105 protein-coding genes, 3 tRNA genes and 5 pseudogenes (1 of these 113 running past the window's edge) are annotated in these 115,343 nt (G+C 35.5%); 56 read left to right on the top strand and 57 right to left on the bottom strand.

Annotated elements, in window-relative coordinates:
- A protein-coding gene (gene kdsB / locus PGOND44_RS02680) for a 3-deoxy-manno-octulosonate cytidylyltransferase (protein ID WP_003436343.1) crosses the window boundary here: on the bottom strand, positions 1-614 show its 5' portion. The gene continues 127 nt to the left of window position 1, outside the view; 614 of the gene's 741 nt are visible here — the first part of the coding sequence; the start codon lies at positions 612-614; its stop codon lies off the left edge, out of view.
- 21 nt (positions 615-635) lie between these two features.
- Positions 636-2,069, bottom strand: coding sequence for an ATP-dependent DNA helicase (locus tag PGOND44_RS02675; protein WP_003436341.1), 1,434 nt, complete (start codon positions 2,067-2,069; stop codon positions 636-638).
- A 115-nt stretch (positions 2,070-2,184) separates the two neighbouring features.
- Between PGOND44_RS02675 and PGOND44_RS02670 the strand changes: the two genes are divergently transcribed.
- The 6 genes from PGOND44_RS02670 to aat all read left to right on the top strand — a co-directional run bounded on the left by PGOND44_RS02670 (position 2,185) and on the right by aat (position 6,283).
- A complete protein-coding gene (locus tag PGOND44_RS02670) occupies positions 2,185-2,829 on the top strand; it encodes a hypothetical protein (RefSeq protein WP_003436339.1) in 645 nt (214 codons plus the stop codon).
- The gene (locus PGOND44_RS02665) at positions 2,830-3,627 is read left to right on the top strand and encodes a DUF3822 family protein (RefSeq protein WP_003436336.1); all 798 of its coding nucleotides are present in this window, start codon (positions 2,830-2,832) and stop codon (positions 3,625-3,627) included.
- A gap of 3 nt (positions 3,628-3,630) precedes the next feature.
- On the top strand, positions 3,631-4,173 hold the full coding sequence (locus PGOND44_RS02660) for an RsmD family RNA methyltransferase (protein WP_040555710.1): 543 nt from the start codon (positions 3,631-3,633) through the stop codon (positions 4,171-4,173).
- 79 nt (positions 4,174-4,252) lie between these two features.
- Positions 4,253-5,125 (top strand): flavin reductase family protein, encoded by an 873-nt coding sequence (locus tag PGOND44_RS02655; RefSeq protein WP_003436333.1) that lies wholly within the window; start codon positions 4,253-4,255, stop codon positions 5,123-5,125.
- 2 nt (positions 5,126-5,127) lie between these two features.
- On the top strand, positions 5,128-5,502 hold the full coding sequence (locus PGOND44_RS02650) for a DUF3127 domain-containing protein (RefSeq protein WP_003436331.1): 375 nt from the start codon (positions 5,128-5,130) through the stop codon (positions 5,500-5,502).
- Positions 5,503-5,629: 127 nt separating this feature from the next.
- Positions 5,630-6,283 (top strand): leucyl/phenylalanyl-tRNA--protein transferase, encoded by a 654-nt coding sequence (gene aat / locus PGOND44_RS02645; RefSeq protein ID WP_003436330.1) that lies wholly within the window; start codon positions 5,630-5,632, stop codon positions 6,281-6,283.
- On the opposite strand, the gene PGOND44_RS02640 is transcribed toward aat, so the two are convergent.
- Entirely contained in the window at positions 6,280-6,627 is a 348-nt protein-coding gene (locus PGOND44_RS02640; protein ID WP_003436328.1) for a tRNA-binding protein, read from the bottom strand. The genes aat and PGOND44_RS02640 overlap by 4 nt on opposite strands.
- 124 nt (positions 6,628-6,751) lie before the next feature.
- Between PGOND44_RS02640 and PGOND44_RS02635 the strand changes: the two genes are divergently transcribed.
- From PGOND44_RS02635 to PGOND44_RS02615, 6 genes are all read left to right on the top strand, one after another.
- Positions 6,752-7,858 carry an alkene reductase gene (locus PGOND44_RS02635; protein ID WP_003436326.1) on the top strand — a complete coding sequence of 369 codons (1,107 nt, stop codon included), beginning with the start codon at positions 6,752-6,754 and terminating at the stop codon, positions 7,856-7,858.
- Positions 7,859-7,931: 73 nt separating this feature from the next.
- Positions 7,932-8,567: a flavin reductase family protein gene (locus tag PGOND44_RS02630; protein WP_003436324.1), complete on the top strand. Its 636-nt coding sequence runs from the start codon at positions 7,932-7,934 to the stop codon at positions 8,565-8,567.
- A gap of 2 nt (positions 8,568-8,569) precedes the next feature.
- Entirely contained in the window at positions 8,570-8,707 is a 138-nt protein-coding gene (locus PGOND44_RS15180) for a DUF2256 domain-containing protein (protein ID WP_003436321.1), read from the top strand.
- Positions 8,686-9,996: a DASH family cryptochrome gene (locus PGOND44_RS02625; RefSeq protein WP_003436318.1), complete on the top strand. Its 1,311-nt coding sequence runs from the start codon at positions 8,686-8,688 to the stop codon at positions 9,994-9,996. The genes PGOND44_RS15180 and PGOND44_RS02625 overlap by 22 nt, the downstream gene beginning before the upstream one ends.
- A 207-nt stretch (positions 9,997-10,203) precedes the next feature.
- Positions 10,204-11,742, top strand: a complete 1,539-nt coding sequence (locus PGOND44_RS02620; protein ID WP_003436316.1) for a cryptochrome/photolyase family protein — start codon at positions 10,204-10,206, stop codon at positions 11,740-11,742.
- A gap of 52 nt (positions 11,743-11,794) precedes the next feature.
- Complete coding sequence (locus PGOND44_RS02615; RefSeq protein ID WP_003436313.1) at positions 11,795-12,046, top strand: hypothetical protein; 252 nt, start codon at positions 11,795-11,797, stop codon at positions 12,044-12,046.
- 58 nt (positions 12,047-12,104) lie between these two features.
- On the opposite strand, the gene pyrF is transcribed toward PGOND44_RS02615, so the two are convergent.
- From pyrF to PGOND44_RS15800, 9 genes are all read right to left on the bottom strand, one after another.
- A complete protein-coding gene (pyrF, locus tag PGOND44_RS02610; RefSeq protein WP_003436311.1) occupies positions 12,105-12,917 on the bottom strand; it encodes an orotidine-5'-phosphate decarboxylase in 813 nt (270 codons plus the stop codon).
- A 6-nt stretch (positions 12,918-12,923) separates the two neighbouring features.
- Positions 12,924-14,000 (bottom strand): peptide chain release factor 1, encoded by a 1,077-nt coding sequence (prfA, locus tag PGOND44_RS02605; RefSeq protein ID WP_003436310.1) that lies wholly within the window; start codon positions 13,998-14,000, stop codon positions 12,924-12,926.
- 90 nt (positions 14,001-14,090) lie between these two features.
- Positions 14,091-15,149: a DUF3078 domain-containing protein gene (locus PGOND44_RS02600; RefSeq protein WP_003436309.1), complete on the bottom strand. Its 1,059-nt coding sequence runs from the start codon at positions 15,147-15,149 to the stop codon at positions 14,091-14,093.
- A 5-nt stretch (positions 15,150-15,154) separates the two neighbouring features.
- Complete coding sequence (locus tag PGOND44_RS02595; protein WP_003436308.1) at positions 15,155-16,330, bottom strand: AIR synthase related protein; 1,176 nt, start codon at positions 16,328-16,330, stop codon at positions 15,155-15,157.
- Positions 16,331-16,417: 87 nt separating this feature from the next.
- Positions 16,418-18,604, bottom strand: coding sequence for a glutamine synthetase III family protein (locus PGOND44_RS02590; protein WP_003436307.1), 2,187 nt, complete (start codon positions 18,602-18,604; stop codon positions 16,418-16,420).
- A 109-nt stretch (positions 18,605-18,713) separates the two neighbouring features.
- Positions 18,714-19,661, bottom strand: a complete 948-nt coding sequence (locus PGOND44_RS02585) for a calcium/sodium antiporter (RefSeq protein ID WP_003436306.1) — start codon at positions 19,659-19,661, stop codon at positions 18,714-18,716.
- Positions 19,662-19,733: 72 nt separating this feature from the next.
- Positions 19,734-21,233 (bottom strand): OmpP1/FadL family transporter, encoded by a 1,500-nt coding sequence (locus PGOND44_RS02580; RefSeq protein ID WP_003436305.1) that lies wholly within the window; start codon positions 21,231-21,233, stop codon positions 19,734-19,736.
- A gap of 24 nt (positions 21,234-21,257) precedes the next feature.
- Complete coding sequence (locus PGOND44_RS02575) at positions 21,258-22,178, bottom strand: hypothetical protein (protein ID WP_003436297.1); 921 nt, start codon at positions 22,176-22,178, stop codon at positions 21,258-21,260.
- A gap of 75 nt (positions 22,179-22,253) precedes the next feature.
- Positions 22,254-22,424, bottom strand: coding sequence for a hypothetical protein (locus tag PGOND44_RS15800; protein ID WP_236611956.1), 171 nt, complete (start codon positions 22,422-22,424; stop codon positions 22,254-22,256).
- Positions 22,425-22,525: 101 nt separating this feature from the next.
- On the opposite strand from PGOND44_RS15800, the gene proS reads away from it, so the two are divergent.
- The 7 genes from proS to PGOND44_RS02540 all read left to right on the top strand — a co-directional run bounded on the left by proS (position 22,526) and on the right by PGOND44_RS02540 (position 28,288).
- The gene (proS, locus tag PGOND44_RS02570; protein WP_003436295.1) at positions 22,526-24,004 is read left to right on the top strand and encodes a proline--tRNA ligase; all 1,479 of its coding nucleotides are present in this window, start codon (positions 22,526-22,528) and stop codon (positions 24,002-24,004) included.
- Positions 24,005-24,065: 61 nt separating this feature from the next.
- Positions 24,066-24,137: transfer RNA gene (locus tag PGOND44_RS02565), tRNA-Glu, on the top strand.
- Between the two features lie 31 nt (positions 24,138-24,168).
- Positions 24,169-24,240 (top strand) — tRNA-Glu (locus tag PGOND44_RS02560).
- Positions 24,241-24,266: 26 nt separating this feature from the next.
- Positions 24,267-24,518 carry a 30S ribosomal protein S20 gene (gene rpsT, locus PGOND44_RS02555; protein ID WP_003436294.1) on the top strand — a complete coding sequence of 84 codons (252 nt, stop codon included), beginning with the start codon at positions 24,267-24,269 and terminating at the stop codon, positions 24,516-24,518.
- 117 nt (positions 24,519-24,635) lie between these two features.
- Positions 24,636-25,664 carry a Fe(3+) ABC transporter substrate-binding protein gene (locus tag PGOND44_RS02550; RefSeq protein WP_003436291.1) on the top strand — a complete coding sequence of 343 codons (1,029 nt, stop codon included), beginning with the start codon at positions 24,636-24,638 and terminating at the stop codon, positions 25,662-25,664.
- A gap of 7 nt (positions 25,665-25,671) precedes the next feature.
- The gene (locus PGOND44_RS02545) at positions 25,672-27,309 is read left to right on the top strand and encodes an ABC transporter permease (protein WP_003436289.1); all 1,638 of its coding nucleotides are present in this window, start codon (positions 25,672-25,674) and stop codon (positions 27,307-27,309) included.
- Positions 27,293-28,288, top strand: coding sequence for an ABC transporter ATP-binding protein (locus tag PGOND44_RS02540; RefSeq protein WP_003436286.1), 996 nt, complete (start codon positions 27,293-27,295; stop codon positions 28,286-28,288). The genes PGOND44_RS02545 and PGOND44_RS02540 overlap by 17 nt, the downstream gene beginning before the upstream one ends.
- A 5-nt stretch (positions 28,289-28,293) precedes the next feature.
- On the opposite strand, the gene PGOND44_RS02535 is transcribed toward PGOND44_RS02540, so the two are convergent.
- Entirely contained in the window at positions 28,294-29,670 is a 1,377-nt protein-coding gene (locus tag PGOND44_RS02535) for a sugar transferase (RefSeq protein WP_003436283.1), read from the bottom strand.
- A 325-nt stretch (positions 29,671-29,995) separates the two neighbouring features.
- Between PGOND44_RS02535 and lnt the strand changes: the two genes are divergently transcribed.
- Complete coding sequence (lnt, locus tag PGOND44_RS02530; RefSeq protein WP_003436280.1) at positions 29,996-31,573, top strand: apolipoprotein N-acyltransferase; 1,578 nt, start codon at positions 29,996-29,998, stop codon at positions 31,571-31,573.
- 1 nt (position 31,574) lies between these two features.
- Here the strand turns inward: lnt and PGOND44_RS02525 are convergent, their stop codons facing one another.
- Positions 31,575-32,300: a CDP-alcohol phosphatidyltransferase family protein gene (locus PGOND44_RS02525; protein ID WP_003436278.1), complete on the bottom strand. Its 726-nt coding sequence runs from the start codon at positions 32,298-32,300 to the stop codon at positions 31,575-31,577.
- Positions 32,301-32,395: 95 nt separating this feature from the next.
- Here PGOND44_RS02525 and PGOND44_RS02520 point away from each other — a divergent pair, with 95 nt between their 5' ends.
- From PGOND44_RS02520 to PGOND44_RS02490, 7 genes and pseudogenes are all read left to right on the top strand, one after another.
- Positions 32,396-33,463 carry a putative type IX sorting system protein PorV2 gene (locus tag PGOND44_RS02520; protein ID WP_003436277.1) on the top strand — a complete coding sequence of 356 codons (1,068 nt, stop codon included), beginning with the start codon at positions 32,396-32,398 and terminating at the stop codon, positions 33,461-33,463.
- 144 nt (positions 33,464-33,607) lie between these two features.
- Positions 33,608-36,781, top strand: coding sequence for a SusC/RagA family TonB-linked outer membrane protein (locus PGOND44_RS02515; protein ID WP_003436275.1), 3,174 nt, complete (start codon positions 33,608-33,610; stop codon positions 36,779-36,781).
- 13 nt (positions 36,782-36,794) lie between these two features.
- Complete coding sequence (locus PGOND44_RS02510; protein ID WP_003436273.1) at positions 36,795-38,168, top strand: SusD/RagB family nutrient-binding outer membrane lipoprotein; 1,374 nt, start codon at positions 36,795-36,797, stop codon at positions 38,166-38,168.
- A gap of 194 nt (positions 38,169-38,362) precedes the next feature.
- A pseudogene (locus PGOND44_RS16120) lies at positions 38,363-38,839 on the top strand (hypothetical protein); the annotation flags it as partial.
- 149 nt (positions 38,840-38,988) lie between these two features.
- Positions 38,989-42,213 (top strand): SusC/RagA family TonB-linked outer membrane protein, encoded by a 3,225-nt coding sequence (locus tag PGOND44_RS02500; protein WP_003436270.1) that lies wholly within the window; start codon positions 38,989-38,991, stop codon positions 42,211-42,213.
- An 11-nt stretch (positions 42,214-42,224) separates the two neighbouring features.
- The gene (locus PGOND44_RS02495) at positions 42,225-43,664 is read left to right on the top strand and encodes a SusD/RagB family nutrient-binding outer membrane lipoprotein (protein WP_003436268.1); all 1,440 of its coding nucleotides are present in this window, start codon (positions 42,225-42,227) and stop codon (positions 43,662-43,664) included.
- A gap of 81 nt (positions 43,665-43,745) precedes the next feature.
- On the top strand, positions 43,746-45,824 hold the full coding sequence (locus PGOND44_RS02490) for a M1 family metallopeptidase (RefSeq protein WP_003436265.1): 2,079 nt from the start codon (positions 43,746-43,748) through the stop codon (positions 45,822-45,824).
- Here the strand turns inward: PGOND44_RS02490 and PGOND44_RS02485 are convergent.
- Positions 45,821-46,345 carry a DUF7935 family protein gene (locus PGOND44_RS02485; RefSeq protein ID WP_003436262.1) on the bottom strand — a complete coding sequence of 175 codons (525 nt, stop codon included), beginning with the start codon at positions 46,343-46,345 and terminating at the stop codon, positions 45,821-45,823. The genes PGOND44_RS02490 and PGOND44_RS02485 overlap by 4 nt on opposite strands.
- A gap of 138 nt (positions 46,346-46,483) precedes the next feature.
- Here PGOND44_RS02485 and PGOND44_RS02480 point away from each other — a divergent pair, with 138 nt between their 5' ends.
- The 3 genes from PGOND44_RS02480 to PGOND44_RS02470 are packed head-to-tail and all read left to right on the top strand — an operon-like array spanning position 46,484 to position 50,092.
- A complete protein-coding gene (locus tag PGOND44_RS02480; protein ID WP_003436259.1) occupies positions 46,484-48,802 on the top strand; it encodes an ATP-dependent helicase in 2,319 nt (772 codons plus the stop codon).
- Complete coding sequence (locus PGOND44_RS02475) at positions 48,803-49,435, top strand: potassium channel family protein (protein WP_003436257.1); 633 nt, start codon at positions 48,803-48,805, stop codon at positions 49,433-49,435.
- 39 nt (positions 49,436-49,474) lie between these two features.
- The gene (locus tag PGOND44_RS02470) at positions 49,475-50,092 is read left to right on the top strand and encodes an L-threonylcarbamoyladenylate synthase (protein ID WP_003436254.1); all 618 of its coding nucleotides are present in this window, start codon (positions 49,475-49,477) and stop codon (positions 50,090-50,092) included.
- Between the two features lie 144 nt (positions 50,093-50,236).
- On the opposite strand, the gene PGOND44_RS02465 is transcribed toward PGOND44_RS02470, so the two are convergent.
- Entirely contained in the window at positions 50,237-51,250 is a 1,014-nt protein-coding gene (locus PGOND44_RS02465; protein ID WP_040555706.1) for a M28 family metallopeptidase, read from the bottom strand.
- 404 nt (positions 51,251-51,654) lie between these two features.
- On the opposite strand from PGOND44_RS02465, the gene PGOND44_RS02455 reads away from it, so the two are divergent.
- The 3 genes and pseudogenes from PGOND44_RS02455 to PGOND44_RS15170 all read left to right on the top strand — a co-directional run.
- Positions 51,655-51,739: transfer RNA gene (locus tag PGOND44_RS02455), tRNA-Ser, on the top strand.
- Between the two features lie 188 nt (positions 51,740-51,927).
- Positions 51,928-52,050, top strand: a complete 123-nt coding sequence (locus tag PGOND44_RS15175; RefSeq protein WP_081606506.1) for a transposase — start codon at positions 51,928-51,930, stop codon at positions 52,048-52,050.
- Positions 52,051-52,501: 451 nt separating this feature from the next.
- Positions 52,502-52,971, top strand: a pseudogene (locus tag PGOND44_RS15170) (transposase); the annotation flags it as partial.
- A gap of 51 nt (positions 52,972-53,022) precedes the next feature.
- Here PGOND44_RS15170 and PGOND44_RS02435 read toward each other — a convergent pair.
- The 8 genes from PGOND44_RS02435 to PGOND44_RS02400 all read right to left on the bottom strand — a co-directional run bounded on the left by PGOND44_RS02435 (position 53,023) and on the right by PGOND44_RS02400 (position 59,258).
- Positions 53,023-53,391 carry a helix-turn-helix domain-containing protein gene (locus tag PGOND44_RS02435; protein WP_003436240.1) on the bottom strand — a complete coding sequence of 123 codons (369 nt, stop codon included), beginning with the start codon at positions 53,389-53,391 and terminating at the stop codon, positions 53,023-53,025.
- 10 nt (positions 53,392-53,401) lie between these two features.
- Positions 53,402-53,698, bottom strand: coding sequence for a type II toxin-antitoxin system HigB family toxin (locus PGOND44_RS02430; protein WP_003436237.1), 297 nt, complete (start codon positions 53,696-53,698; stop codon positions 53,402-53,404).
- A 279-nt stretch (positions 53,699-53,977) separates the two neighbouring features.
- Complete coding sequence (locus PGOND44_RS02425; RefSeq protein ID WP_003436234.1) at positions 53,978-54,259, bottom strand: hypothetical protein; 282 nt, start codon at positions 54,257-54,259, stop codon at positions 53,978-53,980.
- Between the two features lie 3 nt (positions 54,260-54,262).
- Positions 54,263-55,063, bottom strand: a complete 801-nt coding sequence (locus PGOND44_RS02420) for a GIY-YIG nuclease family protein (protein WP_040555703.1) — start codon at positions 55,061-55,063, stop codon at positions 54,263-54,265.
- 249 nt (positions 55,064-55,312) lie between these two features.
- Complete coding sequence (locus PGOND44_RS02415) at positions 55,313-55,732, bottom strand: hypothetical protein (RefSeq protein WP_003436231.1); 420 nt, start codon at positions 55,730-55,732, stop codon at positions 55,313-55,315.
- A 419-nt stretch (positions 55,733-56,151) separates the two neighbouring features.
- Positions 56,152-56,802, bottom strand: a complete 651-nt coding sequence (locus tag PGOND44_RS02410; RefSeq protein WP_003436228.1) for a porin family protein — start codon at positions 56,800-56,802, stop codon at positions 56,152-56,154.
- A 214-nt stretch (positions 56,803-57,016) separates the two neighbouring features.
- Positions 57,017-57,238, bottom strand: coding sequence for a hypothetical protein (locus PGOND44_RS02405; protein WP_003436225.1), 222 nt, complete (start codon positions 57,236-57,238; stop codon positions 57,017-57,019).
- 118 nt (positions 57,239-57,356) lie between these two features.
- Positions 57,357-59,258, bottom strand: a complete 1,902-nt coding sequence (locus PGOND44_RS02400) for a CocE/NonD family hydrolase (protein WP_040555750.1) — start codon at positions 59,256-59,258, stop codon at positions 57,357-57,359.
- Between the two features lie 743 nt (positions 59,259-60,001).
- On the opposite strand from PGOND44_RS02400, the gene PGOND44_RS02395 reads away from it, so the two are divergent.
- Both PGOND44_RS02395 and PGOND44_RS02390 read left to right on the top strand, forming a co-directional pair.
- A complete protein-coding gene (locus PGOND44_RS02395; protein ID WP_003436218.1) occupies positions 60,002-60,478 on the top strand; it encodes a hypothetical protein in 477 nt (158 codons plus the stop codon).
- Positions 60,468-60,674 carry a helix-turn-helix transcriptional regulator gene (locus PGOND44_RS02390; RefSeq protein WP_003436209.1) on the top strand — a complete coding sequence of 69 codons (207 nt, stop codon included), beginning with the start codon at positions 60,468-60,470 and terminating at the stop codon, positions 60,672-60,674. Before PGOND44_RS02395 ends, PGOND44_RS02390 begins: the two co-directional genes overlap by 11 nt.
- A gap of 151 nt (positions 60,675-60,825) precedes the next feature.
- On the opposite strand, the gene PGOND44_RS02385 is transcribed toward PGOND44_RS02390, so the two are convergent.
- Positions 60,826-61,572, bottom strand: a complete 747-nt coding sequence (locus PGOND44_RS02385; protein ID WP_003436208.1) for a receptor L domain-containing protein — start codon at positions 61,570-61,572, stop codon at positions 60,826-60,828.
- Between the two features lie 1,053 nt (positions 61,573-62,625).
- Between PGOND44_RS02385 and PGOND44_RS02380 the strand changes: the two genes are divergently transcribed.
- The 4 genes from PGOND44_RS02380 to PGOND44_RS02365 are packed head-to-tail and all read left to right on the top strand — an operon-like array spanning position 62,626 to position 66,995.
- Positions 62,626-63,516: a sensor histidine kinase gene (locus PGOND44_RS02380; RefSeq protein ID WP_003436205.1), complete on the top strand. Its 891-nt coding sequence runs from the start codon at positions 62,626-62,628 to the stop codon at positions 63,514-63,516.
- Between the two features lie 15 nt (positions 63,517-63,531).
- Positions 63,532-63,972, top strand: coding sequence for a response regulator (locus PGOND44_RS02375; RefSeq protein WP_003436203.1), 441 nt, complete (start codon positions 63,532-63,534; stop codon positions 63,970-63,972).
- Positions 63,973-63,994: 22 nt separating this feature from the next.
- Positions 63,995-66,613: a hybrid sensor histidine kinase/response regulator gene (locus PGOND44_RS14940; RefSeq protein WP_003436200.1), complete on the top strand. Its 2,619-nt coding sequence runs from the start codon at positions 63,995-63,997 to the stop codon at positions 66,611-66,613.
- Position 66,614: 1 nt separating this feature from the next.
- Entirely contained in the window at positions 66,615-66,995 is a 381-nt protein-coding gene (locus tag PGOND44_RS02365; protein WP_040555746.1) for a response regulator, read from the top strand.
- A gap of 549 nt (positions 66,996-67,544) precedes the next feature.
- Here PGOND44_RS02365 and PGOND44_RS15520 read toward each other — a convergent pair.
- On the bottom strand, positions 67,545-67,700 hold the full coding sequence (locus PGOND44_RS15520) for a lmo0937 family membrane protein (protein ID WP_003436198.1): 156 nt from the start codon (positions 67,698-67,700) through the stop codon (positions 67,545-67,547).
- Between the two features lie 1,015 nt (positions 67,701-68,715).
- Here PGOND44_RS15520 and PGOND44_RS15515 point away from each other — a divergent pair.
- The 3 genes from PGOND44_RS15515 to PGOND44_RS02350 all read left to right on the top strand — a co-directional run bounded on the left by PGOND44_RS15515 (position 68,716) and on the right by PGOND44_RS02350 (position 70,450).
- On the top strand, positions 68,716-68,862 hold the full coding sequence (locus PGOND44_RS15515) for a lmo0937 family membrane protein (RefSeq protein WP_003436194.1): 147 nt from the start codon (positions 68,716-68,718) through the stop codon (positions 68,860-68,862).
- A 491-nt stretch (positions 68,863-69,353) separates the two neighbouring features.
- The gene (locus PGOND44_RS02355) at positions 69,354-69,914 is read left to right on the top strand and encodes a helix-turn-helix domain-containing protein (protein WP_051044067.1); all 561 of its coding nucleotides are present in this window, start codon (positions 69,354-69,356) and stop codon (positions 69,912-69,914) included.
- A gap of 197 nt (positions 69,915-70,111) precedes the next feature.
- Positions 70,112-70,450 (top strand): cupin domain-containing protein, encoded by a 339-nt coding sequence (locus PGOND44_RS02350; RefSeq protein WP_003436190.1) that lies wholly within the window; start codon positions 70,112-70,114, stop codon positions 70,448-70,450.
- A gap of 848 nt (positions 70,451-71,298) precedes the next feature.
- On the opposite strand, the gene PGOND44_RS02345 is transcribed toward PGOND44_RS02350, so the two are convergent.
- The 5 genes from PGOND44_RS02345 to PGOND44_RS02315 form a co-directional block, all read right to left on the bottom strand.
- A complete protein-coding gene (locus tag PGOND44_RS02345) occupies positions 71,299-72,255 on the bottom strand; it encodes an AI-2E family transporter (RefSeq protein WP_262500708.1) in 957 nt (318 codons plus the stop codon).
- A gap of 472 nt (positions 72,256-72,727) precedes the next feature.
- Positions 72,728-73,018 (bottom strand): helix-turn-helix domain-containing protein, encoded by a 291-nt coding sequence (locus PGOND44_RS02335; RefSeq protein ID WP_003436180.1) that lies wholly within the window; start codon positions 73,016-73,018, stop codon positions 72,728-72,730.
- 1 nt (position 73,019) lies between these two features.
- Positions 73,020-73,280 (bottom strand): type II toxin-antitoxin system RelE/ParE family toxin, encoded by a 261-nt coding sequence (locus PGOND44_RS02330; protein WP_262500707.1) that lies wholly within the window; start codon positions 73,278-73,280, stop codon positions 73,020-73,022.
- An 856-nt stretch (positions 73,281-74,136) separates the two neighbouring features.
- On the bottom strand, positions 74,137-74,364 hold the full coding sequence (locus tag PGOND44_RS02320; RefSeq protein ID WP_003436177.1) for a hypothetical protein: 228 nt from the start codon (positions 74,362-74,364) through the stop codon (positions 74,137-74,139).
- Between the two features lie 40 nt (positions 74,365-74,404).
- Positions 74,405-74,866 (bottom strand): hypothetical protein, encoded by a 462-nt coding sequence (locus PGOND44_RS02315; RefSeq protein WP_003436175.1) that lies wholly within the window; start codon positions 74,864-74,866, stop codon positions 74,405-74,407.
- A gap of 502 nt (positions 74,867-75,368) precedes the next feature.
- Here PGOND44_RS02315 and PGOND44_RS02310 point away from each other — a divergent pair.
- From PGOND44_RS02310 to PGOND44_RS02290, 5 genes are all read left to right on the top strand, one after another.
- Positions 75,369-76,586, top strand: a complete 1,218-nt coding sequence (locus PGOND44_RS02310; protein WP_003436173.1) for a DUF4856 domain-containing protein — start codon at positions 75,369-75,371, stop codon at positions 76,584-76,586.
- A gap of 22 nt (positions 76,587-76,608) precedes the next feature.
- On the top strand, positions 76,609-77,736 hold the full coding sequence (locus PGOND44_RS02305) for an imelysin family protein (protein WP_003436171.1): 1,128 nt from the start codon (positions 76,609-76,611) through the stop codon (positions 77,734-77,736).
- The gene (locus PGOND44_RS02300; protein ID WP_003436170.1) at positions 77,736-79,100 is read left to right on the top strand and encodes an HTTM domain-containing protein; all 1,365 of its coding nucleotides are present in this window, start codon (positions 77,736-77,738) and stop codon (positions 79,098-79,100) included. The genes PGOND44_RS02305 and PGOND44_RS02300 overlap by 1 nt, the downstream gene beginning before the upstream one ends.
- 73 nt (positions 79,101-79,173) lie before the next feature.
- The gene (locus PGOND44_RS02295) at positions 79,174-81,609 is read left to right on the top strand and encodes a TonB-dependent receptor domain-containing protein (RefSeq protein ID WP_003436168.1); all 2,436 of its coding nucleotides are present in this window, start codon (positions 79,174-79,176) and stop codon (positions 81,607-81,609) included.
- A 448-nt stretch (positions 81,610-82,057) separates the two neighbouring features.
- Positions 82,058-83,182 carry a mechanosensitive ion channel family protein gene (locus PGOND44_RS02290; protein ID WP_003436166.1) on the top strand — a complete coding sequence of 375 codons (1,125 nt, stop codon included), beginning with the start codon at positions 82,058-82,060 and terminating at the stop codon, positions 83,180-83,182.
- A gap of 57 nt (positions 83,183-83,239) precedes the next feature.
- Here the strand turns inward: PGOND44_RS02290 and PGOND44_RS02285 are convergent, their stop codons facing one another.
- On the bottom strand, positions 83,240-83,737 hold the full coding sequence (locus tag PGOND44_RS02285) for a hypothetical protein (RefSeq protein ID WP_003436164.1): 498 nt from the start codon (positions 83,735-83,737) through the stop codon (positions 83,240-83,242).
- 563 nt (positions 83,738-84,300) lie between these two features.
- Between PGOND44_RS02285 and PGOND44_RS02280 the strand changes: the two genes are divergently transcribed.
- The gene (locus PGOND44_RS02280; RefSeq protein WP_003436162.1) at positions 84,301-84,720 is read left to right on the top strand and encodes a 3D domain-containing protein; all 420 of its coding nucleotides are present in this window, start codon (positions 84,301-84,303) and stop codon (positions 84,718-84,720) included.
- 604 nt (positions 84,721-85,324) lie between these two features.
- Here PGOND44_RS02280 and PGOND44_RS02275 read toward each other — a convergent pair.
- Both PGOND44_RS02275 and PGOND44_RS02270 read right to left on the bottom strand, forming a co-directional pair.
- Entirely contained in the window at positions 85,325-86,128 is an 804-nt protein-coding gene (locus PGOND44_RS02275; protein ID WP_040555697.1) for a nucleotidyl transferase AbiEii/AbiGii toxin family protein, read from the bottom strand.
- Positions 86,125-86,946: a type IV toxin-antitoxin system AbiEi family antitoxin domain-containing protein gene (locus PGOND44_RS02270; protein WP_040555696.1), complete on the bottom strand. Its 822-nt coding sequence runs from the start codon at positions 86,944-86,946 to the stop codon at positions 86,125-86,127. Before PGOND44_RS02270 ends, PGOND44_RS02275 begins: the two co-directional genes overlap by 4 nt.
- Before the next feature lie 449 nt (positions 86,947-87,395).
- On the opposite strand from PGOND44_RS02270, the pseudogene PGOND44_RS15795 reads away from it, so the two are divergent.
- Positions 87,396-87,614: pseudogene (locus tag PGOND44_RS15795) on the top strand (IS110 family transposase); the annotation flags it as partial.
- Between the two features lie 115 nt (positions 87,615-87,729).
- On the opposite strand, the gene PGOND44_RS02265 reads toward PGOND44_RS15795, so the two are convergent.
- Complete coding sequence (locus PGOND44_RS02265; RefSeq protein ID WP_003436160.1) at positions 87,730-88,587, bottom strand: TlpA family protein disulfide reductase; 858 nt, start codon at positions 88,585-88,587, stop codon at positions 87,730-87,732.
- A gap of 413 nt (positions 88,588-89,000) precedes the next feature.
- Between PGOND44_RS02265 and PGOND44_RS02260 the strand changes: the two are divergent.
- A pseudogene (locus tag PGOND44_RS02260) lies at positions 89,001-89,968 on the top strand (IS110 family RNA-guided transposase).
- A gap of 352 nt (positions 89,969-90,320) precedes the next feature.
- On the opposite strand, the gene PGOND44_RS02255 reads toward PGOND44_RS02260, so the two are convergent.
- Complete coding sequence (locus PGOND44_RS02255; protein WP_003436157.1) at positions 90,321-90,542, bottom strand: hypothetical protein; 222 nt, start codon at positions 90,540-90,542, stop codon at positions 90,321-90,323.
- A gap of 106 nt (positions 90,543-90,648) precedes the next feature.
- Here PGOND44_RS02255 and PGOND44_RS02250 point away from each other — a divergent pair, with 106 nt between their 5' ends.
- Complete coding sequence (locus tag PGOND44_RS02250; protein ID WP_003436154.1) at positions 90,649-91,254, top strand: hypothetical protein; 606 nt, start codon at positions 90,649-90,651, stop codon at positions 91,252-91,254.
- 416 nt (positions 91,255-91,670) lie between these two features.
- Here PGOND44_RS02250 and PGOND44_RS15165 read toward each other — a convergent pair whose 3' ends face one another.
- On the bottom strand, positions 91,671-91,847 hold the full coding sequence (locus PGOND44_RS15165; RefSeq protein WP_003436146.1) for a hypothetical protein: 177 nt from the start codon (positions 91,845-91,847) through the stop codon (positions 91,671-91,673).
- Between the two features lie 583 nt (positions 91,848-92,430).
- Here PGOND44_RS15165 and hemN point away from each other — a divergent pair.
- Complete coding sequence (hemN, locus tag PGOND44_RS02240; RefSeq protein WP_040555695.1) at positions 92,431-93,801, top strand: oxygen-independent coproporphyrinogen III oxidase; 1,371 nt, start codon at positions 92,431-92,433, stop codon at positions 93,799-93,801.
- A 708-nt stretch (positions 93,802-94,509) separates the two neighbouring features.
- On the opposite strand, the gene PGOND44_RS02235 is transcribed toward hemN, so the two are convergent.
- From PGOND44_RS02235 to PGOND44_RS02190, 12 genes are all read right to left on the bottom strand, one after another.
- Entirely contained in the window at positions 94,510-94,695 is a 186-nt protein-coding gene (locus PGOND44_RS02235) for a hypothetical protein (protein ID WP_003436140.1), read from the bottom strand.
- A gap of 2 nt (positions 94,696-94,697) precedes the next feature.
- A complete protein-coding gene (locus PGOND44_RS15695; protein ID WP_003436138.1) occupies positions 94,698-94,874 on the bottom strand; it encodes a hypothetical protein in 177 nt (58 codons plus the stop codon).
- A 30-nt stretch (positions 94,875-94,904) separates the two neighbouring features.
- A complete protein-coding gene (locus tag PGOND44_RS02230) occupies positions 94,905-95,612 on the bottom strand; it encodes a sulfite exporter TauE/SafE family protein (RefSeq protein ID WP_040555693.1) in 708 nt (235 codons plus the stop codon).
- A 2-nt stretch (positions 95,613-95,614) separates the two neighbouring features.
- Positions 95,615-96,061 carry a FixH family protein gene (locus tag PGOND44_RS02225; RefSeq protein ID WP_003436133.1) on the bottom strand — a complete coding sequence of 149 codons (447 nt, stop codon included), beginning with the start codon at positions 96,059-96,061 and terminating at the stop codon, positions 95,615-95,617.
- A gap of 5 nt (positions 96,062-96,066) precedes the next feature.
- Positions 96,067-96,195: a hypothetical protein gene (locus PGOND44_RS15995; protein WP_003436130.1), complete on the bottom strand. Its 129-nt coding sequence runs from the start codon at positions 96,193-96,195 to the stop codon at positions 96,067-96,069.
- A gap of 168 nt (positions 96,196-96,363) precedes the next feature.
- A complete protein-coding gene (gene ccoG / locus PGOND44_RS02220) occupies positions 96,364-97,785 on the bottom strand; it encodes a cytochrome c oxidase accessory protein CcoG (protein WP_003436128.1) in 1,422 nt (473 codons plus the stop codon).
- 79 nt (positions 97,786-97,864) lie between these two features.
- A complete protein-coding gene (locus PGOND44_RS02215) occupies positions 97,865-98,161 on the bottom strand; it encodes a cupin domain-containing protein (protein WP_003436126.1) in 297 nt (98 codons plus the stop codon).
- Between the two features lie 15 nt (positions 98,162-98,176).
- Positions 98,177-99,154, bottom strand: coding sequence for a cbb3-type cytochrome c oxidase N-terminal domain-containing protein (locus PGOND44_RS02210; RefSeq protein WP_003436122.1), 978 nt, complete (start codon positions 99,152-99,154; stop codon positions 98,177-98,179).
- Positions 99,151-99,339: a cbb3-type cytochrome c oxidase subunit 3 gene (locus tag PGOND44_RS02205; protein WP_003436117.1), complete on the bottom strand. Its 189-nt coding sequence runs from the start codon at positions 99,337-99,339 to the stop codon at positions 99,151-99,153. Before PGOND44_RS02205 ends, PGOND44_RS02210 begins: the two co-directional genes overlap by 4 nt.
- A gap of 2 nt (positions 99,340-99,341) precedes the next feature.
- The gene (gene ccoN, locus PGOND44_RS02200) at positions 99,342-101,546 is read right to left on the bottom strand and encodes a cytochrome-c oxidase, cbb3-type subunit I (RefSeq protein WP_003436112.1); all 2,205 of its coding nucleotides are present in this window, start codon (positions 101,544-101,546) and stop codon (positions 99,342-99,344) included.
- A 79-nt stretch (positions 101,547-101,625) separates the two neighbouring features.
- The gene (gene ccoS / locus PGOND44_RS02195; protein WP_003436110.1) at positions 101,626-101,853 is read right to left on the bottom strand and encodes a cbb3-type cytochrome oxidase assembly protein CcoS; all 228 of its coding nucleotides are present in this window, start codon (positions 101,851-101,853) and stop codon (positions 101,626-101,628) included.
- A gap of 189 nt (positions 101,854-102,042) precedes the next feature.
- Positions 102,043-104,475, bottom strand: coding sequence for a heavy metal translocating P-type ATPase (locus tag PGOND44_RS02190; protein WP_040555691.1), 2,433 nt, complete (start codon positions 104,473-104,475; stop codon positions 102,043-102,045).
- Between the two features lie 139 nt (positions 104,476-104,614).
- On the opposite strand from PGOND44_RS02190, the gene PGOND44_RS02185 reads away from it, so the two are divergent.
- Together PGOND44_RS02185 and PGOND44_RS02180 are read left to right on the top strand one after the other, a co-directional pair.
- Positions 104,615-104,836 (top strand): hypothetical protein, encoded by a 222-nt coding sequence (locus PGOND44_RS02185; protein WP_003436107.1) that lies wholly within the window; start codon positions 104,615-104,617, stop codon positions 104,834-104,836.
- 34 nt (positions 104,837-104,870) lie between these two features.
- Positions 104,871-105,572, top strand: a complete 702-nt coding sequence (locus PGOND44_RS02180; protein ID WP_003436105.1) for a Crp/Fnr family transcriptional regulator — start codon at positions 104,871-104,873, stop codon at positions 105,570-105,572.
- 62 nt (positions 105,573-105,634) lie between these two features.
- Here PGOND44_RS02180 and PGOND44_RS02175 read toward each other — a convergent pair whose 3' ends face one another.
- From PGOND44_RS02175 to PGOND44_RS02155, 7 genes and pseudogenes are all read right to left on the bottom strand, one after another.
- Positions 105,635-105,901, bottom strand: coding sequence for a hypothetical protein (locus PGOND44_RS02175; RefSeq protein ID WP_003436103.1), 267 nt, complete (start codon positions 105,899-105,901; stop codon positions 105,635-105,637).
- Positions 105,902-106,376: 475 nt separating this feature from the next.
- A pseudogene (locus tag PGOND44_RS16045) lies at positions 106,377-106,619 on the bottom strand (DUF6686 family protein); the annotation flags it as partial.
- 81 nt (positions 106,620-106,700) lie between these two features.
- Entirely contained in the window at positions 106,701-107,243 is a 543-nt protein-coding gene (locus tag PGOND44_RS14935; protein ID WP_162138430.1) for a ferredoxin reductase domain-containing protein, read from the bottom strand.
- Between the two features lie 297 nt (positions 107,244-107,540).
- The gene (locus tag PGOND44_RS14925; protein WP_081606504.1) at positions 107,541-108,896 is read right to left on the bottom strand and encodes a PepSY domain-containing protein; all 1,356 of its coding nucleotides are present in this window, start codon (positions 108,894-108,896) and stop codon (positions 107,541-107,543) included.
- Between the two features lie 9 nt (positions 108,897-108,905).
- Positions 108,906-109,391, bottom strand: coding sequence for a DUF2271 domain-containing protein (locus PGOND44_RS02165; protein WP_003436101.1), 486 nt, complete (start codon positions 109,389-109,391; stop codon positions 108,906-108,908).
- A 60-nt stretch (positions 109,392-109,451) separates the two neighbouring features.
- A complete protein-coding gene (locus PGOND44_RS02160; protein ID WP_003436099.1) occupies positions 109,452-110,975 on the bottom strand; it encodes an ankyrin repeat domain-containing protein in 1,524 nt (507 codons plus the stop codon).
- A 4-nt stretch (positions 110,976-110,979) separates the two neighbouring features.
- The gene (locus tag PGOND44_RS02155; protein ID WP_003436098.1) at positions 110,980-111,888 is read right to left on the bottom strand and encodes a DUF6607 family protein; all 909 of its coding nucleotides are present in this window, start codon (positions 111,886-111,888) and stop codon (positions 110,980-110,982) included.
- Positions 111,889-111,998: 110 nt separating this feature from the next.
- On the opposite strand from PGOND44_RS02155, the gene PGOND44_RS02150 reads away from it, so the two are divergent.
- Both PGOND44_RS02150 and PGOND44_RS02145 read left to right on the top strand, forming a co-directional pair.
- The gene (locus tag PGOND44_RS02150) at positions 111,999-114,104 is read left to right on the top strand and encodes a TonB-dependent receptor plug domain-containing protein (protein ID WP_003436096.1); all 2,106 of its coding nucleotides are present in this window, start codon (positions 111,999-112,001) and stop codon (positions 114,102-114,104) included.
- 38 nt (positions 114,105-114,142) lie between these two features.
- Positions 114,143-114,778, top strand: a complete 636-nt coding sequence (locus PGOND44_RS02145; protein ID WP_003436095.1) for an HmuY family protein — start codon at positions 114,143-114,145, stop codon at positions 114,776-114,778.
- 120 nt (positions 114,779-114,898) lie between these two features.
- Here PGOND44_RS02145 and PGOND44_RS14920 read toward each other — a convergent pair whose 3' ends face one another.
- Positions 114,899-115,216 carry a GIY-YIG nuclease family protein gene (locus tag PGOND44_RS14920; RefSeq protein ID WP_003436093.1) on the bottom strand — a complete coding sequence of 106 codons (318 nt, stop codon included), beginning with the start codon at positions 115,214-115,216 and terminating at the stop codon, positions 114,899-114,901.
- Positions 115,217-115,343 lie beyond the last annotated feature (127 nt).

The raw sequence follows: 115,343 nt of genomic DNA, 5'->3' as shown, positions 1-115,343 counted from the left end.
GCAGCCTCTAGCGGACTCATCGGTAATTTATAAAAGTCCATCAGCGCTTTTTTTCTAAAGGCATAAATACCGACATGCTTAAAGTAATCTACAGTGATATCTTTGGCTCTATGAAAGGGAATTGGCGATCTAGAAAAGTAAAGTGCAAAATTCCTTAAGTCAGTAATCACCTTGACGTGGTTAGGATTTTGGATATCCTCTTCCCCCGTTAATTTAACTTTTAAAGAGGCTAAATCAATAAGTCCCTCTGTATCATTTTCAAATTCTTTCAAAAGTAAGCTCAAAGCTTTTTCATTGATAAAAGGCTCATCCCCCTGAACATTCACCACAATGTCAACCTCCATGTCTTGCACAGCTTCAGCAATGCGATCACTCCCACAATCGTGTTCTTTTTGACTCATAATCGCTTTGCCACCTTCTTTTTCAATTTCGGAGAAAATAATTTCAGAATCGGTCACTACATAGACCTCATCGAAGAGTTGAGTGGATTTGGCAGCTTCGTATGTTCTAACTATCACCGTTTTTCCCGCTAAATCTTGCATGAGTTTACCAGGAAATCGTGACGCCTGGTAACGGGCTGGAATCATAGCAATAGCTTTAAAGTTCTTGTGCATAGTTTATGGTTTTATAGGAGCTTATAATTGGTTGTCTTCAAAAAAATCATCTTTAAATCCTATTAAGTAAAGTTTTTCCTTTGCTCTAGTACAGGCTGTGTAGAGCCATCTTAAGTAATCTTTTCCAACTCCATCAGGCAAGTAAGGCTGTTCAACAAATACCGTATCCCATTGCCCCCCTTGTGACTTATGACAGGTAATGGCATAACTAAACTTAACTTGTAAAGCATTAAAAAAGGTATTCTGTTTCACTTTCATGAATTTTTTATATTTTGAAGTGATGTCCTCGTAATCTTTAAGAACTTCTTGGTAGAGTTTATTGGACTCTTCGTAAGGTAAAGATGGAGAATTCATACTTAAGGTATCTAACATAATCACCGTCTCAAAAGGTTTCATTTTGGGATAATCTACCATTTGAACTTTCACTTCGGCGAATCTAAAACCGTATAATTCCTTTAACCCGAAAATTTCTAGAATTTCTACGATATCTCCGTTGGCTATAAAACCCGCATCACTTTTGGGCTTGACCCAGAAGTAGTTATTTTTGACCACCATTAAAAAATCACCAGGAGCAATTTCATCCTCTCTCAATAAAATTCGACTCCGTATTTGTTGATTATAAAGGTTTGCTCGTTTATTGGACCTCACAATAATCGCCGTCTCTTCGTGACCAAGATTATCGTAGGCATCGTTGATGGCATCAAGAATTTCATAACCGTCTACAAGCCTTACCATATCTGTATTGTTGGTCAATAGAAATTTGAAATTCTCAAAGTCTTCTGTTTCAATCGTTTCTCGAATCCGAGTCGCATTTAAAAGAATATCACTTTCAAAACGCTGGCGGACAACTTCATCGAGTTCAACGGGAATCACGTCCATCTGGTAATGCGTAGACAATGTCTTTTCGTCCAGAGCCGGACTCAGATTAGATTTCACGGGTGGTAACTGGGCTGTATCCCCTATAAAAATCAATTTACAATTATCGCCTGAGTAAACGTACTCCATAAGATCATCCAAAACAGAACCCCTGTTAAAGAGTTGATCTCCACTTGGAAAATCTGGAATCATGGAGGCTTCATCGACTATAAAAATGGTGTTTTTATGTTTATTTACCTGAGGAACAAATTCGACACCTCCACCAGAAGTGCTTTTAGGCTGATAAATTTTACGATGAATGGTTTGTGCGTATTGGTTGCTGTAATTTGTTATCACTTTGGCAGCACGTCCCGTAGGTGCTGCAAGTATCACTTTCTTTTTGACTTTCCAGATATTTTTTACAAGAGTTCCAATAATAGTTGTTTTACCGGTCCCGGCGTAACCTTTCAATAAAAAAATACGATCTACAGAGGTTTCCAGGACAAATTTTGATAAAAGTTGGAGCGTGAGATCTTGCTTTGGCGTGGGGGTATGCCCGAAATCGGTTCGTAGTGCTTTATAAAACTCTTGATTATCCATAAAAATTGAAGTAAATCTTAAATTTCAAATATAAGGACGATTTTTTTGTGCTATACTTTTGTGATTGAAAAAAAGTTGTAGTTTTGCTAATGTCAAAAATTCTTAATTTTAAGTTATGAAGATTGTAATACAAATTGTTTTATGGGTTGTTATTGGAGTATTAGGTTATTTCGTTTACCAATCTGTTTATGGTCCAGTTGAATTCAACAAAATTCGCGATAAACGCTACATAGATGTTGTAGAAAAAATGAAGGACATTCGTGATCTCCAACTAGCCCACAGAAATATCGAAGGAAACTACGAGGATAGTTTCGATGATCTATTGAAATTTGTTGATACAGCACAATTTGTGATTACACAAAGAAGAGATACTACCTTCCTAGATGAAGAATACAGAAAAATATACGGAGTAGATAAATATAAAGAAGATGTGGTGATAGACACCCTTAGCTTTGCTTCCGTAAAAGATTCTATTTTTGGAAGTTCAGACAGATATAAAGATATCATGTATATCCCACATACCGATAAGAAAAAGTTTGAAATGGACGCTGGTTATATTGAAGAAAATGGAAATAAAATCCCAGTTTTTGAGGTGAAAGCTCCTAAGGATGTTATTCTTGCAGACCAAGATAAAGATTTGCTTGTTCAAGAAAAACAAATAAAATCTGTAGATGGTGTGGACGGTGCTTACATACAAGTAGGTTCTATGAAACAAGTAAATACAAATGGTAACTGGCCAAAAAACTTTGGTGACAATTAAATGAGTGATCACTCAAATCATATCTATAAAAGTTTATCCATCTTCATTTTACAAGATGGATTTTCTTTTTTAATTCTAGATGAATACCAAACCCCATTGGAGTATAAGTCATTTCAGCTTCCTAGTATGTCTTCAACATCAGAACTACTTAATCTTATTAAACCATACATCAATACCGCTTTTATAGAGAGAGAACACATCCAATCTGTAGATGTGATCTATGGAAATCCTCAATTTACTATAGTACCTCAGGATCTTTTCGATCAAGATCACCTTCCGCATTACCTGAAATACAGCAGTCAATTGATAGAGGGAGATGATTTTGCGTTCGATGAGATTCCTCTAGCTAAAGCCAATACAGTATATATTCCCTATATCAATATCAACAATTATCTTTTCGATATTTTCGGAACCTTTACGTTTACTCATCTGTTTACAGGTCTTATAGAAAAAGGATTTGTAAATAGTAAAGCCAGCAATGAGTATCTTCTCCTTCATTCAACAAAACATATGTTTTATCTTGCTGCTTTTAGAAATGAACAGCTTTTACTTTCCAACGCTTTTACTTTTGAAACTGCTGAAGATTTCGCCTATTATGTTTTATTCACTATTGAAGAATTAAACTTGAACCGACTAGAACTCATTCTCGATTTCACCGGTAATTTCGATAAGTCTGAAGATAATAAAGCTTATCAAATTTTATCGAATTACATTAAAACCATGGCGTTTTCAAATAAAAAAACTCCGTATCATTTTGAGAATCAAATAGGGTTTAACGAACATTATAATTTGATCTAACTTATGCGCATAGTATCCGGACATCTAAAGGGTAGACGTATTATTGCTCCCAAAAAACTTCCCGTAAGACCTACAACAGATATGGCTAAAGAGGGGCTTTTCAATATATTGAATAATAGAATTCACTTTCAAGATATAGAAGTCATAGATTTATTTGCAGGAATTGGAAGTATTTCCTTTGAATTTGCTTCGAGAGGAACTCAACGGATTACTGCTATTGATAAAAACTACGACTGTATTAAGTTTTTAAGCAAAACCGCTGACGAACTTGAAGTGCCCCTAGACGTTATTAAAAGTGATGTTTTTGACTATTTGTTAAAAACACCACTTAAAGCAGATCTTATTTTTGCTGACCCTCCTTACGATTTATCTCTAGAAAATTTTGAGACTATAGAAACGACAGTGAGAGAAAGAAAACTCTTGAATGAAGATGGAATCCTTATTATAGAGCACTCCAAACATTCCAAACTTGACCACATAAAGAGTTTTCAAGAACAACGCCGCTATGGCAATTCTGTTTTTAGCTTCTTCGAAATGGAAAAATAAAATATTAGAAATACGGTCTAACCTGGTGCTTCTTTAGAGAATTTCAACAGAGATTAATTACCTTTGTAAAAATTGAAATATGAAAAGTTTTCTACCTTCTGAATTAGAAACCAAAAACGTGTATGGTATGCTGTCAGGATCTATAGGTCCTCGTCCCATCGCTTTTGCTAGTACAGTAGATGAAAATGGAGTTCCCAATTTATCACCTTACAGTTTTTTTAATGTCTTTAGTGCAAATCCCCCTATTTTGATTTTTTCTCCAGTGAGAAGAGTGAGAGATAATTCCATAAAACATACCTTGGAAAATGCAATACAAACCAAAGAAGTCGTGATAAATGTCGTGAACTGGGATATGGTTCAGCAGATGTCCTTATCGAGTACAGAATATGATCAAGGGATTAATGAGTTTACAAAATCCGGCCTAACTATGTTGAAGTCCGATCTTGTTACTCCCCCAAGAGTGAAAGAATCTCCTGTCCAATTTGAATGCAAGGTAAACGAGACTATTGCATTGGGTAAAGAAGGAGGAGCAGGAAACTTGATCATTGCAGAAGTGATCAAAATCCATATTCGAGAGGATCTATTAGATGAAGGCTTACATATCGATCAACATAAAATAGATTTAGTCTCAAGGATGGGTGGCAACTGGTATTCTCGTGCTAATCAAGGGATGTTTGAAGTTGAAAAACCTGTTTCCAAAACGGGTATTGGAGTAGATCAACTCCCAGAATCTGTCCGATTAAGCTCTGTTTTAACCGGGAATAATTTAGGTCAATTAGGGAATTTGGAATACTTACCTACAGAACGGGAGAATAAATCTTACATCAACGAAAATGAATTAGAGCATTTGGTTAAAGGCAACTCGAAAGAACAGCTTCATGCCACTGCTCAAGACTATATAGAAAAAAATGAGCTTGAAAAAGCTTTACATATATTACTCGCAAAACAATAATTATGGAAGTACAAGGAAAAATTAAAGTCTTAGGAGAAACAAAAGAATTTGGAAGTAACGGGTTCAGAAAAAGAGAGATGGTGGTCACTACCGAAGAGCAGTATCCACAGCACATCTTAATTGAATTTGTTCAAGATAAAACCAACCTATTAGACAGCTATAGTGTTGGTCAAAATGTAAAAGTGGGAATCAACCTAAGAGGAAGAGAATGGGTAAGCCCACAAGGAGAAACCAAATACTTCAATTCTTTGAACGGTTGGAGAATTGAAAATGCAGAGCAGAATAATGCAGCAGGAGCTCCTCCTGTTCCACCTTCAGATCAGTTTGAACCGGTTCAGGATTTGAATGATGATGATGAGGACGATTTACCATTCTAAGTCCAATTCAATTTAAAATCATAAAGCTTCAGAGAAATTCTGAAGCTTTTTACTTTTGAAATATACAAAGCAAAGCACGTTTGTATTTCTAATTTTAGCAGTAGTTTTAATACTTTATTTTTAAATCATGTATAAACTCACGTCAGATATCATTTTTCCACATCCAAAATTCGCCGATGAAAAGGGCCTATTGGCCTTTGGTGGAGATCTTAGCTTAGAGCGGATAAAAGTTGCTTACGAAAATGGTATTTTCCCTTGGTATGAAGAAGGTCAACCTATTTTATGGTGGAGTCCAGACCCAAGAATGATTCTCTTCCCCGGAAAATTAAATGTTTCTAAATCGATGAAAAAGCTTTTTAAAGAAAAAGCCTTTAGGGTTACTTACAATGAGAATTTTGAATATATTATTAATAAATGTGCAAACATCAATAGGGAAGAACAAGATGGAACTTGGATCACCGACGCCATGATTACCAGCTATATTGGACTCCATGAGGCTGGTATAGCAAAATCTATAGAAGTCTGGCAGGATGATAAGATTGTGGGCGGTCTTTATGGCCTCTTACTGAAAGACAAGAACGTATTCTGCGGGGAAAGTATGTTTACAGAGGTGGATAATGCTTCCAAATACGGCTTTATTACTTTGGTAAAAAACATGGAAAAAAATGGTATTCGACTTATCGATTGTCAGGTGTATACCAAACATCTCGAAAGTCTTGGAGCAGAGGAAGTAAGCAGACACAACTTCTTAACCCTCTTACACGCTGAAGTTGAAAATTAAGAAATCCGAGTCCCATTTACAATTCTATGCTCTGGGGACAAAAGTGAAGTACCTACTTCAGAATCTACAGCTGCAAGGACTAAACACTCACTCATCATTGTAGCGATTTGTTTTGGAGGAAAATTGAGGACAGCAATCACTTGCTTTCCTATGAGTTCCTCTGACTCATAGAGCTCTGTAATTTGTGCCGAGGAACGTTTAATGCCAAATTCTCCAAAGTCAATTTCTAGCTTTAAAGCAGGTTTTTTGGCTTCTTTAAAATGCTCGACCTTAAGTATGGTTCCTACTCGCATTTCAACTTTTTGAAAATCAGACCAACTCAAATTGTGTTCAGAAATCTCCATCATAATATATTTTTACTATAGATTTTATCTATACTGGAATTAGACAAAAGTAACCTTCTTTTATAAAGGCGTTAACTAATAAAATTTTGATTAAGTCTTAAGTTTACAAAAAAATAGTTTAATTATGAGTCAACAAGCCTTATTAAAACCCATCAAAATGGGTGATTTGGAATTAAAAAATAGAGTTATCATGGCACCTATGACACGTAGTCGTGCCGACAATAAATACAATGCTCCAACCGACATGCACGTCAAATATTATTCACAGAGGGCAAGCGCAGGTCTTATTATAAGTGAAGGATCACAAGTATCTCCTGAAGCAGTTGGGTATGTTAATACAGCTGGAATCTATACGCCTGAACAAATAGAAGGTTGGAAAAAAGTGACCGATGCTGTCCATAAAGAAGATGGCAAAATATTTATGCAGCTTTGGCACGTGGGACGTATGTCCCATCCAGATTTCCATAATGGAGATAAACCTGTAGCGCCAAGTGCAGTGAATCCAAACGATAAATCTTATACTTACGAAGGTTTTAAGGACACTGTAGAGCCAAGAGCATTAACCACTGAAGAAGTGAAAGAAACTGTACAAGATTTTAAAAGAGCTGCAAAAAATGCGGTGGACGCTGGTTTTGATGGTGTTGAAATTCACTCCTCAAATGGTTACTTAATCCATCAGTTCTTCAATAATTCATCTAACCACAGAACAGACGAATATGGAGGTTCTAAAGAAAATAAAGCCCGTATCTTATTTGAAATCATTGAAGCTATAAAAGTATTCTTTCCAGAAAATAGAATTGGAGTGAGATTAAATCCTTCCTTGCACGGTGTTTTTGGTACCGAAGCAGACGAAGAAACTATTCCAACTTTTGAATATATTGTCGAAAAACTCAATGACTACGATCTAGCTTATTTGCATTTATCTGAACCCTTCAACGATGTAAGTGACAAGGATTTTCTAGTGACCAATATTGCAGAACACTTTAGACCTCTTTATAAAGGAAACCTGATGATTAATGCAGGATTTGATCAAGAAAGCGGCAATAAAGTAATTGAAGATGGCAAAGCCGATATGGTAGCCTATGCTAAATTATTTATCTCTAACCCAGACTTACCTATTCGTTTTGAAAAAAATGCAGAACTTCAAGATTGGGATAAAGATACCTTCTATGTGCCTGGTGAAAAAGGGTACACCGATTATCCAAAATTAGAGGAAGAAAAAGCATCTTAATTTTGTTTAATTTTTAACACTAAAAGGTTTAACAATATTTAAATTAGGGTCGATTAAACATCGACCTTTTTTTATGGCACATTTTACCAAAAAAGACATTAGTGAACTCCCGAGATTAGAACGTATGCATCTCATTAATAGCTGCGGAGGAGTGAAATCTGGCAATCTTATAGGCAGTATTTCCAAAACAGGAACTACCAACTTAGCTATTTTCAATTCGGTTATTCACCTTGGCAGTAACCCACCTATGCTTAGCTTTATGCTGCGTCCTACAACTGTAGATAGAGATACTTACAAAAATTTCAAGGATACCAAACAATTTACAGTGAACCATATTCACGAAAGCTTTGTAGACAAAGCTCACCAAACTTCAGCCAATTATGACAAGGAGGTTTCCGAGTTTAAGGAAGTTGGTTTATCCGAAGAATATATTGATGGCTTTAAAGCACCATTTGTAAAAGAATCTATCATCAAAATGGGTTGCGAGTTCATTAATGAATATGTCATCGAAGAAAATGGCTGTCGATTAATTATTGGAGAAATTCAACACCTCCTTTTCCCTAGTGAGATCCAAGAAAAAGATGGTTTATTAAATTTATCTAAAGCAAAAAGTGCGGGAATTATTGGATTGGATGGATATGTAAGCACAGAACTTATTGAACGTTTTGCTTACGCAAGACCAGGTCAAGATATTAAGGCCTTAGATTAAACATGGCACACAAGAAAACAAATTTACCCGAAAAGATCTGCCCTACTTGTGGGCTACCTTTTAGTTGGAGGAAAAAATGGGAGAAAAATTGGGATAACGTAAAATATTGTAGCGAGAAATGCAGGAGAAACAAAAAATAACGATTGTTTGGTTTAGAAACGATTTACGAACTCGAGATCAAAAGTCTCTTTACGAGGCCTGTCAAAATGAAAACGCTGTTCTTGGCGTCTATTGTTTTGATCCAAGTCATTTTGAAACGACCCGATATGGGTTTAAAAAAACTGAAAAGTACAGGGCTAAGTTCTTAATTGAAAGTGTTGATCAACTTTCAAATAACCTTCAGCACTTAAACATAAGCCTTCACGTAGCACACAAGCATCCTTCTGAAGTATTCAAACAATTATCTGAACGGTATACGATCACATCTGTTTTTCACCAAACTGAATGGACCCAAGAAGAGAAGGAAGTTGAAGCAAAAGTTAAATCAGCTCTTCCAAATACTGATTTTATAGAAAACTACAATCAATTTTTATTTCATCCAGAAGACTTGCCCTACGATAGTTTCCAAGACATTCCGGAAGTTTATACCAACTTCAGAAAAAAATGTGAAAAGGAAAGTGAGGTAAGAGCAGAAGTCCCAGCCCCTCAACCCAGACCTACCCACCAATTGGTAGAAGAGAGAAACCAAGTACCCAGTCTATCAGATTTAGGTTTGGAAGACTTTGAAACCGATCCACGATCGGCATTTCCTTTTCATGGGGGAGAAAATGAAGCTTGGAAACGTATTGAACATTATTTCTGGGACACCAAAAAGTTACAGTATTATAAAAAAACTCGTAATGGTCTTTTAGGCACAGACTATAGTTCAAAATTTTCTGCCTGGCTTGCCAATGGCAGTATCTCAGCTGTTTCCATTTACCACGAAGTCAAAGCCTTTGAGAAACAAGTGAAGAAAAACCAAGACACCTATTGGCTGATTTTTGAGTTAATCTGGCGTGATTATTTCAAATATATATCGCTTAAACACGGCAACAAAATTTTTCGACTAGGAGGCGTATTGAATAAAGATTACGATTGGGGAAATAACGAAAAGGCCAAAAGAGACTGGATGCACGGGAACACACCAGAGGATTTTGTAAATGCCAATATGATAGAAATCAGGGAAACCGGCTTTATGAGTAACCGCGGTCGCCAGAACGTGAATAGCTATTGGGCCAAAGAATGGAAACAGGATTGGCGCATTGGAGCCGCCTATTTCGAGTCTATGCTTGTAGATTATGACGTGCATAGCAATTGGGGCAACTGGATGTATAATTCTGGTGTGGGCAATGATCCACGAGATCGAAAATTTAATATTAAAAGTCAGGCCGATCGTTACGATAGTAATGGAAAATATCAACGAACATGGTTACAGGATCGTTTATTTTAGTAGCCGAGAACCTGCTATCCGCTTTATCTTGATCTCGTAGTACAAGCACTAGATATCTAGCCAAAAGCTTCATTACAGTCGCTTCTGTCCAGAAATAGTGCTAAAGCACTACTTCCATCAAGGATACCGCTTCTATCAGGGCTACGAGATTTTGTGACCTTTTCGAAGAGTTGAAATGACGTAGATAAAATTCAGAAAAAAAATGCAATGAAAAAAACCTTACGATTAATCCTTGGAGACCAACTCAACCTCAATCACTCTTGGTTTGAAAATAAATCTGATAATGTGATTTATTTCATGGCCGAGAGTCAGGAAGAAACCAGTTATGTAAAGCATCACATTCAAAAAGTGGTAGCCTTTTTTCTTTCGATGAGAAATTTCAAAAAAGACTTGGAGTCGCAAGGACATCAAGTGATTTACTTTCAAATCGATGACAAAAACAATCAACAAAGTTTATCCGATAATCTCAACAAGATTATTAAAGAGGAAGAGATAGAACATTTCGAATATCTCTACCCAGACGAATATAGGTTGGACATAAAGCTGAAAACAATTTGCAACAAGCTTAGTATTTCAAGTCAAGTTAAAGACTCAGAACATTTCTATACCCAAAGAGAGGATGTAGAAAACTTCTACAAAGGAAAGAAGGAAATGACGATGGAATACTTTTATCGGGACATGCGTAAAAAGCATGAAATCATGATGCTTAACGCTAAAAAACCAGAAGGTGGGCAATGGAATTTTGATAAAAGCAACCGTAAAAAATGGACAGGTAAACCCCCAATTCCTAAGTTTAAGGCCTTCGATAAAAATGTGGAGGACGTTTTAAAACAAATTGAGACCATGGGCATTAAGACCATGGGCAGAATCGACCAAGAGAAATTCCCATGGCCTACCTCTAGAAAGGAGTGCATAGAGGTACTCAACTACTTCTGTACCCATCTTTTGGTCCACTTCGGAGATTATGAAGATGCTTTACATACAGATGAGAAGTTTTTGTTCCATTCTCGGCTATCGTTTGCTATGAATAGTAAAATGCTTTCTCCTAAAGAGGTTATAGAAACCACTTTAGACTATTACTACGATCACAAAGAAGAGATTGACATTTCACAAATTGAAGGATTTATACGTCAAATTCTGGGATGGAGAGAGTTTATGAGAGGGGTGTATTGGCAAGAAATGCCAGGATATAAATCCAAGAACGAGTTACAAAACACCAATAAACTCCCTGACTTTTACTGGACTGGTGATACTAAAATGAATTGTTTGAAGCATGCGGTAAATCAAAGTCTAGACGATGCTTATGCACATCATATCCAACGCCTTATGATTTTAGGAAATTTTGCTTTGCTAACTATGACCGATCCAGATGAAGTGGATGCTTGGTATCTGGGAGTCTACATAGATGCCATAGAATGGGTAGAACTTACCAACACCCGAGGAATGAGTCAATTTGCAGACGGCGGAATTGTGGCCACTAAACCTTATGTGTCTAGCGGGAGTTATATCAATAAGATGGGGAATTACTGTAAGTCCTGCCAGTATTCTGTTAGTAAAAAAGAAGGTGAGGACGCGTGTCCATTTAATAATCTCTATTGGAATTTTCTTTACGAGAAACAGGAGCATTTTAAAAATAATCAACGCATGAATATGATGATGAGTCTCTTAAAAAAGATGGATAAAGAAACTTTAAACCATCATATTAGCCGGTCAAAAAAAATAATAAAAAATCCTAGCAATTTTTAATATATTTAAGAAAAATCTATACTTTTGGGGCTTAATTAAAAATCAAAACAAAATGAAAAAATCAATTTTATCTATTACGATAGCTGCTTTGCTAGGTTTAGGTGTAGTAAGCTGTAGAGAACCAAAAAGCGATGCTGAAAAAGCAGCAGACGATGTAGAAGAAGCTATGGACGATGCTGGTGATGCAGTTGAAGATGCCGCTGAAGAAACTGGTGATGCAGTTGAAGATGCCGCTGAAGAAACTGGAGAGGCTATGGAAGAAGGTGCTGAAGAAATGGAAGAAGCTACTAAAGATGAAATGTAAATCTTAGATTTATTCTAAAACTTTATAAAAAGCTTGTACAGTAAAATGTATAAGCTTTTTAAGTTATATAAGGTTGCATTTGCTCCTGTAGTGCTTTAGCCTTAAAAGCTGCCTTAATTGCAAAATCTTTTTCTCGTGAAGCGTATATAATTCCTCTAGTAGAATTAATAATCAATCCATAAGTAGAGTTTAAGCCATACTCACAAACTTCCCTTAGGCTTCCACCTTGAGCCCCTACCCCTGGAATTAATAAAAAGCTATCCGGCAAGATTTGTCTTATTTTTTTCAAATAACTAGACTTAGTGGCTCCAACAACATACATCAACTGCTTTGAATTTACCCATGTTTGAGAAGTTTTCAAAACACTCTCAAAAAGTAAAGTTCCCTTGTTTTCTAAAAATTGAAAATCTTTAGCTCCTTCATTGGATGTAAGGCCAAGCATAATAGCGTGCTTATCTCTAAATTGAAGAAAAGGTTCTATAGAATCTTTTCCCATATATGGCGCGACAGTAACAGAATCAAAATTTAAGTCCTCAAAAAAAGCTTTAGCGTACATCTTTGAGGTGTTGCCTATATCTCCCCTCTTGGCATCTGCAATGGTGAATTGCTCTGGATAATGTTCGTTAATATAATTAATTGTTTTCTGAAGTGCCTGCCAGCCCTTTAATCCATAGGCTTCATAGAAAGCTATGTTTGGCTTATACGCTATACAATACTCTTGGGTAGAATCAATAATGGCCTTATTGAATTCAAAAATAGGATCATCAAGCTCTAATAAATGCTTAGGGATTTTTTCTAAATCGACATCCAATCCCACGCAAAGCATGGATTTTTTCTTTTGAATTTGTTCAATAAGTTCTTGAAGTTGCATAATCTGTTATAGATCGTCAGAAATATTTTTGAGTTTCTCAGTATTATCAACAAATTTTAACTCACTGATAATTTTCTCTATGTCACCGTTTATGATATTATCGAGATCGTAAAGCGTGAGGTTTATCCTATGATCGGTCACTCGACTTTGTGCATAATTATAGGTTCTAATTTTAGCGCTTCGGTCACCACTAGTAACCATAGAGCCACGCTTTTCTGCATCCTCAGCTTGTTTTTTGGCCAGCTCCATTTCGTATAGTCTCGACCTTAAAACCCTGAAAGCTTTCTCTTTGTTTTTATGTTGTGACTTTTGATCTTGACATTGAGCTACAATTCCAGTAGGTTCGTGAGTAAGTCTTACTGCGGAGTAAGTGGTATTTACAGACTGCCCCCCTGGTCCAGAAGAACAGAAATAGTCTACTCTCACCTCTTTTGGATTGACCTCAATATCAAATTCTTCGGCTTCAGGAAAAACCATTACCGTTGCAGCACTTGTGTGGACACGACCTTGAGTTTCAGTTTGTGGGACACGTTGAACTCGGTGAACACCAGCTTCATATTTTAAAGTACCGTACACCTCTTCCCCTGAGACTTCAAATTGGATTTCTTTATATCCTCCATTGGTCCCTTCATTATAATCTACAACATCTACTTTCCAACCTTTATGTTCACAGTATTTGGTCAACATCCTAAAAATATCTCCTGCAAAAATACTGGCTTCATCTCCCCCTGCTCCTGCTCGCACTTCTACTACAGCATTCTTAGTATCTTCTGGATCTTTAGGGATAAGCATCATGCGTATCTTCTCTTCTAGCTTAGGCAATTCATCTTTAGCCTCGTCATATTGAAGTTTTGCCATTTCCACCATTTCAGGATCGGACTCGTTTGAAATAATATCATCGGCTTCCTTTAGGTTATCGGAGAGTTCTATGTAGACCTCACGCTCATCCATAATAGCTTTGAGTTCTTTATACTCCTTTGATAATTCTATATACCGCTTTTGATTGGACATGATATCAGGCTGAATGATCAAATCACTCACCTCGTCAAATCTTTGTTTTATAAAGTTTAATTTATCTAGCATAAGGTTTTAATGTGCCGCAAATTTAAGTTATTTGAGGGGATTTTTTTTAACACAAGCAGTCATAAATATCAATTAATCTAAGACCTTAGGTTAAAGCTGCAGGGCAATTCCTATGCCAAGCTGCTGCTTAAGTTGAATTCTAGAACCTCCGTCGATTGTAGTACCATCTGGAGCCACTTCTCTAATTTTGATATCATCGTCGTATCTAATGTGAGCACCTATGTTGGCACGCATGAAATCGTTGATTTTGAAATTAAAATTTAATTCCCAATCCACATCTATATTACCAAAGTTATTGATGTAATCTGAATAAAGACTCAGCCTACTCACAATAACAGTGCTCTCAAAAATTTTCTGCTGGAACTGATTGGTTACTAAAATACCAAACTCATTCCTAGAAGTTTTCCCCTCTCTTATAATGTTTCCATCATTATCCCTCACTGCACTTCTTACCCCAAAAGCCCCGTCATTGGCTAACCGCTGATTTAAAACAAAGGTGGATTTTTGGGTAATGGGAGACAAGTAAAGCTCAAAGCTCTCGTTGGGTTGAGCATACTTGGCTCCAACACCAAGAAAAATATACCCTGGGGCCATAAATTCTGAAATGGCAGTTTCAGTATCTGGATAATTAAAACCCCTTGAAGCTTGAGTTTTATAACTAAATGTACCTGAATAAAACCAACTAGAATTTTTAGAAATTTCATATCCAAAAGAGGAAATCAGTTCTAAATCATCTTCAGTTTTTCTTAATTCCTGACCTTCTTGCTGGTTGATACCGTATCTAAATCGAAATTGGTTATCCCATCTAAAACCCTTATTCCTATAGGTTCTTACGACATTCATTCCATACATTCCAGATATAGAATTTGTTCCTCCTGCATTCCAATTGACAAAAGCAACTTCACTGACATCTAAGGTAAATTCGTTCACTTGCTCCCAGAAACTTGTCTTACCTCTTCGAGGAACCATTTGGTTATAGGTAAATACATAGCTACCTATAACATCGAAACTAGTATTGATTAAGGGCAAAGGCCCTCTAGAAAAAAGGGGTTCACCTACAGATTCAATCTTCTGAATCTCACCAAAGGATTGACCAAAACTTTTCGAGATAACTAAGGTGAATAAGGACAGTAATAAAACTCTTTTCATTTCATTTATAAGTATTCAAAATGGCCGTATGCTGAAAAGATTGATAAAGATTTTGATTCGGAAGCTTCTACTCTTCCTACAATTTGAGCATCCACATTAAAGGACTTGGAAATATCTATGATGTCCTTCGCCATGGACTCATCAACATAAAATTCCATCCTATGCCCCATATTAAAAACTTGGTACATTTCTTTCCAGTCGGTTTGACTTTCATCTTGTATGAGCTTGAATAACGGGGGAAGTTCAAACATATTATCCTTAATAATATGAAGATTATTTATAAAATGAAGGATTTTAGTTTGTGCTCCTCCGCTACAATGTACCATTCCATCTATGGAGGCTCTACCTAATTTTTCGAACACTTTTTTTACAATAGGTGCATAGGTCCGAGTGGGAGACAAAATCATTTTACCAACATCTGGAAGATCTTCAGAAATTTTTTCGGTTAATCTTTTAGAGCCAGAGTAGATCAAGTCTTTTGGAACTTTAGGATCGAAAGACTCTGGATAAGCTTCAGATAAGTAATTAGCTAAGACATCATGCCTAGCTGAAGTAAGTCCATTACTACCCATACCACCATTATATTCCGTTTCATAAGATGCTTGTCCGCTAGAGGAAAGCCCAACAATAACATTACCCGCCTTTATATTAGCATTGTCGATTACCTCATCCCTTCTCAATCTTGCTGTTACCGTTGAATCTACAATAATTGTTCTTACTAAATCTCCAACATCTGCAGTCTCGCCTCCTGTCGTATGAATAGAAATACCATGATTCCTCAAATCTTCAACAATAGATTCAGTGCCTTTGATAATTTCAGCAATAACATCTCCAGAGATTACATTTTTATTTCTACCTATAGTTGATGAGACTAAAATGTTATCCGTAGCTCCAACACACAGCAAATCATCAACATTCATAATAAGGGCATCTTGAGCAATTCCCTTCCAAACCTTAAGGTCTCCTGTTTCCTTCCAATACAAATAAGCTAAAGATGATTTTGTACCAGCTCCATCGGCGTGCATCACCACACAATGGTCTTGGCTTCCCGCAAGATAATCTGGTATGATTTTACAAAATGACATTGGAAATAGGCCTTTGTCAATATTTTCTATAGCTTTATGAACATCTTCTTTTTGAGAAGACACTCCACGTTTGGCATATCTTGCTTGATCACTCATTTTAGGAAATTTGTTGCAAATTTATAAAAAATAAACCCAGTGTTATTAGATATCTAACACTGGGTTTAAAAAATAGTTTATCACCTCTTATTTAGTAAATAAGAGCTCTCTATATTTTGTCAATGGCCAAATTTCATCATCAACCAAAAGCTCTAACTTATCGCAATGGTAACGGATATCATCAAAATAAGGCTTCACATTATCACAGTAAGCAAAAGCCTTTTCAGTTGGATCTTCTATAGAATTGGCTTGTTTTCTTGCATTTATCATTTGGTCTACTTCTTCATTAATTTTTTCAATGTGTTCTGAAATAGCTTCAATAATATTCATCTGTTGTTTAGCTTGACCCTTAAAGTTAGACCCATAAATCTCTTTTAAACCCTTTACGTTTTCGATAAGGATATTTTGATACTTAATAGCTGTAGGTATAATGTGGTTTCTTGCAATATCCCCCAAGACCCTTCCTTCTATCTGAATGTGTTTTGAATAATCCTCGATTTCAATTTCATACCTAGCTTTGACTTCGATCTCGTTCATAATGTTTAATTCACCAAATAAATCAATAGCCTTTTTAGAGATTTTAGCTTTTAAGGCTTCAGGTGTGGTTCTATGGTTACTTAGACCTCTTTTTTCTGCTTCTTTCTCCCAAGCATCTCCATATCCATCACCCTCGAAGCGAATCTTTTTAGAAGATTTAATATACTCTCTGAGAACATTGAAAATAGCATCGTCTTTTTTCATTTTCTTATCAGAGATAAGACCATCGACTTCAACTTTAAATTCTTTCAATTGTTTAGCGACAATAGCGTTTAAAACTGTCATTGGATCAGCACAATTTGCTGTAGAACCCACAGCTCTCAATTCAAATTTATTTCCTGTAAAAGCAAAAGGAGAAGTTCTGTTTCTGTCTGTATTATCAAGAAGTATCTCTGGTATCTTTCCTACAACATTTAACTTAAGTTCTGTTTTTTCTTCTGGTGACAATTTACCATTCGTCACTTTTTCCAGTTCATCAAGGACTTTTGTAAGTTGAGAGCCTATAAAAACCGACATTACAGCAGGAGGAGCTTCATTAGCTCCTAGCCTATGATCGTTGGATGCTGAAGCTATTGTTGCTCTTATAAGTTCCTCGTTTTCATAAAATGCTTTAATTGTATTTATGAAAAAAGTGAGAAACCTCATGTTTTTCATAGGGGTTTTACCTGGACTCAATAAATTTGAACCTGAATCTGTTGCTAAAGACCAGTTATTATGTTTTCCGCTTCCGTTAACTCCCTGAAATGGTTTTTCATGGAAAAGAACTTTAAAATGATGACGTTCTGCAACTTTATCCATGACATCCATCAATAAGGAATTATGGTCTACGGCTAAGTTGACTTCTTCAAAAATAGGCGCTAATTCAAATTGATTTGGTGCTACTTCATTATGCCTTGTTTTTACAGGAATCCCTAGAAGCATACACTCTCTTTCCAAATCTCTCATATAATTGAGTACACGACTTGGAATAGATCCAAAGTAGTGATCATCCAATTGCTGGCCCTTTGCAGGAGAATGACCAAGAAGTGTTCTACCAGACATCATCAAATCTGGTCTAGTAGAAGCTAATGCAGAATCTACTAAAAAATACTCTTGCTCCCAGCCTAATGTAGTTATAACTTTATTGACTTTTTTATCGAAGTACCTTACCACATCTGTGGCTGCTTTATCTAAAGCAGAAACTGAACGCAATAAAGGTGTTTTATAATCTAAAGCTTCTCCCGTATAGGACACAAATATTGTTGGAATACATAAGGTTGGACCCCAAACAAATGCAGGAGATGAAGGATCCCAAGCAGTATATCCTCTAGCTTCAAAAGTGTTTCTAATACCTCCGTTTGGTAAACTAGAAGCATCTGGTTCTTGTTGAACTAATTGAGAACCACTAAATTTTTCCATGGCGCCACCATCTTCTGTAGTCTCAAAAAAAGCATCATGTTTTTCAGCCGTAGAACCCGTAAGTGGCTGAAACCAGTGTGTATAGTGTGTAGCTCCTTTTGAAATCGCCCACTCTTTCATACCAGCAGAAATATTTTCCGCCAGTGACCGATCAATTTTTTCTCCTTTCTCGGTAGCGTTTTTTAAACTTTCGTAGGCATCTTTAGTTAAATACTGACGCATTGCCTTTTGATTAAAGACGTTTCTACCAAACATATCTGAACGTCTCTCGTCCTCTTGAATTTTAACAGGAGTTCTATGAAGTGTTTCTTTTAATGCATTGAATCTTAGAATAGCCATAATACGTTTTTGATTTTACGCATCAAATGTAATTAATTTTCAAATACCATATCAAAAATAAGGGGGGTAATCTTTTAAACTATTTAAAACCATCAAACACCCCTATTTTTTAGGGGCGAAAGGCTAGTAAAACAAATAAAATGTAGGCTAAAAATAATATGACTCCTTTATATCTTGAGATAACTTTTTTTGGTGGTATAAAAATCAATGGAACAAGAATAAATGAAAAGCCTATCATCCAGAAAATATCATTGGTCAGGATTTCTTCGGACTGAAGAAAAATAGGTTGAATAATCGCAGTAAGCCCAATAACAGAACCAATATTGAAGATATTGGATCCAATTAGATTTCCTAATGATATACCTTTTTCCTGCTTTAAAGCAGCAATAACAGAAGCTGCAAGTTCTGGTACGCTTGTCCCTATTGCAATCATGGTCACAGAAATGACTCTTTCGCTTACTCCAAAAGATTCAGCTATGCCTACCGCGCCATCTACCAGCCATTCTGAACCAAAATAAAGTCCCGCAGCACCAATAAGCAACCATAGTGTAATTTTAAATCCAGACGTCTGCTCTAGGCTTGAATCCACTTCACTTTCGGATTTAGCGCCTTTTGTTCTGGCTTTTTTAATGAGTACCCCCAGAAAAACTAAAATAACTAGAAGAAGAGCTCCTCCTTCTAGCCTTGAAATATTCTCTCCAGTATATAAAAAGAGATACATCATTCCTGTTAAAATCATCATCACCGGCCAATTGAACTTCAAGAAGTCACTGTCGGTTTCCATAGATGAAATGATAGCCGTTAATCCCAACACCAAGCCGATGTTTGCAATATTGGAGCCAATGACATTTCCAAGGGAGATATCAGAATAGCCGGCCAATGCTGCTTGCAAACTGACCAGTAACTCTGGAGCGGATGTAGCAAAAGAAACTACAGTAAGCCCAATGATCATTTTTGAAATATTGAATCTAAAAGACAAAGCAACGGATGACCTCACTAAAAACTCACCCCCAATCACCAAAAGGATTAATCCTATTATCACTAAAAAAATGTCCATCGAAAATATTTTTAGCGAAAATAGGATTTTGTAAGATATGCTTTATAAAAAATAGTTTTGATATTCTGAAATTTATAAATCAAACGAGAGCGTAAGCATATAATTATTAAAAACACTTTGAACCTGTGCTTCTTGAGAAAAATCAGTTTGATACAAAATGTTTTGTCTATCTTGTTCCATACGTTGATAAGATAGGTCTAAAGTCGTGTTCCCGAATGAAAAGCCTAGACCAAACGAATATCCAAAGGTATTATCCAAAAGTGCCTTATTAGTATAAGGACTCTCTTGCAGAAAATATCCTGCACGAAGGCTAGTGTTAAGAATCCTATACTCCCCACCAAAATTATAAGTGGCGGCGCCAGTTAGTAGGTTCGAAATATCTTGATTTTGAAGATCAAAACCATTGGACGTAAATTCCATAGCGGAAAAATCTTTATAACTATAATCGAAGCTAAGTAAACCCGAAGCTCCAAAAACATAAGCTGTACTTAAGGACACACGTCCTGGTGTTTTAAAATTATAATCTGGATAGATATTTAACACGTTTGGATCTACGAGGGCTACATCTTGACTAGCGCTAATAGTTTCTAATCTTTGTGAAAGCTCATCAGATATGTTCATCCAAGTAGGTGTGTCGTATGTAAATCCTAATCTCCACCCCTCAGTAACTTTAAATATCCCTCCAAATTGCAAAGAAATTCCGCTCCCACGAGTTCTCAATTCATTATCAAAAAATATATCATTAATTCCTGTAGGCTCTGAATTAAATTCATCGAAACGAGTAAATCTTCTATAGTCCAAAAAATGAATATTAAAATTGACTCCTAAATGAATTCTATCGCCAATCTGACCTCCGCCGTTGAGGGTATATTTACCAGAGCTACCTCTGGTTTGTTCAAAATAGTTTTGACTAAAATTATTACCAAAAACATTAGATACATAACTTGAATTTTCAGGATTTAGTGGATCTTCTGCATTGATCAAAAAAGCTTCATAACCTAAATAAGCCTGCTGAATATCAAAACTCTCCCTTTCCCCTAGGAATTGATACAAATCTCCAACACTTTCGCCTGATCTTGGTGTTAACAAATCCAATGGGACTCCCTGTGCTCTATTCAAAAAATAATCTGAAATACTTTCAGAATTATTCCCGCGAAATCTCAACTCATCATCAAAAGTATTGGTTCTATTGTATGAAAAGCCTAGAGTTAACTTATTAAACACTGCATTCTCATTATTGGTTTCAAATACGAATACAGCCCCAATTTGATTTAAATCAAAATCGGTTTCACTAGTAGAACTGAGGATTGAATTATTTCCATAAAAAGAATCATTATTAATTGATGTGAAATCTACGGACCCCGAAAATTTATTAGTTAGAAAAACAGCGGAACTTGCCGGGTTGATATTGATAGCTGAGATATCTCCGCCCAAAGCCCCAAAAGCTCCACCCATTGCTGTATATCTAGCGGTTCCATTTACTTCCTGGGTGGAAAACCTTAGAGCATCTGTGATATCTTGAGCCATCACACTGAAACTCAAAAGCATAAAAGGGATTATAAAATATTTCATCTTTAACTATTTTTGAGTTTTACATTATCTTCCACCTCGACCACCAGAGCTTCTACCCCCGCTACTTCTTCCTCCAGAACTTCTTCCACCAGAACTCCTAGATGAACCTGAACTTCTCATACCCGAGCTTCTAGATGAACCCGAGCTTCTATTTACCCCAGAACTTCGTGAAGAATTTCCTGAGGATCTTTCAGCTCTATTGGATGTAGATCTAGAAGATGAGTTCCTGTAAGTAGAATTTTGTCTTGCACTCACATTATTTGAATTTCGAATTCCAGATCTAGAATAATTGGAGGAGCTTCTAGCCCCTACATTTCTCGGGTTGTTCACTCTGTTGGAATATCTAGAAGAATTAGATCTAGAAGTCCTGCCAACATTAGACCTGTTTGACGATGCTCTAGTCACATTAGATCTTGATCTATTTGAATTTGCTCGTGAAATATTTGACCTATTGTTAGCATAATCACTTCTAGATAAGTTCCGCGATCTTGAGTTACCTCTATAAGAGTTGGCAAAGCTATTTCTTCCATAAAAACCTCCAAATCCTCCAAAGAAAGGATTACCAAATCCAGGCCCGTAGAAACCACCAAACCCTCCATAGAAACCTCCAAAAAATGGGTTACCGAATCCAAATCCTCCTCCAAAACCACCAAAGAAAGGATTACCAAAGCCGAAACCTGGGCCGTAAAATCCTCCCCAGCCTCCTCCGAATCCTCCGAAGAAAGGGTTTCCAAAACCAAAACCTCCCCAACCCATTCCGTTAAATCCGTTATCAATGTAGTTTATATTAACTTCGGTAGGATTGGTTCCCCAACCTGCATTATTTCCGTTATAAATAGGCTCTTCATAATAGCGCTCTTCCTCAGAGTAAGTTATAGTATCTGAGGCATAACCGTCTATGTCTGTAAAAACTTCATTGTTGGAGTTTCTAGCTTTAGATATCATCTGACCTTGATCAGAAAAATATTTTACGTATGTATCCGATTTTTGTTGAGGAACATTCGATGGATTAACTGTTCTTTATGGTAAATTCTGGTTAGAAACAGACCTTCTAGTCTCCGAAGGGACGCTAGATCCATAAATTCCGTCACTAGTAGAATTTACATTTCTGTAAGACGAACACGAAGTCAAGAAAACCACAGATAGCATTCCTAATAAAAATGGGGTAAAGATTTTGCTTGATTGTATCATAACTTGTGGTTTTTGTAATTACTATTATCAAATTTAGTTAGTTTTGCGCTAACTAATGTAACTATTAACACAGGTGCAACATTTGTGCCAAATGAAATAAGATGGGAAAGAGCCTAACACGTAGAGAAGAAGATTATTCTAAATGGTATAATGAAATAGTGGTAAAAGCTGATCTCGCAGAAAATTCTGCGGTGAGAGGTTGCATGACGATAAAACCATACGGATATGCCATATGGGAAAAAATACAAGCTGAACTGGACTCCAAGTTTAAAGAAACGGGTCACGAGAATGCATACTTCCCTTTATTCGTCCCAAAATCCTTATTTGAGGCTGAAGAAAAGAATGCTGAAGGTTTTGCCAAAGAGTGTGCTGTTGTGACACATTATAGATTGCAAAGTGACCCAGATCGTCCCGGTAAATTAAGAGTAGATCCTGAAGCTAAACTAGATGAAGAGTTAGTCGTAAGACCTACTTCCGAGGCCGTTATTTGGAATACGTTTAAGGGCTGGATACAGTCTTATAGAGATTTGCCCTTAAAAATCAATCAATGGGCTAACGTGGTAAGATGGGAAATGAGAACTCGTCTATTTTTAAGAACGACAGAGTTCCTTTGGCAAGAAGGTCATACAGCTCATGCTACCAAAACAGAAGCTGTTGAAGAAGCAGAACTCATCAATAATCTTTACGCAAATTTTGCCGAAAAATTTATGGCGATACCAGTCATACAAGGACTAAAATCTGAAAGCGAAAGATTTGCGGGTGCTGAGGAAACGTATTGTATAGAAGCCTTGATGCAAGATGGAAAAGCTTTGCAAGCAGGAACTTCTCACTTTCTAGGTGAAAATTTCGCAAAAGCTTTTGATGTAAAATTCACTTCAGATCAAGGCAAACAAGAATATGTATGGGCCACAAGCTGGGGAGTTTCAACACGACTTATGGGAGCTTTAGTGATGACCCACTCCGATGATAACGGGCTGGTATTACCTCCTAACTTAGCACCTATTCAGGTCGTTATCGTCCCTATTTTCAAAAATGAGGAGCAATTAGAACTCGTTAGCCAAAAAGCAAATCTTATAGCAAATGATCTTAAGTCTAAGGGAATTCGAGTGAAGTTTGATAACAGAACCACTCATAAACCAGGCTGGAAGTTTGCGGAATATGAATTAAAAGGTATTCCTTTAAGAATAGCTATTGGACCTAAAGATTTAGAAAAAGGAACTGTAGAACTAGCTCGAAGAGATACATTATCCAAATCTTTTGAAAACCAGGAAGGTTTAACAGGGGTTATAGAAAATCTTTTAAAAAATATTCAACAAGATTTATTTACCAAAGCTGAGGCTTTTAGAGATGATCATATCACTAAAGTGGATACTTTTGAAGAGTTTAAAGATGTTTTAAATTCCAAAGGAGGTTTTCTTTTCGCCCACTGGGACGGGACTTCAGAGACCGAAGAGAAGATTAAAGAGCTCACTAAAGCCACCATTAGATGCATCCCTTTAGAGCAAACAAAAGAGACTGGTAAATGTGTGTTTTCAGGAAAAGAATCTAAGCAACGCGTTTTATTTGCAAAAGCTTATTAATTTTCAGGAAAAAGATTTGTGCAATTTAAATAATTAGTTATTTTTGCACTCGCTAATTTAAGGTCCGTTCGTCTAGGGGTTAGGACGCCAGGTTTTCATCCTGGTAACAGGGGTTCGATTCCCCTACGGACTACTAATTTAAGTTCATTAATCATTATTAACGCGGTCCGTTCGTCTAGGGGTTAGGACGCCAGGTTTTCATCCTGGTAACAGGGGTTCGATTCCCCTACGGACTACTACTAAAATTTTATATTTAAAAGTTATGGCTAATCATAAATCAGCATTAAAAAGAATAAGAAGCAACGACGCTAAGCGATTAAGAAATCGCTACCAACACAAAACAGCTCGTAATGCTATCAAAAGATTAAAATCTACAGACGATAAATCTGAAGCGACCAAAAGTCTACCAGAAATCATCTCTATGATTGATAAATTGGCTAAAAAGAATATTATTCACAATAATAAAGCAGCCAACTTAAAATCACAGTTAACCAAACATGTTGCTGCGATGTAGTAGGTGAAGTCAAAAAATGTAATGGTCTCTATCCCAAGAGACCATTTTTTTTATCAAATTTTTTATTAATAATGAGTCTAAATAAATATAGATATTTAAATTTGTAAAAAAAAAGAGATGAAAAACTATTTTTATGCAGTAATTATGGTTGCTTTTGTTTTTGGTTGCAAATCAGAACCAAAAGAAGAGAAAGTTGAAGAGCTTACCGTTTATACCCACAGACATTATGAATCGGATCAAGCACTTTTTAAACTTTTTGAAAAACAAAACGACATCAAACTAAATGTAGTTAATGCGAGTGCTGACGAACTTATCCAAAAAATGAAGTTGGAAGGAAAACAATCTCCAGCAGATGTTCTTATTACGGTAGACGCGGGAAGGTTGTACAGAGCTAAGTCTGAAGGTTTGCTTCAACCTATCTCAAATAAACTCATAGACTCTATTGTCCCAGCTAATCTAAGAGATACAGATAAACAATGGGTTGGACTTACCAAAAGAGCAAGAGTGATAGCGTACTCCAAGGACAGAGTAGATCCAAAGGATTTATCGACCTACGAAGATTTAACATCTGAAAAGTGGAAAAATAAAATTCTGGTAAGAAGTTCTTCCAACATTTATAATCAATCTCTTCTAGCCTCTCTAATATCTAATCGTGGTAATGATTTTGCTGAAAATTGGGCCAATGGTTTGGTTGAAAATATGGCGAGAACACCAAAAGGGAATGACAGAGATCAAGTGAAGGCCGTGGCTAATAACGAAGGAGACCTTGCTATAGTAAATACCTACTATATCGGAAAACTCTTAAACTCTGAAGATGAAAGTGAGCTAGAAGCTGGAAATAGTGTAGGTATATTCTTCCCTAACCAAGATACATCAGGAACTCATGTTAATGTGAGTGGTATTGGTGTTGCTAAGTATGCCCCCCACAAAGAAAATGCGATAAAATTTATAGAGTTCCTTCTACAGGAAGAAGCTCAAAAAATATTCGCAGGATCAAATTATGAATACCCAATTAACAAAAATGTTGAACCCGCAAAAATTCTTAAAGACTGGGGAAGTTTCAAAGAAGACACTCTTCAATTGAATGAGTTGGGAGAAAATAATAAAGAAGCTGTCATCATATTTGATAAAGTAGGTTGGAAATAAATAGCCCTTGAAAATAACTGACAGATTTTATAAATTTAAAAGAGACCTTAATAAATGGTCTCTTTTCTTGGTTTTAATAGTTGCTGCAGTAGCTATTCCCATATTAACGGTCATCTTCAAACTTTTTGATGGACCAGGGGAAAGCTGGACACATATTGTAAATTATGTCCTTCTAGATTATTTAGTAAACTCATTTGTACTTTCCCTTTTATGCTCTGTATTCGTTATCGTTTTTGGAGTCACAACTGCTTGGTTAGTCTCTAGGTTTGAATTTCCATTTAGAAAACAATTAGAATGGTTATTAATCTTACCGCTTTCGGTGCCAGCTTATATTATGGCTTACTCTTATGCTGGCATATTTGGCTATTCTGGATTATTTTCTGATGCTGTTGGACTATTGGGTATTGAAAACTTCAGTATTGACTTTATGAACATATATGGCTTGTCCTTTGTCTTAAGTATATCTTTATTCCCTTATGTCTACGTAAGTAGCAGAACTTTTTTCTTAGCACAAGCGACCAATTTACTTGAAGCCTCAAGGATGCTGGGCATCACTGAATTTAAATCATTTTTCAAATTAATTCTTCCTTTAGCTCGCCCTGCTATTATTGCTGGACTGGTTTTAGTATTAATGGAAGTTTTAAATGATTATGGAGCTGCAAGCTATTATGGCGTAAGTACATTTACAACGGGTATTTTTAGATCCTGGTTCTCTCTTGGAGAACCTGAAACAGCCATCTATTTGTCAGCTATACTTTTGGTCCTCGTTTTTGGACTCATCATTTTTGAAAAATGGCAAAGACGACACATAAAATTCACTTCGGCTAAATCCTCAAAACAACAGCATAATTCAAGAATAAAGCCCACAAAAAGAAAACAATTAGTCTTTAGCCTCATCTGCCTTTTACCTGTTTTTATAGGTTTTTTTCTGCCTGTAACGCAATTGCTTTTCTGGGTTTCACAAACCTTCACTAAGGTGTGGAGTACAGATTTTATCGGAATAACCTTACAAAGTTTTGGTATCGCTTTCCTGACTTCTTTGATGACGGTTTTGATCGCTCTGCTCCTACTATTCTTCTCCAAATGGAATAAAATTGGTTTTTTAAAGACCACCTCAAAACTAGGTGTTATGGGATATGCCATACCTGGAACTATTATCGCTATTGGCGTCCTAATTCCAAGTATTTATTTAGATAAATGGCTTATAGAGCAAGGAATTACTTCAAAACTAATTTTGAATGCGACTCTTATCGCCCTGGTATATGCCTACGTGGTAAGATTCTTAGCTGTTGCTTATCAACCTCTGGAATCTTCAAGTCTCAAAATTGATAGAAGCTTATCCGATTCCTCTAAAGTTTTGGGCAAAGGAAATTTTAAAACATTTTTTAAAATAGAATTTCCTCTTATAAGGGCAGGTTTACTCAGTGCATTTATTTTAGTATTTATAGATATCTTGAAGGAGCTACCTTTAACCCTTATTATGAAGCCTTATAATGTAAATACCCTGGCTGTAAAAGCTTTTGAATATGCGAGCGATGAAATGGTAAGATCTGCTGCTCTTCCATCTCTTTTAATAATATTAACGGCTTTAATCCCCGCTATTTTTTTAAATAAATTACTTTTGAAGAATGCAAACAACTCTTAACATAAAAAACCTTACTAAATCCTTCGATCAAGGAAAGGTAAAAGCTTTGGACGATGTCAACTTTTTTGTCAACAAAGGAGATATATGTGCAGTTGTTGGTGAAAGTGGGAGTGGAAAAACAACCTTAATTCGACTTATTGCAGGATTAGAAGAATTAGATTCTGGTGAAATTCATATTGAAAATAAACTGGTGGCCTCAATAAAGAAAAACATAGCTCCAGAGAAAAGAGATGTTGGTATGGTCTTTCAAGAATATGCACTTTTCCCACATCTTTCAGTTTTGGAAAACGTTGTTTATGGGATTAAAACCTCAAAAGCTAAGAAAGAAAGAGCTTTGGAAACCTTAGAACTCGTTGGTCTAAAAGGCTACGAAAAACGCTATCCACATGAATTATCTGGAGGGCAACAACAACGAGTAGCCCTAGCTAGAGCTTTAGCGCCTAAGCCTTCTGTTTTAATATTGGATGAGCCCTTTAGCAATCTAGATGCTATGATGCGGTATCACTTGAGAAATGAGGTCTTTAATATTATAAAAAAAACAGGGGTCACTGCAATTTTCGTTACGCATGATACTCAGGATGCGCTAGCTGTTGCCGATGAGATTTTGATTTTACAAAATGGTAAATTAGTCCAAAAGGACGAAGCTTCTGAATTGTATAAAAAACCCCAATCTATCTATGTCGCCTCTCTATTTGGAAATACCGTTCAGCTCAATAAAGGCTTACAAACTGCTTTTAAATGTCCATTAAAAGAAGATTGTTGTCACGCGATAAGAAATGAAAATCTTACAGTTAATAAGGACTGTGACTATGTTTCTGAAGCTGAGATTTTAAAGAGAACTTTTCTTGGCACTCATTCTCAATTACTCCTCAAGTTAGACAACGGAGAGCATTTAACAGTGGTAACGAATGAACCTGTTCTGGGGAAAACTATTAAAATTGGTTTCAATTCCAAGGACGTGTTAGCTTTCGATGAATAATACCACTATTGCCCTCTAAAGAAAATCACAGTACTTATAGTTTTTAGAAAGATTCTTAGGTCTAAAAACACACTTCGATGCTTTATGTAGTAAAGATCGTACTGTAGTTTTTCAATCATATCCTCATCAGAATTGGCGTACTTTGCATTCACTTGAGCCCATCCTGTAAGGCCTGGTTTTATCACTTGACGGACTTCATAAAAGGGAATATTTTTAGATAAGCTTTCTACAAACTCGGGCCGCTCTGGTCTTGGACCAATTAAACTCATGTCTCCAATAAGGACATTATAAAATTGAGGAATCTCATCCAATCGTGTTTTCCTCAGAAACTTCCCAAATTTAGTAATACGAATATCACCTTTAGAGGCAAGCTGGGCTCCGTCTGCTTCAGCATTTTTTACCATGGTACGTAACTTAACGATATAAAATTCCATCCCAGATTTCCCCATCCTTAGTTGTTTATAAAATAAACTACCTCTATTGGCCATGAGGTTAGCAATTAAAATGAAGGGAATGATAAGTGTGCAAAACAGCAAACCCACCAGACTTATAAGGATATCGACTACTCGATAATACAAAAGATACAATCTGTTTTGATTACTCCTACTGAAGGGGAAATAGAAGTAAAAATCATTATTTATTTGTTGAACAGGAACTTTACTGGTTATTTCTTCGTAAACATATGCATACGCTTTAATTGGGAATCCCGTTTTTAAAAGAGGGACTAAAGCCTGGTATAATTCTGCACTCAAGCCATCAAAAGAATTCGCTACAACAATTTCGCTTACACCTTTTTCAATCACGATACTTTTGAGATCCTCTATTTTATAGGATTCAAATAGTTTAGAGGTTTTATTTTTTAAGGAAATAAAGCCTTTAATCTCATAATTAGGATCGTTTTGGAGCAAATCTTGACCTAATTTATCAATTTCAAATTCATCGCCAACAATAAGTACGCGCTTAAAAAATCTAGGAGAAGCTATTAATCCGATGTAAAGAAATCTCCAAACAATGAGTGTCGATAGGATAATTCCAAAAAAATATAAAATTTGAAACCGATTGTCTGGAAGAGGTGGTGAAAGGATTGGTGTTAACAGAAAAAAGAGCGTAACAAGCAGACAAGTTAAGGTCACATTTTTGATCGTCGCTTTTCTAGATTCTGCTTTTTGAAGGTCGTAAATTTCGAAAACAGTTCCAAAAAGTAGAACATAAAAACCAAGTGTAAGCAACCAAATCCAAACACTGGACTTGAAGGGAAAATAAGTAAACTTAAAGCTTTCTGTGGTCAGATAAAGTGCTAACCATACGAATAGCACGTCAAAAACTCTTAGTAATACCTTTCGCTCAGATATTTCAAAATGAGTAGTTGGATTAGTTTTCATTTATTTAGAATGACTAAGAGCAAATTTATAAAAAGATATCAATAATAGTCTACGGATGGAATTTACTTTTTATACCAAATTAAATTTATAATGTCGTATAAATAAATTGAATTATACTCCGCCTTAGCTCAGCACAGGTTTTTTGATTGATTGAAATTAAAAATAATTAGCATAGCCTTAGCTACGATAATTTTTTTTTATAAAAAACAGGCGAAAAAGAAACAATTTATTGCGACATTATATGTTTAATTTGGTATCAAACCTTGTTTTGATTAAATTCTTTTTGAAACCCTCATTTTTAAACTAAATTTGAAAAAAAATTATATTGAAAACTATACTTTTAGCTGTTGCTTCAGGTTTGCTCCTTGCCTTAAGCTGGCCAACAAATGGATGGAGTGTATTGAGTTTTATTGGTTTCGTCCCTTTACTTTTTGCTGAATTTACTATTAGAACAACTCATACTCAAAGAACAAACCTCAAAGTTTTTGGCCATGCGTATTTAGGTTTTCTCCTTTGGAATAGCATTACCACCTTTTGGCTTTACTACTCAACACCGTTTGGGGGGATTTTCGCCATACTTGCTAACTCCTTATTGATGAGTCTTGTCTTTTTGGTCTATCATATTGTTGCAAAACGCGTTGCTTTTACAGCGGCTTCCTCGTTTTTTGTGGTGTTATGGCTCAGTTTCGAAAAACTGCATTTGGGCTGGGAATTTTCATGGCCTTGGTTAAATTTAGGAAATGTATTTGCAAATGATATCTTATTAATACAATGGTATGAGTATACGGGTACTTTTGGTGGTAGCCTTTGGATTTTAGCAAGTAATTTCATTCTCTTAAAAGGGCTTATTCTTTATTTACAACATAAAGATTCAAAAATTATAGTAAGCAGTGGAATAAGACTTGCTCTGCTTATAGGGATCCCTATCGTTATTAGCCTTCTTCTAAAACCCGAAACTAGTGTTGATAGTAGTATCGAAACTATTGTCCTTCAACCCAATATAGATCCTTATACTGAAAAATATAATACAAATGATCAAGGAATTTCTAAAGATTTAATAGACCTAACTCAACCTCTATTGAACAAAAACCCACAGCTGCTTATCGCTCCAGAAACTGTCTTTGCTGAAGGCACAGAAATTACAAGCTATACCTATTCTGAAGCTCGAAGGTTTTCAAAACTCTTACTCGATAAAAACGATCAACTCAATTTACTTTTTGGAATTTCTATGTATGAATTGCTAAAAAAAGAAGCTGACTTATCTCCTCAAAGCAATTTTTTAAGAAAAGGGCTTTGGTTTAATGATTACAACAGCGCTGTTTTTGAAAAAATGGGTTCTGAGACTCAATTTTATCATAAATCCAAGCTTGTTGTGGGCGTAGAAAACTTCCCTTATCAGTCTACCCTTAAACCTATACTTGGAAATATTATGATAGACCTTGGTGGTACGGTCGCTATGAAAACCACCCAGCCAGAACGTAGCGTTTTTACACTGAATACAGGCTTCAGTGTTGCTCCCATTATTTGTTATGAATCTGTATATGGCGAATTTGTGAATGGTTATGTGAAAAATGGCGCAAATGCCCTAGCCATTATAACCAATGATGCTTGGTGGGATGAAACTCAAGGTCATCAACAACACTGGAGTTATGCACGATTAAGAGCTATTGAAACGCGACGTGCTGTGGCAAGAAGTGCAAATACTGGAATTTCCGGTTTCATAGATAAGGACGGTGAAATTATCAAAAAATCAATCTATGATGAAAAAACAGCACTGACTTACAATTTACCACTTTATGAAGGACAAACGTTCTACGTTAAACATGGGGATTACATACCACGTATAGCAAACTTTTTAGCCTTGTTTATTTTGCTTTTCGGAGTCACCCGAAGAAGAAAATAAATCAGCTTATCTTTTGCAAAGCTAGGGACAATAAGATGTAGACAAAAATTATGATAGGAATGGCAACAAATTGAAGGGTCACCAATAAAATGATACTTAAAACAACAATAAGATACCTATACCAATTTTCAGAAAGCTTTAGATTTGTAACCTTTAAAGCAAACAGTTTAAGCTCTGCATTTAAAAGTAAAACGCTCATCACTGATATCGCTATAAGAAAATAGGTATTTTGAATTAATTCTGATAAAAAAGAATTGGGATGATAGTCCAAAATAAGTCCGAAGCTGAGGATTAAAAGAGCATTGGCTGGAGTCGGCAGCCCTATAAAACTATCCGTTTGTCGATCATCGATATTAAACTTAGCAAGTCTATAAGCTGAACCCAAGGTAATAATTAGACCTATAAAGACAACCCAGCTGGTTTCGGTAGAAAAAAAAGTGAGATTAGATGCTGACGGATTTAAGGACTTAAACAGAAGTTGACACATAACTAGTCCCGGAACTAAGCCACTAGTGACCATATCTGCTAATGAGTCCAATTGTAAACCCAAATCGCTTTTTACTTTCAAAGCCCTAGCTGCTAAACCATCAAAAAAGTCGAAGAAAATTCCAATGCAAACAAATATAGTTGCTGCAACCAAATTATCTTGAACCGCAAATACTGTCGCCATGCACCCCGACAATAAATTGAGAAGCGTTATAAAGTTTGGGATTTGTTTTTTAATCATATTTTCAATAACTATCTAGATTCAATGCAATAAGAAAAAGCAAAATAAGTTTTAATATTATTAAATATAGCATCTTTGCTAAAAAAATTATCGCATTGAATAGGCTTATCCTTACATTAACTCTTGCATTGTCGTGTTCAGTTTTTTCACAAACTGCAAAATATTCTAATGAATTTCTGAACATAGGCGTAGATGCGGCTTCATTTGGTATGGCAAATGCGGTAACTGCAACCACTAATGACGTTAATTCTGGGTATTGGAATCCTGCGGGTTTGGTCAATCTAAAAGATAATCAAGTCTCGGCTATGCATGCCAATTATTTTGCAAACATTGCTACTTACAATTATATAGCTGGAGCAATGCCTATAGACAGCAAAAGTGCTGTGGGGTTTAGTATTATCCGCTTTGGTGTGGACGACATCTTAAACACTACGCAACTCATTGACGATCAAGGCAATATCGACTACAACAGAATAAGTTTATTTTCTACTGCAGATTATGCCTTTACCCTATCTTATGCTAGGAATTTACCTTTGGAGGGATTTTCATATGGAGTAAATGCTAAAGTAATAAGAAGAGTTATCGGTGATTTTGCACAAGCCTGGGGATTTGGTTTTGACGCAGGGATCCAATTTCAACGAAAGAGTTGGTTTTTTGGTGTTATGGCTAGGGATATCACCACGACGTACAACACTTGGACTTTTGATGATGATGAGTTGGCCACTATCCAAGGTGCCATCGATGGACAAAACCAAACCACACCTGAGGCGACTGAAATCACACTGCCTAAACTTCAACTGGGTATTGCTAAAACCACCAGTATTCACAGAGATTTTGATCTTACTACGTCCTTGAATATGGACTTTCGCTTTGCAGAGACCAATGATATTATTTCTTCTGGATCTATGAGTGCTACCCCCGCTTTTGGCTTTGAAGTAGACTACATCAAACTAGTGTATTTAAGAGGTGGTGTTGGTAATTTTCAAAACCTTGAATCCCTTGGTGGTGAGGGAACCAACATTGGCTTCCAACCTAATTTTGGAGTGGGATTTCGGTATAAAGGAATTCAAATTGACTATGCCCTTACCGATATTGGAGACCAAAGCCTTGCCTTATATTCCAATGTTTTTTCTTTAAAGCTGGATTGGTCCGTATTTAGGTAAAAGTTTAAGTCTCTAATTTACAGATCAATAAATAGATAATTACATTAAATTTGTGATATTAGCGTATATTTAACATAATTTAACCTTTAAATAAAAAGTTAAATATTTAGTTTAGCTATTGGCTAATTCATATAAACACAAAACATGAAAACAAAGTTAAATGGAATTCTAACACTATTTTTAGTGTTACTTGTGCAAATTACGTTTGCACAAGCGAAAACAGTTACCGGAACGGTGACCGACGACTCTGGGTTACCCCTGCCAGGAGCAAACGTATTAATAAAGGGGACAACCCAAGGAACTCAAACTGATTTTGATGGAAATTATTCCATTGAGGCAGAGAACAAACAAGAATTAGTCTTTACTTATATCGGTTTTGCAACTAAAACCGTAAAAGTAGGTGGCAACTCAGTTATTAACGTACAGATGGAAACTGGTGAATCACTAGATGAGGTGGTTATAACTGCTTTAGGGATTAAATCCAATCCTAGGTCTCTAACTTATGCTGCGGAAACTGTAACATCAGAAGATATTGAAAACACTGGGGAAACAAACTTAGTAAATTCTCTATCTTCTAAAGCTGCAGGTGTTAGTGTTGTAAGCTCTTCAGGGTCTGTTGGGGCATCTTCCAATATTCGTATTCGAGGAAACACCTCTATAGGTAGGTCGAACTCTCCTCTTTTTATAATCGATGGAGTTCCTATAGACAATTCAAGTAGTGGTAACGGTGTCGGTGGCGTTGATTCTTCAAACAGAGCTATCGATATTAATCAAACGGATATTGAATCTATAGAAATTTTAAAAGGAACTGCCGCTCAAACACTTTACGGGCTTAGAGCAGCTAATGGAGTAGTGCTTATTACTACTAAAAAAGGAAAAGTTGGTGCTCCAAGAGTGACCGTATCTTCTTCCTATCAATTTAGTAATGTGAACCAGCTTCCTGATTTACAAAGCGAATTTGCACAAGGTCGACCAGTAGGGGGTGTTGCTACTTATAGAGGTCCAGAAACCCAAGATGGCTTTAGTTGGGGTCCAAGGATTTCATCTTTAGAATTTGATGGTGATAGCTCATATCCTTTCGATAGAAATGGTGGATTAGTACCAGAAGGCACTGGAAACGGGCAACCTGCAAATGCTTATGATCAGTACGATTTTTTCACTACTGGTGTAGTAAAAGATAATAGCGTATCGGTAAGAGGTGGAACTGAGAAAATTAAATATTATATTTCTGGAGGACAATTAGATCAAACAGGAGTTTCCCCTAAAGAGCAATTTTCAAGAACATCTTTTAGGACTAATATTTCAGCCAATTTGAGAGATGATTTCAAGATTTCTGCTAATGCTAATTATATTAACTCTGGAGGTCGAAGAGTACAAAGAGGCTCAAACGTTTCAGGAATAATGCTTGGTTTGGCAAGAACTACTCCTACATTTGATAACGGAAATGGATTAACAGGAAGAGATGCTGCTGATACGCCTTCAACTTACATATTTCCTGATGGAACTCAGAGAAGTTATAGAAATGGTGTTTATGATAACCCGTATTGGACAGTTTCTGAAAATCCTTCGTTCGACGATGTAAAACGATTTATTGGTAAATTATCTTTTGAATACAAGCCATTCGAATGGGCAACAGTTCAGGGAACCTTAGGTTATGACCAATATTCAGATAAGAGGAAACAAGGGGTCAACATTAATTCAGCTGGCAACCCTCAAGGCCAAGTTTTAAATCGAACTATATTTAATGAGGACATTAACACTCAGCTTTTATTTATAACAGAGAAAAAAATAAATGAAAAATGGGATTTCAATGGTGTCTTAGGTTATGACGGTTTTAAAACAGAAGCTCAATTCGATGATGTCACTGGATTAGGGATGACAATTCCGGGATTTTTTATAATATCGAACACAGCTACACAAGTTGTTTCAGAATCTGTAAGCAGAAGACAACTTGATGCGGTATTAGCAGATGCTAGATTTGCTTATGATAACACTTTCTTTATAAATGGTACATTTAGAAATGACTGGTCATCAACACTACCTGAAAACAATAACTCATTTCAATCCTATAGTTTTGGTTCAAGTTTTGTTTTTACAGAACTTTTTGACAGTGGAGATATGAATTATGGTAAAATAAGAGGCTCATACGGTAAAACCGGTAATGATGCTCCTTTATACTCTACACTTACCTATTACAATGCGGCAGCTTCAGGTGGTGACGGATTTATTGATGACAATCAATTTCCTATTTTTTCAACAGTAGCTTTTGAAAGAGGATCTTTATTAGGTAATGATAATATAACCCCTGAAACAACTGAAGAATTTGAAGTAGGTGCTGAATTCAACTTCTACGATTCTCGAATAAAATTTGATATTGCTTATTATAATAAGACTACAGAAGATCAAATAATTCAAGTCGATCAACCTGCGGTTACAGGTTTCACAAATAGAACTGTAAATGCAGGAATTATAGAGAATATAGGTTGGGAGATAACTTCATCTTTAAAGCCGATAGTCGGAGATAATTTTAATTGGGATATTGATGTTAACTGGACTACATTTGAAAATACTGTAAAAGAGTTGGCTCCAGGCGTAGAATCTATTCTCTTAGCAGGGTTCACATCAACCTCTAGTAGGGTGATCGCTGGTGAATCTTATGGAGCGCTATTCGGATCAAAATTTTTAAGGAATGATAATGGAGAAGTCCTAATAGACGACAGCGGATTTCCAGTTGTAGATCCTGAAAATGGAATTGTAGGAGATCCAATACCTGATTTTACAATGGGGATTAGAAATACATTTTCTTACAAGGACTTTACATTATCAGCCTTACTTGACATTAGACAGGGTGGAGATGTATGGTGTGGAACTTGTGGTATAATTGATTATTTTGGTTCATCTCAAGCAACAGCAGAACAGAGAGGTATTACTGATTTTGTTTTCGATGGAGTAAATCAAACCACAGGACAACCCAATTCTACAGAAGTTGCTTTAGCTGACCCTGCAAATGGTCTTGGAGCTAATAGGTGGGTAAGATACGGGTTCGGAGGAGTATCTGAAGATTATATTTATGATTCTTCATGGGTAAGACTTAGAGAAGCCTCGCTTACTTATTCATTACCAAATAAGTTTCTTGATAAAACTTTTCTTACAGGTGGTTCTTTAACTGTTACAGGAAGAAATCTTTTCTTAATAACTGATTATCCAGGTGTTGATCCTGAAACAAATTTAACAGGAGCTTCGAATGGTATTGGATTAGATTATTTCAACCAACCTAACACTAAGGGTTACGCAGTAACTGTTAGACTTAATTTTTAATAATATTATAATCATGAAATACTTTAAAAGACATATAACAAAACTCACACTAATTTTGGTTGTGATACTAACAGCTTGTGAGTATGACTCTACCAATAATGATCCAACAAGACCAGGTGGAGAAAATGTGCCATTAGTTGCAATAGTTCCTGCAATGCAAACACAGACTCATAGAAACATAGGTGCTGTTTTAGGACGGTATGGTGGTATACTTACTCAGCAGTGGCAAGGAGTAGATGCTCAACAATTAGGTTATACTTCTTATGTAATCGGAGAAAATGACACCAGCAATCCTTGGGATTTTGGATTGTACACAGGATCGATGAGAGATGCTGTAGATATAATTGAAAGAGCTACAACTCAAGAAAATTTTAATACAAGAGGAGTTGCAAAAGTATACCTTGCTATCAATCTTGGCATAGCTACAAACGCATGGGGAAACGTTCCATACTCAGAAGCTTTTTTAGGTGCAGAAAATTTATCACCCAAATATGATGACCAAGAAGAATTATATACTGTAATTTTAGATTTGTTAGATCAAGCTATAAGTGATCTTGAGGCCAATGATCCAGTTGGAATCCAAGGAGATTTAATTGGCGCTACTCCCAATCAATGGATTGCTACTGCTCATGCATTGAAAGCAAGATTCTACATTCAATTAACTAGCAGATCTACTTCAGCAGCTCAAAATGCATTGACAGAAATTAATCTTGCTATGAGTAGTAATGATGGTCAACTTAACTTCCTTTTTGAAAATTCGCAAAATGGAGGACACCCACTTGCTCTATTTGGTTTTCAAAGACCAAATACGATGATCATCGGTGATTTCTTTGCCGATTTAATGACAAATGATCCCAGACAGCCATTGTATATGGTTGAAGATGACGGGGGTAATTTTCTTTACTTTAGCGATGATGATCCTGATTTGGTTTGGAGTAAATTAAATAGTGCATCGCCTGTAATTAGTTATGCTGAAGTAAAATTTATTGAAGCTGAGGCCACAGAAAGAAACGGAGACGGAGAATTTATAATGAAAGAAGCCATTAGAGCAAATATGGAATATCTTTCAGTACCAACTGCTGATATAGATACATACATTGCTAGTATAACTTTTAATGGTATTGAAACTATTATGATTGAAAAGTATAAAGCTATGTATGGTCAAGCTCCTATTCAGGTATGGAATGATTTCAGAAGAACAGGATTTCCAGAGTTAACTCCAAATCCAGATGGTGTAAACGGAAATAATCCGTCTGGAATAGTACCAAGAAGATTGCTTTATCCTATAACGGAAAGACAATCTAATCCAGATGCATATGAGGAAGCAATTCAAGCACAAGGAGGTCATTTATTAGACGATGATATTTGGGTTTTCCCAATTCAATAGTTAATTATTATTTTAAAACAAAAGCTGCTAGAAAAATCTAGCAGCTTTTTTTGTATTAAAATTGTCACGTCCTAATATAGCGATACACTAAAACCCTAGTGTTATGCAAACATCAGTAAAAAGTGAGCATGCCAAGCGTACTCAAAAAATTACTCGATTTCTTTTAATCTTCAAATAGTCGAAGCAATTGAATCTGGTCAATTTGGACTTTTGATGATGCCGAGATAGCCACTATCCAAGGTGCCATCGATGGACAAAACCAAACCACACCTGAGGCGACTGAAATTACACTGCCTAAACTTCAACTTGGCATTGCTAAAACCACCAGTATTCACAGAGATTTTGATCTTACTACGTCCTTGAATATGGACTTTCGCTTTGCAGAAACCAATGATATTATTTCCTCTGGATCTATGAGTGCTACTCCCGCTTTTGGTTTTGAAGTTGACTATATCAAGCTAGTGTATTTAAGAGGCGGTGTTGGTAATTTTCAAAATCTTGAATCCCTTGGTGGTGAGGGAACCAACATTGGCTTCCAACCCAATTTTGGAGTGGGATTTCGGTATAAAGGAATTCAAATTGACTATGCCCTTACCGATATTGGAGACCAAAGCCTTGCCTTATATTCCAATGTTTTTTCTTTAAAGCTGGATTGGTCCGTATTTAGGTAAAAAGTAAACTACTCGTTTCCAGCGCAATAAAAATTAAATTAAGCCTATTTTTGTTAAAGTTTGTAAATTTAACGTTATCTCATTGTTAAGACTTTTTGAGAATCCTAGTTTCGCCTCGGCTAATTCTAACAAACAAAAATTATTAACAAATGAAACAAAATGTAAATTGGATCTTCTTATTCCTTTTCGCTTTAATCTCTCATGTAGGTTTTGCGCAAAGTCAAGAAGTAACAGGAACTGTTGTAGACAACAGTGGTTTACCCTTACCAGGAGTAAACGTAATCGAAGATGGAACTAGTAATGGTACTCAAACCGATTTTGATGGAAATTTCTCTATCGAAGTAGGACAAGGTGCCGTTTTGGTGTTTTCTTATTTAGGATTGAAAGAACAGAAGGTGACTGTAGGTAGTCAATCTTCTATTAAAGTAACATTAAAGGATGATACCGGTCAACTCGATGAGGTGGTTATAACTGCTTTAGGCATCAAAAGAGAGAAAAAATCTTTGGGATATGCGACTCAAGAACTCGATGGAGATGAAGTATCTGATGTAGCGACACAAAATTTCACAAATGCTCTATCCGGAAAAGTCGCTGGACTTCAAGTAAAATCATCTGGAACAATGGGTGGTTCAACAAATGTTGTCATAAGAGGAAATGCCTCTTTAACGGGTAGCAACCAAGCTTTATTTATTGTTGATGGAACACCTGTTATAAATCAAAATTCAAACACTGCTGGACAGAGATCAGGGCAAGGAGGTTATGATTATGGTAATGCAGCAGCAGATATCAATCCTGATGACATCAAGTCGATTAATGTTTTACGTGGTGCAGCTGCATCAGCTCTATATGGAGAACGTGCTGCAAATGGTGTTATAATTATTGAAACCAAAAAGGGATCAAGAAATAAAGGTCTTGGAGTAAGTATCAGATCTTCTGTTATGTTTTCAAATGCTGACGAAAGTACATTACCGAAATATCAACAAAAATATGGTGCAGGTTATGGTCCATTTTATCAATCTGAAGATGGCTATTTCAATTTGAGTGATATCAACGGTGATGGTGTTTTAGATGAAACAACTCCATTCACAGAAGACGCCTCTTTTGGTGCAGCATTCGACCCAGATCGAATGATCTACCAATGGAATTCAATATATCCAGGATTGGATACTTACCAGCAAGCTTCCCCATGGGTAGCTGCAGAAAAGACTCCAAATGACATATGGGAAACAGGTTACACTATGATTAATTCTGTGGCCTTAGATGGTGGGACTGACAAAAGTACTTACAGAGTCGGTTTTACTAACCTAGATCAAGAAGGTAGCCTTCCAAATAGTAGTATTAAGAGAAACAATATTAAATTTTCTGGGTCTCATGTTTTATCAGACAAGCTAAAGGTAGCTTCTAATGTTAATTTCATTAAGACTGATGGTAAAGGTAGATATGGAACAGGTTATGATGATTTGAATATCATGCAATCCTTTAGACAATGGAATCAAGCTAATGTTGACCTTTATAAGCAACGTGATGCCTATTTTGAAACAGGAAGAAATATAACCTGGAATCCTAATGGACCTGATAACTTAACACCTATATATACTGATAACCCATACTTTACAAGATACGAAAATTTTCAGACCGATACTCGTAATCGTTATTTTGGTAACATCAATTTAAATTATGAAATCAATGATGTATTTAGTGTATTAGGCCGTTTTACCTTCGATACTTATAGCGAATTACAAGAAGAGCGTAAGAATGTTGGGTCAGTTGGTGTATCTAGATACTCAAGATTTGACAACAGAGTTGCTGAATATAATTACGATTTAATATTGAATTTCAATAAAGATTTAAGTGAAGATTTAAATCTTGACGGTAATATTGGTTTCAACCTTAGAAGAAACGAACAAACTTTTATTAGAGCATCTACCAACGGAGGTTTAAATGCCACCAGTTTTTACGCTTTGAGCAACAGTAAAGACCCTCTACAACCACCACTTGAATACGAAGCGGACCAGATGGTTGATGGTTTATTTGCTAGAGGAAGCTTAGGTTACAAAGACACTTACTATTTGGAAGCCACCATCAGGAGAGATCGTTCATCTACGCTCCCAAAGGCAGATAATACATATTTTTATCCTTCAATCTCAACCAGTGTTCTACTTTCAAACATTGTAGAGAAAGACTGGTTAAGTTTTGCAAAATTCAGAGCAAATTATGCTCAGGTAGGTAGTGCAACAGACCCTTATGATGTTTTCAACACCTATGTAATTTCTACACCATTTAATGGTCAAGGTATAGCAAGCTTGAATAGTACACTGAATAATCTTGAATTGAAGTCTGAAACTTCAAAGTCCTTTGAAGTTGGTCTAGAAGCAAGCTTTCTAGATAATAGGCTAAATTTAGATTTTTCGTATTACAGAACAAGAACCGAAGATCAAATTACACCGGTTCCTGTGTCTAATGCTACTGGATATACAAGAAAACTACTTAATGCAGGTGAAATTGAAAACAAAGGTATTGAGGTTTTACTTAGTGCAACACCTTTGGAGCTAGATGCCTTTAGTTGGAATGTTAGTGTAAACTGGTCTAGAAACAGAAATAAAGTAATAAGTCTAACAGATGGTATAGACAACCTTGAGCTAGCAAGCCTTCAAGGAGGTATATCTATAAATGCTGCACCAGGTGAACCATATGGTGCTATAAGAGGATCTGATTATGTGTATGATGATAGTGGAAGTAGAACTGTTAATAGCAGTGGTTATTACGAAACAACATCATCAAATAATAATATAATTGGAAACATACAGCCGGACTGGAATGCAGGTATTACTAACACTTTTACTTACAAGAATTTCAGATTTAGCTTTTTAATCGATATACAAGAAGGTGGAGATATATTCTCTCTCGATACATGGTATGGAATGGCTACTGGTGTTTATGATAGAACAGCAGGTATAAATGATTTAGGCAATGAGATGAGAGCCCCTCTAACAGGTGGCGCAGATAGTGGTGGTATAATTTTACCAGGCGTTAATGCTGATGGTTCTCAAAACCAAACAAGAGTTCCTTTCGACACCTATAATAATCCTTATGGATATGGTCGTGACGCTAATAAAGGACATGTTTATGATGCATCCTACGTTAAATTGAGAGAGTTGAACTTAACTTATAATTTTGGTGATAAAGTTTTAGAAAAATTACCATTTAATGGTGCTTCGCTTTCAATTATTGGCAGAAACTTATGGATAATTAATAAGAACCTGCCGTATTCAGATCCAGAAGCTGGATTAAGCTCAGGAAACATCCAAGGTTACCAATCTGGAGCTTACCCAGCTATGCAGCAGTATGGCGTGAATCTTAAGTTTAATTTTTAAACAAAAATAAAATGAAAAAATATTTAATAACTTTTATAACAGCCTGTCTCTTCATCTCATGTGCAGATGATGATAAATATGAGAGGCTAAATCAAGACCCTAAAAACCCAACGGAGGCTTCAGAAGAATTTTTGTTCACATCTGCTACGGTAAGTTTGGGGGACTTTATGGCTAGTCCAAATGTAAATATTAATGTATTTAGATTTATAAGTCAGTACCTTACGGCTACAACTTATGTCGATGAGCCAAATTATGATTTGATTAATCGTAACGTTCCACAGTCTCAATGGTCAGAAATATATAGAGATGTATTATTAGACTTAGATGATGCCAAAGCTTATATCAATGAAAACAGTGATCTTTCTCAAGGAGAAAAAGATGCTCGCTTAGGCCAAATAGAAGTGCTCCAAGTTTATGCTTGGCAAGTTCTAGTGGACACTTTTGGTGATATACCGTATACTGAAGCTTTACAAGCTGAAACTATTACATTACCAGCTTATGACGATGCAGGAAGCATTTATGTGAATCTTATAGAAAGACTTCAAAATGCAAGAACGTTATTAAGCTCAGGGCAAGGCTTCGTAGGGGCAGATGTCGTATATGGAGGAGACATGAGTAAATGGAATAAATTCAATAACTCACTACAGTTAAGGTTGGCAATGAGAATTTCTGATAGTAATTCTAGTTTATCTCAAAGTGCTGCTGAAGATGCAGCTAGCAATGGTGTCTTTATTGGAAATCAAGATAATGCTATTATTGTCTATCAAAGTTCACCCCCTAATACTAATCCATTATGGGAAGACTTAGTACAAAGTGGTCGTTCTGACTATGTCGCAGCCAATACAATCGTTGATATAATGAACGATTTGGATGATCCAAGACGTATGTATTATTTTGATGAAAATCTTGGAGCTGGTGTTTATGAAGGCGGTATCTATGGATCTCAAAATCCTTATTCTAGTTCAACTCATATGGGGGAAAGCTTTCTAGACCCAACCCACCCAGGAATATTGTTGGATTTTGCAGAGGTTTCATTTCATTTAGCAACTGCAACTTCCCCAGATCTTAATTATGCTGTATTTGGAGATGCTCCAACTCATTATGAAAACGGTATAACAGCATCTATGAATTACGCTGGTATTGATGATCAAGTTGTAATAGATGACTATTTGAGTCAACCAGATGTTTCTTATAATTCTACAAATTCTAATGCTTTGATAGGAACTCAATTCTGGATAGCTATGTATGATAATCCTTTAGAAGGATGGTCTGTTTGGAGAAAATATGATGAGCCAACTCTCAACCTTCCAGGGTCAACTGGAAATCCGGTACCCTTAAGATATAATTATCCTATAAATGAACAAAACTTGAATGAAGCAAATTATAATGCAGCTTCTCAAGCAATAGGAGGTGACTCTCAACAAACTAGATTATTCTGGGATGTGAATTAAGTATTCATTTATTATACTATTTACGAAAGCTGCTAGAGAAATCTAGCAGCTTTTTTTATTGCAAAACCCTAACTTTGTAAAATGATAAAAATTATAGTATTCTTACTTCTGTCCTCTACTCTCCTCTTCGGGCAACAAACTGAAAAGGTTGACTTTTTAGAACTTAATGCTACAGTAACTATCGATACCATCAATTTTGAAATAAAGGGACAAGTAGAAGTCAGTTTTAGGACCCTAAGAGATGTGGATTCTGTCTATCTAGACGCAGTCGATATGCGCATTACACCTTCAGAATCTAATACTCTGAAAATTGTTAATACAGACGATAAAATTTGGATGACCAGTAATTTTAAAAAAGATAAAAGCTATTCGGCTACTTTTTCTTATGAGTGCGAGCCTAAACAAGCGCTTTACTTTGTGGGTTTCAACTCAACTTTGAAAGCCTATCCGTCTCAAGTCTGGACCCAAGGACAGGGTAAATACACTTCCCACTGGTTACCAAGCCTTGATGATATGAATGATAAGATAATTTTTAATATTACTTACGAGGCTCCTAAGAATTATGAGGTGATAGCTAATGGCCACCTAAACAAGACAAGATCCAGATTGAACCATAAATCTTGGTACTATGAAATGCAAAAACCGATGAGTAGCTACTTGGTAGGTTTTGTAATGGGAGACTTCAGGCGAACGGCTGCAAAAAGTAAAAAAGGCACTCCTCTACAAGTCTATCTTGAAACCAGACACCTGGATAAAATGAGTTATACGTATCAAGACCATGTCGAAATCTTTAATCTTCTAGAAAACAAAATCAATATAAATTATCCTTGGCAAAACTTTAAACAAGTCCCCGTCCGAGATTTTTTGTATGCTGGTATGGAAAATACAACACTCAATACCTTTTCTGAAGAATTTGTCGTGGATAGTATTGGAGCAAATGACAGGAGTTTTGTAAACGTCCAGGCGCACGAATTGGCTCACCAATGGTTTGGTAACTCGGTGACCGAGACTTCATCTCGACACCATTGGCTTCACGAAGGCTTTGCTACCTATTATGCCTTGGAGGTAGAAAAGGAAATATTTGGGGACGAATATTATTATTTTAAGCTCTTTAAAACCGCAGAAGAACTTAAAACTAAAAGTGATTCTGGACAAGGACAAGTGCTTGTAAGCCCTGGAGGAAGCTCTTTAACTTACTACGAAAAAGGAGCTTGGGCGCTTATTATTCTAAAAAATACTGTTGGTGAGGCTGTGTTTCAAAAAGCCATTGAAAGTTATTTAACTAAATATGCATACAAAAACGTCACCACAGAAGATTTTATGACTGAGGTTGAGTTTCATTACGGTCAACCTCTCACTAATTTTAAAGAGCGATGGCTTAACCAGAAAGCATTTCAATCTAAAGAAACCTTACTGTTTTTAAAGAAGCAGGAGTTTATTCAAAACTACATGAAATTGGCTGCTTTTAGAGAAACCCGACTGAGTCTTAAAACAGATAGAATTAGTAACGCTCTTGATTTCCCTGTGAATGATTACTTAGGACAGGAAGCTGTATATCAGCTTAATGGCGGTGACTTTGACCTCTCGATTCCACTCTATAAAAAGGCTTTTGAAACCAATAATCTATACGTTAGGCAGGCCATTGCGAACTCTTTGACTTCTATTCCCACGGAACTCAAGGCAGACTATGAAAGCCTATTAAAGGACCGTTCTTATACCACTGTAGAAAAAGCGCTATTTAACCTTTGGAGAGCCTTCCCTGAAGATAGGCATACCTATTTGGAGGCCACGGAAACTTCGGTTGGTTTTCAAAATAAAAATATAAAACTCCTTTGGCTCACTCTCAACTTAGCTACTCCAGATTATGAGCCAGATAAAAAGCCTTCGGTTTATGGTGAGTTAAGCAAACATACCCAACCAGGCTATCCGTACCAAGTGAGGGAGAATGCTTTTGGCTATTTATACCAAATTGATACCTTCACTAAAGAAAATTATAAGGATTTGATGGAAGGCGTTTTTCATCCTGTGTGGCAATTCAAAAAATTTTGCAGAGAACTTCTGGACACCTTGATGAAATCTGAGAAACATTCTAAAGCCTTACAAAAATTAGCTCAAGATTTTAGTATTCGAGAAAAGACCTTTTTCAACACTAGGTATTAAAATAATTGCCTGATTTCATTTTTTAAAAAGGCGATACCGGTATCACTTGGAGAAGATTTTTCGAATAACTCTGTTAACACCACTTCCCTTAGTTTTTGTGCGGAGGTGATTTTATCACTCATAGCCGTTTTTCGGATTAAAGAAATAGTCGAGTTCTTGGAAGCCTTAATAGCATCCCAACATTTTTGACTTACATAAACTTGCTGGACCAAATTATGCTCAAACTCTTGCTCTATTGATGCTATAAGTAAGTTTTCATAATCGTATTTGTTTTCTCCAACAGGTTTTATCCGAGAAAGCAATTGACCAGGTGAAATGCGTTCAAGAAACAAAACCAAACGTTCAAAAGCTTGTAATCTAAGGGGTAAGACTTCACTCCTATTCTCTTTTCTAAGCTCCATATATTGCATTTCCTTTTGATGATCTACAAAGGTTTTAAAGAAATAGAAGGCTATGACCCCTACTATAATCGATGGTAATAAATAAGATAAATACCCTAAAAGTTCTGAAGCTGACTGCATTGCTTAGTTTTGATTCAAATATAGATATTATGATCAACTTTACCTTTTTAGACCGTAAATTAAAAACTGGAAGACTTAAAGATTGGGTGTAAATTGATTAATTTTGAACGAATAACCATATGACTTAAAATTAGAATCTTGCAAGATTATATTAAACAACTTAATGAAGCTCAACGCGAAGCTGTTTTACAGAAGGATGGACCAATGATTGTGATCGCGGGGGCAGGTTCTGGCAAAACAAGAGTGTTGACCTATAGAATTGCTTATCTGATGAGTGAAGGTGTAGATTCTTTCAATATCCTTGCCTTAACCTTTACCAACAAGGCAGCTAAGGAGATGAAGAATAGAATATCTCAAATTGTTGGACCAGAAGCCAAAAATTTATGGATGGGAACTTTTCACTCTGTATTTGCGAAAATATTGAGGTTTGAAGGGGATAAACTCGGTTTTCCTTCCAACTTTACGATATACGATTCCAACGATTCCCAACAATTGATGAGGTCTATTATTAAAGAAAAAAATCTTGATAAGGACATCTATAAATACAAGCAGGTCTTGTCCAGAATCTCTTCTTTTAAAAACAATTTGATCACGGTAAATGCTTATTTAAAAAACCCTGAGTTGCAAGAGGCAGATGCTATGGCAAAGCGACCTAGACTAGGAGAAATCTATCAGGAATATGTGGATCGTTGTTTTAAGTCTGGCGCTATGGATTTTGATGATTTGTTGTTAAGAACCAATGAGCTTCTAACGCGCTTTCCGGAGGTCCTAGCTAAGTACCAACAAAAATTCAAATACATCTTAGTAGACGAGTATCAAGATACCAATCACTCTCAATATCTTATCGTAAGAGCTTTAAGTGATAGGTTTCAAAATATATGTGTGGTTGGAGACGATGCACAAAGTATCTATGCCTTCCGTGGAGCCAACATCAATAATATTTTGAATTTCCAAAAGGATTACAGCGATGTAAAATCTTACCGACTAGAGCAAAATTATAGGTCTACTAAAAATATCGTTGATGCTGCCAATTCCATTATTGAAAAAAACAAAACCAAACTCGACAAAGTGGTATGGACGGAAAACCTTGAAGGCTCTAAAATTCATGTAAATCGACTGGTGAATGATGCGGAAGAAGGGCGGTTTGTGGCCAACTCTGTTACAGAGAAGCGCATGCAAGAAGGTGCTAAAAACGGAGAGTTTGCTGTATTGTACCGGACAAATGCCCAGAGTAGATCTATAGAGGATGCCTTGAGACGTAAGGATATTCCATACCGTATTTATGGAGGACTATCCTTTTATCAAAGAAAAGAGGTCAAAGATATTCTAGCTTATTTAAGATTGATTGTTAATCCTAAAGATGAAGAATCTCTAAAAAGAGTTATTAATTATCCCTCAAGAGGGATAGGACAAACCACGATTGACAAATTAACTCTAGCGGCCAATCATTATAAAAGGACGATTTTTGAAATCATCGAAAATATAAATAAGCTCGACTTAAAAATAAATAAGGGCACTCAGACCAAATTGGTCAACTTTGTTAATATGATCAAGAGTTTTCAAATTCAGAATGAATCCTTGAATGCATTGCAAATCACAGAAATTGTATCTAAAAAAACTGGACTTCTCCAAGAGTTTAAAAAAGACGGTACCCCAGAAGGAATTGCTAGAATAGAGAATATTGAAGAGTTACTTAATGGTATTAGCGATTTTGTAGAAGGCCAAAAAGAACTGGTCGATGCCAAGGGATCGCTTACAGAATTTTTGGAAGATATCGCACTAGCTACATCATTAGACAAGGAAACAGCTGATGAAGATCGCGTTGCTCTTATGACGATTCACTTGGCCAAAGGACTTGAGTTTCCTTACGTATACATCGTAGGCCTTGAGGAAGATTTATTCCCTTCTGCTATGAGCATGAGTACTAGATCTGAACTTGAAGAAGAGCGGCGATTGTTTTATGTAGCCTTAACCAGGGCAGAAAAAGAAGCTTACCTCACTTACGTGCTTTCAAGATACCGCTGGGGAAAATTGATCGATGCTGAGCCAAGTCGGTTTATTGAAGAAATCGATGAGAAGTATCTGGACTATATGATTCCAAAAGACGATTATAGATATAAACCTCTTATCGATAAAGATATATTTGACGAAGTAGATAAATCCAAGTTAAGGCAAACTAAACCAGAAAATGGAACCCCTCCTCCAAGTCATAAGCCAACTGAGCAGCAGCTAAAACGACTTAGAAAGATTAAGCCAGAAGGAGACCCTACTCCTACCCAAAAAGCAAAACCTATACAGTTGGATGCAGGACAAATGGTAGAGCATACTCGATTTGGTAAAGGAGAAGTCTTAAATGTGGAAGGAGTCGGTATGGATAAAAAAGCAGCGATTAAATTCGAAAATGGAGGTGTGAAAAATCTAATTCTGAAATTCGCAAAATTGAAAATACTCTCTTAAATGCTATCGGTCTCCAACCTTATTATTGCTTTACTCTCTATATTTAGTATAGCATTGTTGAGCTTAACTTTTTTCCTTGATCAAAACTCAGAATTATACAGGCTTATCCATTATTATGATTTTGGATTATGTATGGTTTTTTTATACGATTTTTTCAATCAATTGAGGAAACGAAAAAAGAGGTGGCGCTATTTCTTCACCTACGGATGGTTAGACCTGTTATCTTCTATTCCCGTTGTTTCAGAATTTAGATATATAAGAGTCTTAAGGATCTTTAGGATATTCAGGATTATGAAATCCTTTCACCTCCTTTATCAATTTATAATAACTCATAAAAAGGCAAGCCTATACGGTTTCATCGTTTTTGTTTCTACTGTTATTCTTGTTTTAAGCTCAACACTAGTCTTGTACTTAGAGAAAGACGTAGGAAATATTAAAACTGCTGAAGATGCTCTGTGGTGGAGTTATATTACCATAACTACTGTTGGGTACGGCGACTATTACCCAGTTACTGGTCTTGGAAAACTAGCGGCAAGCATCTTAATCTTAAATGGTATCGCCATCTTCGGTGCTATTGTATCCTATATAACGGATAGAGTGAATACCATAAAAAGGAAGTCTTCTCTTGATTAATTTTTTTGTAAATTTAATCCAATTTAATATTTTAAGATCATGGCAGAACTCATAAGAATTTACGAAGAAAATCCTTCAGAAAAAGAATTAAAACGCATCGTTAAGATTTTAAAAAATGGTGGTTTAGTGATCTATCCTACAGATACTGTCTACGGGCTTGGTTGTGACATCAATAATACAAAGGCACTTGAAAAAATAGCTAGGATAAAGGGTATTAAACTCGAAAAAGCAAACTTTTCATTTGTGTGCCAAGATTTAAGCAATCTATCTGAATATGTTGCACAATTGGACTCGACAACCTTCAAAATATTAAAACGGAACTTACCAGGCCCCTACACTTTTATCCTACCTGGAAATAATAAATTGCCTTCTGTCTTCAAGAAAAAGAAAACGGTTGGTATAAGAGTTCCAAATAATAAAATTGCCCAACTTTTGGTCCAACATTTAGGAAACCCGATTGTTTCTACTTCCATAAGGGATGAAGATGATGTCATAGAGTACACAACTGACCCAGAGCTTATTGCAGAAAAATGGGATAAACTGGTCGACGTTGTCATCGATGGAGGCTTTGGGGACAATGTCGCCTCTACAGTAATTGATTTAACACAACCTGAACCGGAGCTCATTAGACAAGGTAAAGGATCGGCAGATATTTAATAAAATTTGTCCCTTATACCAAATTAAACCTATAACGTAGCATATAGTCTGATTCTTTTACGACATTAAAAAAGTGAAATTGATTTAAAAAAGAAAAGCGGGACATCTTGAGATGACCCGCTTTTCTTTTAAGCTGATATTTTATTATAAGGTTGGTTTATCTACAAAAGGTCTTTCGTCTCTATTGGCGATTTCCCAAGCCGTAAAAAATACAAGTCTAGCTCTTTTTTCTAAAAGGTCGTATTCTATTTTTTCTGCAGTATCGGTTGGTTGATGATAGTCTTCGTGAACACCATTAAAATAAAAGATGATCGGGATATCAAATTTTGCAAAGTTGTAATGGTCACTTCTGTAGTAGAAACGGTTAGGATCATTCTCATCGTTATAGGTATAATCTAAATTCAGATTGGTGTAGGTAGAGTTAGCCTTTTCAGAAATTTCATGTAAATCTGTGCTTAATTTATCACTTCCAATGAGGTAAACATAATTAGGATCGTCTTGATGGGCTTCATCAATTCTCCCAATCATATCAATATTAAGGTTGGCAACAGTATTTTCTAGAGGATAAATTGGATTTTCAGAATAGTACTTAGACCCTAACAGGCCTTTCTCCTCTGCTGTCACATGGAGAAATACAATTGAACGCTTAGGTCTATACCCGTCGGATACCGCTTTTTGAAAAGCTTCTGCAATTTCCATGATGGCTACAGTTCCAGAACCATCGTCATCTGCTCCATTATAAATTTCCCCATCTTTCATCCCTACGTGATCGTAATGGGAAGTGATCACAAGATATTCTTCTGGAAATTGGCTTCCTTTAATAATAGAAATTACATTCTCACTTGCTTTATACTTGTCGTTAAAATAGGCTGAAGGAATGGTTTGGAAATAAGTGTCGTCTTCCTCAAAAGAGCCTCCTTGGATATTTAAGCTATTATAGTAATCCTTTAAATACTCGGCAGCTTTCTTTTGACCAGGCTCGCCTGTGTCCCTTCCTTGAAAATCATCTGAACTAAAGGTATACAGATAATCGCTCAATTCTGAAGATGTGATGGTTTTTGAAAATTGATTTGGATCAACTTTAGTCACATCCTTCATTTGTGTTTTACATCCTACTAAGCTTATCGCTAGGAATAAGGGTAATATTATTTTTCTCATGGGTTTGTTGTTTAGCGCTAAAATAGGAGTTTAATGCTTTTAGATATACTTTAAAATCAGAAAAAATACAGAATTCTACTTTTGAAATGTCGAAGAGAAAAAATATCATAATTCCAGTTAGAATAGTTTTGATAAATCAAAAAGCTTACTATATTTGCAATCGCTAAAGAAATCCTGAAAAGGTATTTAGAGAAATGGCAACCCCGATAGTAATCGGGATGTCGAATGCTCCTGAGTAAGTTGGAGAAATGGCAGCCCCGATAGTAATCGGGATGTCAAATGTTCCTAAGTAAGTTGGAGAAATGGCAGCCCCGATAGTAATCGGGATGTCGAATGCTCCTGAGTAAGTTGGAGAAATGGCAGCCCCGATAGTAATCGGGATGTCGAATGCTACTGAGTAAGTTGGAGAAATGGCAGAGCGGTCGAATGCGGCAGTCTTGAAAACTGTTGAGGGTCACACCTCCGGGGGTTCGAATCCCTCTTTCTCCGCTAAACTAGGTTTCAAACGAAACTTAATCAATTACAAAACCCTTTAAAGTCAGTCTTTAAAGGGTTTTTTCTTTTTTCGATAATTTCAAAAGGCACATAGTATATCAAAGTTTAGTTACCTGTAGGCTTGCCCATAATTAGGACAGTACATAATTCGAATTTACTAACTTTAAATTCAAACTGTCACAATGAAAAACAGCAAGTTTAGCGAGAGCCAGATCATCAAGGCTCTCAAGGAAAATGAACAAGTAAGATCCGTTGGTGATCTATCCAGGGAATTGGGTATCGATAAGAGTACGTTTTATTACTAGCGCAAGAAGTACGGAGGTATGGAACAGCAACAGTTGAAGCGTCTGAAAGAACTCGAGGAGGAGAATAATAGGCTCAAACAGATGTATGCTGATGTGAGTCTAGATAAATGTTTTTCGGACTTCGTAAACATACCCAAGCCTTTAAATATAGCACTTTCTGCCTATTTGTTATAGCCATTGTTATGCCATATTACTTTTCGGACTGTTTTTCCGCTATCAATTTTTTAAAGAAATCAGCCACTCCCGAAGCACCTGTCTTTCCATTGTCTTCCATATTCGATAAAATCACTATTGGAGTGTCTACCTTTGATGTGACGATTTTTATGAGTTTATAAATTTTATATTTGAGTTATGGTAAAAAAGTATGACAATGAATTTAAAGTTATGATCGTCGAACTGTTAAATTCTGGTATTAAGACAAAACAAGTTAGTGAGGATTATGATTTAAACCTTAGAAGGTAAGTTGTTAGTTTTGGTAAAACAATCACATCAAGACCTATTAACTCGTTTAAAAACTATTCCAGGCATTGGACCTAAAACAGCCATTATGTTAGTAGTTCTAACAGGTGGTTTTGATCGGTTCACAAGTGCAGCAGAACTATGCCGTTATGCTGGTCTAACACCAGTGATTAGGCAAAGTGGTAGTAGTGTAAAAGGACGCCCTCGAATAAGTAAAATTGGCAATCAAAAACTGCGTAATTTATTATTTATGTGCAGGTTTAATGCTTGTAAACCTGCCTGCCAGCAGGCAGGTACAACAAGGCTTGCAGAGATCTTTACGAGCGAATAGTGGCCAAAGGGAGGAGTAAGAAATTAGCACTTATTGCGGTCTGCAATAAGCTCTTAAAACAAGCCTTTGCAATTGCTAAATCAGGGTTGATATATGATAAAGAATATAAAAGTACTCTAGTGAGAAATTAATAAGTTTTTACTTGTTTTTAGCCACAGTACTTTGTTACCCTTTGTTATTTTTCAGTTCGCCAGTTTATAGTTGTTCACAAGCACAGAAGCAGATATTTGTAAGATTCGCTCCAATTCCCTAATCATATCAACAGTCAATCTTTTCTTACGGTTTAAGACTTCTGATACTCGACTTTTCCCGCCGATAATTCCAACTAAATCTTTTTGTCGCATATTCAATTCTTCCATTCGGATTTTTATCGCTTCGATTGGGTCAGGTGCTTCAATTGGATAACGTTCGTTTTCATAATTCTCGATAACCAATGAAAGTATTTCCGCTTCGTCGCCTTCCTTTGTCTCAATTGGCGCATCGAAAATCACTTCCAAACGTTCGAGAGCATTTCGGTAATCTTTGTCAGATTTAATTGGCTTTACATTCATAATTTTATTTTTAAATCGTGTCTGCATTTATTTTGTCATATTCAGCGTGTGTGCCGATAAAACGAATAAATGCCCATTGCTTTTCATAATTGAATTTTACAATCAGTCTGTAAGAATTTCCTTTAATATTGAAAACTACTCGACTATCTTTTAGAATGCTTGCGTTGATGTAAGTTTGTTTTACATCATTTGGTGAAAACCATTTGGCACTTTTGGCCGTATCATACCAAGTTTTCAAATACTGTTCGGAATCAGCGTGTATTTCCCAATATTCCCGAAGTGTACTTTTTGCAATTATTCGTTTCATTAATTCAATTATAGCACAAATATACGATTAGTTCTCAAATGTTGAACTACTGATATTTTTTTTTATTAAGGGTAACGGTCTTGTTTAACGGAAGTGGCGTGGAGTAAGGACGCGTTCTTTTCGGCTAAACACGAGCCGAATTTTTTAATTTTCTTATTACCTATTTTCTCAATAAGCCAAATTAAAAAAATTTGGCGGACTTGCAAATACGCCTTAACTTCGATTAGTTAACTAATTAGCTATGAGCAATATACGTTGTTGTGTGTAGTGCTTTCCACACTATGTTTGTTCATCTAAATATTCTTGCCAAATCTCAATCCATTCATCAGAATATGCTTTTGCCGTATCATAATCGGGAAATTCGATTTCTGTTTGTTCGTTATATTCTTGCTTTTCAAATTCGTTTGTTTCTGGATATTGAATGTAATCGTAGCGAGTTTTAAACTCAACTACCAAAGTATTCTTTTTTCCAATATCTGTAAAGCTGTTAAGTCTAAAACATTTTACTTGAGAAAGATTAATTGTTAATCCTGCGTGAGTTACCAATCTTGGTGAGTTCATATTTTAATTGCTGTTAAGTCCGAAAGAATTTGTTCCTAATTTGTTTTTGAAAAGACGCTCTTTTTTAATTGCTTGGTCAGATGTTACAGTTCGAGGTAACAACATTAAAATCGAAAATTGAAAATGTTTCGCATAATCTTTATCAAAGTCAATTTGTTCTTTCAACATTTTATTATTTCCGTGTCCGTTTGTTGATATGTATTTACACCATCTTCCCCAAATTCCTTCTTCGCCATAAGCCGAGCCAACATATAATTTTCCGCTATTCGTATCGCTTATCAGATAAATACCTTTTGTAATGGAAAGCATTTTTTTCCAATCGCTATATTGGTTTTTGACGATTTCTTTGAGTTCGTGAAAGTCAAGAATGAAATCCGAATAATCAGTAAATTGTCTGTAATGAAGTCCGGCTTGAATTTCAATTACTTCCATTTGGTTTTTTATCCATTGGTGCCAACTAATTGCAGTTTTCCAGACAATTATTACTCGTTCCGTTAAATCCTCAAATCCATTTTCACGAACCATTTGGTATTCAAAATGATTTTCGTTTATGGTTTTTCTGTCAGTAATTTTAAAAACTCCAATAAACCTTGAACGATTTCCGTCTTCGCCAATGAATGACACGATATAATCTACATTTCTGAAAACATCTTTAGATTGAGAATTTTGATATTTTAAGAATTCATCATATTCAGTCCGATATAAATTGTATAAATCTTGCCTTTGGTCTTTATGTCTGACAAGTTTAATTTTCGCATTTTTATCAAGTCCGCGATTGAATAGTAATTCTTGAACTGTTATCATTTAAAAACTGAATTTTGATGTTATCACGATTTTTTTTGCATTACACACAACGTCTCGGCTATGGTTAGTACGGGAATTAAAAGTAGTGAACTTTCGATTAAGCACTTAGCCAAAACTTTTTATTTTATTTTATATTTTCATTTTAAAGCCAAATCAAAAGATTTGGCGGACTTAGTAAATATGCCTAAACTTTGGGTTAAGCACCAAAACCCGTATTAATTATAGCCATTGTTAGGCACTTTTTTTATTTCAGTCAATTTTATTCAGTTTCAACTTAATTTTATTTTCAGTCAGAAACTTGTCAAAATCTTGTCGGTTATCAAATTCAGTCGTATTTCTTTTTACAGTTTCCGAATTAGGTGAATTTTCATAATCATTTTTTATCACCCAATATTTAAAAAATTTGTCTTCTGTTCGTTTTCTACCGTTACCAGTTTTTGCAATAATCCATTTGTTATTATCTGCAATTTCCAAAATAGTCATTGGAACAATTTCAACTCCTGAAGTGGCACAACTTTCCGTTTGATAAACGATTCTTCGGTCAACATTATCATATTCGGATAGATAGATATTATTTCCCAAGTAATCTTCTTTTGCTCCAATACAGCAAGAATTAAGCGAAATAACTAAAATCAGAAAAGTCAATATGTTTTCAATTCTTTTTTTCATTCAAATTGTGCCTAACATCCGTATAAACCCTATTCAAACCTTCAGTATAGGGTATATATCTTTTTAGGGAGTTGTTTTATCTTCAACTAAACTAATACTTTCAAAAATATTATACAGCTCAATTTTTATGGTTTAATGCCACTTTCATTAAAATCTTAACGGCAGCTAGACAAGAACCCAGCTTGACGACTCGCTTACCTAAATTTGAAAAGGCTTAAGTTTGGTAATGAACTACACAGTAAAAAAAAAGTAAACGTCTTACCCTGAAAAACTATCTCCAAGAATCAACTCATCCCCATAGGATCATTTACAAACAATCGGTTCAGTCAACCCCGAATGATCGGGGCCTTTGTATTAGGTTACCGAAAATACGGTACAAGCTGTACCGACCACACTATGCTAAGTTATTGTAAACAGTTTTATAAATTATATTCAATCCCAATATTCAACACGAATGATTTAATTTTATCATCTCGTTTTATTAATCCACTATACAACCTCGAATTCAAATTAACTCTTTCACTAACTTTATAACCAAGCCCAAGTGATACTCCAAAATCAAATGAATCGTCACTTTCTCTAATAATAAAACTATCATCTTCGCCATCTAATATCTGTTGTGAAGAATTTAGACTTCTTTCAATAATAAATCCTATTTGAGGGCCACTTTCAAGATAGAACTGATTACTTAAAAATACTTTTACGATTAAGGGAATAGAAATAGTCAATTCATTAATTTCATATTCAAAATCATATGTATTGGAATTTGATATAGGATTACCATTAAAATCAAAATTAGGTATGTTTAAACCTTTCACTAATACTCTACTACCTTGCAATGCAAAAAGTAACTCAGGTTGAAATTCCAATTTTTCTTTAAGTGAAATATTCATAAATCCTCCTGCATAAAATCCAAACTTGTATTTATAGTCTATTGAATTTTTATTTGGAGTGAATTTTCCAATATTCATTCCTGTTTTTATACCAAAATTGATAGGTTTATCTTGTCCATAAATAACTGACAAATTAAAGAATAAAATTAAAGCTAGAGCTGTTAATCGTTTTTGCATAGAGCATTGAGTTTTTTAATTGTTTACAAGGTCAAAAATATGGGGCGTGTGGCATTTTGAAGTTATGAAATATCAAATTTCTATACTTTTCATTATATGTAAGCATTTTCAAATAATTGCTATCCGTCAATTGACTTATATTTAGTGATAAATTGATGTTTTTTTACCACATTACTTTGTTTTGGGTAGTTATTACGTATCATTATTTCATAGGTTATTGACAAATAAATATCTGTTTTCCCGAGCTATCACTAAACTCCTCTTCTTTAAAACTTCTAAATTTATTAATAATTTTAAACCCATTTCGTTCCAAATAGGAGTCTAATTCTTGAGGGAAATATAACCTCATATCTAAATTTTGAATTGAATCAAACTCTTCATTTATATAGTAATACCATTCTATGCGATTATTTTGAGTTTTAATTTCATATCTCATTTTCTGCTTTATTAAAACCTTTCTTCCATCTTTGGTTTTATATTCAGCAATTTGTTTTATTCAATATCCAAGGCAATGATGTATAGCAAAAATAAGATCTCATTTTGTTTCAAGTAATTTATTCATCATTACTATGATTTGAGATCATTGGAAGCCTAATTTGTGAGGTATATTTTGAAGAATGATGCACCTTATTTTGGGCGATTACACTTTCTGTTTCGTCATAGTTATTGCCTCCAGTATTCAAGTTACGAGCAAAACGAGGGAAATTACTACTAGATATTTCAATACGTATGCTATGCCCTTTCTTAAAGTAATTACTTGTTGACATAGGTGTTAAATCTACTTTATAGACTTTACCTTTCTCCATAAAAACTTCTTTGTCATATCCTTCACGATATCTGACACGCTGTATGGTTTCATCCAAGTTGTATGCTGTTCCATCAGGATACACATCGATCAATTTAATGGTAAAATCAGTGTCTTTGACATCTGAAGATACATATAATGTAGATTCAATAAAACCTGAAACTTCTACACCTTCCTCTAAAACATCTGTCGTATAAATCAAAATGTCATTTCTGGTTTCCATTTGCTGTTGATCGAAAGCACCTCCTTTAATAGCATTTCCTGTACAACATACATTACCTCCATAAGAAGGCACGGGCTTCATAGGGTCGTAGGTGAAACTATCAGGAAAATCCGCTTTTGCTTTTGAGCTTGTTAATTTTCCATCTCCATAAACGCTATTGGCTTTACCATTACTGCTTAAATAATAGGTTGTTAATTCAGCTTTTTTTGGAGGCCAAGTTTCTGATGCTTGCCACTCGTTACTTCCCATGGTATAATACTGCACTCTCGGTGTTTTCTCTATAAAATCGTTTTGTTCTCCTTTCAGCCACAAATCAAACCAAGCATAAATTTGCTCATCGTAATTAAGCCTTGCATCGCCAACACTGCGTTCGCCAACAATGGTATTTTCCGTTGCTCGCGTATAACCACAATGTAAAGTGGGTGCAATTACCAAGTATTGATTATCTCTGATGGCTGCATCTTTAGCGTTATTTCTAACATGATTAAATAAAGCTAAATTGGGAGTGATAGAGACATCATACCATGAAGCAAACCAAAAACTTGGGACACCAATTTCCATATCATCATGGTAAATCCCTCCCTTGAACCAAGCTTCATCATTGGGTTTCCGGCGTATCATTTTATCAAAAATCTCATTTTTTCCATGTATATTTTTCAAAATATCCTGAATAGGCAAGTGACTAAGTGCTTCAGCCATATCTACTGGCGGATTTTCAGGTGCTAAATCGTAAAATCTGGAAATTCTAATCAAATCTTCTTGAGTAGCTCCGGCTGGAATACGTGGTTTAAATTTATCATGCTCTACACCATATAACCAAGCAATGAATAGCATTTGCTCTGCTCCGCCGCGATACCAATTTCCTTGTTCGTTAATGCTGCCAACCCTACCGACACCAGCACCATAACCTTGAGGCACCATTGCTGCGTGAGAAGGATGGTCTAAAGCTGCAACAGCCATTTGCCATTCGGCAGTAGAAGAACAACCTAAAGTCCCTATTTTACCATTAGACCAAGATTGATCTTTCATCCAAGTAAATGCATCATAACCATCGGTTAATGGAACTCCTAAGATATCCCATTCTCCTTCTGAAAAGTATCGGCCACGTTCGTTTTGAACGACATAAGCATAGCCTCTTTTCACTGCTTCTAAAGCGCTTTGTGCGGTTCTTGTTTTTCGTTCTCCATCTCCCCACGAATTAAAATTATAAGGAGTACGCGAAAAAATAATAGGCACCTTTTTATCAGTTTTTGGGCGATATATATCTGTTGCTAATCGGATACCATCGCGCATTGGCATCATTATTTTCTGATCTACAATGGCTAGTTCTTCAAGTTCTTGAAGGATTTTGTCTTGCGCTTGCAGGTTGAAAATACTTACAAAGAAATAGGCAAGTAAAAACGGAATTAAATTAGTGCGTTTTTTCATTTTATTAGAATTCTTGGTTTCAATTAATTTGCTTTCAGTCAAAAGTCACTTTCGAGTTTTTCTAAAAGAATTTTATCATTTGTTGATTCGGTATTAAAATAAAGGCTAATATCCTTATAAACCCTATTCAAATCTTCAGTATGGAGTATATATCTATTAAAGATGCTGTTTTTTATGTTCAACTAAACTAACACTTTTATGTACTTTATCCAAGGGACTTTTAATTAAGCCCTAAAAGTGCTGCATTTAAGAATCTAACGTAATTACTATTTACCAACACTACTCATTGATCTTCGTCCTTACAGCGCAAACCCAGGTTTCTGTCATCTTCATACCATGGTTATTTTCAAAAATAATTTTTAGGATAAAGGTGCTCCCCTATTTAGAAAGCATGAACCCGGAGGGCATTAAAAGTTTTGAGTAAAACAGAAGTTCTAGACCAAAATAAGGCATAAGATATTATAAGTGATTACCTGTTCACAGACCGAATGTTCAATGTAGACTAGGTTATTGAAGCCTTAGAAGATCAACCCAGTGTCTTAAAAAAGAGTCCATGAGAAATCGAATAACAAAAAAGATACAAGACTTTATCAAGACTTTTGTAAATAGAGTAGATAGTACTTTTTCACTTATTTTATTACAGTACTTAGTTGGTTTAGTAGTATTTGTTTTACTTAAAGTAAAGTTTGTTTGTCTAAAAGTAATATTTTTCTTACATTTATTTAAAATCAAATCATAATATTATGAAAGTCAATTATTTATTTCCGAATAAGTTCAAGAAAATTGGTTGGCTTTTACTTATTCCCTCAGCAATTATTGGTTTAGTAACACTTATATATGAGTACGAACCAAGTTTTTTAGATTTTAATCTTCCAGCTATTTTTATAGATGACCTTTTTAAAGAGCAAAAACTATACGGAATGGTTAAGAATAATATTCTCAATGAGATTCTCGGAATTTTAATTATTATTAGTTCTTTATTTGTTGCTTTTTCTAAAGAAAAATTAGAGGATGAATATATTTCCAAGATCAGATTAGACTCCTTGGTTTGGGCTGTTTACTTTAACTACGGAATTCTTTTGTTTTCGTTTTTATTTATTTTCGATTTTTCCTTTTTATGGGTTATGATATTCAATATGTTCACAGTTTTATTGTTTTTCATAATCAGATTCAATTGGCAAATTTCTAAACTTGAAAAATCAGCTCGTCATGAAGAATAGTATAAAAGTAGAAAGGGCAAAAAAAAATATCACTCAAGCGGATTTAGCCAAATTAGCAAAAGTTAGTAGGCAAACAATTAACGCTATGGAATTGGGGAAATATGTTCCATCAACAGTGTTGGCTTTAAGGTTAGCTCAGATTTTTGATGTCGAAATAAGTCAAATTTTCACTTTGGAAGATTCCGATTGGATTTAGATGATTTTACTGACAACGTTAAATTGTATAAGTTGAAGCGGATTGCAAGGTACTTACCTGTCAAAACACTACACAATTTGAGCTGACTTCAAAGCCTAATATATAGCACATTCCCTGCTATTACTTGTACAAAATGTTAGATATAGTTTTTTTAATTAGAACAATTATTATCAACTAAGTCATTTAATGTAGGATTAAAGCTGTTGAATCCAGCTGAAAATGAAATTGTCTGGCTATTTTCCTGCGCAAATTCTACTAAGGAACAAAAATCGGTCAATGAGTTGTTTGAAAAAATTCCAATGTTTTCAGAAGAAATAATTCCTTCTAAACCGTTTATATTGATTAAGTTAATATTATTTAAAATTATTATCTGAGGGATTTGTTTTAAATTTTCTAGTCCATTCAAGTTAGTTAATGATCTGTTGTTAGAAAGAAAAAATTGGGTACCGATATTGGTTAGACTACTTAAAGAATTTAAATTTTCCAATTTACTATTTACTGCAATGCTTAAACTATTAGAAATATTGTTTAAACTTTCAAGACCTGCTAATGAAGTAAGTTTAAGGTTATAATCTATTTCCAAAAAATCTAAGTCTGTAATGTTTTCTAGACCTCGTAAAGATTTCAAGTTATCGTTGTACCTAATAAATATACCACCACTGATTTTCTCTAAATTTTGTAATGCACTTAAGTCTTCTAAATCATCTGCATAATTGATAATTAAATTTCCGTTAATTATCTTATACTGTTGGATTGCCGGGTCTTCTAAATCTTTGAGCGAGCGGATTTCCAAATTTCCTTCTAGTAGTGTGACCAATTCTATATTGTTATCATCTGAAAAACAAGAGATTGTAAAGAATACTAATATGATTATACCTACTAATTGATTTTTAATCATGGGTACTTTATTTTAAATTTGTATAATGAACTTTTCCTTTTTTAGCATTCAAATATAATTCTATTTTTTTCTTAACATTAAATTATTATTCGCTACAAGAAAAAATTATTGCTGAAATCTGTACAAACCCAATTCAAATTTTCATTATCAGCTATATATCTGTTAAATAAGATATTTTCCAATTTTGTTATAAGCTAACTTTTTTTAAATATATGATCCAATAGACTTTATGTTAATCGGTTTACCAACACTATTCGGTATTTTTCCTTACAGGGCAAACGCAGCTTTTCGTCTTCTTCATACCATGGTTATTTTCAAAAATAATTTTTAGGATAAAGGTGCTCCCCTATTTAGAAAGCATGAACCCGAAGGGCATTAAAAATTTTGAGTAAAACAGAAGCTCTAGACCAAAATAGGGTATAAGATATTATAAATGATTACTTGTTCAAAGGCCGAATGGTCAATGAAAATGGGGTTATTGAAGCCTTAGAAGATCAACCCAGTGTCTTAAAAAAGAGTCCATGAGCAATCGAATAAAAAAAAAGTTAAAAGACTTTATCAAGACTTTTGTAAATAGAGTAGATAGTTAGATAGTAGTTTTTCACTTATTTTATCATGGCACTTAGTTGGTAACTGAACTTTATGCGATTCTCAAAAATGAATGTTTTTTTTAGAAATTAGCCTTATTTAAAGCCAAATTCAACTTAAAAGTGGGAGGCTTTTTTAAGTTTTGGTAAACATGAGATAATAGTAAGATTATCTAAGCTGGCTAAATACAATTTAGTGAACGCTACCAAACCCCGAAAGCACTGGTAATTTATAGTAAACCATTGTGCAAATAATGAGTAAGAATGTCTAAATTAAATTACATAAATTAGCTTTTATTATTTTTTATTTGCTAAATGTTTATTCTAAATCCAAAATAATTAGCACATTTGGCGGGTAATAAACAAAACATAAAAATCACTAAAATATATGAAGATTTTGTAGATTAAAAAGACTTCTCATTTGATGGATGTTGTACCCGATTTTTAAATAGAAATGATCTAAAAAATGGATAAAAAAGAAAAACTCATGATTGCCAACAAGGAACTTGCTTTTCAAAACGTTGAAAAAGAAAAACGTGCAGAACAACTCATGATTGCCAATAAGGAACTTGCTTTTCAAAACAAAGAAAAGAAAAAAAGAGCTGCAGAATTGATCGATTCCAACAAAGAAGTCGACGAATTAGAAAAGCGAGTAAAAGAGCGAACAGAAGATTTAGAATCATTTACATATTCCGTATCTCACGATTTACGCACTCCACTGCGTGCCATAAATGGATATGCAAATATGCTGGAAGAAGATTATAGTGGCGTGCTTGATAGCGAAGGAAAAAGAGTATTGGGAGAAGTGAGAATTAATGCCAAAAAAATGGGGATATTAATTGATGATCTGCTTACATTTTCAAGATTGGGTAGAAAAGGAATTTCAAATTCAAAAGTAGATGTAAACGAATTGGTTAAAACTGTTCTTTTGGAAATTAATGAAAGCACAGCACACCATGCCGAAATAAAATATGAGAATTTACTTCCAACAATTGCAGACTATAACCTACTAAAACACGTAATTACCAATCTCCTTTCCAATGCCATTAAATATTCTTCTAAAAAAGATAAACCATTTATTGAAATAAAGTCAGAGCGAAAAAAAGGAGTCAATATATATTCCATTAGTGACAACGGAGTAGGCTTCGATATGAAGTATGTAAATAAATTATTTGGGGTATTTCAACGGCTGCATTCCAATGAAGAATTTTCTGGCACAGGTGTAGGACTTGCAATTGTGGAACGCATTATCCATAAACACAATGGAAAAGTATGGGCAAAAGGAAAAGAAGGACAAGGGGCCACTTTCTATTTCAGTTTACCAGATGTAGATAAGAAAACAGAAAAAAAGCAATAGTCTAAATAAACCACTATGGAAAATAATACTGTTGAAATTCTGCTCATAGAAGATAATATGAACGATGCAGAACTGGCTATTCGCGCATTTCGAAAAGGTAACATCAATAATAATCTTATCCATCTTAAAAACGGAGCCGAAGCACTTGAATTTCTCTTTGCTACAGGAAAGTTTGAAGGCAGAGACACTAGTAAAAAACCAAAAGTAATATTACTTGATTTAAAAATGCCTAAAGTGGATGGACTTGAAGTATTGGCGAAAATAAAAGCAAGCGATCTCACAAAATCAATTCCTGTGGTAGTGCTCACATCTTCAAGCGAACATCCTGATATTGAACATGCTTATTCACTTGGTGCCAACAGCTACATCGTAAAGCCGGTTGAATTTGATGAATTTGTAAAAGTAGTTACAGAACTTGGTTTTTACTGGCTACTAAAGAACCACCCTTCTCTATAAACAAATATAAAATCCTTAAAAATTGAAAACCAAATTAAAAATACTTCACCTTGAAGACATTCCTACTGATGCTGAATTAGTAGAAAGAGAGTTGAAAAAGGGAGAGATTCAATTTGAAAAATTGGTTGTCGATAATAAATTAGACTTTAAAAAGGCTCTCAAAGAATTTGTGCCTGACATTATCATTTCCGACCATACTCTTCCTTCCTTTGATTCTATAGAAGCCATAAAGATAATTAAACACCAAAAAATTAAAATTCCCTTTATACTCGTTACAGCCACAGTATCTGACGAATATGCTGTAGAGGTAATGAAATCTGGGGCTGATGATTACATCCTCAAAGATCGACTGCATCGCTTGCCAAAAGCGGTAGAGAGTGCAATGGAGAAAACCAGAGCCGAGCAAAAACTACTCGAAAGCGAATCATTCAATAAAGGAGTTCTTTCTTCACTAGCTTCACATATAGCTGTTATCAACAAAGAGGGGTCTATTTTATTGGTAAATAAAGCATGGGACAATTTTGCAAAAAAAAATGGTGAAACTAGGCTTTCACGTGCTTCTGAAGGTAGCAACTACTTTGATGTTTGTGAAAAATCTGTGCTAGCGGGCGACCCTTTCGCAAAAAAAACCTTGGAGGGTATTAAATCTGTACTCCGTAAAGAGAAAGTGATTTTCGAACTGGAATACCCATGCCACTCTCCCAATAAAAACCAATGGTTTTTGCTTAGTGTCATAAATTTTGGGAGAGATACACATAAGGTTGTTATCTCGCACCAAAATATTACTGAAAGAAAGATCGCCGAAAAAAACTTTATCGATACTTCCATTGAACTTCAAAACACACTTGCCAAACTTAATAAAATACTCGATTCTTCATCGGATATCATTTGTACAATAAATGCTGATGGTGAGTTTGTGAATGTTAGTGCTGCATCACAAAAAGTTTTGGGGTATACACCTGAAGAGCTTATCGGGATCAAATTCATGAATCTGGTATATGAAGACGATGTTGAAATCACTTCCAAAACGGCTGAAAAGATTTTTAGAAATGCACAAATTCCTATTTTTGAAAATAGGTACGTGCATAAAAATGGTAAAATTGTTCCTCTACTATGGTCAGTTAATTGGGATAAAAAACTCAGGTTAATGTATTGCGTAGCAAAGGATGTTACTGAGCGGAAAAAGTCAGATAAAGAAAATAAATTCAAAGCAAATTTGTTGAATACCATTGGCCAGGCGGCAATAGCAACAGATTTAAATGGCGTTGTAAACTATTGGAACCGGGCAGCTGAACATATTTATGGATGGACAAAAAAAGAAGCTTTAGGAAAACATATAGTTGAGCTAACGACTAGCGAAACCACCAGTGAGCAGGCTATGGAGTTAATCGAAGAGCTGAAAAAGAAGGGAAAGTGGTCAGGAGAATTTAAAGTGCAGAAAAAGGACGGAACTAATTTCCCAGCCCTAATTACAAATTCTCCAATTTATGATGAGAATAATATATTTTCTGGTATGATAGGGATTTCATCAGACAATACTGAACAGAAAAAGCTTGAATTATTATTGGATAAATCCAACCGCCTAGCACGTATAGGAAGCTGGGAAATTGATGTAGTAAAGGAGACCGTTTATTGGTCAGATATTACAAAGGAAATACGTGAAGTGGACAAAGATTATATCCCGAACCTTTCAACGGGAATAGGATTTTTTACTGAGGGTATAAATAAGGAAATTATATCTCAACGGGTACAACAGTGTATTGATAATGGTACTCCCTGGGATGAGGAACTGCAAATAACCACGTTCAAAGGAAATCTTAAGTGGGTGCGTACAATTGGTGAAGGAGAATTTTATAATGGGAAATGCTTAAAGATACAAGGAAGTTTCCAAGATATTACAGAGCGGAAAATAGCACAAGAAGCTCTTAAAGAACAAAACAAGGCGCTTAAAAAAACAAACGCTGAACTTGACAGATTTGTTTACAGTACTTCCCATGATTTACGTGCTCCACTCACTTCCCTACTAGGCCTCATCAATATCGTTGATAGAAACCTCCCTGAAGCTGAGGCTGATCAAAGAGAACGCATTGGAATGATGAAACAAAGCGTTACCAAACTGGATAGTTTTATAGAAGATATAATTAATTACTCACGTAATTCAAGAACTGAAATAGAAAAAGTTGACATACACTTTGAAGCACTTGTAAATGAAAGCCTGCAAGCATTAAAATATATGGAAGGTGAACATATTTGCAAAATCAATGTAGAGGTTGTGCAAATGGGAAAATTCATATCGGACAATAAAAGAATATTGGTTAATTTGAATAATCTGATTGGCAACGCAATCAAATATCATGATAAGTCTAAGCAAAATTCTTATGTGAATATATCAATTCATTCAGACGACTCTAAGGCTACAATAAAAGTGGAGGATAATGGCATAGGAATAGCTGAAGATAAGCAATCAAAAATATTCGAAATGTTCTACAGAGGTACTAAATTTAGCCAGGGTTCTGGACTTGGCATGTATATAGTGAAAGAAACGCTAGAAAAGCTAAACGGGACTATTACCTTAAATTCAAAAATAAATGTTGGTTCAACTTTTGCAGTTAGAATTCCTAATCTAATTGAAAATAGATAATATGAAACATATTCTCCTTATCGACGATAATACAATTGACAATTACATCAACAAATTAATTGTTATGGAATCGAAAATAGCAGATTCAATAACTGTAATGGATTCTGGGGTTGACGCATTGGAGTTTTTAAATAATTTGATTGGTAACAATGAACCATTTCCTGAACTCATATTTCTTGACATACAAATGCCTGAGATGGATGGTTTTGAATTTCTAGATGAATTCGACAAGTTCCCTGAAGATAAAAAGGAAAGATGCACTATCAATTTACTCAGTTCATCCAAAGATCCATCTGACATAAGGAGAGCTGAAGAGTATACTTATGTCAAGAATTTTTTTAGTAAACCAATGAAAGCTGAGATGCTCAAAAATATAAAATAAATATCTGCAACACCTTACACATCTCAACTCCAGAATTGTATTATATGCCTTCATGGCCCTTTGTAGATTTCTTAATTTGTATTAATTAGGGCTTATAGATACTACTTCAACCCCTATAAATCAAATAAAAAAATTGACAATATAGCTAGTTATAAAAACTACGCGAGTGAGTTTGTGAATGAAAGAGTTTAGATTATAGTTTTTTCTTTAAAGATTAACTCTTTGTGTTTTTGGATGTTTGTTGAACAATTCTTCAAGTTTAGGATACATTGAATTTGTAGTGTAGTCACTCAAGTTTCGCAGGTCCGTTAACATCCCTAAACATTAATTACCAGCTAAATATCGCTTTGCCCCTAGCTTAAAGGGTGGCATTATTTTGAAACCAGTAACTGACTTAGGATTTTTGTACCCTTTAAAGGCGAGCCAAAAAAATCTGGCAACCTTATGCGTGGATTTTTAATCACTAGTGCAGAAAACGGGAAAGCCAATTTTATTTTAAGTCATATAGAGTGTAAAAAAAAACAGACCTCGTTTTTAAATAATTTCGGTTTAAAGACATTTCCTTCCTTTCACTATTCTATAAGCAATTGCTATTACTGCGACAATAAGCAGAAGATGGATTACCCAACCAATAGCGTAAAATATAAAACCGATAGCCCATAGAGTGAGCAGAATAACTGCAAAGGCATAGAGTAAATTTCCCATAATTTTTTGATTTGAAGATTAGAAAGATAGCTAGTGTTTTCTTTTAAGTATTTTTTTAAATAATTTTTGAATGGCTTATTTCAAATGTTCGAGATGCTTCATAAGTTTTCTTTTACAAGTTTTACATGGTCAAATTATTCCTGTAGAAGTACTTTTTTTTCATCATTCATTTTAATAAAGCAACACTATCTATCACATTAATTTAATATTTGTGTTAGCATGAGTATTGTTAATGTAAAGTTAATGTACTCTTTCAGAAAAAGATTGTAAGATTTCTTGTAAATCTTACATATATCTCACTTTCCTTCAAATTTACATCAATAGAGAAATAGAATAAATGAGTGAATAGATCTTAAGAGGTACGATGTTATAAACCAAAAATTATTTTGATCATTGTGCATAAGAAATTTCTGTGATATGGAGTATACAAATCCCTCAACACCAAAAAATATTGGATTAGGCTGACGCTAATGTGTGAATAGTGTAACAACTACTAAATATTATATAACATAGTGTTTTTTTTATTCTGAAATTTGTAAAGTAAAATAATAATAAAAAAGAACTTTAAATTATCCATCATTTCTACAATCATCTTTTCTACAGGGATAATGTTAACGGGTTGCAATACGCAGGATAACAGCCAAACTATATCTAAGGATAAAGTTCAGAATACAAAAGAAGCCTTTGCCAAGGTTACTTTGAGAATGAATAGTGCTATTGAAAATTTTAAAGCTGAGTAGGCTAAATTAATTGAAACGAATAATAAAAGAATTGCCGAATACAAACTAGAACTTGCTAGAGAAAATGCAAAGAACAAAGCTATATTGGAGAATAAGTTGTCTGAATTGGAACATAAAAATATAAAGCTAAAAAAAAGACTTGTAGACTATAAAAATAATGGCAATCAAAAATGGGTTGCTTTTAGGGACGAATTTAATCATGACATGGAGGAACTAGGTGAAGCACTTAGTGACTTAACTATTAAAAACGTTTATTAACTAATACATCAGAAATTATGGGAAATTTACTTTACATTATAGCAGTTATATTAGTCATAGCCTGGGCCGTAGGGTTTTTAGGTTTTCAAGCTGGTGGAATCATTCACGTCCTTCTAATCATTGCAATCATTGCTGTTTTATTTCGTGTTATACGAGGGGCCTAAAGTTTAATAACTTATTTATCATTAAATAAATATATAAATAGCCACATATCCTTTATTTGAAAACCGATTCCTACATTACACTAAGACCCATCCTATTAATTTTCATTAGGAATTATAAGTGAATGATCTTAGTCTCATAGCATAGAGCAGCCCAAAAGGCTGCTCTATAAGTTTTAACAAGTATGAACTATAATTAATGTAATAAGGTTTGAGAAAATTGCCGGTGGCTGTTTAATAAGCTAAGTAAAATTCATCTTTTAAGTCATAAAATCAATTACAACGCTAAATCTGTGTAAGATTTCATTTTTGAAATGTTTGAAGTTCACACTCTTCAATAATCAGAATGACGATTTAAATTTAGTTATATTGAAAAATTAGCTAATCCGTTTTTTTTATTTTGAATAATTCATCTATTTTAGTATTAATTTATGTAAATATAAGGCAATTAATAATTTAACGTTCTACTTAGTTTTAACATCAATTTTTATAAAATGATCATATATATCAAATTTATGGTGAGTTTACGCTGTAAAATGGTTGTAAAACAAGAACTTCAAAATTTGGGATTGCATTTTGTTAATGTAGACTTAGGAACTGTTGAAATTTTAGAAGATATCAGTCAGTTACAGAGATCTCAATTAGATAAAAACTTACGAAGATATGGATTGATATTACTGGACGATAAGCGGAAAATTATTATTGAAAAAATTAAGTCCATAATCGTTGAAATGGTTCATTATTCTGATGAATTGCCCAGTGTAAATTACTCAGATTATATAAGTGAGAAATTAGGCTATGATTACACCTATTTAGCAAATATATTTTCTGAAGTGAAAGGAATGACTATTCAGAATTTTATTATCCTCAACAAAATTGAGCGAGTTAAAGAACTCTTGTTATACGACGAGTTAAATCTTACTGAAATCTCTTACAAACTAAATTACAGTAGCGTGGCCCATTTATCCAATCAGTTTAAAAAAGTTACAGGACTTACGCCATCCTACTTTAAAAAGCTGAAAAAAGAACGTTTCAGAAATTTGGAAGATTTGTAAATTGTGCCAAAAAAATTCAAAAAGCTTTTTGGAAAACCTACAAATTTTTAATAGTATTATCCATAAAAAAGAGTGAGAATTCTGTAACTATTCTCCATTACTTTGTAAAAGATTATTGGAAGAATATCATCAACTTCACTTTTTGCTATTCTGAGAATACGAAAGCATTAAAATCTTAATATATTTTAAATTAAATAATGGAAAAGTCAGAAGTTGAAGAGTCAGAAATATTTATTATCGTTGAGATTATAGAGTATGTCCCCAATGCCGTAGTTATAAAAACAATCATTAAGAAAACGACTGGAAATGTAACTGCCGTTTCGGTTGATACAGGAGAAGACATCACAGAGAGAATATCTCCGTTCGATAGGTTTATACAAATCATAGAAGGAAGTGCCGAAATTATTATAGACGATCATTCACAGACATTGGCAAAAGGTCAATCCATAATCATACCTGCTCATTCGATGAATACGATTAAAGCCAATGAACGGTTCAAAATGATCTCAACCATCATTAAAAGTGGTTATGAATAATAGCTTTCTAGCGTATATAATGTAAAAGCACATTTGTAATTATCACCCCTCCCATCTATTTTTCTCTTGATTTAGTCTGGGTTAGCCATGACTATTAGGTGAACTTATTTTATTACTGAATACTGTTAATATGCTACATCCAAAGTTCTAACGCAATAAAAAAGTTGCTAACTTAATTTATTACAATTTACTTTTTTAATATTAAATAGCCCAACGACTATTTGTCAACACTACTCGTTTATCTTTTTCCTTATAGGGCAAAGAAAGGTTTTCGTCATCTTCGCATTCATAGTTATTTTTCAGAATCATAATTATTTTATAGCTTGAATCCAGCTAGTTCAGTAATTATTTTCAAAAATAATTACTGAAATAGAGATGCTCCTTTATTTGGTGGGCAGAAGCCCAAAAGGCGCTCTAAGAGTTAAGTAAAAACAGAGGCTATAAACCAAAATAGAGTATCAGATATTATAAACGATTACTTGTTCAAAGGCCGAACGGCCAATAAAGATGAGGTTATTGAAGTCCTAGAAAATCAAACCAGTGCTTTACAAAGAAAATCTATAAGCAATCGAATAACAGAAAAGATATAAGCCTTTATCTAGACCTTTGTAAATGGTGTGGATAATTAGACAATGTCTTTATACTTTTTTAGCACAGTACATTGTTGCCCTCAGTCCTTTTTTCGTAAAACTATTCCTATCCGTCTTGGTATTTCGTTTATTTGTTCTTCATCAAACCATTCATTTAATTCAACCAATTCGAATCCGTTTTTAGTGGCTGCGTTCAAATATTCTGAAATGTGATGAATACACGCTTCCAATTCTTAGGTCCCGTTTTCGGTCACACATTTAATCTCTATTTTTAAGATATAATTCCTGTACTAAAACAATTACAATGACAATAATTGGAGTTGCCAAAACTAAACCCCATGCGCCTGTGAGCAGACCCATTATCAACTGTGCAATTATTATGAGTGCCGGAGGCATGTTTAGTAATTTTTTCTGTACAAGTGTTGTAATAAAATTACTTTCAATAAACTGAATTAGAATATAAAGCCCAGCAACCAAAGCAGCGGTTTGGGGACTTTGCATTAGAGCCACCAATAGAGCTGGAATAAACGCTATTAATGGTCCAAAATTGGGAATGAAGCTAATTAATCCTGCTAAAATAGCTAGTACGAGCCAAAGCGGTATTCCTATAATAGCTAGGCCTATAGCTGTCAAAACAAACACAATAAACATTGAAAACAGTTTTCCTTTGAGCCAATTAAGTAATTGCTCGCCTAATTTATCTATGACTTGATCTGCTTTTTCTTGTCCTCTAGGTGGTATGAGTGCCACCATACCTTTGGTGTAAGTGTTGGGTGAAATGGTGAAGAAAATTCCAATAAATAAAATCACATAGACATCTCCGAACACCCCAAATGTGGACTGGAAAAATTCTCCAGCAAACGCTTGTGCTTTATCCATTGAATCTTTAGAGAATAGCGTATCCGCAATTTTTTCGCCTATTGAACTGCTATTCAATTTCTCTTTTGCATTATCGATGGTTTTAGGCAGCGTTTCCATTAGTTCAGCCATTTGTTCTTGCATTTTTGCTCCAATCAACCAGAATAATCCCGCGACTATTAACAAGGTGCCTATAATTGAAATAGCCACACATAGGCCTTCTTTCCATTTTGTTTTACGTTGAATCAAATTGCTCAACCCTCTAAAAAATATAGCTATGAGAGTTCCTGCTAATACTAATAAAAAAACGCTAATTGTGACTTTCAAAAGCAACAAGACAATTGTTACAAGAGCAATTATTCCAGTTGCTACCCATACTTTATTTTGAAAAGAGAGTTTGTTTTCATAGCTGTTACTTTAGACTTGGTTTTCTATTTAAAAATAACCCTATCAATATAAGAAAAAGTCCAGTAAATACTATGGGTAATCCAATCCATAAATAAACTTGGGTATCACTATTAATATTGAATAACATAAGTCCAATACCAAAACATTGTATTACAAAGCCGATTATTGATATGATGTATTTTTTCATATTTTAAATTTTATATTTCTCTTGTTTATTTATGTCGTGTTTTTCCATTCTGAGTAGGTTCCAACAATAAATGGTAACGTGTTTGTGTATGAGCCGTTACTTATTTAAGCAACCAATTCAGCAAATAAATCACAGACCTGCCGGCAGGCAGGCAGAATATTCCCCAGGAATGTTCGTAAGTCGGCAGTAACCTAGCAATTAATTAACACCGTGTTGCCAACTGTACTTTTTACGTTAGGCTATTTCAATGTTCAGATGTTTGCCAAGTCCTAATTCAATTAACTTGTAATAAGTGGAAATCTGAATATCGCTCAAACCACGTTCAATTCGTGATATGTAGCTTTTTTTTGTTCCAGTTCTTTCAGCAAGTTCTTCTTGAGTTAAGTTCGCTTCTTTACGAGCTTCTTTTAGCATTACGCCTAGTCGAAAAGCAAGAGAGCCAGCATCATATTTGTCTCGCTTTTGACTTCCCTTTTTCCCGTATGTTCCAATGAGGATGTCCTCAAAATCAGTTACATTTTTCATATCATTCATTTTTATCTTCTAGATATTCCTCTTTCAGTTTCTCCGCAAGTTTAATTTCTTTTTTCGGTGTTTTTTGAGTGTTCTTTATAAAACAATTTGCAAGAACTACTAAATATCCATGATCGAAAAAGCACAAAATCCTTATGCTCTTAAAGGTCGTAATCACTCGTACTTCGTATATTCCTTCTGTGTTTTCGAGGTACTTAAAGAATTTTTTAGGGACTTGTCTTTCAAATCGAACCAAGTCCAAAACGTATCCTATCTTTTCTCGAACTTATTCGTCTTAAGCTTTATAAAAGTCAGCGAAATATTGTTTGTATGCAACTACTTTTCTTATCACAATATATAGTTAACTAACTAGTGTACAAATTCCAAAATAAGTTACAAAAATTTGATGGAAAAGGTAGAGTTTCCAGTATTGTTGCCACCTCTTATGTTTAAACCCTTTTTCAAATCTTGAGTATAGGATATATCTTTATTATAGGTGTCGTTTTTATTTTCAACTAAACTAACACTTCTGCATACTTTTTTCCAAGGGGCTTTTAATTAACTACTAGAATGCTGCATTCAAGATTCTAATGCAACGAATGTATATCAATACTTCTGTTTTATCTTTTTCTTTATAGGGTAAACTCAGGTTTCTGTCATCTTCATACCCATGGTTATTTTTAAGAACAATTATTATTTCCAGGGACACTATTTATTTTCAAAAATAATTGTTGGAAAAAAGGGGTTTCTCAATTTGGGAAGCAGTTTAAAACAAATCCAGAAGGAAATAAAAACTTTAGAAGACAAACTATTTATATTAGTCAAACAAGAGCATCAGGACATTTTAACGCTCCTGAGGCTAGTCATAGCAAGAAGTTGCTAAAGAAACCTATTCTAAAAAAGCATCATTATCTATTTCCAAACGTTTGAATACAAATTCACACAAATTATAGCCGTTTTACTGCGTGTTCAAACTTACCAATTTGCTTTACAAGCGAATTAAAATGCTCTTGAGATAGTCCTCTTTAAGCAAAAGCAATCCCGTATTAGGATGTAGACGAAAAAACGATATCTAGGCGCTACTCTTTTAAGTTAGTCTGACATGACAAAATAAAACTCACTTCAACTTATTACTCCTTTTTATTTTTATTTGTTTTATGAGTCTCTAAATGATGCTTCAATAATTGTTTTAAACTCTCCAAATAGTCTTGCATGACAACTTTGTCAACATCAGGCTGACTCGACGCTGGAATAGTAATTGGATTTTCTTCCAAAGACCTGTAGAGTGCAGGATAATTGGTCTCTATATTCGTGGTAAGCTCCGTAATCTCTTGGAGTATAGTATGCAATTCTTTCATAGCTGCTCGTGTTTACAAATTTGAAGTTGTAAGATAACATTTACTTTTTAGGAAAAATATTAAGTTGGCGCACAAGTTCCTCTCCGTCCATTATATGTCCTGTGATCTTAAACACCTCCTTTCTATTCCTTCTAAAATCTTTTAGAAATTCAGTAAGTTCATCTTCAAGGGTTTCATGTTCAGCTCTAAATTGATGAGAATCGTAAGCAAATGGATTATCAATTAACTCGGCTAAATGATGTAAATGTTTATGTGTAGTTTCCAGTAAAGTAGCACCTTGCTTATGGACTTTAAGCAAGTCAACTTCAATCTCTCTAACCATATCGATATTCTCGCTTTTGGATATCCACAGAAAATATTTATCAATAAGGTGGTGTAGAAATTTTAAATCTTGCTTATAAAATAAAAGATCAGATTTCCAATGCTCTGTAAGTATATAAAGTTTTTGCCAGTCGGCCTCCCGAATGTAATCGTATTTGGGTCTGTTTATAAAATGGTTCATGCTCTTAATTACTAAATGAAGAAAAAATACTAAATGAAATTAGTGATAAAATCATTTAAAATACATGATTTCTATCATAATTAAAACAATTACAAATCAATGAATGCCAACTAGTTACTTAATGAAAACGTTTGGTTCGACTTCTTCGAAACGAAGTTCATTAGCACAACATTTAACTAAGTTGTCCATGTATTTAAGTACTACCCCATGATGAGGTGAGGTTATATGATCACTTTCAATACCAGTACAGGTGAGCTTCCATCACTTTTGAATTCTTCACATATTTTTATTTACACCTATAATTTCATCGCTTGCATTTGAATACTAAACAAAAAAAAGTCGAGCTCTAGCTCCATAGTGCAAGACTTATTAAGCAGTACAGTTAAAACTTTAACATTATGTTTAATTAGATTTAATCTAAATAAATTTGCGCAAGTCAGTTTTATACTTATTTTTGCACTTTTAATAGTCGACTATTTATATTCACTCTAAATAACTTTAAATGAAAAAATTACTTTTGTACCCCTTAGCTCTAACTTCTTTTTTATTCTTCTCTTGTGAAGATGATGATACACTTCAAGACACTCAAAATGAAATCGCAACACCAACGGAATATACCTTTGAGCGTGACGGAGAGTCTACCGTAAGTTTTAGTGGACAAACCACTAGAATCCGAATGGCAGAAGAAATGATTACTGCCTTTTTCGACCCAAACATTAGTACGGTTGAGTCTTTAAATGCAATGTACGCTCATGAAGAAGGCGCTAATGATTTTTCTAGTGATGCGCTGAACAATTCAGGTAAAAATATAAAAAGCAAAGTAGCCACTTCTATCGATTTCTTTGCTGCTAACACTGTAGAATCTGCTCAAATACAACAAGATTTTGAAACTTTTATAGCAGGCCAAGTAAATGAAGTCTTTCCTGCGTGGAATTCTTTAGCTGCACCTGGCGTACCTGGTCAGATTGCTGAAGGTACTACTCCTCGATACGTTAACGCCAAAGGATTGGAATACGATCAAGCTTTTGTAAAAGGATTGTTAGGTGCTTTAATGACAGACCAAATGTTGAACAACTATTTTAGCACAGCTGTTTTGGATGCTGGACAAAATATTGAAAACAACACCAATGACATCACAGAAGAAGGAAAGCCCTATACCACCATGGAACATAAATGGGATGAAGCCTACGGTTATATTTTTGGAAATGCTCCCAACCCCGCAAACCCATTGCTTAGCGTTGGAGAGGATGACAGTTATTTGAATAAATATTTGGGACGTCAAGAAGACGATCCAGATTTTGCAGGGGCTTCTCAGCGAGTATTTGATGCTTTTGCCTTAGGTCGTGCAGCTATTGTAGCGAAGAATTATGAACTAAGAGACGAGCAAATAGAAATAGTCCGTGAAGAAATTTCAGAAATGATAGGCTTTAGAGCGGTGTACTACTTACAGATAGCAAAAGTTCAATTTAACAATAACAATATAGGAGCAGCGCTTCACGATCTATCTGAAGGCTATGGGTTTATTTACAGCTTGCGTTTTACTAGAAATCCAGACACAGGCGCGCCTAATTTTTCAAGTGAAGAAATTGATGGCTATTTAACCCAAATGCTTGAAAGTTCTCCTGATGGCTTGTGGGATATCTCATTTGAAACTTTGGACGAACTTTCTAATACAATAGCTGCAAGGTTCAATTTTACTGTAGAAGAAGCAAGTAACTAATTGGTTTATCAAAAAAAAGAAAATGAAAAAATATATAATAGTAACCTTATTAACTTTAGGTGCTTTAGTAACCTACTCCTGTTCCGACGATGATAGTGTAACTACAGATGAAGGAACAAACCCTTCTTTTGATCGTGGCGTAATGCTAGCTAATTGGGCAGATAACATCATTATTCCTGCCTTTACAGATTTTGAAACTAAAACAAGCGCTCTTGAAGACGCAACACAAACCTTTGTAGATAATCCAACTCCTGTTAATTTAGAATCCTTACAAGACAGTTGGTTTAATGCTTATGTAGGTTTTCAAGAGGTATCGCTTTTTGAAGTAGGTAAAGCTGAGGAAATCAACTATAGAAATAGGCTAAATGCTTATCCTACCAGTGTTTCAAAAATTGATGATAAAATAGAAAATGGAAATGTCAATTTAGCACTTCCATCTTCGTTTGATGCACAAGGATTCCCCGCTTTAGATTACCTCCTTTACGGTTTGGGTGAGACCAATGAAGAAACCTTAGGTTTTTACACAACTCATACCAATGCTGAAGCTTATAAAACTTTACTGAGTACTGTTTCACAAACGATTCACTCGCTAACAGAAGAAGTACTTACAAGTTGGACAGGTCCTTTTAGAGATTCTTTTGTTACAAATACAGCATCTTCGGTTAATGGGTCTGTAGATAAATTGACCAATGATTTTATTTACTATTACGAAAAATCTCTTCGCGCCGGAAAAGTAGGTATCCCAGCAGGTATTTTTTCTAACGACCCTTTGCCCCAAAATGTAGAAGCATTTTACAAGGGTGACATATCCAAAGAACTTTTGTTGGCTTCTATAGAAACCACCCAAAACTTTTTTAATGGAGAGCATTTTGATGGCACTACCGCAGGAGTTGGTTATAAAGATTATTTAGATTTTTTAAACTCCATTAAAGAAGGGGATGATTTAAGTGTTTTAATAAACGAACAATTTAATTTGTCTACGGAAAAAGCGAAAACCTTAAACGACAATTTTACTATCCAAATTGAAAATGATAACACTAAAATGTTAGAAACCTATAATGAATTGCAACGCAATGTTGTCTTTATCAAAGTGGATATGTTACAAGCACTAAGCATTGACGTAGACTATGTAGACGCTGATGGAGACTAATGAACAATAGGTTTATAACATATTGTAAGCATCAAGTAGAGGCCGCCCCTTTGGCGGTCTTTCGCGTTTTCTTTGGAGTGATGATGGTCTTTAGTGTCATACGCTTTTGGTCCTATGGATGGATTGATAAGCTATACCTTCAGCCTTCCTTTTCTTTTAGTTATTATGGTTTTGAGTGGGTCCAACCCTTGGGGATCTTCACCTATGGGCTATTCGCCGTCTGTGGTATTTCAGCTTTATGTGTAGCCTTAGGCTATAAATATAGAGTAGCCGTTATCTTCTTCTTCTTAAGCTTTACCTACATAGAATTGATGGATAAAACCACTTACCTCAACCATTATTACTTTGTGAGTTGTGTGAGTTTTATGATGATTTTTCTTCCAGCCCATCGTTATTTTTCTATCGATGCTTATAGAAATGCATCACTAGCTTCATTTACTGTTCCTCAATGGACTATTGATAGTCTTAAGGTGATGTTGACGATCGTCTATTTTTATGCGGGCTTGGCAAAACTCAACAGCGATTGGTTGGTGGAAGCCATGCCTCTCAAAATATGGCTACCCTCAAAATATGATATACCATTCTTAGGTGATCTAATGCAACAGGAATGGGTGCATTACGCGTTTAGTTATGGAGGTGCAGGCTACGATTTACTCATCCCTTTTTTATTATTCTACAAACGCACCCGCTGGTTTGCTTTTGCTCTTGTAGTTGTCTTTCATGTGTTAACCAGAGTGCTGTTTCCCATCGGTATTTTCCCTTACGTCATGATTGTAAGTGCACTTATCTTTTTTGACGCATCTTTACATCATAAAATACTTGCTTTTATAAGTAGGTTGTTTAAAATTTCAAAAGAAAAAATAGATGCGTTGGCTTCGCATTCAACAAAAAAATCGATTTCAAGAATTGCCCCTATCACTATAGCTGTTTTTTTATGTATCCAAGCCCTTTTGCCATGGCGTTATCTTGCCTATCCTGGCGAGCTTTTTTGGACTGAAGAAGGCTATCGATTTTCATGGCGAGTCATGTTGATGGAAAAAGCAGGTTATGCACAATTTACGGTGAAAGACACCCAATCTGGAAAACAATTTGCCATAGACAATAGCGATTTTCTAACCCCTTTTCAAGAAAAACAAATGAGTACGCAACCCGATTTTATTTTAGAATACGCTCATTTTTTAGGAAATCATTTTGAAGCACAGGGCCATCAAAACATAGCGGTATTTGTAGAAAGTTATGTAGCGTTAAATGGTAGATTGAGTCAGCCTTATATTGATCCTAAGATAGATTTAATGCAAATAAAAGATAGTTTTGCCCCAAAAGATTGGCTTTTGCCTTTTAATGATAAAATAGAAGGACTATAAGTCGAGTCTTTTCAGCATTTCTAAAAATGAGGTCATCTAACTACAAGGATCAAAATCATCACAATAAAACTTTATGCAATTGAGAATATTAATCAGTATTTTTTTATTAATTCTAAATTTTCACGCTTTTGGCCAATACAGCATTTCAGGCACCATAGATTCTGACATAGATCAATTACCTATTGCCAATGCCGAGGTGTATAATATAACTTTATCTACTTCAGTAAAGACAAATGAAAACGGCGAATATATTTTTAAAAATGTTCCTGCGGGCACTTATAGTATTGCGGCATTTGCTTTTGCCTTTGATGTCTTTGAAGTATCTATAGAAATTGACACCAATACAAAACTTAATTTTGAATTACAACCTTTGGGCGAGTCTTTAAGTGAAGTCGTTATTACTAAGCGAAAAGAAAAGATTTTTGCTTTAAAACAATTGAGAGATGTAGAAGGTACGGCCATTTATGCCGGTAAAAAAAGTGAAGTCGTCGTGATGGATAATCTTACCGTAAATCTTGCTAGTGGAAACGCGCGCCAAATTTATGCACAAGTAATGGGGCTTAATATTTATGAAAATAATGATGCAGGGCTACAACTAAATATTGGCGCACGTGGCTTGAACCCTAATAGGACAGCTAATTTTAATACCCGTCAAAACGGCTATGATATCAGCGCAGATGTGCTAGGTTATCCGGAGAGTTATTATACACCACCTGCTGAGGCACTTGAAGAAATCCAAATAGTGAGGGGTGCAGCTTCTCTGCAATACGGGACACAATTTGGCGGACTCATTAATTTTAAATTAAAAAAACCCAATCCCAACAAAAAAATAGAATGGATTTCTAGGCAGTCTGTGGGGAGTTATGATTTGTTTACAAGCTTTAATAGCGTGAGTGGCACAGTTGGTAAATTCAGTTACTATGCCTACGGCAATTATAAAAACGGGAATGACTTTAGACCTAATTCTCAATTTGAATCCTTTACAGGTTTTGCACACCTGGGGTATCAATTTTCAGAAAAAACCAAAGCGGTGTTTGAGTTTTCCTCTTTAAATTATTTGGCCCAACAACCAGGAGGTTTAACCGACGCTCAGTTTGAAGAAGATCCTAGTTTTAGCAACAGGACTCGTAATTGGTTTGAGGTAGACTGGAAATTGTATGCCCTAAAACTCACCCATGATTTTTCAACAAACACTAGAGCTAGCCTGAATGTTTTTGCCTTAGACGCTTCTAGGGAATCGGTTGGTTTTAGAGAAAACCGAGTATCACAAGCAGACGATCTTGATGCCCCCAGAGAGCTAATTGTAGGCAATTTTGATAATTGGGGAGCAGAAGGGAGATTTCTTAGTGAATACACCCTATTGAATGCCCCGACGACAGCACTTATTGGGGCGAAATTTTATCAGTCTAATAATACCTCTCAGCAAGGCCCTGGGAGCACTAATAGTGATGCTGATTTTGATTTTGCTTTAGATGAATTTCCTAATTACACTCGTCAAAATCAATACACATTTCCAAACACTAATATCGCCTTGTTTGGGGAGCAAATTTTCAATGTTGCAGAAGGATTTAAAGTAACTCCAGGAGCCCGTTTTGAATATATTAAAACCAATGCTGATGGCTTTTTTAAGAACATAAATCTAGATAATGCTGATAACCCTATTTTAAATGAAACAATTGAAGAGGATAGAAGTTTTGAGCGTAATTTTTTATTATTAGGCTTAGGCCTCAGTTATGATGCGAGTAAAAGCATAGAGCTTTATGGAAATGTGAGTCAGAATTATCGCTCTGTAACCTTCGATGATATTAGGATAGTGAACCCTTCCATTGTGATAGATGAAAATATAAGTGACGAAAATGGATACACTTTCGATATTGGCGCTAGAGGAAGCTTTGATCGATTGGTACGATATGACGTGGGTGGATTTTTGCTGCGCTATAACGATCGTTTAGGCGTTGTCAACAGAGCAGGGAATTTTGGTGGTGTAGAGCGTTTTAGAAGTAATATTGGAGATGCAGTGAGTTATGGTATAGAAACATTTATAGACTGGAATATCAACGAAACTTTTTTCAAAAAAGAAGATTATAAGCTCAATGTGTTTTCCAATTTGGCCATTACAGAAAGTGAATATATTTCTTCGGAGTTTAATAATGTAACTGGTAACAAGGTGGAGTTTATTCCTCTTGTCAATTTCAAAACAGGAATGGGTTTTGGCTACAAAAACTTTTTAGGAAGTTTTCAATACACCTATTTGGGCGAGCAATTTACAGATGCGTCTAACGCCGAAAGAGATTTTAACAGCGCTAGTGGTATTGTGGGAGAAATTCCTTCTTATGGAATTTTAGACACGTCTTTTCAGTATACGTACAAGCAATTTACACTAGAGACTGGTGTTAATAATGTCCTAAATAATAGTTATTTTACCCGAAGAGCCACAGGCTATCCAGGGCCAGGTATTTTACCCAGCCAGCCAAGAACCTTCTATGCATTGCTAGAATTTAGATTGTAATTTATAATTCTGAATACACAATAAACCTTCGATTCTCTAAAATAAAGATCGCCTTTGCGCTATTTGCTCATACCATTTTAAACCTATAATCGCGCAATAAATCGTTAACCCTATGTTGTTAACAATCCAATGTCTGCAATCGTATTTTTTATTCAACTTAAAACTTGAAGATATAGCGAAGTCCCAACTATAAATAAGTATATCTCTCTTATTTTGAAGGAGGATTTAAAACATAGCGAAAACCTATAAATGATCTTGAAAATTAGTAGATTTAGAAATTAACTGATTACATAAAATACGATCATTTAATGGTGGTTATGAATCAAAAAAAAACTTCAAGCGTCATATCAGTTTTCGGATTCTTAGGTTAACATAAACTAAGTAAACGTCTAGGCTGTCAATTATATAGGAAATTAAATAATTATGAAAGACTAAAATACAAGTGAAAATGAAAGATTTTTTTTACACTTACAAATCAGATATCATTTGGGCGGCTCTTGTTATTTTTTTATACATTGTTTTGCTCTTCCTTACCCACAGGCTTTATAAATGGCTCCTCAAAAAAGAACAAGAAAAGTTTCCAGGCGAAGCAACTACTCCAATTGTTTTAATAAAACGGGTGCTTAACATTTTATGGACCATTCTAGGGCTGATTTCTTTGAGCTATATTTTTGTAGATGATGAAAAATATTCAGCGCTTAATGCAGATTTAAAACTAGTTCTATATATAGGAGTATTGGCTGTTTTTACCATAGTTTTTGCTACCTCTACAAACCTGTGGTTCAAAAAACGTGTCAGAAATAAAATAGCAAATAATGAAGACCCTACCAGCTATAAATTCCTTAGATATGTTGTGGTTTTTGCTATTTATTTTACTGGCCTTGTTCTTTCACTATTAGCATTTCCATCTTTACGAGGCGTTGCACAAACGGCCCTAGGTGGTGCCGGAATTCTTGCTCTTATTTTGGGTGTAGCTTCACAAGAGGCGCTTGCGAATGTGGTAGGTGGAGTCTTCATTATCTCTTTTAAACCCTTTAAAATTGGTGACATCGTAAAAATATCCGATACAATGGTTGGTACAGTAACAGACATTACGCTTCGCCATACGATCATCCGTAATTTTGAGAATAAAATGATTGTCATCCCAAACTCCATCATTAATAAAGAAAAACTAATCAACTATAATTTGAACGAACTCAAATGCTGTGAGTTTATAGAAATGGGTATTTCTTATGATAGCGATGTAAAACTTGCAAAGAAAATTATGCGGGAAGTATGCGAAAAACATCCTCTTATTTATGATAATAGAAGTCTAGCTGAAAAAATGGACGAAAAGCCTATTGTAAAAACTGCTCTAACCAGAATTGACGAATCCACCTTAAACATAAGAGCATGGGCCTGGTCTAAAACCTTTATAGACTCTTTTCAATTGAGATGCGATGTTAATGAATCTATCAAAGAACGCTTTGATGCCGAAGGTATTGATTTGGCATATCCATACCTAAATATCATTTTAAAAACAGAAAAGGGAGATCCTGTAAACGTAAGGACTGAAGGCAAAACCGAGCAGTAAAACACGGAGCTTAAATAAGTAAAATTTGATATTCATATCCATTATCCTCCTAGGATTTTAAAAATCCTTTAAAGCGTTTTTCATAAACCCATGGAGATTCTTCATTTCTTGTGTTCCTTTTCGCTTTCCTAAACGCCCCATAATATATAAACTTACCCAAAGTAGAATCAATACCATCAAAAGTAAAAGTGGTAATAACAGCTCTTGACCTAAAGATACAGCAGTATATAACCATATACTTATAGCAATAATAAGAATTGCCGCCACGAAGTGAACGAACATAAACATGGTCCAAACTGTTGGGTTAGGACCAAATAGACCATGAACCAATGCCCCATTATCAGCATTCTTAATTATTTCTAGATGTAATTGTGGTGACCAAAAGTGCTGTTTAGGTTTTGGAATGCGAATAAAAATATGTGGGTCTACCCGACTCACCACAAAGTCAGTTGAAATTTTACCCGACTGTTCTAACCTATCAAGTACTATCTCTGGATTTTCAGCTACACTCCATTTAAATCGTGGCCGTAATATAATGTCATTCGAAAGTGGCATCGCTCTTAAATATAAATTTAAAAGTAAATCTTTTTTCTTTGGTGACAGTTTTTAAGCTACTCCTGATCTTCAAAATAGTTCTTAAACTGATAAATATCATGAAATACTTTAGGCTGGTTACTAAAAAAAGGTTTCTCCCTTTAAAGATTAATGCTTTCAAAAAAAGTTTGGCTCCCTCCCCTATTGAAATAAAGTACTATAAAACCCTATTTTTATTCAATTCTTGTTAAAAAGGTACTAATCCGATGTAACCGATGCCTAGATTAGTTAAAAACGCCTGTAAAACCTTAAAAATAAAATTAAAAATAGTTCTCCCCTAGCCTTCTCCTACTGACTTTGAAGTTATCTTTGTAAAATACCACATATCTTTTTTTTATAGATAAGAGTATTCATCTAAATCACTTTATTTGAGGATCAATTTTTTTGTTGTTTTACAGGGCTTATACTCTTGGAAGTCTTGAACTTAGGGAGACTAGAGTGTATCGAAGCTATCAGTTTTAAATCACAAAATACAACATAAGCCATGTATCTCAAGCATTCACAGGTTTTTTGTATATTCTGAAATGATCAAAATTAAAAGACACACAACTGCCCTAGCATTTATTTCAATAGCAATACTACTAATAGGTTGTGCCGAAACCAAAGAAAAAAATACGACATTAACAGTAACCGCTACAGCCTATAATTCTGTTGAAAGCCAGACCAAAAAAGGAAACGTAGGGTTAGCCGCTTGGGGAGATACCCTAGTCCCTGGTGAAAAAGCCATTGCGGTATCCCGTGACCTTATAAAAAAGGGGCTAAGCCACAACGAAGAAGTCAAAATAGACGGTCTAGAGGGCGCTTATATCGTAAAGGATAAGATGAACAAACGCTGGGAAAGTAAAATAGATATTTATATGGGTTTGGATGAAGAAGCCGCCCTCGAATGGGGTAAGAAAAAAGTAGAGATCCAATATTATAGAGAAGAAAGTCTAAAGGATTAGAAAAGATAAAACTACTGGAATACAAGAATTTTAAAAAACCGTTTTAAAATAGCACTAATAGAGTATTACTTAAACTGAAGAAAAATGGGCTAAATCAAGTGAAATTCTTATAAAACAAACCAACCCAAAAAGCAGTTGCTTCAAGTGACCATCAAAGAAAAAAAGTGCCTAATTTAATGTAAAACCGACCTTATCCTATTTTAAGGTCCCTGTCTAATCGTCGATTTCCTCCTTACCAGCAATCCCAGATCAGTCAACAAGATATATATTTGACTCCACTGAGCCTTCATATCGTGCCTTAGCAGGCAGGCCATATGATGAAAGTTACTTTTTTGTGTTGCCTAAATAAATAGAGAAAAATCAATTAAAAAAGCTCAAAGAATCAGTTTTATGAATCCATGAGCCTAGAATACTGGTGTTTCAAATTAAAGTAGAAAAGAGTTGTTTTTTACCTCAGTTATTTGTTGGTAGGCGTTTTTTCTTTCCGCAAACTTGCTAGCCTTGGTAAAGACATACTCTTTTGCAATTTTGAATTTTTTGTGGTGGCTGAAGCGAATGGCAAATGTGTATGGCTTTTAGCGTTGACTTGTTTATCCGATTTCTGTTATAACTCTAATTTTCTTAAATGACGCATTACTTCACGTAAAACAGTTTCAAAGTCTGGTAAACCTTGAATTTGGTCTGCCATAGATTTTTGCCAACGTCCTTTGTATTGAGGTAACCTTTGTTCGAGTTTAGTATGAAATTCCGTTGGGTTAATTTCTTTGTTTTTACATTTTTGCCTAAATTCTGCAGTGTAAAAATCAATATCCATATGCTGCACTTCCAACAAATACCAAATGTCGTAAAAATCTCTAGCCTGCATTCTTTGCATGACACAACGTAGCTTTTCAACCAATACTTCTTCTAAAGAATAGCACAGTAATTGGTGTTCTTCTTGGTCGGAATAGCTAATAAATACTTTATTTAAAACAGGTTCAAATACTAATTCTTCACTTCTAGAAATGTCAACTTTCACTTTTTTGTTTGCACCCAAACCACCAAGCGGACCAACATAGCTGATGTAGAAATTAATGTCGCCATCTTGATGTTCGTTATTATCAATAATTTCAAGCGGAATATTTGCTTCTTCTTTTATATATTCAAACACTTCTGCGAACCATTCAAAAATTTGCTCGTCGCTTACAGCGGTATCAAGTAAAGTAAAATCAAGGTCTTCTGAAAATCGGTAATCTTCAAAATACACTTTCTTTAAAACCGTTCCACCTTTAAAAACAATTGCTTTTGAAAGTGTTGAATGTTCAGAGACGCCTTGAAGAATCCAAGAAAGCATATAATCTTTTTCGATTTGCTGGTCTCGTACACCAGCTGCACGAGCTATGTTTTGTATTTCTCCTGGTTTTATCACGTGTAAATAGCTGATTTAATGGTTTCCGTTTCTAAATTTTGGTGAATACTCCAACGACTAATCATCTTACCTGATTTTGGTAATTCGGTGTCTAAAAGCACGTAAGATGCTGTTTTTATCCTGTTCAGCTTAGGAATAATATCGGTCTCTATTTCTAATATTTCTAATAAAAACCCTAAACGTTTAATAACCGCTTGCGATTTGAAGAGTTCTGCATATTCAAAAAGTCTATCGAACTTAATTATATCTTTTGAAGTATAAATTGCTCTAGCTATTTCAACTATTCCACCTGCATAATCAGGCTTAAACAAGCAGTCAATAAATGTTTTTTCTAAATCAGAACAAAGGACTTTGTTAAAGCTATCAATCCATATTTTTTTAGCTCCAAAAAAATGGTTTTCGTTGTGGTAAATGAATTGAAAATCAACATTCTTTAGTTTAATTATTGAAGGTCGAATTTGTTTTGAAACAACAATTTGTTCTTTTAGTGATGGTTGAGTAATCAAATTGTGTATTTGCAAGGCAGAGTAATAACCAATATAGTGATTGTCTCCTTTTGAAAGATGTCCTGCAATGAGATGCCAATCAGGCATAAAAGATTCCGCGTCTTTTTCATAAGGAATGATATAGTAGAGACCTTTTTTTAAACGCATTAAAAGTCCCCTTTTTACCATATCACTCAATAATTCCTTTAAGGCACTATTGCTCGAATTAGGTAATGCATTTTCTGCTTCAGCATAAGCAAAACAATCTTGGTCTAACGTATTGAAATAAGCTAGAATATTATTTGATTGAGTTGATATGTTTTTTATTCTCATAGTCTATCTGTCAGTTTAAAACTGACCACAATGATACAAATAATTATACACAAAATTTACTTTTTAACGTAATTAAGTCAGTTTAATCCTGTCTAAACTGATATGAAACATAATTTATTTGGTCTGGGTGGCGGTGGCAAAAGGCAAGCTATTTTTATTTTTTGAGGCACAATAAAAATGAAATATGCTTGATTGTGCATTGGCTTTTTAGTTTGTGACTAACCTATGAGTAAAACAACAAGTTGAGTTATCCCCATTTAATCACATTATAAATCTAATAATTTTTTATTGTTTTAAAAGTCTTAATATTAGAAACAGACTTTAATAAACGCTGAAATCTAAGAGCTAATTAATCTAACTCTCAAATCACATTTTTAGAGTACAATCTATTATAAATATTTAAGGAATACCCTAGTAACACTTATAGATATGCTGAGTCATAGCTACTAATAGGCAATCAAAAACGTCGTAATTTATTATTCATGTGCAGTTTAAAGACCTGAAAGCACAACAAAGCGTGTCGGGAACTTTATGAGCGTATTGAAAACAAAGGCAAGAGTAAAAAACTAGCATTATTTGCAGTTAATAAGCTGTTGAAACAAGCCTTTGCAATTGCTAAATCTGGTAGACCTTATGATGAAAATTACGTTTCTGTGTTGCCTAAATAAATAGAGGAAAATCAATTAAAAAAGCTCAAAGAATCAGTTTTACGAATCCATGAGCCTAGACTACTAGTGTTTCAAATTAAATTAGAAAAGAGTTGTTTTTTACCTCAGTTCTTTGTTATGCATCGTTTTTATCAGAGTTTACATTTGACGCAGATGGCGGCGGCGGAAGATTTGATTCTTTTTGTTTTACTGGTTGTTTGTTTTCTAAATATGTAATTAATTCTGATGCTGTATCTAAAACTTTTTCTATATGTCCTTTTTTGTCAATTATAAGGTGAGTTGGATATCCTCTTAAATTTAATTTATTTTGAATTAAGTTTTCTTGTTCTGAAATAACTTCATACTTAAACTCTTTTTTATTTAAGAATTTTATTAATGGTTCTTTTTTATCGAGTGCCAAACTTAGAAATTGGATATTCTTTTTGTTACGATAGTTTTCCACTAATTCGTTTAATTCTGGTATTTCCGCTATACAAGGTTTGCAAGCAATAAACCAAGTTTTTATTATAGTTTTTTTTCCTATAAGACTATCGTTATTATAATGCATGCCCTTCATATCTATAAATTCAAACTCTGGAAATTTCATGCCCTCCATTTTATAAAAGCTGTAAGCAACTTTAGCAGTAGCTTTAATTGTACTCGAAATCGATTTATTTACATCCGGCGGTATTGTATATAATTTGTAAATTTTCAAACTATCGGATTTAATTTCTATGGGCATATACTTTCCTGAAGTAAGTTCATTAAGAAATTTATCTTTTGTGATTACTTCTGATTTTTCATTTAGAGGTCTGAAATCTGATGATAATGATATATCGTAATAATAATATGAATACCATTTCTTATAATCTGATATTATATTTTCAACATTTACAAGAGGTTCAAATTTTTCTTTTGTGTTTAAAGTTTTATCAGACTGTTCCTTACAAGAACAAATGCTCAGAATTATTAAAATGAATAAAAGATTTTTCATATTTTTTTTGTTTAAATGATGCATAACGTTTGGTATATGGTTTGCTGCTTAAGCACTAAGATAACAAAAAAGGTACTACTGTAGGAAATTCGATAAAATTTCCGTGGTAATCATTAAACACAGCCTAGCAATAAAATATATACTGCTTAAGTTTGATTTCTAGTAAAATACTTAGTTTTAGTTATTGATCAGAAAGAACAAAGGAGAGAATTAAGGTTACTATATACGGTGAAGTTTCAAACTTCGACAATCCCGAAGCCTCGGGAATAATCCTCTCTCTTTTACTCCTAAAATCACGATCTCCCGATACCTATCGGGACTGTGAGACTTTAGATCTCGTTTTCAAGCCTGTACTGAGCTTGTCGTAGTGTTTTTGTGAGTAAAGTAGCTGGTTCTTTCATAAATCAATTCTTATGAATAAATATAAAGAAACTTTCGGAGTTGACATCAGCAAAGATGTCTTTGATGTACATGGTAGTACTACAGGTCATAATCAGTATAAAAATGATGAGTCAGGTTTTAAGAAGTTTCTTAAAAGATTACCTTCTGATTGTTTAGTAGCCATGGAAGCTACAGGCTATTATCATTACAGACTCGCTCAGTTTCTTTACAAAAATGATGTGGTAGTCTCTGTCATAAACCCTTTAATAATAAAGCGTTTTATACAAATGAAATTAGCAAAAATAAAAACAGATAAGAGTGATGCTAAAATGATCTGTGAATTTGCCTTGATTAACGAAATACCCTTATATACTGCTTTAACAGATGTACAGAGTGAATGTTTACAGTTATTTAGAGTGCTAGATAATTTTATAAAACATCGTACTGCTACCAAGAATAAAATGCACGGAGAAGAAGTATTAGGTATTCCATCAAAGTTCACATATCGATCTTTGAGACGAAACAAGAAGCATTATGATATTGAGATAAAAGCTATTGAAGAAAAGATTCTTTCTCTAGTAAAAGAGGACCAGCAACAACAACTCACATTGCTTATTAGCGTACCTGGCATAGGCCAGAAAACAGCTTTGTTTTTAATCATAGTTACTGATGGGTTTTCTAAGTTTTAAACAGCCTCACAACTTTGCAGCTATGTCGGCATCACCCCAACGACAAGAGAGTCTGGGAGCAGTGTGAGAGGCAGGGCACGTATAAGTAAAGTGGGTAATAAAAGCTGCGAAATCTGCTGTTTTTATGTTCTTTCAATGCCTGTAAGCACAACAAAGCATGTCGGGAACTTTTTGAGCGCATAGTAAACAAAGGAAAAAGCAAAAAACTAGCTTTAATTGCCGTAGCCAACAAGATACTCAGGCACTGTTTTGATATCGCAAAATCTGGAAGGCCTTATGATGAAAGTTACGTTTCTGTGTTGCCTAAATGAATATAGAATAAAATCAATTAAAAAAGCTCAAAGAATCAGTTTTACGAATCTATGAGTGAAGACTACTAGTGTTTCAAATTAAAGTAGAAAAGAGTTGTTTTTAGCCACAGTTCTTTGTTGCCATTTCGTTGTTTTTCAGAGTTTAAATTATTCATCTAAATTCTATTTTAAAAATTTCAGTGTTTGAGTTAATTTATTCAGCGTTTTAATCCGCAAACTTTTTTATTACGTTTAGTGAGCAATTCAGCAACTTGCTAAATTCCGCACACAATTTGCTTTTTGTTTTTCAATTCATATTTTCGATTCCGCAAACAATTTCAATTCCGATTGAGTGACAAATTCCATAACGAATTTATGGTAAAATAGGAATTCCTATCCAATACATAACAAACATAATTCCTACTGTTATTCCAAAACTACTTAAGGTTAGAAGTTGCCAATATGTTGCTCTTCCATCCCATAATTTCCAAACTCTGTCTCCCATTTCTTTCCTTTGTTTTTTTAAAGTCAATTTGGCAAGTATGAATGTTGCTACTATAAAAATCAATATTGCTATTGTCCAAAACTTAATCATAATTTCTATTTTTTAAAATATCGTTATTTCTGTAACGGTTTTTTTTCAATGGATGGCAACAAAGAGATAACACAACAAGTTGTGTTATCTCTTTGTTGTAAAACATTTGAAAAAAACCATTGTCATATTAATATTGAGTTTTCTGCTATCGAATTGCGGACAGAATAACAGCGAAACGAAACAACTAGCGATTGAAAAACCAATCCAACATTTTATGACTTTTCGATTGGCAGATAACGAATTAGTTGAATATGATATTGATACACTTAAAAACTTCAATGAAGTAATAAAAATTCAGGACGAAACAGATTGTTTACGAGAATACGCAATATTCAAATTGGAAACAGAAGATAAAATCTATAAAATCCAACCGTTACAATTTTGCGAGAGTATATTTGATTACAAATTGAGGGAAATACTTTATGTAAATACTGATAGTATTACTGTAAACTACGAGCTTAAATTTCCAATAGATAGTTTGAAATTTGCTCTGACAAATCATTTATTTAATCCGAGTAATAATAGAAATTATTCTCTTGCAGACGAGAAAAAGTTGATTAGTATAAACATTGATAGCACTAAAAATATAGCTCAAACTAAAAAACTACTTTTAAATATAATTAAGGAATTAAACGCAATGGAAAATAAGCCTAACTTCGGTTTTATGTTTGAGGATAGAGGAATATTGCCAAAACCAATTATTGTGGAATAAAAACATTTTACAACAACATATATGGCTCATAGCTAGTCATTTGCTTAATCTAAGTTAAGGCATATTTGCGAGTTCGCCAAATTTTTAAATTTGGCTTATTAGTAAAAAAAGATAATAAGAAAAATTTAAAAATTCGGCTCGTGCTTCATCCGAAACTATTTGTTTAATTTGCACGCTACGAGCCATATACAGAGACGTTATTCATTGTATAAATCTAGTGATTTTTTATCGTCTTAAAAGTCTTAACATTAAAAACATACTTTAATAAACGTTGAAATCTTGAAGGTTATTACTCTTCAACTCTTAGTGTTGCTCAGCCTTGAGATAACCGATATTTGATTCAAATTCAGGCCAAGAGATGGGGTATAATAGATACTCCATCTCTTGGCCTGGAATACCAATCGAACAGGTTTTAGTTAGTCTGTGATCAATTTTAAAATAAGCCCTATGTTATCTATTCGTTGAGCTTCATCTATAAAAATAATTTTGAAGTTCGCAATGGTATTTTTAAGTTGATCTAATTTGGGATTCAATACTAATCTTCTAACCCTTAGATCCTCTCCATTTAGAAAAAGATATTCATTTTCTTCCACTAGTTTATTGAATAAAGTGGTCTTACCTACCTGTCTCTAACCTCTTAAAATAATCGCTTTACCAGCCCCAAAACGATTTTTAATTTTAAGTTCCAATTTCTTTTTATCATAGTCAGGCATTGTATTCCCTAAATATTACTTATTAAAAATTAATTTCATAAAATCAAACTTCAAAATAACCATATAATCGCAGAACCTTCTTCATAATACCCCTCCAAGATGGATGTTGAAAGCTAAGATGAACTGTTAAGAAATGTATCGTAGAGCATAAAATAGAGTTGCGAACAAATTCAGAATAAATTCTTTTGAAAAACATACCATGAATTTAATCCAGAGACCATTTGTACTTAAAATAGGCTAGACCAACTCTCCTAGTTTTAAATTTTGAGGGAGTGTATATTCTTATAGAATTGCCTTAAAAACTCAAGCTCTTATTTACCATTAAAATCTTTTTGTAAACTGATTAAAGTCATCGAATACTCGAGACATCCCTCCTATTTTCGCATGAAGCTAATAAGCCTTAAGCTATATTATTTTTAAAATAAAACACCGCTTAATTGGTAATTATCATAACTCAAAGACTATGACTACAAAAAACAGACTTGTCTCAAAATACAATGTCCCAGGCCCTCGATATACAAGCTACCCTACTGTTCCCTATTGGGATGAGAGTAGCTTTACAGTCGACAAATGGAAAAATAGCCTACAGAGAGGATTGGGAGTTACACCTAAAGCAAAACATATTAGCCTCTATATCCACTTACCCTTTTGTGAGAGCATGTGTACCTTCTGCGGATGTACAAAGCGAATTACCAAAAATCACACTCTAGAACTGCCCTACATTAAGGCTTTACTTAAAGAACTTTCTATGTATAGAGAGGTTCTGGGAGATGGACTAGTCATTCAGCAACTTCATCTAGGTGGAGGAACGCCAACTTTCTTTTCTGTCGAAAATTTGGAGGAATTGCTAATGGGCATTTTTAAGATAGCAGATAAGGCTGCAGATTGCGAATTCAGTTTTGAAGGTCATCCTAACAATACAACAAAAGAGCACCTAGAAATGTTTAACCATAACGGTTTCACTAGAGTATGTTACGGTGTTCAAGATTATAATGAAACCGTGCAAAAAGCCATTAACCGCATTCAACCTTTCGAGCATGTAGAACAGGCTACAAAAACGGCTCGCGAAGCGGGTTTCTCCTCTGTAGGACACGATATTATTTTTGGACTGCCTTTCCAAACACAGGAGCACGTCCTCCATACTATAAAACAGACCATTGCGTTAATGCCAGATCGTATTGCCTTTTACAGTTATGCTCATGTGCCGTGGATAAAAGGAAATGGACAACGTGGCTATAGCGAAGAAAACTTACCAACGCCAGAGCAAAAACGCTTGCAATACGAAACTGGTAAAAAGGGATTGCTAGAGGCTGGTTACGTAGAGATAGGTATGGATCATTTTGCCTTAAAAACAGATGACCTTTATAAAGCACAACAAAAAGGACAGATCCATCGTAATTTTATGGGTTATAACTCTTCAAAAACCGATGTCATGATAGGTCTTGGAGTTTCGGCCATTGGAGATAGCTGGTATGGCTTTGCGCAGAATGTAAAAACCTTAAAAGACTATTATGAGTTGATGCGAAAGGACACTTTACCCTTACTGCGTGGTCACCTATTAACTGAGGAAGACCTCATCATCCGTAAACATATTCTCAACTTAATGTGCAGTTTCAAAACCTCTTGGAAAGAGGAACATCTTCAAATCCCTCAAATGGAGGATATCGTGTTTAAGCTTTCAGAAATGGAGGCAGACGGATTGGTAGACATAGCTGAAGATAGTATTGCCGTTACAGAAGCAGGAAAACCCTTTGTTCGTAACGTGTGCTTGCCATTTGACCTGAGATTGCAACGTAAAAAACCAGAAACCAAATTGTTCTCAATGACTGTTTAATTCTAATTTTAGAATTTAGTCAAAAAGAGGGGTTCAAAATGAAGTACACTTTCGTTCTGAAGCTGCTTCGAAGCAGCTAGCTATTAAAATTTTGCATTGTCCGTTAACATCGCTAAACATTAATTAGCCGACTATCGTTTTGCCCTACCAATAATTATCGGGACTAAAGGATGTCGCTATTGTAAAAGCCAATAACTGACCTTGGATTTTTGCTCCCTTTAGGAGTGGGGCAACAAAAATCAGTCAACCTTAGGCGTGTATTTTTGCTCCCTTTAGGAGCGGGGCAAGCAAAATCAGTCAACCTTAGGCGTGGATTTTTGCTCTATTTAGGGGCGGTGAAACAAAAGCTAGGCAATCTTAGTCGAGGTTTTTTGCTCCCTTTAGGGGTGGGGTAAAAAAAATCAGTCAACCTTAGGCGTGTATTTTTGCTCCTTTAGGAGAGGGGCAAAAAAAAATCAGTCAACCTTAGGCGAGGATTTTTGCTCCCTTTAGGAGTGGGGTGAAAAAAATCAGTCAACCTTAGGCGTGGATTTTTGCTCCCTTTAGGGGTGGAGCAACAAAAAAATCAGTCAACCTTAGGCGTGGATTTTTGCTCTATTTAGGAGCGGGGTAAAAAAAGCTAGGCAATCTTAGTCGAGGTTTTTTGCTCCCATTAGGGGTGGGGCAACAAAAATTGAGAGATGAGAAAGCTGCTTTTTTAGTGGAGCTTCACTCTTTTTGGCGCTTTTCTATATCTTCATCGCGCAAGCGTTTATTTCTTTGCTTGCGATCTTTTCCTTTGCTGATCTTGTAGATAAGGAATGCTGCAATGCCTATAAGGACAATGCCGTAAATACCATATTCTACCCATCCTCCAGTCCATCGGTCTTGAAGTAGTATCGTAGATAATATCATAATTATGGATTTGAATTTGTATGCTCAGATTCTTTTGTCGACTCCGTATTGGGTGCCTTCTTGTCGCTGCTTGCAAGACTATAAATCACGGCTACAAGGATGACACAAACTACAGCAAAAATAGCAATCATGATGGTTCCAAGCCCCCAATTAACAAGTGGTAAAAAATGTGTGTTCATGTGAATATATTTTAAGTTTATAAATAAAAGTTAATAACAAGATTGTTCTGCAGATACCTGTTCAATCGACACACCTTCTGCAGGTGATACATAAGGAATTCCAAGACCTAATCCTCTCAAAATAAAAAGTACTCCAACAATCACAACAAATACAGGTATCACCTTCAAAATGCGTTGTTTAAAAGTAGCGTTTAAGAAATTGCCTAAATAGGTTGCTGTTGTCATGAGAGGGATAGTTCCCAACCCAAAAAACACCATATACACTCCACCTTCAATAGCACTTCCTGCAGCAATGCTAGCGAAAACAGCCATATAGACCAAACCACAAGGTAAAAATCCATTTAAGAAACCAATGGTAAAGAAACTATCCATCGACTTCCGCTTCAATTCTGCCCCAAGAGCACTTTTCACTTTACCTACCCATTTGTACATAAAGGAAGAGCCATTATAACGCCCAAATAATTTTGAAGGTACTAGAATTGCTAATATCATCAAGACCCCAACAGCAACGGAAATGTACTGCTGGAATCCAAATAGATCGAGGCGTCTGCCCAAGAAACCAAACAGCAACCCAATAGTGCCGTAAGTCAATAATCTTCCCGCATGATAGCTCATTATTTGCAGTACGCGTTTTACGGGATTATGACGATCCACGGGGAGCATAAACGCAATAGGGCCGCACATTCCCACACAGTGAAAACTTCCTAACAAACCGAATATGAGTGCTGAAATCAACATACCTAATAGGTTATCTCCTTTTTAAAACGAAATTTTTTCCCTTCATACTCCCAATCTATCGTAATATTCCATCGGCCTTGTAGCAAGAATTCATCAGGAATAAGAAAATTGGAATCTGTAAGTTCTAGTGGAAGTTCAAAATCCAGTTTTTTGCTGGATGTTCTGTAAAGGAATACAGTGCCTTCTATGTTCTTAGGATCGTAGCTTTCTGGAAACTCAAGCAAGTAACCCTTCGTAGTTTTCTGTCCTGTAATCTGCTCTTCCATAGCCACAGAATTCTGCCGTGCATAGATATCCTCTTGCAACTCCATTTCTTTTTGGTAATACCCATCGGTAACCAAATCATGCTCAAGATTATGATCGGTCGTCATTTTATACACCAAGACGAGAATGAAACCTATAAAAAGCACCATTCCAATGACTAGTCCTGTTCCCCAATTTATTTTCATAATTTCTATTTTTTAGTATGTTGCTTTTCAGCATCGAGTTTTGAGCTCATCCCTTTAGCCTTACATGAAGGATTCTTTCCTGATTGACCATTTTTGCAGCCTTGGCAGCAATCCTTCTTAATCTGTTCCTTCATCCTGATTTAATTTATATTGACTTAATTTATACTGTTTTGGGCGTGCCCTTTTTTCGCAAAAGCATCAAAAAGGTCGGGCTATACGCTGCAAGTCCTCGCTCTCCAGAAAGCCTTCAGGAGAGCTGTGGGCTTTCCACTACTATCCCTCACGCATTTTAAAACCCCAAATTACTTATAAGTCCGCGGTCCTAAAAAGGCTGTTCGCGTCGTTTCAATCTGTTCATCTCCGCTAAATACTGCGATAACAACTTTATCCTTATCACCACTCAGTGAACCCGCATTCAATTCAACAAAAAGCGTCCCTTCTGCCATACCTCCAGCAGGAATTGTAAAGGTGTCTCGGCTTACTATTTCAACGCTTCCCTTATGAGACATCAACTCAAAACGCACATCTTCAATATCCGCATTCGTTTTATTAATGATTTTATAGGTGTACACATTGCTTATGAGGTTGTCTGCTTTATATTCATAAAGTTGTCCTGGTAGTCTAAAGATATCTGCCTCTACGTCGTTACGTAAAAAAAGCATCCCTACCAGCACCGAAACCAATATCCCCAAGACCACTGTATACCCTTTTAAACGCGGAGTGAATTCAAATTTTGTTTTCTTTTCTATATTCTCCTCACTAGCATAGCGAATTAGACCTTTAGGGAGATCCACCGCTTCCATTATAATATTACAAGCATCTATACAGGCTGTACAGTTAACGCATTCCAGTTGAGTACCATTTCTTATATCTATTCCAGTAGGACATACATCCACACATTGATGGCAATCTATACAATCCCCTTTTCCCGAAGCTTCGCGATCTTCTTTTTTCTTAAATTTGGCGCGCCCCTCTTCCTTTTCTCCACGCTTATGATCGTAAGCAACAACAATAGATTTATCATCGAGTAAGGCGCCCTGCAGCCTTCCGTAAGGACAAACGATGATACACACCTGCTCTCTAAACCAGGCGAATACAAAATAAAATACTCCTGTAAAGATCACTAGCGAAACCAAAGTACTTAAATGTTCCATGGGTCCATCTGTGATATATCGTATTAGGCGATCACTCCCTATGAGGTAGGCCAAGAAAACATTGGCAATTAAAAAGGAAATCACAAAAAAGACAAACCATTTCAAAGAACGCTTACGGATCTTCTCTTTATTCCAGGGCATTTTTGCGAGACGCTTCTGCTTACCTCGGTCGCCATCTATCCAATATTCAATCCTACGGAATACCATTTCCATAAAAATAGTTTGTGGACAGACCCAACCGCAGAAAAGTCTACCAAAGGCGACGGTGAAGAGAATAATGAAAACAACTCCGGTAAGCATCATGATCACAAAAATGTAAAAATCCTGAGGCCAAAACGGAAACCCGAAAATATTGAACCGCCGTTCTAAAACATTAAATAACAAAAATTGATGCCCGCCAATTTTAATAAAGGGTGCAGCGAATAAGAAAGCTAAAAGCACATAACTCACATATTTTCGGTATTCGTACCATTTACCAACGGGTTTTTTTGGAAATATCCAGGCTCTGTCTCCTTCTTCATTCAGCGTTCCGATGGTATCTCTAAAATTATCCTTGCCTTGTTCTGCCATTAGTTTATGTTTTGCCGGTATAGATCAGCATTTACATTTTGATCTTTTGGAGCTTTATAGTGTTAATCATTAAGGTTGCCTATTTCTCAGTTAAAAAAAGTAGAACTATAGCATCGTCCCAGGCCACAAGACTGTGTCTTAGGTTCATAGGAATATCATAACTTTCAAAACAAGCATAACGTCTACTCTCTGTTTCAGTATTAAAATCAATTTCACCTTGTACCACCATTAATTTAGCTTTACAAGGAGCTAAGTGTTCTGCCAATTCCACTCCACGTCCTAAACCTATAGCAATGACGGTCGTATCTCCTTCTTCATAAATAGTTTTCATGACAGGCTGATCACTTACTTTTAAATTTTCCGCTACTTCTTTCATCTTTAGACTTCAGTATTACTCTTCTTTAACCACATCTCCAGTCACAGGCTGATCTTCTATCATCACCTCAACTTCTTTGTCGTCTTTAACGTTCACCTCTACCTCTTCTACAGGTGCCGACGGGTCTACCCAAATTTCACCTTCTGGTTCTTTTGGGTCTGCAGGATTGGTTCCATGTAAGCTCAAAACATAGCTAGCTACCTGTGCCATTTCAGCAGGCTTCAATTCAGCCTTCCAAGACACCATGCCTTTACCAGCACGACCACCTTCAGAAATAACCTCAAATACATTTTTTATTCCTCCGCCTAATATCCAATGGTCATCGGTAAGGTTTGGACCTATACCACCGCCGCCATCTGCCTTGTGGCAAGCGACGCAATTACCAGTAAAAATACCCTTACCAGCATCTAAATCACTAGCTTTAGTAAGTCGTACGACTGTATTTATATCGATGAGATCTTTTGCTGTCTTTTTATAGTCTTCAATTTCAATTTTCGCTTCGGCTAGTGCAATTTGATATTCTTCAATTTGATCGGTGCCGTCAAAAACATGGTAATTAACCATATAAGCAATAGCAAAAATGATAGTTGCGTAAAATCCATAAACCCACCATGGTGGTAATTTGTTATCCAGCTCGCGAATACCATCATAGTTATGATCCAAAACAATCTCACCTTCTTCTTCTACAGGTTTAGTTCCCAGCAGATTTTTGTAAGTCGTCTTAATCCAACTGAACTGGTTTTCTTTGGCCAGAACGAGGTCCTCATCGTATTTTGCCTGCTTTTCAGGTTTTAAACTTCTATACAATATGCTACTTAGTGCTGCAATACAGACTTCTCCTGCAATGTAAATAAGCATGAGTATTCCGAATGCTCCCCACAACCAAGGTTTCTCTATAAATATAGAAGCCTCCCCTGTTGTCCCAATATAATGCAGGAATAAAAATCCAAAAATTGCAAAACCTATTATTCTTAAAAATGCTGCTGTCTTCATAAGATGTCATCTTTTGGGTTATTCTCTAATGGGATATTACTTACTTCCTCAATATGCTCCTTTTTGGTAGTGAATACCCACCAGAAAAGAGCAACAAAAAAGACGAAGAATATGACTAAGGAAATGATAGGGTAGATCTCTACCCCATCTATATTTTCCAAATTACCTTTTATATATTTCAACATAATTATTGGTTTTCGGTTAATGTGACATCGTCTGGAGACTTAATTTTAAGATCCGTTCCCAAACGTTGCAGGTAAGCGATAAGAGCAACCACTTCACGGTTACGCATTTCCACAAAATCTTCTCCATTTTCTGCGGCATACTTTTTATCGGCTTCATACGTTTTTACAAAATCGGGATCTGAATATAGATTTTCCTCAATTTGCGCGCCTTGTTCTAACATCCATTCTTGAGCACGCTCCACCTCTTCCAAGCTATAAGGAACTCCAAGTGTGATCATGGCTTCCATTTTGTCCTCCGTCTGACTCTTATCAAGTTTGCTGTTGATGAGCCATTTATAGGATGGCATTATAGAACCCGATGAGGTGCTTTGCGGATCGTAGAAGTGATTTAAGTGCCAGTTGTCACTGTATTTTCCACCAACACGAAATAGATCTGGGCCTGTTCTCTTACTTCCCCATAGGAACGGATGATCGTAGACATATTCTCCAGATCTAGAATAATCTCCATAGCGTTCTACTTCACTTCGGAAGGGACGTATCATCTGCGAATGGCAGGACACACAACCTTCTCGGATATAAAGATCTCGACCTTCAAGTTCTAAAGGCGTATAAGGTTTTACTGTAGATATAATGGGAACATAATCATCTACAATTAGTGAGGGTATAATTTGTACCATACCTCCTATTAAAATAGCGATAGTCGCAAAAATGGTTAGTTTCACTGGTCGTCTTTCCAACCAAGTGTGGTAACCTTCTTTAGCAGTACGTTTTCTAGTGACTTTTTGTAGTGGTTCAGCTTCCGCTAATTCGTCGGTAACTTCGCCTCCTTGTCTTACGGTTCTTACAACATTATAAAGCATAACAAAGGCTCCTAGAATATAGAGAGTTCCCCCTATTGCTCGCATCCAATACATAGGAATAATTTCGTTGAGTGTTTCCAAAAAGTTACCATACATAAGGGTTCCATCTGGGTTAAATTGCTTCCACATAGAGGCTTGTACAAACCCTGCAACGTACATTGGTAAGGCGTACATAATAATACCTAAGGTCCCCACCCAAAAGTGAACATTGGCTAATTTGATAGACCATAACGACGTTTTGAAAAGTCTAGGCACCAGCCAATAAATCATACCAAAAGTCAAGAATCCATTCCAGCCTAAGGCGCCCACGTGAACGTGTGCAATGATCCAGTCGCTGTAGTGAGCGATGGCGTTTACATTTTTAAGCGAAAGCAAAGGACCTTCAAAAGTTGCCATACCATAACAGGTAATAGCCACTACCATAAATTTAAGAACTGGATCGGTACGCACTTTATCCCAAGCTCCACGTAAGGTTAAAAGCCCATTTATCATACCACCCCAAGACGGAGCAATAAGCATTATAGAAAAAGCGACACCCAGATTTTGTGCCCAATCTGGTAATGAAGTATATAACAAGTGGTGAGGTCCTGCCCAGATATAGATAAAAATCAACGACCAAAAGTGAACGATAGAAAGTTTGTAAGAATATACAGGTCTATTTGCCGCTTTAGGGACAAAGTAATACATCAAGCCAAGGAAAGGAGTAGTGAGGAAGAATGCAACCGCATTGTGTCCATACCACCATTGTACCAAAGCATCTTGAACTCCTGCGTAGACCGAGTAACTTTTTAAAATGCTAATAGGCAACTCTACACTATTTATAATATGAAGAACAGCCACGGTCACAAAAGTTGCTAAGTAGAACCAAATCGCTACATAGAGATGACGCTGTCTTCTTTTTAAAATAGTCCCGATTAGGTTGGCGCCAAACGCTACCCAGATTATTGCAATGGCAATATCAAAAGGCCATTCTAGCTCTGCATACTCTTTTGAAGTTGTATAACCTAATGGTAAAGTGATTGCTGCACCAACTATAATGGCTTGCCAACCCCAATAGTTAAGGTTACTCAACCAATCTTTCCACATACGCGCTTTTAATAACCGCTGTGATGAATAATAAACCCCAGCAAAGATAGCATTACCTACAAAGGCGAAGATGACGGCATTGGTATGAAGTGGACGTAACCGTCCAAAACTCAACCACGAAATTCCGTCTGTTATGTTGGGAAATAAAAACATAAAGGCTAGCAATAGTCCAACGGACATTCCTACAATACCCCAAAATATGGTGGCATTTACGAACTTCTTCACGATCTTATTATCGTAGTAAAATTGTTCTGTTTGCATATTCTATTAGTTAATGAATTAAGTTGATTTTGATATTAAGTTCTTGGTTTTGAAATATAGATTCCTCAACACCTCTCTCTTATTTAGGAGGAGTAGTTTCGGATTTGCTTGAGTCTTTTTTTGATTTTTCACTGTTTAGCTTTCCTTTTTGAGTTTTAGTCTTTACCAATTCATTATCAAAAAGCATACGTACCGAAGGTGTATAGGTGTCATCGTACTGCCCCTTTTTTACAGAATATACAAAAGCGATAAAAAAAATGATAGCCACTAAAACACTTACGCTGATTAATAAATAAATGATGCTCATACTTAGTTTAATTATGTTGCAAAAATATCATGATGATTATCTTTAAAAGATGACTTTTGTCAGTTGTTGAGAAATAGTTAAAAAAAATAACATTTATCTGGCTATTACAGCTGTCCAAATTGGTTCTCGTCTATAGGTTCAACTCAAAATTGACTTTTCAAGACTTCCTTTTTTCATTTTTTTTCAAAGTCAAAAGTTGAATTTCCTGCCTAATAAAAAAGTGCTAAGTGTTGTAAAAATGACAATACTGATAGAACTTAATGGCATCAAGATAGCCGCTACCACAGGCAATAAATTGCCCGTAAGGGCAAAGCCGAGGCCAATGAGATTATAAAATAAAGAAAAGATAAAAGCGTATTTAATGACGCGGACAGACGCTTTTGAAAGCGACATAAAAGCAGGTAATTCTTTTAATTTACTCGCATCGATAATCCCATCGCAAGCTGGAGAAAATACGTTCACATTTTCAGAAACAGCTATACCGATATTACTTTGAGCCAAGGCTCCGGCATCATTAAGACCATCACCGATCATCATTACTTTTTTTCCTTGCTGCTGAAGCGCTTCTATGAAATTTAATTTGTCATCGGGTTTTTGATTGAACTTCAATTGTGCCGATTTTGGTAAGATACTTTTGAGATAGTTTTTTTCACCATCATTATCACCGGAAAGTATAACCAGTTCTGCTGTGTTGCTCATTTCAGAAAATAAGGCCTCCATTCCTTCCCTATAATTGTTATAAAAGACATAAGAGCCTTTGTATTCATCATTAGTACTTACGTGGACTTCTGTGTTTGTAGCATCTTCTTCTTGCTCCCCACGACCTACAAAAGCATAGCTACCAGCCTTTACACTCGTACTACCGTAAACTCCAACAACACCCTTTCCTGTTACTTCGTTAAAATTATCTAACGTACAAATACCCTGACTTTGAAGCATTTCATACAATGCCCTGCTCAAAGGGTGGTTGGACGCCCTTAAAGTACTCGTAAGAACTTGCTGCTCATTTTCGGTGAGTGTTACTCCTTTATAAACGATGAGATTCTTCTGATGTGAAGTGAGTGTTCCTGTTTTATCAAAAACCACCGTGTCAACTTGAGCCATTTGCTCGATAAGACTACTGTCTTTGAGGTACAGCTGTTGTTTACCAAAAATACGCAACATGTTTCCTAACGTAAAGGGAGCCGCTAAAGCAATGGCGCAAGGGCAGGCTATGATTAAAACTGCAGTGAACACATTGAAGGCTTTTGAGGGATCCAAAAAGAGCCAAATAATCGTAGCAACAAAGGCTATGCTTAAAATACTAATGGTAAAGCGACGACTAATCTGATCGGTTAGGTTTTCGAAAGGAGTGGCTTTGGTCTTACTAAACACTTCATTATTCCAAAGTTGAGTAAGATAGCTTTGCTCAACGGCTTTAGTCACGTCTATTTCTATGATTCCAGCTTTTTGCTTCCCTCCTGCATAGATTTTATCCCCTAATTTTTTAGCAACTGGAGCAGCTTCACCAGTAACAAAACTATAATCGATTAATGCATTTCCCTTCATCAAAATTCCGTCTGTAGGAATAAGCTCGTGATTTCGAATCAAGATGCGGTCGCCGGGTTGGATCTCGTAAACAGGGGTTTGAAGTTCAATTCGTTTTGTTTCGGTAGGTTCACTTTGACTAACGCAAGTGTCTTCATCGACAGCAGACTCACTTTTGATAAGCTGAGTGACTGCAATGGGAAAATAGGACTTGTAGTCTCGCTCAAAAGATAGAAAAGCATACGTTTTTTGCTGAAAAAACTTTCCTAGCAATAAAAAAAATACCAAACCTACCATACTATCGAAAAAGCCTGTCCCCCAATCCATTATTATTTCTAAGGTAGAGCGAAGGAATAATACCAAAATTCCAATAGCAATAGGCACGTCTATATTTAAAATTCCAACACGCAAGCCTTTATAGGCTGAAATAAAATAATCTCTCGCCGAGTAGAAAACCACCGGTAACGCAAAGACAAACATCAACCAGCGAAATAAAAATTTAAACTCGTCTAGCCAGAACTCACTCACTTCAAAATATTCTGGAAAGGACAAAAACATAATATTACCAAAGGCAAACCCCGCAACTCCCAGTTTATAGATAAGAGATCGGTCTATGTTTTTTTCTTTTTTACTGAAATCTTCCAAAGATATATTGGGCTCGTAGCCAATTCTACAAAGCAGAAGAACCAATTCCTTCAAGCAGATCTCTGAAGAATCATAAGAAATACGAATAGATTTCTGAGGAAAATTCACTAGACCACTTTTAACGGCTGGATGCAGTTTATCTAAGTTTTCGAGCACCCAAATGCAAGAGCTACAATGAATGTTAGGGATAACAAATGAAACAACTTGGGTCTCCTGCTCGTCGAACTCCAATAACTGATCTATAATATTTTGATTATCTAGATAATCAAAACGGCCTTCAAAATCTAGAGGGGTTTTACCGGGAGTAGCCTGGAGATCATAATAATAGGTAAGATCATTCTCGTTGAGAATGTCAAACACAGTTTTGCAACCATTACAACAGAAAGATTTCTCTTGATGTGCAATTGCTGGTTCAGGGCAAGTATCGCCACAGTGATAACAAGTTTCCATAATTCACTCTATTCCTCTTGCAAAAATGCCAAGAAATGCATCCTTAAAAGATGATTTTTGTCAGTTGACAATTAATTTTTTTTTAGGAATAAATTAATATACTACTGAAAAGAAATGGCTATATTAAAATAAAAAAATTATGAAGATTACTGGTATAACATGCTTAGGTATTACAACATTCATCTTATTAACTGTGATTATTTTTGCAATGATGAACTTGTCTTTTGGATGGATTTTTTATGCAACCTGTCTGGGGCAAATAGCATTGGTTTATAGTGTCTACAGAGTCCTGAAAGATGATTACACTACTGAGAAAACTTTTAGTGACTTTTATGAAGATAGACCTGATTTAGGAGAATAATACCACTTATTCTCAACAACTATATTTAGACTATATGGAGGAGCATGAAAATTCACGCTGCGAAAATTGTATCATTAGACAAATCAATAGTTTTAAAGCTCTTAAAAAAGAGGAGTTAAAGCAAATGTCTGATCATAAAGAAACAAGGAAAGTTAAAAAAGGGGAAATTCTTTTTAAAGAAGGGGAACGGTTGAGTGGTGTTTATTGTGTGCGCAGTGGGATCTCAAAACTTTCCAAGCTAAGCGATAATGGTAAAGATCAAATTGTGAAATTAGCTGGTAAAGGTGAAGTTCTTGGCCAACGATCTTTAATCACTTCAGAACAGACCAACTTATCGGCTACAGCTTTAGAAGATATGGATGTGTGTTATATACCCAAAAACCACATCCAAGAGAGTCTTATGCAAAATCCAGTATTTACAAATACTGTACTGAAGCGAATGGCCTCCGAACTTAAAACTGCCGACCATACCATTGTCAATATGGCTCAAAAAAGCGTGCGTCAACGTTTAGCTAGAGGCCTACTCTATTTGGGTGATAGTTTTGGGACCGACGAAGACGGCTTTTTGTATCTTCAACTCTCCAGATCAAATCTGGCAGATATTGTAGGAACCGCCACAGAATTACTTATTCGCACTTTAACCAAGCTAAAAAAGGAGGGCGCTGTTTCTATTTCGGGTAAACGAATCAAACTGGAAGACAAAAAATTACTTTACGCTATTGCGGAAGGGATTTAAAACTTCCTCACTTTAGTTGTGCTCGGGGAATACCTTAAATTCATTTCAACTTAAAACCCTGTCTAGTCCTGAAGCTGAAAAGAGCTTTGGGCAGGTGTAAATCCATCCACATATTCCATGGTTTGGCTCCCGTCCTCACTCAATTGCAAATAGTTAAATCCTGAGACAAATCCTTTGTCCTCACTAATGAAATAAATATTTGCAATGTCACCAACACCAGCTGGTGTGGGCGACAGATCTGTCCATATTGCCACCTTAATGGTTTTTAAAACTGTGGTACAGTCCGAAGTTGTCCAGCCAGTAGTTTCATTAACAAAAATAAATAGCATGCAACGGTACCGTGGTTCCCAAAGGGATGGTGGGACAAGTCTCAATTCCGTTATTGGCCACTAGTGTATCGTCACTCTCTATTATAAATATGTTGACGCCATTAGTGGAGCCAATGGTCTTAAAATTCGTTGGCCAGGTTCTAGTATTTTACTCTACTCAGGTTTCTCCATTAACCCTTTTTTCTTGATATTAAAACTACTTCCATTAGACAAGGAACTTACTGCGTACCTAGTTGTTTTGTTAAGCATTAGCACAACTAAAAATGTTTGCCTTGGTTAAAGGTAATATTGGTTTCCCAATCTTGTGCTTTTGAGTTTAGTCCAATGAATAAAAAAGACAGTAAGAATAAGATTCTAGTTGTTTTCATAATAGTTTAGTTTATTTAAAGATCCAAAAAAAACCTACTAGTCATTAGTTGCGAAAATTCTTAGGCTTTCTAATTTGAAAAGGATATGTAATCAATTTCAGTTACCTTCAAAGGTGCGTTTGGTTTTTAGTCTGCCAACAAATCAGCTCCATGAGCGATTCCAGTTCCTGCTGGTAAAAGACCATTGCGAGGGTATGTTTCATTTTTTGTATCGGAATCTTGCGTTTGAGAATCCTTCTTTGGCAACACTATTCTTAATAGTGCACTTCAATTTTGGATACAAACTGTTTAAAAGTATTCATTTCTCTTGTGGTAAACTCAAAAGGGATCGTGTTGAAGCAAAGAGGATATACATTGCCACTTTTACTTTAGGCGAACTGTCCGTTCAAGTTTTTTGATAGTGTCTTTGTACCTCCGCACACAAGCCTTTTTTAGTAACAATCCATCTTCAACTGTCCATTATGCTGAAGTTCATCCAAGCCAATCTTGGTGTATTCAGAGAGTAAATTTTCCAACACATCTAAAATATCGTGTTGCATCGCAAGCGAACCACAAATCATAACCACACCACCTTCCTGAACCGTTTTTAGAACAACATCCTTTTGTTGTATTATCAGATTTTGAACATACCCATTACGTCCTTCTCTTGAAAAAGATTTATGGATTTTGTTTTTTTGATTTTTTGAAATAATCCCATTAAGAATGTCATCATAAATAGCTGAAGAAGCTACTGTTCTACCACCCCAAAATAAGTTGATTGTTGTGTCTCTGTTCTGTTCTATCATCCCTAAGAATGGGGCTATCCCAGTTCCGTTAGCTATCAATACTGCGGAAGCTGATTTTTTAGAGAAGTGGAAATGAGGGTTGATGTCTATAACCGCCTGAACAGTATCGCCCTTATTCAAGTTATGCAAATACGAAGAGCCTTTACCAAATTCGTGTTTCTTTACACTTAATAGAATATTGTTGCCCATTCTAGCAATGGAATATTGACGAGGGATATCCGTTCCCACTGGAAAAACGGACAATAAATCGCCTGAAGTAAAACTTGTTTTTTTCTTTGGTTTCAGTCTGATTAGGAACGTGTCATCTACATTTAATTCTGTGCGCTCAACTACCTTAAATTTTTTTTTTCATAGTTCCGTTTCTTGACCTTTGGCTTTTCAACAGAAAGTGAAATACGTAATAGTTTACTCAATTGTTCGACCCATCTTTCAAAATCAGCAACGTCTGCATTGTTGATTTTATAAAGCGGGAACAAGGGCTGAAAATCAGGATGTATTTGCAAAAGTCGCATCCACTTTTATAGCAAATTTGCAATAGTCTGGATATTCCAATGAACCGAATCCTACTACGGAATATCGGATTTTGTTCGGTTGCTGGACAGTTGGAAAAATAGCTTCAAACTTCCTAGCGTTAGAAGGGGGTTCGCCTTCGCCGTAGGTCGCAGTAAGGATGATGATGCGTTTCGCTTTCGCGAAAGTGCAATACTTATTCAATTCGGTCAGATAGACTTTTTTGCCAGCAGCATTCAAACTAGTATAAAGCCGCCTTGCAAAATCGAACGTTGTTCCCGTTTCTGAACCTACTAAAATGACCAATTCACAGTCGTCTTTATCTGGCATTATGGAAATAGCTTTCACTTTTTTTCTGCGTTTCAAGGTCATCGCAAAGCCTGAGTATATAAAGAATAGAATGGACGCACTGGCGAGTAGCAAAATAACAGACCAAAAGACGTTTCCTTCGCCTGTATGCAGCATCCAACTCAAACGGGATGCCAATGCTACAAAAGGATAATCGGCACTACTTATAATCTGTCCTGTTTGTTGGTTTACCTTTAGTTCCTTATCCTTTAACTCAATTTGATAATACTCTTCAGGGTCTTCGGAAAATGGGAATTCTACTTTTCTTATTTGGTCGAGCGTGGTTGTCTTGAAAAATGGAACATCGCTAATATGCTCAAAACGTTCTGCGGTATCTGTATTACTAATTTCTTTATGCGTAATAGTAGTATTGGGTAGCAATTCAAATTTTTCTGCGGAAAGATAGACCCCTGTAAAAGCAAGAATAACAATCGGAATAAAAAACCATCGGCTTAAAATAACGTGGTAGCGAAGTTCAAAATAATCCTTTTGAACTTTTGAAAAAAGACGCTTAAAACCGCCTTGTCTTTTGGCGAGAAGCAATACTCCAGTAATGGTAATTAGTAAAAGTAAAAGCGAAATTAAGCCCACAAAAAACCGTCCGATGCTTTTAAGAAAAAGAGAACGATGCAGATTGGTAGCAAAACTATAAATGAAGGGTCGCTCTTGTACCTCGCCCAATTGTACGCCTGTGTTTGGGTCGATGTAGATATCGAGCATTTCCATTTCCAGAGTAAGAACAGAGGCCTTTACAAAACCAGACGATTCTAATTCGAGTACAAATACGTCGTCGTAATTTTCTTTTAAAGCATCAATTGTAGTGCCCAACGATACTTCATCCAAATCCTTAATGGCATACCCTTTCGCTTGATGCGAAATAGGTTCAATCGCCAAAATCACGCCTGTAACCGAGGCAATGATTAAAAACAAAGATGAAGTAAGGGCAAGTACAAAATGACTGTATCGCCAAATAGAAATGGTCATAGGCAATGTTTACTGCGGAAGCATTCTTATATAGCGAATAAACCCTTTTCCCTCTTTTTTGGTTTTGAGATTTTCTGTGGTCAACTCAAATTGAATATCAGCTGCATAATAGTCTTGGTCTTCTACCGAAGTTTCAAAGCGCAGGCTATATCCTTTATCAATTTTATCGGCTGGAATTTGCAATACAGTAACGGTACGTTCGCCACCTCTTATCGTCGCACTCGAAATAGCATCGATATTAGGGCGATATTTCCCGTAGAATTTCCACCATTCAGGGATTTCACTAAACCATTCACTGTCTTTGCCTTGCACGTAAAGGGTCTCTTCATAATCTCCAGATGGATTCAATAAAGAAACAATCACATAAGCACCTTCGCCTGTGTAATTGGTCATTTGGATAAGGCATTTTACAGCTTTGTTTTCAGTAGTTGTAAATGCCGATAGTAATAGTCCTGCGAGTACCATTGCAGGGATAATTTTAAATAGTGTTTTCATCAAGCTAAATTTTTAAGGCCCAACTTGTCCCGAATTTATTTCGGGATTATGGGCTTCATATTACTTTAAAAAATTCAAGGAGGTGTTTTGTTTTTGTAAGAGTTCATTTTCGCTGGCCAAGTCAAAAACCGTTTCTTCAAAATCGGTATTGATTTTAGTATCAGCACCTTTTGAGATTAGGTATTTCATCATCTCTTCATTTTCAGCTTTCATTGCTGCGAGGTGCAAGGCAGTTAATCCTTCATCATTTTTTGAATTGACATCAATATTAAATGCTGAAAGACGTTTCAATACCCCTAAATTATTGTCTTTGGTAGCAAGATGAAATAGCGTGTTTCCTTCAGCTTGCGTGGTGTTCAGCTGTACACTTTTTTCTTGAAGTAGTTTCAATTTGGTATCAAATTCATCGGGTTTTCTGCTATCAAAAGAGGCTACTAAATAATAAGCGATGGTATTGCCTTTATTATCTTTTGCACTTCGATGGCCCTCAGTATAAACTTCAGCATCACTTCCGTTATTCAATAAGAATTCTGTCACTTCTGGATTGTTACGCTGAACTGCAAGCATTAAGGCCGATTGTCCTTCATTATTTGTAGTATTGAAGTCTTTTACGGTTTTGGAAAGTAGTTTTACCATTGCCAGTTCATTGCGAGAAGCTGCATTAAGAAAGGGTGTATTGCCTTCGGCATCTTTTAGGTTAACATCTGCACCGGCAGTTAGGAAAAGTTCAAAAATCGCTGGGTCGCTATTGTTGTACGCCAATCTATGTAAGGGAGTGTAGCCGTCTTTGGGCACGATATTAGGGTCAAGACCAAGACTTTTCAAATACTCATAAACTGCCAACGGATTACTATAACCACGTCCGCCTTGTGCTGCGAATAAAAAGGCGTTCCCCCCTTTTTTATTCGATGATTTATAATCCACCCCTTTCTTAATAAGCAATTTCAGAAAATCAATATTTCCTTTTTTGGTGGCGTAATTGAAAATACCGTTGCCATCCTTATCTGTGCTATTAAGTTTTAGACCTTTTCTGGTGAAGAAATTCAGCTCTTCTTCATTGGAGAGTGATGACGAAACCAGTAAAAGTAGGTTCGCACCACTTTCATTTTTCTCGTTAAGAAGATTTACACCGCGACTTTCAAAAGCCTCATACAGGGCTTTGTTTTTCTGACCTGCATTTGCTGCAAAGGCAAGTGGCGTATAACCGTGACTGTCTAATTTCGTAACAGAAGAACCCTTATCAAGTAAAAAATTGACCATTTCCGTTTGTCCGGCATAGGCCGCCCAATGCAAGTAGATACGGCTGTCGTGGGTCTTTTTATCAACCGGATTTCCCTCAAAAGACAAGAGGTGCTTTACGATAGCATCATCTGCCTTTTCAAGTAACGCATAGATTACGGCATCAAACGCATTCTCATTTAAGGCAGTTGCATCATTGCCTTCAGCGATTTTTTGATTTACAGTTTTCAAGTCTGGATCACCCTTCCAGAAGGAACGGTCAAGTAATACATTGTCTTGTTGTGCGACTGCCACTATGCTCATAAAGAGCATAGCAAGCAGCGCTACATTTTTCAAAATCTTCATCGGACTATTTTTTTACAAAGGATTCAATGACTTCATCAATTTCGGCTTCTTTTTCATAGCCTTCTTCTTCAAATAAAAACTTATAGAGCGGCTTATTGTCCACTTTTTCTTCAAGAACAAGGTCTTTATTACGGCCATAAACTTCATCCCATTTAGCACGAACTATAGCCCATTTCTGGTCATTGTCCTTCCACCATTGTGAGGCAGCAGCACATTTGCTGTCATCTACTTTTACATAGGTGTTATATCCTTTTTCCTTAGCCAATACGATATCCTCCTTGCCAGTCTCACGGATAATTTTGGTATTATCCTGGTCGTGTACCCAACCGTAGTCTGTAATTTCCTGACGGTTGCCACGCATCAAAAGATTATAATCACTTCTGGTGGTATATTCCCGTCTCGCCAATGGTGCAGGTGTGGTGTTTTCCCAATAACTTTTACCATCTACGTGAACCCAAGAGGCAGATCCTTCATAACGCGGGCTGTCATCTACTTGAAATACTTTCTGTGTCCATTGTCCTTTGACTTTAGAAGCAGATGATTTTTCAAAAGTCCACTCATTATCTGCGTTGTAAGAGTATAAATCTGTGTTCTCAAACAACCAATCTTGACGCCAATGCTTTATAATCATAGGTTCGGCAGGATTACCTACTTGTAACAAATGCTGAATTTGGATTTTATCATCTTCATCGGTCACTAATTGGGCCCATTCCAAACCTTTGTCCACTTTCGTTTTTGAGGGCTTGTAAAGTGAATCGTTGCTGTAATTAAAGGTCTCTGCAAAGTTAAAAGTGACCTCATAACAGCCACACATATTCTTGATGGCTTCGCGGTCTTCTTGTTTTTTTGATGTTTGAGAAATTGCACTTATCGAGAATAATAGTGCCAATAGAGTGTAAAAAGTGGTTTTCATGAAATATGATTTATTGATTTATAATTTATTCTCAAAAATAGTTATTTTTATTAAATCTAAATAACAATAATATATATATTTGCGCTCTATTAAGATTGGTTATAAATAAAATGAAGTATAAACGCCTAATTATAAACACTTTGACCATTTTATCTTTTTTAAAAGCAGTTTCCCAAGAGGTCATAGATAGCACCCAAATCAATAATTTAGAGGAAGTTATCCTTACAGCCACGCGTACAGAAAGACAACTTTCTTCATTACCAATGCCAGTAACTTTAATTTCAAAAAAGGAAATTTTACAATCGGGTACAATTCGCTTAAATGAGATATTAAGCGAGCAAACAGGAATTATAACCGTGGCCGATGAAAGTGGTTTTGAGGGTATACAAATTCAAGGTATCGCATCAGATTATATTTTGATTCTTATAGATGGTGTGCCTCTTGTGGGTAGAAGTGCAGGAAATTTTGATTTGAGCAGGCTCACGGTGGGCAATATCAAACAGATTGAGGTGGTAAAAGGACCTTCGAGCAGTCTTTACGGTTCTGAAGCTTTGGGGGGTGTCATCAATATTATTACGGAAAAACCAAAATCTGAAGAACTGCAAGGAAACGTTTCTTATCGCCTAGGCAGTTTTGTACAACAAGATATCAACCTTGATATTAAACAGCGTTTTAAAAAGTTGCGTTACGGCTTTTTTGCCAACCGATTTTCCAGCGAAGGTTATGACTTAAACCCAGAAGCAGAAGGTCAAACGGTCAATCCATTTGAAAATTATACCGTTAACGGACGAGTGTATTATGACTTTAATGACAAGCTATCTTTATTCACATCTACACGATTTTATGACCAAGTACAGGATGCTGGATTTACCTTTAACGATGTTCTGTTTGAAGGAGATAGCAAAGAACGGGAATGGAATGCCCACGCAAGGCTCGACCAAAAATGGAACGAAAAATTCACGACAGCTTATGAATTTTATTATACCAATTATGTAGCTAATGAGCGACTTGCCAACCCAATTACTGAAGAGGTGTTGAGCGATAGTGATTTTGACCAAAAATTATTACGACCAGAAATTCGTGGAAATTACGCTTTCACAAATGCGGGAATGCTAACGGCAGGTTTGGGTTTTCAATATGATGCTTTGGACAGAACGTTTTTTGATGAACGCGTAAGTTTTAACTCGCAATATGTCTATGCACAATATGACTTCAATCCTATAGAACGACTAAATGTTATTGCTGGTGCTCGTTTTGACAATCATTCGGAATATAGTAATCAATTTAGTCCCAAACTGGCAATGCGTTACAAATTGGGCGATGCATTCGCTGTAAAAGGGTCGGTAGGCTATGGTTTTAAAGCGCCAGACTTTAGACAGTTGTATTTTGATTTTACCAATTCGGCAGTGGGTTATACAGTTCTCGGATATAACGTGGCTTTGGATAAATTACAAGAGCTTCAAGAACAAGGACAAATTCTTAATGTGTTAGTTTCGGAAGATGACCTAAATAATCCGTTAGAAGCAGAAAGTTCTGTTGGTTATAATTTAGGATTGACCTTCAAAGAAGGCAAATGGAATAGCGAACTTAATTTCTTTAGAAACGATATTAAGAATCTTATCGATACACGCATTATTGCCCGTAAAACCAACGGTCAAAATATTTTTAGTTATGTCAATTTTGATGAAATCTATACCACAGGATTTGAAATCAACACGGGGTATAAAATAACCGATGCCATTAATGTAAGTGCTGGCTATCAGTTGCTTTACGCCTATGATAAAAATAAACAACAAGATGTAGAAGATGGTCAAGTATTTGCCCGTGATCCCGGGACAAACCAGACCGTGGCGGTCACGCAGTCCGATTATTTTGGGCTCGTGAACCGCTCACGGCACAATGCCAACTTCAAGGTGTTTTATGATATCGCTGGAGTTGATGCTAAGGGAAATCGGAGTACAATAGCAAACATCAATCTACGACTTCTATATCGAAGCAAATATGCTCAATTCGACACTAATGGAAATGGACTTATCGATTCTTATGATACCAGTTTTATAGATGGTTTTGTAACGGCAAATGTAGCGGCCAGCAAAACCTTTTATACAGATTTCACATTACAGGTTGGAGCAAATAATCTTTTGGACTATACCGATAACAATATCCCGACGTTGCCGGGAATTCAAGGATACATTAAACTCAATTATCAATTTTAACCCGCCTGCCGTCGGGCAGGTCTTTAAACACAATCAGAATGAAAACAATTAAAACAGTACAAACACTAGCATTAGCAGTATTATTTATGGCATTTACATCTTGCAGCAGCGACGATGACAATATACCAATAACCGACCCTGTTCAAGCAGAACAGGTCAGTAACCTCTTTGCACCTCAAACCGGTGGTCAAGGTACTGGACAAGATGAAGGTGGGCCATTTACAAAATTTGACTTTGAAACTGGGGCAGAAACTACCAGCGATACAGAGTGGGACATTGCCTTTAGAGGTACGACTATTGCGATAAATGGAGGAATAGCTACAGGTACAAATGATGAACCTACAAGAAATGGCGATGCTGGTGCGAGCATTGTAACTGGAACTTTTGACAGCATTAATACTGCCGATGGATTGACATTTGCTCAGGATACCGCTTCAGGATTTGCAATCCCAACAGGAAGCGATAATGGATGGTATAATTACGACTTTATGAATAATATAATTATGCCTATTCCTGGTAAGATGTTAGTATTTAGAACTCGTGATGGTAAATATGCAAAGATTGAAATTCTAAGTTATTATAAAGACCAAGACAATTCTAATCCTGCAAATGGGCGTTATTACACCTTTAATTATGTTTATAATCCAAATGCGGGCGAGACCTCTTTTGAGTAACTTTATCTGATTAGTTAGCCAACGAAGCTCATCTGTAATGGATGAGCTTTTTTATTCTAAAAGTTCATAACACTATCTAAGGCGTCTTCGGCATCTGTATGGATGAAGTTGGTTTTTATTTTAAACTATTTTAAGCTTAAGGATAATGACAATCTTAGATGAACTGTCTCTTTTGAACTTCGCAATTTCATTTAGTGGTGTTCTTACCAATCTTAGAATTTGATCCTTACTGTATTTTTTAAGTTTTCGTTCTCGAATTAAAGCCTCTTTCTTGTCTGGAAAAGACTGTAAATAAACTAATTTCCACGGTCCTTTATTCGCTGTGTAACGACTTGAATCTTCATTATGCTCTCTCAATCTATGGAATGGTCGGATGGAATATCCCTTATAGTAGCTCCCTACTTTGGAAGAGTGAATGATGTAAACAAAATGTTTCATAATGTCCTAAAATAACATAAACCTATGAATGTTATTCACATTCACAACACAACATCTTAAAAAAAAGCGGTATGGAATCCCAATGCCTAGGGATCACAGAGAGATTCGAACTCGTCCCCAATGCCTT

The sequence above is a fragment of the Psychroflexus gondwanensis ACAM 44 genome (assembly GCF_000355905.1).
Taxonomy (GTDB): Bacteria; Bacteroidota; Bacteroidia; order Flavobacteriales; family Flavobacteriaceae; genus Psychroflexus; species Psychroflexus gondwanensis.
Note: the sequence above shows the minus strand (reverse complement) of the source record. Positions and strands in the feature narration are given on the sequence as shown.

What these genes read in the sequence shown, in the direction of transcription:
- PGOND44_RS02265 (WP_003436160.1), bottom strand. Translation starts at nt 88,587, where the DNA reads ATGAAAAATCTTTTATTCATTTTAATAATTCTGAGCATTTGTTCTTGT.
- PGOND44_RS02515 (WP_003436275.1), top strand. Translation starts at nt 33,608, where the DNA reads ATGAAAACAAAGTTAAATGGAATTCTAACACTATTTTTAGTGTTACTT.
- PGOND44_RS02380 (WP_003436205.1), top strand. Translation starts at nt 62,626, where the DNA reads ATGGATAAAAAAGAAAAACTCATGATTGCCAACAAGGAACTTGCTTTT.
- aat (WP_003436330.1), top strand. Translation starts at nt 5,630, where the DNA reads ATGTATAAACTCACGTCAGATATCATTTTTCCACATCCAAAATTCGCC.
- PGOND44_RS14925 (WP_081606504.1), bottom strand. Translation starts at nt 108,896, where the DNA reads ATGACCATTTCTATTTGGCGATACAGTCATTTTGTACTTGCCCTTACT.
- PGOND44_RS02165 (WP_003436101.1), bottom strand. Translation starts at nt 109,391, where the DNA reads ATGAAAACACTATTTAAAATTATCCCTGCAATGGTACTCGCAGGACTA.
- PGOND44_RS02390 (WP_003436209.1), top strand. Translation starts at nt 60,468, where the DNA reads ATGAAGAATAGTATAAAAGTAGAAAGGGCAAAAAAAAATATCACTCAA.
- PGOND44_RS02580 (WP_003436305.1), bottom strand. Translation starts at nt 21,233, where the DNA reads ATGAAATATTTTATAATCCCTTTTATGCTTTTGAGTTTCAGTGTGATG.
- ccoG (WP_003436128.1), bottom strand. Translation starts at nt 97,785, where the DNA reads ATGGCAGAACAAGGCAAGGATAATTTTAGAGATACCATCGGAACGCTG.
- proS (WP_003436295.1), top strand. Translation starts at nt 22,526, where the DNA reads ATGGGAAAGAGCCTAACACGTAGAGAAGAAGATTATTCTAAATGGTAT.
- PGOND44_RS02285 (WP_003436164.1), bottom strand. Translation starts at nt 83,737, where the DNA reads ATGCCACTTTCGAATGACATTATATTACGGCCACGATTTAAATGGAGT.
- PGOND44_RS02375 (WP_003436203.1), top strand. Translation starts at nt 63,532, where the DNA reads ATGGAAAATAATACTGTTGAAATTCTGCTCATAGAAGATAATATGAAC.
- pyrF (WP_003436311.1), bottom strand. Translation starts at nt 12,917, where the DNA reads ATGCAACTTCAAGAACTTATTGAACAAATTCAAAAGAAAAAATCCATG.
- PGOND44_RS02620 (WP_003436316.1), top strand. Translation starts at nt 10,204, where the DNA reads ATGAAAAAAACCTTACGATTAATCCTTGGAGACCAACTCAACCTCAAT.
- PGOND44_RS15695 (WP_003436138.1), bottom strand. Translation starts at nt 94,874, where the DNA reads ATGAACACACATTTTTTACCACTTGTTAATTGGGGGCTTGGAACCATC.
- PGOND44_RS02490 (WP_003436265.1), top strand. Translation starts at nt 43,746, where the DNA reads ATGATAAAAATTATAGTATTCTTACTTCTGTCCTCTACTCTCCTCTTC.
- PGOND44_RS02615 (WP_003436313.1), top strand. Translation starts at nt 11,795, where the DNA reads ATGAAAAAATCAATTTTATCTATTACGATAGCTGCTTTGCTAGGTTTA.
- PGOND44_RS02405 (WP_003436225.1), bottom strand. Translation starts at nt 57,238, where the DNA reads ATGAGATATGAAATTAAAACTCAAAATAATCGCATAGAATGGTATTAC.
- PGOND44_RS02280 (WP_003436162.1), top strand. Translation starts at nt 84,301, where the DNA reads ATGATCAAAATTAAAAGACACACAACTGCCCTAGCATTTATTTCAATA.
- PGOND44_RS02600 (WP_003436309.1), bottom strand. Translation starts at nt 15,149, where the DNA reads ATGAAAAGAGTTTTATTACTGTCCTTATTCACCTTAGTTATCTCGAAA.
- PGOND44_RS02230 (WP_040555693.1), bottom strand. Translation starts at nt 95,612, where the DNA reads ATGTTGATTTCAGCACTCATATTCGGTTTGTTAGGAAGTTTTCACTGT.
- PGOND44_RS02175 (WP_003436103.1), bottom strand. Translation starts at nt 105,901, where the DNA reads ATGCTATTTATTTTTGTTAATGAAACTACTGGCTGGACAACTTCGGAC.
- PGOND44_RS02215 (WP_003436126.1), bottom strand. Translation starts at nt 98,161, where the DNA reads ATGAAAGAAGTAGCGGAAAATTTAAAAGTAAGTGATCAGCCTGTCATG.
- PGOND44_RS02205 (WP_003436117.1), bottom strand. Translation starts at nt 99,339, where the DNA reads ATGTTGAAATATATAAAAGGTAATTTGGAAAATATAGATGGGGTAGAG.
- PGOND44_RS02305 (WP_003436171.1), top strand. Translation starts at nt 76,609, where the DNA reads ATGAAAAAATATATAATAGTAACCTTATTAACTTTAGGTGCTTTAGTA.
- PGOND44_RS02430 (WP_003436237.1), bottom strand. Translation starts at nt 53,698, where the DNA reads ATGAAACGAATAATTGCAAAAAGTACACTTCGGGAATATTGGGAAATA.
- PGOND44_RS15800 (WP_236611956.1), bottom strand. Translation starts at nt 22,424, where the DNA reads ATGATACAATCAAGCAAAATCTTTACCCCATTTTTATTAGGAATGCTA.
- PGOND44_RS02410 (WP_003436228.1), bottom strand. Translation starts at nt 56,802, where the DNA reads ATGCAAAAACGATTAACAGCTCTAGCTTTAATTTTATTCTTTAATTTG.
- PGOND44_RS02365 (WP_040555746.1), top strand. Translation starts at nt 66,615, where the DNA reads ATGAAACATATTCTCCTTATCGACGATAATACAATTGACAATTACATC.
- PGOND44_RS02415 (WP_003436231.1), bottom strand. Translation starts at nt 55,732, where the DNA reads ATGAAAAAAAGAATTGAAAACATATTGACTTTTCTGATTTTAGTTATT.
- PGOND44_RS02270 (WP_040555696.1), bottom strand. Translation starts at nt 86,946, where the DNA reads ATGAGAATAAAAAACATATCAACTCAATCAAATAATATTCTAGCTTAT.
- PGOND44_RS02235 (WP_003436140.1), bottom strand. Translation starts at nt 94,695, where the DNA reads ATGATATTATCTACGATACTACTTCAAGACCGATGGACTGGAGGATGG.
- PGOND44_RS02295 (WP_003436168.1), top strand. Translation starts at nt 79,174, where the DNA reads ATGCAATTGAGAATATTAATCAGTATTTTTTTATTAATTCTAAATTTT.
- PGOND44_RS02290 (WP_003436166.1), top strand. Translation starts at nt 82,058, where the DNA reads ATGAAAGATTTTTTTTACACTTACAAATCAGATATCATTTGGGCGGCT.
- prfA (WP_003436310.1), bottom strand. Translation starts at nt 14,000, where the DNA reads ATGCTAGATAAATTAAACTTTATAAAACAAAGATTTGACGAGGTGAGT.
- PGOND44_RS02300 (WP_003436170.1), top strand. Translation starts at nt 77,736, where the DNA reads ATGAACAATAGGTTTATAACATATTGTAAGCATCAAGTAGAGGCCGCC.
- PGOND44_RS02655 (WP_003436333.1), top strand. Translation starts at nt 4,253, where the DNA reads ATGAAAAGTTTTCTACCTTCTGAATTAGAAACCAAAAACGTGTATGGT.
- PGOND44_RS02475 (WP_003436257.1), top strand. Translation starts at nt 48,803, where the DNA reads ATGCTATCGGTCTCCAACCTTATTATTGCTTTACTCTCTATATTTAGT.
- PGOND44_RS02525 (WP_003436278.1), bottom strand. Translation starts at nt 32,300, where the DNA reads ATGATTAAAAAACAAATCCCAAACTTTATAACGCTTCTCAATTTATTG.
- PGOND44_RS02535 (WP_003436283.1), bottom strand. Translation starts at nt 29,670, where the DNA reads ATGAAAACTAATCCAACTACTCATTTTGAAATATCTGAGCGAAAGGTA.
- PGOND44_RS02585 (WP_003436306.1), bottom strand. Translation starts at nt 19,661, where the DNA reads ATGGACATTTTTTTAGTGATAATAGGATTAATCCTTTTGGTGATTGGG.
- PGOND44_RS02225 (WP_003436133.1), bottom strand. Translation starts at nt 96,061, where the DNA reads ATGAAAATAAATTGGGGAACAGGACTAGTCATTGGAATGGTGCTTTTT.
- PGOND44_RS02660 (WP_040555710.1), top strand. Translation starts at nt 3,631, where the DNA reads ATGCGCATAGTATCCGGACATCTAAAGGGTAGACGTATTATTGCTCCC.
- PGOND44_RS02320 (WP_003436177.1), bottom strand. Translation starts at nt 74,364, where the DNA reads ATGAAAGAATTGCATACTATACTCCAAGAGATTACGGAGCTTACCACG.
- PGOND44_RS02485 (WP_003436262.1), bottom strand. Translation starts at nt 46,345, where the DNA reads ATGCAGTCAGCTTCAGAACTTTTAGGGTATTTATCTTATTTATTACCA.
- PGOND44_RS02315 (WP_003436175.1), bottom strand. Translation starts at nt 74,866, where the DNA reads ATGAACCATTTTATAAACAGACCCAAATACGATTACATTCGGGAGGCC.
- PGOND44_RS02420 (WP_040555703.1), bottom strand. Translation starts at nt 55,063, where the DNA reads ATGATAACAGTTCAAGAATTACTATTCAATCGCGGACTTGATAAAAAT.
- PGOND44_RS02595 (WP_003436308.1), bottom strand. Translation starts at nt 16,330, where the DNA reads ATGAGTGATCAAGCAAGATATGCCAAACGTGGAGTGTCTTCTCAAAAA.
- PGOND44_RS02180 (WP_003436105.1), top strand. Translation starts at nt 104,871, where the DNA reads ATGGAGGAGCATGAAAATTCACGCTGCGAAAATTGTATCATTAGACAA.
- PGOND44_RS02395 (WP_003436218.1), top strand. Translation starts at nt 60,002, where the DNA reads ATGAAAGTCAATTATTTATTTCCGAATAAGTTCAAGAAAATTGGTTGG.
- PGOND44_RS02465 (WP_040555706.1), bottom strand. Translation starts at nt 51,250, where the DNA reads ATGAGAAAAATAATATTACCCTTATTCCTAGCGATAAGCTTAGTAGGA.
- PGOND44_RS02145 (WP_003436095.1), top strand. Translation starts at nt 114,143, where the DNA reads ATGAAAACAATTAAAACAGTACAAACACTAGCATTAGCAGTATTATTT.
- PGOND44_RS02155 (WP_003436098.1), bottom strand. Translation starts at nt 111,888, where the DNA reads ATGAAAACCACTTTTTACACTCTATTGGCACTATTATTCTCGATAAGT.
- PGOND44_RS02310 (WP_003436173.1), top strand. Translation starts at nt 75,369, where the DNA reads ATGAAAAAATTACTTTTGTACCCCTTAGCTCTAACTTCTTTTTTATTC.
- PGOND44_RS02590 (WP_003436307.1), bottom strand. Translation starts at nt 18,604, where the DNA reads ATGGCTATTCTAAGATTCAATGCATTAAAAGAAACACTTCATAGAACT.
- PGOND44_RS02635 (WP_003436326.1), top strand. Translation starts at nt 6,752, where the DNA reads ATGAGTCAACAAGCCTTATTAAAACCCATCAAAATGGGTGATTTGGAA.
- PGOND44_RS15180 (WP_003436321.1), top strand. Translation starts at nt 8,570, where the DNA reads ATGGCACACAAGAAAACAAATTTACCCGAAAAGATCTGCCCTACTTGT.
- PGOND44_RS02495 (WP_003436268.1), top strand. Translation starts at nt 42,225, where the DNA reads ATGAAAAAATATTTAATAACTTTTATAACAGCCTGTCTCTTCATCTCA.
- PGOND44_RS02640 (WP_003436328.1), bottom strand. Translation starts at nt 6,627, where the DNA reads ATGGAGATTTCTGAACACAATTTGAGTTGGTCTGATTTTCAAAAAGTT.
- ccoN (WP_003436112.1), bottom strand. Translation starts at nt 101,546, where the DNA reads ATGCAAACAGAACAATTTTACTACGATAATAAGATCGTGAAGAAGTTC.
- PGOND44_RS02675 (WP_003436341.1), bottom strand. Translation starts at nt 2,069, where the DNA reads ATGGATAATCAAGAGTTTTATAAAGCACTACGAACCGATTTCGGGCAT.
- PGOND44_RS15995 (WP_003436130.1), bottom strand. Translation starts at nt 96,195, where the DNA reads ATGAAGGAACAGATTAAGAAGGATTGCTGCCAAGGCTGCAAAAATGGT.
- PGOND44_RS14920 (WP_003436093.1), bottom strand. Translation starts at nt 115,216, where the DNA reads ATGAAACATTTTGTTTACATCATTCACTCTTCCAAAGTAGGGAGCTAC.
- PGOND44_RS02510 (WP_003436273.1), top strand. Translation starts at nt 36,795, where the DNA reads ATGAAATACTTTAAAAGACATATAACAAAACTCACACTAATTTTGGTT.
- ccoS (WP_003436110.1), bottom strand. Translation starts at nt 101,853, where the DNA reads ATGAGCATCATTTATTTATTAATCAGCGTAAGTGTTTTAGTGGCTATC.
- PGOND44_RS02385 (WP_003436208.1), bottom strand. Translation starts at nt 61,572, where the DNA reads ATGATTAAAAATCAATTAGTAGGTATAATCATATTAGTATTCTTTACA.
- PGOND44_RS15515 (WP_003436194.1), top strand. Translation starts at nt 68,716, where the DNA reads ATGGGAAATTTACTTTACATTATAGCAGTTATATTAGTCATAGCCTGG.
- PGOND44_RS02255 (WP_003436157.1), bottom strand. Translation starts at nt 90,542, where the DNA reads ATGATTAAGTTTTGGACAATAGCAATATTGATTTTTATAGTAGCAACA.
- PGOND44_RS02185 (WP_003436107.1), top strand. Translation starts at nt 104,615, where the DNA reads ATGAAGATTACTGGTATAACATGCTTAGGTATTACAACATTCATCTTA.
- PGOND44_RS02650 (WP_003436331.1), top strand. Translation starts at nt 5,128, where the DNA reads ATGGAAGTACAAGGAAAAATTAAAGTCTTAGGAGAAACAAAAGAATTT.
- PGOND44_RS02630 (WP_003436324.1), top strand. Translation starts at nt 7,932, where the DNA reads ATGGCACATTTTACCAAAAAAGACATTAGTGAACTCCCGAGATTAGAA.
- PGOND44_RS02670 (WP_003436339.1), top strand. Translation starts at nt 2,185, where the DNA reads ATGAAGATTGTAATACAAATTGTTTTATGGGTTGTTATTGGAGTATTA.
- PGOND44_RS02470 (WP_003436254.1), top strand. Translation starts at nt 49,475, where the DNA reads ATGGCAGAACTCATAAGAATTTACGAAGAAAATCCTTCAGAAAAAGAA.
- PGOND44_RS02550 (WP_003436291.1), top strand. Translation starts at nt 24,636, where the DNA reads ATGAAAAACTATTTTTATGCAGTAATTATGGTTGCTTTTGTTTTTGGT.
- PGOND44_RS02435 (WP_003436240.1), bottom strand. Translation starts at nt 53,391, where the DNA reads ATGAATGTAAAGCCAATTAAATCTGACAAAGATTACCGAAATGCTCTC.
- PGOND44_RS02355 (WP_051044067.1), top strand. Translation starts at nt 69,354, where the DNA reads ATGATCATATATATCAAATTTATGGTGAGTTTACGCTGTAAAATGGTT.
- PGOND44_RS02625 (WP_003436318.1), top strand. Translation starts at nt 8,686, where the DNA reads ATGCAGGAGAAACAAAAAATAACGATTGTTTGGTTTAGAAACGATTTA.
- PGOND44_RS14935 (WP_162138430.1), bottom strand. Translation starts at nt 107,243, where the DNA reads ATGGGCAACAATATTCTATTAAGTGTAAAGAAACACGAATTTGGTAAA.
- PGOND44_RS02665 (WP_003436336.1), top strand. Translation starts at nt 2,830, where the DNA reads ATGAGTGATCACTCAAATCATATCTATAAAAGTTTATCCATCTTCATT.
- PGOND44_RS02575 (WP_003436297.1), bottom strand. Translation starts at nt 22,178, where the DNA reads ATGATATCTAAAGCTAGAAACTCCAACAATGAAGTTTTTACAGACATA.
- PGOND44_RS02190 (WP_040555691.1), bottom strand. Translation starts at nt 104,475, where the DNA reads ATGGAAACTTGTTATCACTGTGGCGATACTTGCCCTGAACCAGCAATT.
- PGOND44_RS02500 (WP_003436270.1), top strand. Translation starts at nt 38,989, where the DNA reads ATGAAACAAAATGTAAATTGGATCTTCTTATTCCTTTTCGCTTTAATC.
- PGOND44_RS02335 (WP_003436180.1), bottom strand. Translation starts at nt 73,018, where the DNA reads ATGAAAAATGTAACTGATTTTGAGGACATCCTCATTGGAACATACGGG.
- rpsT (WP_003436294.1), top strand. Translation starts at nt 24,267, where the DNA reads ATGGCTAATCATAAATCAGCATTAAAAAGAATAAGAAGCAACGACGCT.
- PGOND44_RS02350 (WP_003436190.1), top strand. Translation starts at nt 70,112, where the DNA reads ATGGAAAAGTCAGAAGTTGAAGAGTCAGAAATATTTATTATCGTTGAG.
- PGOND44_RS02150 (WP_003436096.1), top strand. Translation starts at nt 111,999, where the DNA reads ATGAAGTATAAACGCCTAATTATAAACACTTTGACCATTTTATCTTTT.
- PGOND44_RS02400 (WP_040555750.1), bottom strand. Translation starts at nt 59,258, where the DNA reads ATGAAAAAACGCACTAATTTAATTCCGTTTTTACTTGCCTATTTCTTT.
- PGOND44_RS02425 (WP_003436234.1), bottom strand. Translation starts at nt 54,259, where the DNA reads ATGAACTCACCAAGATTGGTAACTCACGCAGGATTAACAATTAATCTT.
- PGOND44_RS02210 (WP_003436122.1), bottom strand. Translation starts at nt 99,154, where the DNA reads ATGAAGACAGCAGCATTTTTAAGAATAATAGGTTTTGCAATTTTTGGA.
- PGOND44_RS02540 (WP_003436286.1), top strand. Translation starts at nt 27,293, where the DNA reads ATGCAAACAACTCTTAACATAAAAAACCTTACTAAATCCTTCGATCAA.
- PGOND44_RS15520 (WP_003436198.1), bottom strand. Translation starts at nt 67,700, where the DNA reads ATGGGAAATTTACTCTATGCCTTTGCAGTTATTCTGCTCACTCTATGG.
- hemN (WP_040555695.1), top strand. Translation starts at nt 92,431, where the DNA reads ATGACTACAAAAAACAGACTTGTCTCAAAATACAATGTCCCAGGCCCT.
- PGOND44_RS15175 (WP_081606506.1), top strand. Translation starts at nt 51,928, where the DNA reads ATGAAAAACAGCAAGTTTAGCGAGAGCCAGATCATCAAGGCTCTCAAG.
- PGOND44_RS02160 (WP_003436099.1), bottom strand. Translation starts at nt 110,975, where the DNA reads ATGAAGATTTTGAAAAATGTAGCGCTGCTTGCTATGCTCTTTATGAGC.